The sequence below is a fragment of the Cryobacterium sp. TMT1-2-2 genome, assembly GCF_004403505.1.
Classification (GTDB): domain Bacteria; phylum Actinomycetota; class Actinomycetes; order Actinomycetales; family Microbacteriaceae; genus Cryobacterium; species Cryobacterium flavum.
In genome coordinates, this window is the sequence record NZ_SOGS01000002.1 from 229,327 (window position 1) to 344,669 (window position 115,343).

The following is a 115,343-nucleotide window of genomic DNA, read 5'->3' on the forward strand; positions in this document are numbered from 1 at the left end:
TCGACCTGAAACGCGCCAACCCCAAGGCACGCATCCACACCAAACTGGTCAGCCAGTCCGGTATCGGTGCCGTCGCGGCCGGTGTTGCCAAAGCCCTCTCCGACGTGATCTTGATCAGCGGCCACGACGGCGGGACGGGTGCCAGCCCGGTCAACTCGCTCAAGCACGCCGGAACCCCGTGGGAACTCGGCCTCGCCGAAACCCAGCAGACGCTCATGCTCAACGGCATGCGTGACCGCGTGGTGGTGCAGGTGGATGGCCAGCTGAAGACCGGCCGTGACGTACTCATCGGTGCCCTGCTCGGTGCTGAGGAATTCGGCTTCGCCTCCGCTCCGCTTGTTGTGTCGGGCTGCATCATGATGCGCGTCTGCCACCTCGACACCTGCCCGGTCGGCGTTGCCACTCAGAACCCGGAACTGCGCAAACGTTTCGCAGGCCAGGCCGACCACGTCGTGAATTTCTTCGAGTTCATCGCCCAGGAGGTGCGTGAGTACCTCGCTGAGCTCGGCTTCCGCAGCCTCGATGAGGCCATCGGCCACCGCGAGGTGCTGAACGTGAACCGTGCACTCACTCACTGGAAGGCGCAGGGGCTTGACCTCTCTCCCATCCTGAGCGGCCCGGACTTCTCGGAGGCAGAACCGCGCAAGTGGGCGCGCGCTCAGGAGCACGAACTCGACAAGCACTTCGACAACGAACTGATTCGGCGCAGCCAGAGCGTGCTCGAACACGGCGGGACAATCAGGATCGACCTGCCGATTCGCAACACCGAACGCGCCGTCGGTACCATGCTCGGCAACCAGGTCACCCTGCGCCACGGCGAGAACGGTCTGCCGGCCGGCTCGATCGAGGTCACTCTCACCGGCTCAGCCGGACAGTCCTTCGGGGCATTCCTGCCGAGCGGAATCACCCTGCGCCTCGAGGGCGAATCCAACGACTACGTCGGCAAGGGCCTGTCGGGCGGGCAGATCATCGTGCGCCCCGACCGGGCCAGTCAGTTCCCGGCCGAAGACAACGTCATCGCCGGAAACGTCATCGGCTACGGCGCCACGCAGGGCAGCATGTTCATTCGCGGCATTGTCGGGGAACGATTCCTCGTGCGCAACTCCGGCGCGATCGCCGTTGTCGAGGGCGTGGGCGACCACGCGCTCGAATACATGACCGGCGGCCTCGCCCTCATCCTCGGCGAGACCGGACGCAACCTTGGCGCCGGTATGAGTGGCGGTACGGCTTACGTCTACGGGCTGACCGCCGAACGGGTCAACCGTGACGCGCTGACCTCGGGGGAGCTCAGGTTGCTCGCTCTCGAGAGCGTCGACCGGGAGATCGTGCGCGACCTGCTCGAACAACACCGGGACCAGACCGATTCAGCACTCGCCAAGCGCATGCTGTCGAAGTTGGAAGAAACCATGAACACATTTGTCAAGGTACTGCCGCGCGACTACGCGGCCGTACTGGAGACCAGGCAGACGGCCGTCGACGAGGGACTCGATCCCGACGGACTCGTTGTCTGGAATCGAATTCTGGAGGTAACCAATGGCTGATCCGAAGGGATTCCTGAAGACCACCGACCGCGAGCTGCCTGCTCGCCGTCCGGTGGCCATCCGTTTGATGGACTGGAAAGAGGTCTACGAGCAGGGTGACGCCGCTGTCCTCAAACGTCAGGCCGGCCGCTGCATGGACTGCGGAGTGCCGTTCTGTCACCAGGGCTGCCCGCTCGGCAACCTCATTCCGGAGTGGAACGACCTGGTCTGGCGCGATGAGGGCCGTGCGGCCATCGAGCGCCTGCACGCCACGAACAACTTTCCGGAGTTCACTGGTCGTCTCTGCCCGGCCCCGTGTGAGTCGTCGTGCGTGCTCGGCATCAACCAGCCCGCCGTCACCATCAAGCAGGTCGAGGTGTCGATCATCGACCAGGCCTTTGCCAAGGGCTGGGTGCAACCGCAGCCGCCCGGACGCCTGACCGGTAAGACCGTCGCCGTCGTCGGATCCGGTCCTGCCGGACTGGCCGCAGCCCAGCAGCTGACCCGCGCCGGCCACACCGTTGCCGTGTTCGAACGCGACGACCGCATAGGCGGCCTGCTCCGCTACGGCATCCCCGACTTCAAAATGGAGAAGAAGCACCTCGAACTGCGACTGGCGCAGATGACGGCGGAGGGAACCCGGTTCCGCGCCAACGTCAACATCGGCGCGGACATCACCTGGGACGACCTGCGCGCCCGCTACGACGCCGTCGTGGTGGCGACCGGTGCCATGGTTCCCCGCGACCTGCCCATTCCGGGGCGCGACCTGCCCGGCGTGCACTTCGCCATGGAATACCTGGTGCAGCAGAACAAGATCGGCGCCGGCGGAGCCATCGAAGCGCAGATCACCGCCGAGGGTAAGCACGTCGTCGTGCTCGGTGGTGGTGACACCGGGGCCGACTGCATCGGGACCGCACACCGTCAGCTGGCAGCATCCGTCACCAACTTGGCGATCGGCAAGCAGCCGGGCACCACTCGGCCGGAAAACCAGCCGTGGCCGATGTCCCCGACCCTGTTCGAGGTCTCCAGCGCCCACGAAGAGGGCGGCACCCGCCAGTACCTCGCGTCGACGGTTGAATTTCTGGCCAACGATTTCGGTGAGGTACGTGCCATTCGCATCGCCGAGACCGAATACCTCGACGGACGCCGCGTTCCCAAGGCCGGCACCGAGATGGAGATTCCGGCCGATCTCGTGCTGCTCGCGATGGGCTTCACTGGCCCGGAGCCGGACGACCTCAGCCACCAGCTAAAGCTTCCGTTCGACGGTCGCGGCAACGTCGAACGCGACGGCAACTACCAGACCAGCCACGAGGGCGTCTTCGTCGCCGGCGATGCCGGTCGCGGCCAGTCACTCATCGTCTGGGCTATCGCCGAAGGACGTGCTGCGGCCGCTGCGGTCGACCAGTTCCTGGAAGGCCAGACCCAACTGCCATCTCCCGTTAAGCCCACGGACCGCTCCTTCGCCCTCTAAACCCTTACTCTTCCTGCACCACGTCGTAATGCGCTCACAAAGCGCGGAAATCGGAGATTCACCAGAATGAGACGCGCAAAAATCGTCGCCACCCTCGGGCCGGCGGCTGCCAGCTACGAGCAGATCAGAGCGCTCATCGACGCGGGCGTTGACGTCTGCCGAATGAACCTGAGCCACGGCAACTACCAGGTGCACGAGAGCGTCTACGCCAACGTGCGTAAGGCTGCCAACGACTCCGGGCGTGCCGTCGCCGTCATGGTCGACCTGCAGGGCCCCAAGATTCGCCTCGGCAAGTTCGAGGGCGGCCCGTACGAGCTCGCCGTCGGTGACATTTTCAAGATCACCACCGAAGACGTGCTCGGCACCAAAGAGCTCTCCGGCACCACCTTCAAGGGTCTGCCGCACGACGTGCACCCCGGCGACTTTCTGCTCATCGACGATGGCAAGGTGAAGGTGCAGGTCGTCGAAACGGATGGCGTCGTCGTCACCACCCGCGTGATCGTCGCCGGCCCGGTCTCCAACAACAAGGGCATCAACCTGCCCGGCGTAGCAGTGAACGTGCCGGCCCTGTCGGAGAAGGACGAAGCCGACCTGCGCTGGGGCCTCCGTCTCGGAGCCGACCTCATCGCCCTCTCTTTTGTGCGCAGCGCCGATGACATCACCCGCGTGCACGAGATCATGGCCGAAGAGGGCCGCCGCGTTCCGGTGATCGCCAAGATCGAGAAGCCGCAGGCCGTCGACAACCTCGAAGAGATCGTCGACGCCTTCGACGCGATCATGGTCGCCCGCGGCGACCTCGGCGTCGAGCTTCCGCTCGAGGCCGTGCCGATCGTGCAGAAGCAGGCCGTGGAGATCGCTCGCCGCATGGCCAAGCCCGTCATCGTCGCCACGCAGATGCTCGAATCCATGATTCTGAGCCCGGTGCCCACCCGCGCCGAGACCAGCGACGTCGCCAACGCCGTGCTCGATGGTGCTGATGCCGTCATGCTCAGCGGTGAGACCAGCGTCGGAGAATACCCCGTTGTCACGGTGCAGACCATGGCCCGCATCGTGGAATCCACCGAGGTGCACGGCCTCGAGCGCATCGGCAAGCTGACCAACCGTCCGCGCACCCAGGGCGGTGCGATCACCCTCGCCGCCATCGAGGTGGCCGAGTTCGTCGATGCCAAGTTCCTCTGCATCTTCACCGAGTCCGGCGACTCGGCCCGCCGCATGTCCCGCCTGCGGTCGAAGATCCCGATGCTGGCCTTCACGCCGGAGCCGGGCATCCGTCGTCGTCTGGCCCTCACCTGGGGCGTTCAGACGTACCTGGTGGAGCCGGTGACCCACACCGACGCGATGTTCGGTCAGGTCGATGATATTCTCATCGGTCAGGGTCTCGCCGAAATCGGTGACAAGGTCGTCGTCATCTCCGGTTCCCCTCCCGGAATCGTCGGCTCGACGAACGACATTCGCGTGCACCGCGTGGGCGACGCCCACAACGAGGTCGCACCGGCGTACGTCAAGAAGTAGCGGTCAACACGAGAAGCCCCGCCCGTACGTTTGGGGCGGGGCCTCTCGTGTCTAGACAAACTGGCCGGTGTCATCTGCCCGCGCATCGACCTAATTCTGCACGAACGTGCAGGGCGCGCTTGAACACAACAAAAAACCCCGCTGATCGGGTATTTTGCTGTGAGAATTTGGTACCGGTGGTGGGACTCGAACCCACACGTCCTTGCGAACAAAGCATTTTGAGTGCTCCGCGTCTGCCATTCCGCCACACCGGCTTACAACTACTCGTTCAGAATACCGTAGGCTTTTGCTCGTGACCGACCAAGACAGCACCCCCACCCCTCCGCGCCGCGTTGTCGTCGCTGAGGATGAATCCCTCATCCGCCTCGACATCGTCGAGATTCTGCGCGACAACGGCTTTGAAGTCGTCGGCGAAGCCGGTGACGGAGAAACAGCGGTCGCCTTGGCGCGGGAGCTTCGCCCCGACCTGGTCATCATGGACGTCAAGATGCCCCAGCTCGACGGCATCAGCGCTGCTGAACGCTTGTCCAAAGAGCACATCGCACCGGTCGTGCTGCTGACCGCGTTCAGCCAGAAGGAACTGGTCGAGCGTGCCACCGAAGCCGGCGCACTGGCCTACGTCGTCAAGCCGTTCACCCCGAACGACCTGCTGCCCGCGATCGAGATCGCCCTCTCGCGCTACAGCCAGATCATCACCCTCGAAGCCGAGGTCGCCGACCTGGTCGAACGGTTCGAGACCCGCAAGCTCGTCGACCGGGCCAAGGGCCTGCTCAACGAGAAGATGGGCCTGACCGAGCCCGAAGCCTTCCGTTGGATCCAGAAGGCCTCGATGGACCGTCGCCTCACCATGCACGACGTGTCGCAGGCGATTATCGAGCAGCTCAGCGCCAAGAAGTAGAAACGTCTCAGAGAACGGCGCGGCAGATCCTGCCGGGCCGTTTTTTGTACCCGGACATCTGATCGGCTGGCGTGTCGGAGGTGTCCGATACGCTCGAACAGACGAAGGACGGGCGCATGTTCCTATTGGACGGCAGCGTGGTGACGAGCGCGAGTGACCTGAGCGCGGCATCCGTCTGCGAGTTTGCGTTTCTGCGCCGCATCGACGCGAAGCTCGGCCGCATCGACGCTGTGGTCGACCCGGTCGAGGCGATGTTGGAGCGCACCTCGCGGCTGGGCGACGAGCATGAGCACCGGGTGCTCGAGCGGTACCGGCTGGGCCAGTCTGTGGTCGAAATTTCCCGTCCAGAGCGGATGGCTCGCCCCGCTCTGGAGATTGCCGCCGACCAAACGCGGCTGGCTTTCGGCACGACCGCCGAGGTCATCTTTCAGGCCACGTTCTTCGACCCACACTTCGGCTCACCGACCGCAGACATCGCCTTTCTCGGATTCGCTGACTTCATCGTGCGCCAGGATGACGGCACCTGGCTGCTACAAGACACCAAACTGGCCCGGCACGCCCGAGTGACCGCGCTGCTGCAGCTCGCCGCCTACGCCGACCAGCTCGACCGCATTGGCGTACCAACGGCCGACTCTGTCGAACTGTGGCTCGGTGACGGGTCCGTGAGCGGGCATCCGCTCGCTGATATTCGCCCGGTGTACCGTAAACGCAGGCAGCGCCTGCTGCAGATCATCACGGAACGACTCGCCGACACCCAGCCGGTAGCGTGGGGAGACCCGCGATACACGGTCTGCGGACGCTGTACTACCTGTGAGGCCGAGGTGCAGGCGCACCGCGATCCCTTGCTGGTCGCCGGGCTGCGCCTGTCGCAGCGGGCGCGGCTGGCGGCCGGCGGCATTGGCACAATCGACGATCTCGCGGCGTTAACCGAAGACATCGACGGCATGTCGGACTCGACGCTCACCGCCCTGCGTACGCAGGCGCGGCTACAGCTTCAGGCGGTCCCCGGTACAGCTCCGCCGGTCGATCTGTACAACCCAGGGGCGCTGTCAGTGCTGCCAGAACCGAACCCGGGCGACATCTTCTTCGACTTCGAGGGCGACCCGCTCTATTCAGAGGGAAACGCGACCGAAGGCGACGCCCCTGACGGCTCGACCACGCAGTGGGGCCTGGACTACCTGTTCGGCCTGGTGCAGACCGACGAATCCTTTCACCCTTTCTGGGCGCACACCTGGGCCGAGGAGAAGGCCGCGCTCACCGACTTTCTGGCCTACCTCGGGAGGCGTCGAGCCCAGTTTCCTGGCCTCCACGTGTACCACTACGCCGCCTACGAGCGCACCCACCTGCTCAGCCTCGCCGCCCGGCACGGCGTCGGCGAAGACCAGATCGACCGGCTGCTGCGCGAGAACGTGCTCGTCGATCTGTACCCGCTCGTGCGCAAAACCATGCGCGTCGGGTCGCGCTCGTACTCGATCAAAAAGCTCGAACCGCTCTACATGGGCGCGGAACTGCGCGGCGGCGAGGTCACCAACGCGGCGGACTCCATCACCGAATACGCCGCAGCCCGCGACCTGCACGCTCACGGCGACCAGGTCGAGGCGCAACGCATGCTCGCCTCCATCGCCGACTACAACCGCTACGACTGCGTCTCAACGCTGCGCCTGCGCGACTGGTTGCTCACGCTGGCGCGCGGAGCGGGCATCCGCTCGGCCGGTGGCACGGCCGAAGCGGATGCCGACCCGCTGGAGCCGTCACCGGTGCGCGACGCCCTGCTCGCCCGCGCTGCGCCAACGACACCGCACACCCCGCGCAGCATCGACCAGACCGCGGCCGCCTTTGCCGCCGCCGCAATGGACTACCACCGGCGAGAGCAGAAGAGCTTTTGGTGGGGGCACTATTTTCGGCTCGAGTACCCGATCGATGAATGGCAGGACACCCGCGACGTCCTCGTCGTCGAAGGCGTCGACGTAGAGCGCGACTGGTTCCGAGAAGGTATGCAGCGCGTCGACCGTCGCCACCTCTGGTTGCGCGGTCGCCTGGCACCGGGCAGCAGCATTAAACCGGGCGACCAGGCTGGCCCGTACCTGCTCTACGAATACCCCGGACCGTTTGTCAACCCCGACAGTGCGGACGGCGCACGCGCCCATCGCACCGTCAAAGTGCTGGACGTCAGCGATGACGGCATCCTGATTGAAGAGACACTGCTCAAGGACACGGCTCGCTATAGCGACCGGCCGAGTGCCCTGGCACCCGCCGCACCGCCACGGCCCCTGCAGCAGAAACCCGCTATCGACGAGTGGGCCAAAGCTATCGTCGACGCCCAGCCCGGCTGGCCGCGCGACTCGATGGTCGATATTCTGCGTCGCACACCGCCGCGCACCGAAAGCGGGCACCTGGCCGCCACTCGGGCCGGCGGCAGCACCATCGATGCCGTCATCGCGACCCTGCTCGATCTGGATCACTCCTACCTAGCGATCCAGGGGCCACCCGGCACCGGCAAGACCTACCTCGGCGCATACGTCATCACCGCACTTGTGCAGCGGCACGGCTGGAAGATCGGCGTTGTCGCCCAGTCCCACGCGGTGGTGGAGAACCTGCTCGACGCCGTCGTCAGCGCCGGGCTCGAGCCGGCTCTCGTCGGCAAAGTCGCCAAGACCGGCGCCGATGCGGCGGAACCCGCCTACACCGTGCTGCCGAAAGACGGGCAACTTCTGTTCGCACTGGATCACACCGCGACGGGATTCGTCGTCGGCGGCACCGCGTGGGACTTCAGCAATCCGGCCCGCGTGCCACGACACAGCCTCGATCTACTCGTCGTCGATGAGGCCGGCCAATTCTCGCTCGCCTCCACCATCGCGGCCAGTGTCGGCGCCCGCAATCTGCTGCTGCTCGGCGACCCGCAGCAACTGCCGCAGGTCAGCCAGGGCCGGCATCCCGAGCCGATCGACCAGTCTGCCCTGGGCTGGGTCGCCGCCGGCCACGACGTGCTTCCCGCCGACCTGGGCTACTTTCTCGCCGAGAGCCGCCGCATGCACCCCGCGGTCACCGAGCCCGTCTCCCGACTGTCCTACGGCGGCCTGTTGCGCGCCGATCCGACTACGTCGACCCGCTTTCTTGTAGGAATTCGGCCCGGTGTGCACGCCGTGCCGGTCGTGCACACCGGCAATTCCATTTCATCAGCCGAAGAGGCGGATGCCGTCGTGGCACTCGTGCGCGGCGTACTCGGCCGGCTGTGGACAGACCCGACCATGGATCTTGTCGATGACCCCCTGACCGAAGCCGACGTGATCGTCGTGACTCCGTACAACGCCCAGATGGCTCTCGTACGTGAGGCACTAGCGGCTGCCGGCTACTCCACGGTGAGGGTGGGAACGGTCGACAAGTTCCAGGGTCAGGAGGCCGCCATTGCGATTGTCACCCTCGCGGCCAGTTCGGCCGATGACGTACCGCGCGGCCTGGGATTTCTTATTTTGAAGAACCGGCTGAACGTTGCCGTTTCGCGCGCGAAATGGGCCGCCTACTTGGTCTATTCGCCGGCGCTCACCGACTACCTGCCCGTAACACCAACCGGCGTCGCCGAGCTCAGCGCGTTCATCAGTCTGGTCGAGCCCGACGCGGGCTAAGCCTGCGGCGGCAGGTCCTTGATGATGTTCGTGATGCGAATCGTCGAGCAGCGCCGGCCGGCCTCGTCGGTGACTACGATTTCGTGCGTGGTGAGGGTGCGGCCCAGGTGAATCGGGGTGCACACCCCGGTGACGTACCCTGACGTCGCTGAACGGTTGTGTGAGGCGTTGATCTCAATTCCCACGGCGAGCTTTCCCGGTCCGGCGTGCAGATTTGCTGCCATCGACCCGAGGGACTCGCCGAGCACGACGTAGGCGCCGCCGTGCATGAGCATGGCCGGCTGCGTGTTTCCGGCCACCGGCATCCGCGCCACGGCCCGGTCTATGGTGAACTCGGTGAACTCCAGCCCCATCTTGTCGGCCAGATCTCCGCCGCCGCGCTGCTGAACCCAGGCGAGTGCGTCGTCAGTTGTATTGAACATGATCACCTTTGGTCGGGGGAGCCCGCGCGGGAAGACGCTTGTAGGCTAGGGGAGTGTTGGACTCCGAAAAGCCTACCCTGATGATCATCGACGGCCATTCCCTGGCATTCCGGGCGTTCTTCGCCCTGCCAGTGGATAGCTTCCAGACCCACGCCGGTCAGCATACGAACGCCATCCACGGCTTTCTGTCGATGCTGCTCAGCCTGCTGCGCAACGAGAAGCCGACCCACCTCGCGGTCGCGTTCGACATCTCCCGCGCCTCCTTTCGTACCAGGGAATACCCCGAGTACAAGGGCACGCGCAATGCGACCCCACCGGAATTCCTTGGGCAGATCCCGCTGTTGCAGGAAGCCCTCGCCGCGATGAACATCACCACCATCACCAAGGAAGACTTCGAGGCCGACGATATTCTCGCCACCCTCTCGGTCGAAGGCACCGCCGCCGGCTACAACGTGCTCGTCGTCTCCGGCGACCGGGATGCCATTCAGCTGGTCAACGAGACCGTCACCCTCCTCTACCCGGCCAGCCAGGGCGTGTCAGCCCTCACGCGCTACGACCCGGCTCGGGTGCGCGAACGCTATGGCATCGAACCCGAGCAATACCCCGATGTGGCCGCTCTCGTCGGCGAAACCAGCGACAATCTGATCGGCATCAGTAAGGTCGGCGAGAAAACCGCGGTGAAGTGGCTTGGCCTGTACGGCAGCCTCGACGGCATCCTGGAACACGCCGAGGAGATCAAGGGCGTCGTCGGCAACAACCTGCGCGAGCAGAAAGAGAACGCGATTCGCAACCGCCGACTCAACCGCCTGGTCACCGACCTGGACCTTCCGATGGCCGTCTCCGCGCTGGAACGCGGCGCCATGGACACCGACGCGGTGCGGGACATCTTCACCCGCCTCGAATTCAAGTCCCTCCTCGACCGGGTACTCAAGCTCGCCGGGGAAGACCCGGCCGTTGAAGCAACCGTTGCTGTCGTCGACGAGGTGCCCGCCATTCAGGCCCCCATCGCGCAGGACCTCCTCGACGAAGAGCTGCAGTCCTGGCTCGACCGTGCCACCGTGGCCCACCCGGCGGGCCTCGGTCTCACCGTTGAGGTGCAAGACGGCAAAGCCATCGGCTTCGGCCTGGCCAGCCCGACCGAGACCGTCAACCTGCCGTGGCAGCCGGGCCGCAAGGATTATGCCCCGCTCGAAGCGTGGCTTGCCAGTGCGGCTCCGAAGGTCATGAACGACGCCAAACACCAGATGAAGGCGCTGCGCCGCAGCGGTCTGCCCTTCAACGGTCTGGCCTTCGACACCCTGGTCGGCGCCTGGCTCATTCGCCCAGGCGGCCCCGATAAGACCCTGGCCGACCTCGTGTCGCGCTACCTTGATGAAACGTTGCCCGTCGCCGACCCCAATCAGCTCGTTCCCGACGAGGCCCAACAGGCCGGTGCCCCTGCCCAGGCGTGGTTTACCCTCCGTGTCTTCGCCGCCGTCGAGAAGGCCCTCGACCCCGGTTCGCTGAAACTGCTGATCGATATCGAACTGCCCACTCTGCTCGCCCTCGCCGACATGGAGCTCGCCGGCGTCAGCGTCTCGCATGAGCAACTCGCCGAGCTGTCCGCCGAGCTGGGTGCCAGCACGGCGAGCCTCGCCGCCGCCGCCTACGCCGAGATCGGCCGGGAGGTCAACCTCGGGTCGCCCAAGCAGCTGCAAGACGTGCTGTTCGAGCAGCTGGAGATGCCCAAGACACGCGCGAACAAGACCGGGTATTCAACGGATGCCGGCGCCCTCGCCGATCTGCAGGCCAGCAACCCGCATCCGTTCCTCGATCTGCTGCTCAAGCACCGCGACGCCACCAAACTGCGCCAGATCGTGGAAACCCTCGACAAGGCCATCGACACGACCGGCCGCATCCACACGACCTACGTGCAGATCGGCACCACCACCGGCCGGATCTCGTCGAACGACCCGAACCTGCAGAACATTCCGGTGCGCACCGAAGAGGGTCGACGCATCCGTGCCGCCTTCCAGGCCGGCCAAGGCAGCGAGAGCCTGCTGACCGCCGACTACTCGCAAATCGAAATGCGCATCATGGCACACCTCTCCGAAGATGCCGGGCTGATCGAAGCCTTCAACGCTGGCGAAGACCTGCACCGGTTCGTGGGTTCCCGAATCTTCGGCGTGGACCCCGCCGACGTGTCCGCCGAAATGCGCAGCAAGGTCAAGGCCATGAGCTACGGGCTCGCCTACGGGCTCAGCGCCTTTGGCCTGTCCAAGCAGCTTCGCATCGACACCAAAGAGGCCAAGCAGCTCATGACCGACTACTTCGAGCGGTTCGGCGCGGTGCGCGACTACCTTCGCAACGTGGTCGAGCAGGCCAAGGTCGACGGTTACACCGAGACCATCTTCGGGCGTCGCCGCCCGTTCCCCGACCTGGCCAGCCCCAAACGGGTACTGCGCGACAACGCTGAACGAGCGGCGCTCAACGCTCCGATCCAGGGTTCCGCGGCCGACATCATGAAGATCGCCATGAACGGTATCGCCGCTGACCTGACGGATGCGTCAATGGGCTCCCGCATGCTGTTGCAGGTTCACGACGAGTTGATCTTCGACGTCGCCCCGGGCGAATGGGATTCCCTGAGCCAGGTGGTCACCCACAACATGGAATCTGCCGCAGATCTGCTCGTTCCGCTGACGGTTCAGGTCGGCCGTGGACCCAACTGGGACGCCGCCGCCCACTAAATCACTGCGGTGTGACCGGCCAGTTTCCCCAATTGGGGGGTTCACGCCGAGCAGTCGTGTTCTAGGCTCGACGCATGACACATGACACTCTGCGCACTCCCACGGCCATCGACCAGATCGCTGAAGAGTGGGTGGACACCCTCGTCGACCTTGACCCAACGGTGGGTACCTACATCGGCCGCACCGAGGGTGATGGCCGCTACGGCGATTACTCCCCGGCGGGCCATGAACGCTTCGTCGCCGAGGCAAAGAAGACAATCGCCCAACTGGATGCCGCCCGCCCGGTTGACAGCATCGACGAGGTCACCAAGACCGACCTGCGGAGCGAGTTGTCGCTGGGCGTCGAGAGTTCAGACGCGCAGCTGCAACTGCGCGATCTCAACGTGATCGCCTCGCCGGCCCAGGAGATTCGCGACATCTTCGACCTCATGCCCACCAAGACCGTCGACGACTGGGCCAACATCTCAAGCAGGTTGGGCAACCTTCCGGCCGCCATCGACGGGTACATCGAGACGCTCCGGCTCGGCATCGAGCGTGGGGTGACCCCGGCACGCCGCCAGGTACGCGAGGTGCTCGCCCAAGCCCAGCGCCATTCCGCCAATGACGGTTTCTTCGCCGAATTCTCAGCGAACGCGTCGCTCGATAGCGGCACCCTGCCCGCTTCCCTCGCCAAAGACCTCGGCCTCGGCGCTCGCCGCTCGGCCACCGCCTACGACAAACTGACAACCTTCTTCCGCGACGAACTCGACGGCAAGGCCACCGACGACGACGCGATCGGCCGCGAGCTATACACCCTCGCCTCCCGCCGTTTTCTCGGTGCCACGATCGACCTCGACGAAACCTACGAGTGGGGCATCGAAGAACTCGCCCGCATGGTCGACGAGCAAGAGAAGGTCGCCGGTCAGATCAAACCCGGCGCGAGCGTACTCGAAGCCATCGCCTACCTCGACACCGACCCGAGCCGCAAATTGCACGGCACCCAGGCCCTGCAGGAGTGGATGCAGCGCACCAGCGACAAGGCCGTCGCGGACCTCGCCGAGACCCAGTTCGACATCCCCGACGAAATCAAGACCATCGAGTGCATGATCGCCCCCACCCAGGAAGGCGGCATCTACTACACCGGACCCACCGACGACTTCTCCCGGCCCGGACGAATGTGGTGGTCGGTGCCCGTCGGTGTGACGGAATTCGACACCTGGCGTGAGCTCACCACGGTGTACCACGAGGGTGTCCCCGGTCACCACCTGCAGATCGGCCAGGCCGTCTATAACCGGGCCAAGCTCAACACCTGGCGTCGGCAGCTCGCCGGCACCAGCGGCCACGCCGAGGGCTGGGCCCTCTACGCGGAACGCCTCATGGAACAGCTCGGTTACCTCGACGACCCGGCCGACCGTCTCGGCATGCTCGACGGCCAGCGGATGCGCGCCGCTCGCGTCGTGCTCGACATCGGCGTGCACCTGGGCAAGACCCGGCCCGACGGTTCCGGCCCGTGGACCGCGGACTACGCCTTCGAATTTCTCGGTCAGAACGTCAATATGAACGAGAGCTTCGTCAAATTCGAGGTCAACCGCTACCTCGGCTGGCCGGGCCAGGCGCCGTCCTACAAAGTCGGACAGCGCATCTGGGAGCAACTCCGCGATGCCGCGAAAGCGCGCCAGGGTGATGCCTTCTCGATCAAGGAATTCCACCGCACTGCCCTTGATTTGGGCGGCGTGGGACTCGACACCCTGCGGTCGGCCCTGCTGAAGTAGGGCATCCGCTGGAGTAGTCAGGCGAGAAGTCTGGTCAAGTTGCCTGCGGGGGAGTCTGGTGGCTAGGATAGAGTGTCACATTTGTGGCGCCCTATCCGCTGCCATGCGCGGAGCGTTCCCCGGGGTTTTTGTACCGCGGAACAACTAAAACACCTGAACGAATTTTTGCGTGTGGCCCGATTATGTCCATCCTGGAGCAACTACTACATGACAATCGCAACGACCGAACGGGCACCCAAGCAGGTCGCCATCAACGACATTGGATCTGCTGAAGACTTTCTTGCCGCGGTCGAAAAGACTCTGAAATTCTTCAACGACGGAGACCTCATCGAGGGCACCGTCGTGAAGATCGACCGCGACGAGGTTCTCCTCGACGTTGGGTACAAGACCGAGGGTGTCATTCCCTCCCGCGAACTTTCCATCAAGCACGACGTTGACCCCTCCGAGGTCGTCAAGGTCGGCGACCTGGTCGAGGCCCTCGTTCTTCAGAAGGAAGACAAAGAAGGCCGCCTCATCCTGTCCAAGAAGCGCGCTCAGTACGAGCGTGCATGGGGCGACGTTGAGAAGATCAAGGAGTCCGACGGTGTTGTCACCGGTTCGGTCATCGAGGTCGTCAAGGGTGGACTCATCGTCGACATCGGCCTGCGCGGCTTCCTTCCGGCATCGCTCATCGAACTTCGTCGCGTTCGCGACCTGACCCCGTACCTGGGCCAGGAAATCGAAGCGAAGATCCTCGAGCTCGACAAGAACCGCAACAACGTTGTGCTGTCGCGTCGCGCCCTGCTCGAGCAGACGCAAAGCGAAAGCCGCACCACGTTCCTCAACAACCTCCAGAAGGGACAGGTCCGCAAGGGCGTTGTCTCCTCGATCGTCAACTTCGGTGCGTTCGTCGACCTCGGCGGCGTGGATGGTCTGGTCCACGTTTCCGAGCTCAGCTGGAAGCACATTGAGCACGCCAGCGAGGTCGTCGAAGTTGGCCAGGAAGTCACCGTCGAGATCCTCGAAGTTGACCTCGACCGCGAGCGTGTCTCCCTGTCGCTCAAGGCAACGCAGGAAGACCCGTGGCAGGTATTCGCCCGCACCCACGCCATCGGCCAGGTTGCACCGGGTAAGGTCACCAAGCTCGTTCCGTTCGGCGCGTTCGTTCGCGTTGCTGAGGGCATCGAGGGACTCGTGCACATCAGCGAGCTGTCCGGCAAGCACGTTGAGCTCGCCGAGCAGGTTGTCTCGGTCGGCGACGAGGTCTTCGTCAAGGTCATCGACATCGACCTCGAGCGTCGCCGCATCTCGCTCAGCCTCAAGCAGGCCAACGATGGCGTCGACCCCGACGGCACCGAGTTCGACCCGGCCCTCTACGGAATGCTCACCGAGTACGACGACAAGGGCCAGTACAAGTACCCCGAAGGCTTCGACTCCGAGACCAACGAGTGGCGCGAAGGCTTTGACGAGCAGCGCGAAAAGTGGGAGCAGGACTACGCTGCAGCCCAGGCTCGCTGGGAAGCCCACAAGAAGCAGGTTTCGACCGCGAACGACGAAATCGCTGCCCCCAGCGACGTCGCACCGGCCGGCTCTGCCTTCTCGAGCGAGTCGGCTGGCGCCGGCACGCTTGCCGACGACGAAGCACTCGCGGCCCTCCGCGAGAAGCTCTCCGGCGGCAACTAGCAGCACAGCTTCACAGTTGCGCAGTAAACGGCGCAGGGCGGGCCGCATCCTTCGGGGTGCGGCCCGTTTTTTCGTACGACGTTCGCAAGCGGATGGCGGTCTCGCGACCGCGCGCAATATCCGTTGGTAATTGGTCAGGATCACGACCCACGGAACTCTTCGTGCTATACCTGATAGTGAGGAAACGTCCTCTTTTTGTCAGCATCACGACGAACAAAATTGTCGAACGGATGTGGATTTCCCTAGTTACAACCTGTTTCTGGTGGGAACGTGCACGACAGCTTCACAGCCCCATCGGAGAGCCCCATGAACACCTTTCACCCCGCAGACAGCGCTGGCAACAGGGTCGAAGACGATTCTCAAACCCCTGTGGCACCGTCGGGAAGTCAGAGCTTCACCGACGGTTCTGGTGCATCGTTGTCGGTTGAGGTGCTCAATGAAAGATTGCGCGACCAGCAGTTTTACACTCGATCGCTGATCGAATCAAACATTGATGCGCTCATGACCACCGATACCAAAGGCGTCATCACCGACGTCAATCACCAGATGGTGGCCGTGACCGGGCGCACCCGGGACGAACTCATCGGCGCTCCGTGCCGCAACTTCTTCACCAATCCGACGCGCGCCGACACCGCCATCGCTCGAGTGTTGAAGGAGGACCGGATCACTGATTACGAGCTGACGGTGCGATCCTTTGACGGCACGGAAACCGTCGTCTCGTACAACGCGGCCACTCTGCGGGATCGTGAGCGCAGAGTTCAGGGCGTTTTCGCGGCAGCCAGAGACGTGACCGATCGCAAAAAGTTCGAGCGCGCCCTCCTCGAGAAGAATTTAGCCATGGAGCAGGCGAATGTTGCCCGGGCCGAGTATCTGACTCGCGCGAAGGTCGAGGTGCTGACACCGCTGCAGGCGATCGTTTCTTCGGCCAAGGCGCTGAGCAGCGGGGTTGACGGTTTGTTGAACGAGGTGCAGCAACGCAGAGTCGACGGTATCTGCGCTGACACCGCCCACCTGCTGTCCTTGCTCAAAGAACTCATCAGCATGTCCACGGTTGAAACCGGCAACGTCGACTTCTACTATGAACTTGTCGCCGTGCACGGCCTGCTGGTCGCCAGCGCCGCGTTGGTCGATCAGAGCGGAGACCCCGCAGTTTCGGTCGCTGTCAACGGTACTGAGCAGGTGGGTGACTTTCCGCTCGACACCCACACCACCGGACAGATTCTGGCGGTCCTGCTGGGCAATGCCGTTATTGCCAGCAAGGGCCAGGACGTATCCGTGCAGGCGCGGATCGTGCCGCGCAGTTCCGTCGGCTTCCTCGACGGACATCGCCCACACTGGTCGTCACCTTTGCCAGAGTCCGGTTTTGCGGAGTTTCTGGAAATTCGAGTGACGGACTCCGGGGTCGGAATCTCCGAGGCGGATCTGCCTGCCTTGTTCCTTCCCCTGCGACACGGGGAATTCGACGCCGCGTGGAAGTCAAGCGGCAACGGCGTAGGCCTGGCCATGGTGAAGTTGCTGGCCGAGCTGCAAGAGGGCACGGTCGGTGTGGAGGGATCTCTGAGCGAAGGCGCAACCTTCGGCGTCTGGTTGCCGCGCCATGACCTGTCCGCAGCGACGGCCCAACCGTCGCCGACCGCGGAAAGCAATACTGAGCGAGCAGAGATCCGCCCGGGGAACTCCGATGCATCATTCGAACCAGAACGGGCAGAGTCCGACGCCGGCCGCGAGCCCGAGAACGACAATGGCGACGCGCTGCTTCAACACGCCACGCAGGATCTGATCGCGGCGGCCAATGCTGACTCGAATGTCGACCGTCAGGGTCTCTCGCAGACAGTCGCGGGTTTGACCGTCCCGAGCGGAAGCCCGACGGCGTTGGTGGTTGAGGACGACGCCAAATCCGCCAAGCTCGTTCGGTTGCTCCTGGAAGCAGAAGGCTTCCAGGTGATTGCAGCGGCAAGCGGCGAGGAGGCGCTCGATCTCGCACAGGGAGTGCCGCTAAGCCTGATCACCCTCGACGTGCAGCTGCCGGGAATGGACGGCTGGAAGTTTCTACTGAAGCTCCACGATTCTCCGGAACTGGCCTCCATCCCCGTCGTGGTCATTGCCGGATTGGCCGACATGAGTATGGCATTAAGTCGCGGTGCCGCGGCTGTGCTCGAAAAGCCGCTTCAGCGGGTCGAATTGCAGAACTCGCTCACCCTGCTTGGGTTACGCCCTGACCGGGCACATACACGGTGCATCCTCATTGTCGATGAAGACCGCCAAACCGTCGACCAGGTCACTTCGTATTTGGAAGAGCCGGCTTACCGCGTCGAATCCTCGTCGTCGGGCGAGGCCGCCATCTCTGATGCGCTCAAGTTGACGCCCGACCTGATTCTGATCAATCTCATGATGGAGCACCTCGGCGGGTTCAAGATTGTGCGGGCGCTGCAGGACCATGCCAGTACTCAGTACATTCCGGTGCTGGTCCTGTCGGCGGGAAAGATCACCGACGATGAACAGGACACGATCGACAGCGACCCGGCCCAGCCCGTCGTGACAATGAACAAACCCGACTTCAATCGGGACGCGCTCCTGGCAGAGATCAAACGGGCTCTCGACTGAGCGGATGCTCCCTGAGCCGTCCGCGGGCGAACCAGATAGTCTGACGGGATGTATCTGATTGGGCTGACCGGCGGAATCGCCTCGGGCAAGAGCACCGTAGCACAGCGGCTCAGTGAGCTGGGCGCCGTCGGGATCGACGCCGACCGTCTCGCCCGCGAAGTTGTTGAACGCGGCACCCCGGCACTGGCGGCGATTGCTGAAGAGTTCGGCTCCGACCTGTTGCTGCCCGACGGCAGCCTGAACCGGCGGGCGCTTGGCGCCATCATCTTTACCGACCCGGTGCGGCGAGAACGGCTGAATGCCATCACGCATCCGGCGGTGCGACAGCTCACCCGCGATCGGGTGGCCGAAGCCGCTCTGGCTGACCCGCACGCCATCGTCGTCTACGACGTTCCGCTGCTGGCCGAAGCCAAGGCCGGCGGCCTGGTCACGTTTGACGTGATCGTCGTCGTGCACGCGGATGCTGCCACCAGAATCCAGCGCATGGTGGACCTGCGCGGCCTGACCCGCGAGGACGCGACCCATCGCATCTCGGCGCAGGCCAGTGACGCAGAACGTCTGGCCCTGGCCGACGTCGTGATCGACAACACGGGTGGCCTCGACGCGACACTGATTCAGGTTGACGCGCTCTGGGAGGGCGTGCTCACTGCCGAGGCCGACAAGAGTGCGGCGAGCGCCGGCATCCGCTCGCAGGGGTCGAGCGCGCAAAGCTGAGTGTCAGACCCCCTTTGTAGAATGGAAGCATGGAACCCACGCGCTCTGTGAATCCGTTTGAAGTGGTCAGTGAGTACACGCCGAGCGGCGACCAGCCGGCGGCGATCGCCGACCTGGCTGCCCGAATCAATGCCGGCGAAACCGACATCGTGCTGCTTGGTGCTACCGGTACCGGTAAGTCCGCCACGACGGCCTGGCTGATCGAGCAGGTGCAACGCCCGACGCTCGTTCTGGCCCACAACAAGACCCTCGCGGCGCAGCTGGTCAATGAGTTCCGCGACCTCATGCCCAACAACGCGGTCGAGTACTTCGTCTCGTATTACGACTACTATCAGCCCGAGGCCTACGTTCCGCAGACCGACACTTTTATCGAGAAGGACTCTTCGATCAACGAGGAAGTCGAACGATTGCGGCATTCCACCACCAACTCGTTGCTGAGCCGCCGGGACGTGATCGTGGTGTCGACGGTGTCGTGCATCTACGGTCTCGGTACGCCGCAGGGCTATCTCGATGCCATGATCGCCCTGCAGGTCGGTCAGAAGGTCAGCCGCGACTGGTTGGTGCGCAAATTTGTGGCCATGCAGTACAAGCGCAACGATGTCGATTTCTCGCGGGGCAATTTCCGGGTGCGCGGCGACACGATCGAGATCATCCCGATGTACGAAGAGCTCGCCATTCGCATCGAGATGTTCGGCGACGAGATCGAAGGCCTGTACAGCCTGCATCCGCTCACCGGCGATATCGTCAAGAAGCTCGACTCGGTCTCGGTGTTTCCTGGCTCGCACTACGTTGCGAGCGATGACGTCATGCGTCGGGCGATCGGGACCATCGAGATCGAACTGGCCGAACGCCTTGAAGTGCTCGAACGTGAAGGCAAGCTGCTCGAAGCCCAGCGACTGCGTATGCGCACCACCTTCGACCTCGAGATGATGGAGCAGATCGGATTCTGCTCCGGCATTGAGAACTACTCCCGCCACATCGATGCGCGCGAACCGGGGGAGGCCCCGCACTGCCTGCTGGACTATTTTCCCGACGACTTTCTCATGGTCATCGACGAGTCGCACGTGACCGTGCCGCAGATCGGTGCCATGTATGAGGGCGACTCCTCGCGCAAACGCACCCTGGTCGACCACGGCTTTCGACTGCCGAGCGCGCTCGATAACCGTCCGCTCAAGTTCAATGAGTTCAAGAATCGGGTCGGCCAGACGGTGTACCTGTCGGCGACGCCCGGCAAGTACGAGATGGGCATTGCGGACGGTATTGTCGAGCAGATCATCCGCCCGACCGGCCTGATCGACCCGCAGATCATCGTGAAGCCGAGCAAGGGCCAGATCGACGACCTGCTCGAAGAGATCAAGAAGCGCACCGAACGCAACGAGCGCGTGCTGGTCACAACGCTCACCAAGAAGATGGCCGAGAACCTTACCGACTTTCTCACTGAGGCCGGCGTGCGGGTACGTTACCTGCACTCCGATGTCGACACCCTGCGCCGGGTCGAGTTGCTCACCGAACTGCGCGCCGGCATTTACGACGTACTCGTCGGCATCAACCTGCTGCGTGAGGGCCTCGACCTGCCCGAAGTGTCGCTCGTCGCCATTCTCGATGCCGACAAGGAGGGTTTCCTGCGCTCGGCGACGTCCCTTATTCAGACGATCGGGCGTGCCGCCCGTAACGTGTCCGGCGAGGTGCACATGTACGCCGACCGGCTCACCGCCTCGATGGAGAAGGCGATCGACGAGACCGACCGTCGGCGAGAGAAGCAGGTTGCGTACAACACCCTGCACGGCATCGACCCGACCCCGCTGCGCAAACGCATTGGCGACATCACTGAAGCGCTCGCTCGCGAGGAGGCCGACACCGCCGAGCTCCTGGCCGGCCGCGATGCCCGGCGCAAGACGTCGACGCCCAACCGTCGGGTCGGCCTAGCCGCCAACGGTGCCAACGATCTGGAGTCGATCATCGCCGACCTTAACGGACAGATGCTCGAGGCCGCCGGAGAGCTCAAGTTCGAGCTCGCCGCCCGTCTGCGCGATGAGCTCTCTGAACTCAAGCGCGAACTCCGCCAGATGGAGAAGGCCGGCCACCTGCAGTAGCCGCCGGTCGCACACCCCTCGTGGCACGTGTTTGGGAAGCTGGCACTGGTTCAAACACGTGCCAACTTCTCAAACGAGTGCCACGAGAGCGTATGCCGCCGGCCGGGTCAGTCGAACGCGGCCCGGTTGCTGAAGCGGGTGCGGTTACTGCCGGCCGTGAGTGCACCGCCGACCGCCACGAGCGCCGGGAGCGCCACCACGATCAGGGCAATTTGCAGCCACGGGGGAGTGAACGGCAGCAGCGAGAGCCCCGCCGTGTCCCGGGTCAGCGACAGCGCGAGTGAGGGCACCAAACCGAGCAGCACCCCAATGACGCTGCCGAGGCCCACGATCACCACCGCCTGCCAGAACCCGAAGGCCCGGCGCACCCGCGGTGATGCCCCAAGCGAGGTGAGCACGGCATTGTCTCGGTGCCCATCGGCGCGGGCGAGTCCGATGGTGATCGACGCCGTGACCAGGGCGATGATTGCCGTCAAGGCGAGCAGGGCCCAGGTCCAGGTCGCGCCATACGCCTCCGGGCCCGTCTCCGTTTGCAGGTTGAACCCCGGCGAAATGGCGGCGAGCGCACCTTGGGCATGATCATATTCTGCCTGGGTCGGGCTCGCGCCGATGCTGCTGACGACCATTGACGGCCGGTAGTTCAGGTTTGACGCGTCAGCCGTGGACGTCAGCATGAAAACGGCGTAGGGCAGCGGATGCTCGGGCTCCTGCACGCTCCCGGCCAGTGACACGCTGCGACCTGGCTCCAGAACAGAGTTGAGCTCCGTGACCCAGTCGATACGGATTTCTCCGTCAACGACGTACTGCTCATAGGTAGCGACACCTCCACCAGCGGTGAGCGTTGCTCGGGACTCCGCCGACACGGGTTCGCCGAGAATCGCGGCGAAGTCCGCCAGATCGCCCACCCAGATGTGGTCGTTCATACTCGAGTTCATCATCGTGTCGAGAAAGTACGGAGTAGGGCAGCGGATGTCGGTAGGCGTGTCCTCATGGCTGGCATCCATTCGAGTTGCATCACTCGGGCACACCGTGTCGGCGTCGATCCGTGGGTAGGCGAAGGTGGGCGCATCCGAGGTTGTCCCGTCGGCAGCCGCGTCGCCGAAGCCCATCGGCGGGTCCTCTGCACTTCTTAGCAGTCTGGCCTGAGCGCTCGGAAAACTGCTCTCAACGGCGGCAACGACGTCGGGCCCCGTGGTTTGCAACACTCGGTCGTAGGGCGGCTCATTCTGGGTAGTCATGAGACTCACCGATGCTGTGTCCAGCGGGGCGCTGTAGGTGTAGCCACTGGTCGAATTCACCTGCATCGTTGAAATGAGACTCATCGCAAAGGTCGCCACGAAGACGCAGCTCATGATGGCCGCGAGTGCCGGTACGCTCCGCCCGGGGTTTCGCGCCACATCGCGGGTCGCAAGCCGTGCGCCTGGTCCGAACCGGGAAGCCACGCGGGCAGCCCACCGCAGAATCAGGGGAGCGATGAAGACCGCCCCGATCTGCATGATCACAGGGCCGGCGACAATGAGCGCGATCCCGAAGTTGGCCAGTGTTATCTGGTAAACGGGTGCGTAGGCGGCGAGCTCGACCACTCCGCCGGTGAGGGCGATGACCGCACCGAGGGCCAGTAGAACAAGTCCAGCAACCGGGCGGCGGCGCGTGACCCGCGGCGGGCGCTGGGCACCACGCAGGGCGGCCAAAACGTCGATCCGGCCGGCGGCCCGGGCCGGAACCGCGGCAGCGCACCAGCCGGCGAGCACAGCGAAGACCGCGATGACGAGCAGCGACACCAGATCGAGGTGAAACCCCGGATACCGGGCCGCGCTGCCATTCGCCGAAATCTGCATGAAGATCCAGGCGCCGGCGAGGCCGAGTACGGTTCCCAGTGCCGCTCCGAGGGCGCCGAGGATGACGCCGCCGAAGGACATGACGCGAAACAGCATCCGCTTGTCGCCGCCGACGCTCGCGAGGGTCGCGAGAGTGCGCTGCTGGGTGCGGGCGCCGACGGTAAAGGCGGCGCCCGCGAGCAGGGCCACCTCGAACAGGGCGAATCCGCCGAGCAGGGCGATGAACAAGTTCATGGAGGTGTTCGAGGTATCGCCATAGCTATAGATGTAGCTGCCGACCGGCGGCGGGTCGAGCAGAACGGTGCGCGACAGCACGGTGGCGCCGCGCGGGTTGAGCTCGCCGATCTGGCTCCAGGTGAGCGGGGTGTCGGGCAAGTACCACTCAGTTAGCAGGTCGTCATCGTCGGGCATTACGCCGTCGAAGACTGCGGGCATGCCGTAGAACGACACCGCAGCGTCGTCGAGACTCGCGGTGTGAATCGTGCCAACAATGGTGAATGATTCGGCGATAGGTGCCGTGATCACGGCCTTCGACCCGATCTTTGCTCCGAGCCGTTCGAGGGCGGCAGCGGTCACCATGATCTCGTCGTCAGCGGTCGGTCGTGTTCCCGCCGTCACCTCCCATTTTCCGACGAAGGACAAGTCCCACGGCTGTCCCTGCACGGCCGGAAACGACCCGAGCCCGTCTTTCGTCTCCACCACGACGGCGGTCGACCGGATGGAGAGCAAACGGGTGTCGGCGGTAAACAGCGAAGCGGCCGTGACGGGCTGCGGCTCGATGGACTGCGCGGCATCGGCACGCGCCGCCTCGTCGCGGTAGCCCCAGTGCCCGTCGTTCAGCGGGTCTTGGGTGAATTTCGCGTCCGGCGCTGCGACGATGCTGACCCGCGCCTCGGTCGACCCGAGCTCGAGCTTGACACGTTCGGCGGGGGTCGCGACATTGCTCGCGGTTACCGTGGTGATTCCGACCATCCCGAGCACCGGAATCGCCACGAGCAGAGCGATCAACGCGCTGCGACCGCGTGATTGCCCGGCCATGCGGCGAGCAATCCGAAACGCAATGAGCGTTCCGCCCGAGCGTTTGCCCGCAAGCGACCCCCCGTCACCACTCATGCCTGTAGTCCGGTCAACAGGCTCGATACAGCGGATGCCCGCGACTCGTCCACGATGCGCCCGTCGCGTAGAAAGACGATCCGGTCCGCCCACGCCGCGTGGCGGGCATCGTGGGTGACCAGAATGCCGCCGGCACCGGCGTCGACTCGGGAGCGCAGCATCCGCAAGACGAGTTCACCGGTCGTGCTGTCGAGGGCGCCGGTGGGCTCATCGGCGAGAATCAACGACCGACCGCCGACGACCGCGCGGGCAATGGCGACGCGCTGCTGCTGGCCGCCGGACAGGTCAGAGGGAAAATGCCCGGCCCGGTCACCGAGCTCGACGATAGTGAGGGCGTCGAGGGCCGGGCGGTGCGCCTTCTTCGTTGTCCAGCCGTCGAGTTCGAGCGGCAGGCTCACGTTTTCGAGCGCGGTCAGCGAGGGAATCAGGTTGAAGTCCTGAAAGACGAAGCCGAGGCTGCGGCGACGCAGCGTCGCGAGCTCGCGGGCCGAGAGCTGGCTGAGCCAGTGCCCTTCCACGACGACCTCGCCCGACGTCGGTGGGGTGAGTCCGCCGGCCACGGTGAGCAGCGTCGACTTTCCCGAACCGGATGCCCCCATCACCGCCACAAGCTCGCCACGGCTCACCGACAGGTCGACGCCAGCCAGGGCCGTGATCGCGGTCTCGCCGCGGCCGTACTGCATCGAGACACCGTCGAGCTGCAGCAGAATGTCGCTGTCAGCGGCGTGGCCGGTCATGCGTTGGCCTGCACCGTCTTGGCCGGTCGTCCGCGCTTGGGAACGTCTGTGTTGAGCGGCAGGGGATCGGCGAGACCGGCGGCTCGCGCCCGGGTGAGCCGGCTTTCGGAGTGATCGAGCCAGCGCGCCTCGGCCTCGGCCGCGAAGATGAGAGAATCGATCACGAGCAGCCAGGCCAGCTGCTCCGACGATTCCGGGTCTGCGGTCGCGTTCTTGGTGCGCGTCAGTTCCTGCAGGGTGCGCATTGTCGCGGTGCGCTGCACCTGAATCACCTGGGCAATATCCACGCCGGGCAGCGTGACCGCAATCGCAAGCTTGATCGCGAGCTCGTCGCGGGTCGCTATGGTGCGCACCACGGGGGAGCCGAGCCACTCGGCGACCTCCGCGCGGCCGGCATCCGTTATCTCAACGTAGTTCTGACCATCGGCGTCAATGTCGGCCTTCTGCACCAGGCCGTCCCGCTCGAGCCGGTCCAGGGTGTTGTAGATCTGGCCGACGTTCAGCGGCCAGGTCGACCCGGTCCGACGGTCGAACTCGGCCCGCAACTGGTAGCCGTAGCACGGCCCCTGGTTCAGGATGGCGAGAAGACTCTGGCGAACGGACATAAGACCTCCGATAATTCGACGTTGCTAATAATTACCGAGTATATACATACCCGGCAAGCCGAGGTAAGAAATCGTTGCAGGTGTCGCCGAAGTCACGACTCTGTGCAACGGCCTCGCGGCGGCACAACACATGCCATGAGCGCAATCCGCAAGTGAGAGGCGTCGCCGGTACAAGACTGTCAGCGGCGTTGCATAGACTCGATGGGTGTCGATTACCAAGGTAGAAACAGGTCCGAAACTCAGTGTGCGCGGAGCCCGCGTGCACAATCTCCACAACGTGGATCTGGAGATTCCACGCGACTCGCTCGTGGTCTTCACCGGACTGTCGGGGTCGGGAAAGTCGTCGCTCGCCTTCGACACCATCTTCGCCGAGGGCCAGCGCCGCTACGTCGAGTCACTCTCGGCCTACGCCCGGCAGTTCCTCGGCCAGGTCGACCGGCCCGACGTCGACTTCATCGAGGGCCTGAGCCCGGCCGTGTCGATCGACCAGAAATCCACCAACCGTAACCCGCGGTCCACGGTCGGTACCATCACCGAAATCTATGACTACATGCGCCTGCTCTGGGCCCGCATTGGCGTGCCGCACTGCGCCATCTGCGGCGAGATCATCCAGTCTCAGACCGTGCAGCAGATCGCCGACCAGCTCATGGAACTGAAGGCTGGCATTCGCTACCAGGTGGTCAGCCCGGTCGTCTCGCAGAAGAAGGGCGAGTTCGTCGACCTGTTCCAGGAACTGGCTGGCGGCGGCTACTCCCGCGCGATTGTCGATGGCACCCAGATTCAGCTGAGCGAACCGCCGATTCTCAAGAAGCAGCAGAAGCACGATATCGCGGTCATCGTCGACCGGCTCGTCGCCGGCCCTGAGCTGCTTTCCCGCCTCACCGACTCGCTTGAAACAGCCCTCAAACTCACCGACGGGCTCGTGCAGATCAATTTTCTCGACGAAGAGGGCGACAAGGCCTGGCAGAACTACTCCGAGAAGCTGTCCTGCCCGAATAACCACCCGGTTCAGCTCACCGAAATTGAACCGCGCACCTTCTCCTTCAACGCGCCGTTCGGCGCCTGCCCGGAGTGTTCAGGGCTCGGAACCCGCATGTCCGTCGATGAAGACCTGTTGCTCGGCGACCCCGATCTGAGCATCGCCGAGGGTGTCGTGCTGCCCTGGACCACCCAGGGCAAGGGCCTGTTCCAGTACTACGAGAAACTACTCGACGGCCTCGCCCGCGACCTCGACTTCTCGCTTGACACGCCCTGGGGTGAGCTCACCACCGAGGTACAGAACGCCGTCATGCGCGGTGACAACTTCGAGGTGCGGGTCAAGTGGAAAAACCGCTACGGCCGGGAGATGAGCTACACCTCCGGGTTCGAGGGTGTTGTGCCCTACATTGAACGCCAGTACCTGCAGGCCGACAGCGACACCCAGCGTCAGCGCTGGTCCGAATACCTGCGTGAGGTCGACTGCCACGTCTGCAACGGCACCAGGCTCAAGCCCGAGGTGCTCGCCGTGCTCGTTCACGAAGCGAGTATCGCGGATGTCTGTGCGCTCAGTTTGACCGACGCTCGCGCGTTCATGGACAAGCTCACCCTCACCGACCGGGAGGCCGCCATCGCCGCCCAGGTGCTGCGCGAGATTCGGGCACGCCTCGACTTTCTGATTCGGGTGGGCCTGAACTACCTCAACCTGTCCCGGGCCGCGGCGACCCTCTCGGGCGGTGAGGCGCAGCGCATCCGCTTGGCGACGCAGATCGGCTCAGGGCTCACCGGCGTGCTCTACGTGCTCGATGAACCCAGCATCGGCCTGCACCAGCGCGACAACCGGCGCCTGATCGAGACCCTCGTGACCCTGCGCGACCTCGGCAACACGCTCATCGTGGTCGAGCACGACGAAGACACCATTAAAACCGCCGACTGGATCGTTGACATCGGCCCTGGCGCCGGCGTTAATGGCGGGCACGTCGTGCACTCCGGCTCCTACGAAGGCCTGCTGGCCAACACCAAGTCCCTTACCGGCGACTACCTGGCCGGGCGCAAGTCCATCGCCATCCCGACCACCCGACGCCCGATCGACCCGGAACGCCTGATCGGCGTTACCGGCGCCGAGGCCAACAATCTGCAGAAAGTGTCGGTGACCTTCCCGCTCGGCACCTTCACTGCCGTTACCGGGGTCAGCGGCTCGGGCAAATCTTCGCTCGTCAATGACATCCTCTACCGGGTGCTCGCCAACCGGCTCAACGGCGCCCGCAAGCTGCCGGGCAAGCACACCAGGGTCACCGGCCTCGAGCAGCTCGACAAGGTCATCCACGTCGACCAGGCGCCCATCGGCCGCACGCCACGCTCCAACCCGGCCACCTACACCGGTGTGTTCGACAAGATCCGCACCCTGTTCTCGGAAACCATCGAATCGAAGACCCGCGGTTACCTCCCCGGCCGGTTCAGCTTCAACGTCAAGGGCGGGCGCTGCGAAGCCTGCTCGGGGGACGGCACCATCAAGATCGAGATGAACTTTCTGCCCGACGTTTACGTCGCGTGCGAGGTGTGCGGGGGAGACCGTTACAACCGCGACACCCTCACCGTGCACTACAAGGGCAAGAACATCGCGGAGGTACTCGATATGCCGATCAGCGAGGCGGCCGACTTCTTCGAACCGATCTCGTCGATCCATCGCTTCCTCAAGACCCTGGTCGAGGTCGGACTCGGCTACGTACGCCTCGGTCAGAGCGCCACCACCCTGTCCGGCGGCGAAGCCCAGCGGGTGAAGCTCGCGACCGAGCTGCAGCGGCGTTCCAACGGCCGCAGCGTCTACGTGCTCGATGAGCCCACCACCGGGCTGCACTTCGAAGACGTGCGCAAACTGCTGCTCGTGCTCAACAGCCTCGTCGACAAGGGCAACACCGTCATCGTCATCGAACACAACCTCGACGTCATCAAGTCTGCCGACTGGGTCATTGACCTCGGCCCGGAGGGCGGTTCCGGCGGCGGTAAGGTACTCGCCACCGGTACGCCGGAGCACCTCGCCACGGTCAAGAAGAGCTTCACCGGTTCCTTCCTGAAGGAGGTCCTGGCTGCCGGCTAGGCGGCCTCACGGCCATGTCTGATGCCCTGAGCTATCGCCCGAAAACGGGCGAGATTCCCACGACCCCCGGGGTCTACCGTTTTCGCGACGCGACCGGGCGTATCCTTTATGTCGGTAAGGCCAAGAACCTGCGGGCTCGGCTGAGCAACTATTTCGCCCCGCTCCACAGCCTGCACGAACGCACCCGCCGTATGGTCACCACGGCCACCGGCGTCGAGTGGACTGTCGTCGGCACCGAGGTCGAGGCCCTGCAGCTCGAATGGATGTGGATCAACGAGTTCGATCCGCCGTTTAACGTGCAGTTCAAGGACGACAAGTCCTACCCGTACCTCGCGGTCACCCTCGCCGACGAGGCGCCGCGGGCCTTGGTCACCCGCACCGAGGGCATCAAGGGTGCCCGCTATTTCGGGCCGTACCCCAAGGTCTGGGCCGTTCACGAGACCATCGAGCTCATGCTCAAGGCCTTCCCCATCCGTACCTGCAACAACGCCAATTACAAGCGGGCCATGCAGAGCGGCAAGCCGTGCTTCGCCGGCCAGATCGGGCGGTGCTTCGGCCCCTGCTCCGGACTGGTATCGATCGAGGACCACCGCACGATCGTCAACGAGTTCGTCAGCTTCATGGGCAGCCACGACAAGAAGCTCATCAACGAACTCACCCAGCAGATGAAGGACGCCGCCTTGGCGCAGCAGTATGAGATCGCTGCGAAACGACGCGACCAGGTGCGAGCGCTCAACGCCGTGCTCGAGAAGAGCGCCGTCGTGCTGCGCGACAACGTCGACATCGACCTGTTCGCGGTCGAGCAGGACGAACTCGCGGCCGCCGTGCAGCTGTTCATCGTGCGCGGCGGGCGCATCCGTGGTGTGCGTGGCTGGATGGTCGACAAAGAACTCGACGTCACCAGGAGCGAACTCATCGATTCCATGATGCAGACCGCTTACAACCACGACGCCCTGCCGCCGCGCGAAATCGTACTCCCCGAACTGCCCGACGATGCCGAAGCCCTCGAAACCTGGCTGGCCGACCTCGCCGGTCGCAAGGTACGCCTCGTGGCAGCGCAGCGCGGGGAAAAGGCTGCCCTGCTGGTCACAGCCGGCAACAACGCCAAGCAGGCGCTCATGCTCTACAAAACCCGTCGCAGCTCGGACTTCGTGGCACGCTCCAAAGCGCTCGAAGACATCCAGGACGCTCTCGAAATGCCAGCCGCCCCGCTGCGAATGGAATGCTACGACGTATCGCACCTCAGCGGCACCAACATCGTCGCGTCCATGGTCGTCTTCGAAGACGGGCTTCCGCGCAAGGACGAATACCGCCGCTTCAACATTCCCGAATCAACCGACGACACCGACTCGATCTACCAGATCCTCACCAGAAGACTGGCCTACCTGAAGCCCGAAACGTTGGCGGCGGATGCCGTGGTCGTTGACGCCGCTACGACCGACATTATTCAGGTCGAACAGAAGCGTGCCAAATTCAAATACCAGCCAAACCTGCTCATCGTCGACGGAGGCCAGCCGCAGGTTGCCGCCGCCAAACGGGCCCTCGCCGAATCGGGCGTCACCGGAATTCAACTGTGCGGAATCGCCAAACGGCTTGAAGAAATCTGGCTCCCCGATTCCGACTACCCGGTAATCCTGCCGCGCAACAGCGACGCGCTGTTTCTGATCCAGCGCATTCGTGATGAAGCCCACCGGTTCGCAATCACCCACCAGCGCATTCGGCGCAAGAAAGACATCAGCTCGATTCTCGGCGAAATCGCGGGGCTCGGGCCGGCCCGGGTGAAAGTTCTGTTGCAACATTTCGGCTCGGTGGCGCGCCTCAAGGTCGCTTCGGCGGCCGAAATAGCGGATGTCCGCGGCATCGGCCCCGTGCTGGCCGAGTCCATCCACGCGCACCTGCGCTCCTAAACACTTGAACGCCTGAACGCAACCGAAACCGTCCGGCGCTCGGTAGGCTTGACTATCCACCAATTTCTCATTAAGGCGATTTCCACGAATGACTACGGACCCCGACAAGCAGGAAGTGCTGATCGTCACGGGAATGTCCGGGGCGGGACGCTCCACCGTAGCCAACGCGTTGGAAGACCTGGACTGGTACGTCGTCGACAATCTTCCGCCGCAAATGCTGCGGCCCCTGGTTGATCTGGTCGAACGGGCTGGTACGAATCTGCCCAAAATCGCCGCAGTCGTCGACATTCGCGGCCGCGATTTGTTCGGCGATTTCCTCGAAACCGTGCAACAACTCCGCAGCAACACCCAGGTCCAGGTCATCTTTCTGGAAGCCAGGGACGACGCGCTGGTGCGCCGGTTTGAATCCGTGCGCCGCCCGCATCCGCTGCAGGGCGATGGCACCCTGCTCGACGGCATTGCGGCCGAGCGCTCCCGGCTGCTCGCCGTTCGGGAGTCGAGTGACCTCGTCATTGACACCTCCGATCTCAACGTGCACCAGCTCGCGACGACGATCACCGAACGGTTTGCGGCCGAGGGGCGAGCGGGTGTGCAGCTGACCATTTTGAGCTTCGGCTTCAAGTACGGGCTGCCGACCGACGTCGATCTGGTGGCGGATGCCCGATTCCTGCCGAACCCCTTCTGGATCCCCGAGTTGCGCGCGCACACCGGCATTGACCCGGAGGTGAGAGACTTTGTACTTGCCCAAATTGGTGCCCTCGATTTCATCGACCACTACGCCGCCGCCATGGCGCCGGTGCTGGCGGGATACCAGCGGGAAAATAAACGTCACGCCACTATCGGCATCGGCTGCACCGGGGGCAAGCACCGCTCCGTTGCGATGGCTAGAGAACTGGCTTCTCGACTCGAACAACTTCCCGGAGTCGCGGTCAATATCAAGCACCGCGACCTCGGACGCGAATAAGCGAGCCCGGGCGCAGCATCCGGCTCCCCGGGCTTTTATCACTCAGACGTAACGCAACTGATCAACAGAATGGAAAAGCGATTGGCACTCACCGCCGACGTTAAAGAAGAACTTTCGCGCGTGGAGGTCTCCAAGACCACCGTGCGCGCGGCCGAATTGGCCACGATTCTCCGATTCTCCGGCGGATTGCACATGATCAGCAGCCGCATCGCGATCGAGTCCGAACTCGATACCGCCATTCTGGCTCGCCGGGTTCGCAAAGATCTCGCCGAGTTGTACGGGGTGCGCAGCGCCCTGCAGGTCATTGCCGCCACCGGCATCCGTCAGTCCAGCCACTACCTCGTGCAGGTGATCGAGGGCGGGGAGACGCTCGCACGCCAGACCGGCCTGCTGGATGCCCGTCGCCGACCGATTCGTGGTCTGCCGAACCGGCTGACCACGGGCTCGCGAGAAGAGATCGCAGCCGTCTGGCGCGGTGCCTTTCTCGCCCACGGCACCTTGACCGATCCGGGGCGCTCTGCGGCCCTCGAGGTGATCTGCCCTGGCAACGAGGCGGCCATGGCACTGGTTGGAGCGGCCGGCCGGCTGGGCGTCGCGGCCAAGGCACGCGAAGTGCGCGGAGTGCACCGCGTCGTGATCCGCGACGGTGACGCCATTGGCGCCATGCTCGTGCACATGGGCGCGACCAACACGGTACTCAACTGGGAAACCCTGCGTCAGCGTCGCGAAGTGCGCGCCACCGCCAACCGCCTGGTCAACTTCGACGACGCCAACCTGCGTCGTTCCGCCGAGGCGGCCGTCGCCGCCTGCGCTCGGGTGCAGCGTGCCATGGACATTCTCGGCGAAGATATTCCCAAGCACCTGCGCTACGCCGGAGACCTGCGCCTCAACTTTCGCGACTCCAGCCTCGACGAGCTCGGCCATCACGCCGACCCGCCCATGACCAAAGATGCCGTCGCCGGTCGAATTCGTCGCCTGCTGGCCATGGCCGACAAGAAAGCGGTCGAGCTCGGCGTCGAAGGAACCGACGTTGACTACCCGGTTCACCCCGATGACGTTTCACCCCGGTAAATCGCGCGATCGCGACGCGCGAAGTCACGAATTCTGTGCCGCGCAGGCCTCGCGGGTAGACTAAATAGTCACTTACAACGCTGCCGCACCCGGTGCGGTGGCACAACTCACAAGGAGATAAGTAATGGCCGAATACACCCTGCCCACCCTTGACTATGACTATGCCGCTCTCGAGCCCAGCATCAGCGGCACCATCATGGAACTTCACCACGGCAAGCACCACCAGGCGTATGTCACCGGCGCAAACACCGCGCTGACCCAGCTCGCCGAGGCCCGCGACAGCGGCAGCCTCGCCAACGTGAACAAGCTGGAGAAGGACCTCGCCTTCAACCTCGGCGGCCACGTCAACCACTCCATCTTCTGGACCAACCTCTCCCCGAACGGCGGAGACAAGCCGGTTGGCGAGCTCGCCGCAGCGATCGATGACAACTTCGGTTCCTTCGACAAGTTCCAGGCGCACTTCACCGCTGCCGCCCTGGGCGTGCAGGGTTCCGGCTGGGCAGTTCTGGCCTGGGACTCCATCGGCCAGCGCCTCATCATCCAGCAGTTCTTCGACCAGCAGTCCAACTTCGCTGCTGGTACCGTTCCGGTACTCATGCTCGATGTCTGGGAGCACGCCTACTACCTCGACTACCGCAATGTGCGGGCGGACTACGTCAAGGCATTCTGGAACATCGCCAACTGGGCGAACGTTCAGGAGCGTTTCACCGTGGCACGCGAGAAGACCAACGGCCTGCTGCTACTCTCATAGCCTGCCGGTGCCCCACCCCCGCATTTCGGTGCGCGGGCGGGGCACTGCTGTTTTCCTCCAGTACTATTTTTCATCGCGCCACTCGGCGCCCTTTTCTAACAGGAGTTATTTGTGTCCGTAAAGATCGGCATCAACGGATTCGGCCGTATTGGCCGTAATTACTTCCGCGCAGCCCTCGCCAAGGGCAGCGACATCGAAATCGTCGCCGTCAACGACCTCAGCGACCCCGCGTCGCTCGCTCACCTGCTTAAGTACGACTCCGTCGCCGGCCGCTTGAACGCGACTGTCGAGGTCGACGGTGACAACATCGTCGTCAACGGCAAGCCCATCAAGGTTCTCGCCGAGCGCGACCCGGCCAACCTGCCTTGGGCCGCCCTGGGCGTAGAGATCGTCATCGAGTCCACCGGACGCTTCACCAAGGCCGTCGATGCCCAGAAGCACATCGAGGCCGGCGCCAAGAAGGTCATCGTGTCCGCCCCGGCGACCGGTGCCGATGTTGCAACGCTCGTGCTCGGTGTGAATGAAAGCACCTACGACGCCGCGATCCACAACATCATCTCGAACGCGTCCTGCACGACGAACTGCCTCGCGCCGCTCGTCAAGGTCTTCCTCGACAACTTTGGCATCGAGCGTGGCCTCATGACCACGATCCACGCCTATACCGCGGACCAGAACCTGCAGGATGGCCCGCACAGCGACCTCCGCCGTGCCCGTGCCGCTGCGCTGAACATCATCCCGACCTCGACCGGTGCCGCCAAGGCCCTCGGCCTGGTCATCCCGGAGAGTATCGGCAAGCTTGACGGTTACGCGCTGCGCGTTCCGGTTCCGACCGGCTCGATCACCGACCTCACGCTCACCGCATCACGCCCGGTCACGGTCGAAGAAGTGAACGCTGCCTACAAGGCTGCAGCTGAGGGCTCCCTCAAGGGCATCCTCAGCTACACCGAGGACCCGATCGTGTCGAGCGACATCGTCGGCGACCCACACTCCTCGATCTTCGACGCCGGCCTCACCAAGGTGATCGGCGACCAGGTCAAGGTCGCTTCCTGGTACGACAACGAGTGGGGTTACTCCAACCGCCTCGTTGACCTCACCGAGTTCGTCGCCGAGCGACTCTAACGGCCGCGCGGTGACGTTACGCACGATTGACTCGCTAGGTTCGCTTACCGGCAAGCGGGTTATTGTCCGCTTCGACCTGAATGTCCCGCTAAAAAGCGGGCAGATCACCGACGACGGACGAGTGCGGGCGTCACTGCCCACCCTCAACGCCCTCGTCGCTCAGGGCGCCCGCGTGGTGATTGTCTCTCACCTCGGGCGCCCCGACGGGGCCGTTGATCCTCAGTACAGCCTCGAGCCGGTGGCCTCCCGGCTGAGCGAACTGGTCAACCTCCCGGTTGCCTTCGCCACCGACACCGTTGGCGCCTCGGCCACCGCGGCTGTCGCAGCACTGGAAAACGGCGAAATCGTCGTGCTGGAAAACCTGCGCTTCAACGCCGGTGAAACCAGCAAAGTGGATGCCGACCGCGTCGCGTTCGCCCAGCAGCTCGCGCTGCTCGGTGACGCCCTTGTTTCGGATGGCTTCGGCGTAGTCCACCGCAAGCAGGCCAGCGTCTTCGATCTGGCCTCGCTGCTGCCGAGCGCGGCTGGCCTCCTCATTGCGACCGAGCTCGACGTGCTTGATCGTCTCACGGAGAAGCCGGAAGCGCCGTACACCGTCATCCTCGGCGGTTCCAAGGTCAGCGACAAGCTCGGCGTCATCGGACACCTGCTTCCGCGCGTGAATTCTCTGCTGATCGGCGGCGGCATGCTCTTCACCTTCCTCGCCGCCCAGGGCCATAAGGTTGGCGCAAGCCTGCTGGAAAGCGATCAGATCGAGACGGTGCGCGGATATCTGGCCGAGGCCGATCGCCTCGGCGTCAAGATCGTGCTCCCCACGGACGTCGTCGTGGCCTCGAAGTTCGGTGCAGATGCCGAACACGTGATCACCCCGGCCGACGGCATCGAGAACACCCCGTTCGGTGCTTCCGGTCTCGGCCTGGATATCGGGCCAGACACGGCGGCGGCTTTTGCTGAAATCATTCGTGCGTCCCACACCGTGTTCTGGAACGGCCCGATGGGCGTATTTGAACTCGCACCGTTCGCGGAGGGCACCCGCACGGTAGCCGCCGCTCTCACCGAGGTCACCGGCCTCAGCGTGGTTGGTGGCGGCGACTCGGCTGCTGCCGTGCGTATCCTCGGTTTCAACGACGACCAATTCGGTCATATTTCTACCGGCGGTGGCGCGAGCCTCGAGTTCCTCGAGGGCAAGCGTCTACCAGGACTGGAGGTCCTCGGATGGCAGTGAACATTAACCCTCGGCGTACTCCGCTGATTGCGGGCAACTGGAAGATGAATCTGGACCACCTTCAGGCCATCGCTTTCGTGCAGAAACTCGCCTGGAACCTCAAAGACGCCAACCACGACTTTGCCGCGGTCGAGGTGGCAGTTTTTCCCCCGTTCACCGATCTGCGCAGCGTGCAGACTCTGGTATCGGCCGACAAACTTCCGCTGGCCTTTGGCGCGCAGGACGTGTCGGCCCAGGATTCCGGTGCGTATACCGGCGAGATCTCGGGTGCTTTCCTGGCCCAGCTGGAATGCCAGTACGTCATCATCGGGCATTCCGAACGCCGTACCCTGCACAATGAGACCGATGAGCAGGTCGCCGCAAAGGTGACCGCCGCGCTCAAGCACAACCTTGTGCCGCTGATCTGCGTTGGCGAGAGTGCCGAAGACCTCGCGACGCACGGTCCGAGCGCCGTTCCGGTCGCCCAACTGCGGGCCGCCCTCGCGGGTGTCACCAACGCGGCGGACATCGTCGTCGCGTATGAGCCGGTGTGGGCCATCGGGTCCGGGCAGGCCGCCACGCCGGAGCAGGCCGAACAGGTCGCCGCGGCGCTGCGTGGCGTTCTCACCGAGACTCTCGGCCAGGACGTAGCCGACAAGACCCGCATCCTCTATGGCGGTTCGGTCAAGAGCGGTAACATTGCCGCGTTCATGCGGGAACCCAACGTGGACGGTGCCCTGGTTGGCGGTGCCAGTTTGGATATTCCGGAGTTCTCCAGCATCATTCGGTATCACAAGCACGTCGGCGTCTAAACCGACGCGTTCCTGACATCGCCGGAGCGAGGCGGTTGCCGCTGGCAACCGCCTCGCTCCGGCGTGAAGGTATAATTACGTTGTCTAGGCGCCAGAGTTGCGCCCACCGTGTTTTGAAAGGTTTCGTGTGGAGATTCTCCAGGTCGTCATGCAGGTGCTCGTCGGTATAACGAGCCTCCTGCTCACCATGCTCATTTTGCTGCACAAGGGGCGGGGCGGTGGGTTGTCGGACATGTTCGGTGGCGGCGTAACCTCCAACCTCGGCGCATCGGGAGTTGCCGAGCGCAACCTCAACCGCATTACTGTCATTCTGGGACTGCTGTGGATCTCCTGCATCGTCGTTCTTGGATTGATCACCAAGTTTGATACAGGGGCTTAACTTTTCGCCCTGTGCGGAGTTACCCTGAAGCGAAGTCACCCAGAATTCTGGGCACAGTTATTCACCAGCACATCTCAGCACCAGCAGCAGCAATAAGAGCTCGACTGCAGCACACAACTGCACGGATATACGGAGGAACAAGATGGCATCAGGCGGAAGCGCAATTCGTGGCTCGCGTGTCGGCGCAGGCCCCATGGGCGAGCAGGACCGCGGTTTTCACGCGGATCGCATCAAGGTTTCCTACTGGGACGCACTCGGCAATGAGACCGTACGGTACTTTGCCGCGAGCCTTCCCGACGAGGAAATCCCGGTCACCATCGATTGCCCATCGTCCGGGCTTCCCGCCGGCCGCGATAAAGAGAATCCTCCGTCCGTGGTGAAGCTTGAGCCCTACAAGACGCATCTGGCCTATGTCAAGGAACGTCGAACCGAGGAGGAAGCAGAGTCGCTCCTCGAGGAGGCCCTCAACCAGCTGCGCGTTCGTCGTGGCAAGTTGTCACCCACGAACTGACGTGTAACACAGCAAAGACCGGCCCTCGAGAGATCGAGGGCCGGTCCTTTTTCGTCGGGTCGCCTAGTACGTGGGCGCGATGAGGTTTTCAGGAACCTGGGCGGCAGCGTCACTGTCGACGAAGAACATCGTTCGGTACCGACCCTTGATGCCGGCAGCGGGGACCTCGTCACGGCTCGCGCCCGCCAGCGCCAGCCCGAGCGCTGAGGCTTTGTCTGAGCCGGCCAGAACAAGCCAAACCCGGTCAGAGGAGTTGAGTACCGGTCTCGTGAGCGACAAGCGGTCAGCGGGCGGCTTGGGGGAGTCGTGCACGGTGATGACACTCGCCTCACGCTCCCGAATACCTGATCGGTGGGGGAACAGCGACGCAATGTGGCCATCCGGGCCAACCCCGAGAAACGTCACGTCGAAGCGCGGGTACCGGGCACCCTCCGGTGCGTGGGAGAGTAATTCTGCCGTGTACCGGGCCGCCGCTGCTTCCAGGGCGTCGTTACCGGCACCGACATCGATCGGGTCGTCCGAAGCACCGAACGCGTGGATGTTTTCCTTCGGAACGTCGATATGGTCAAGGAGAGCATCCCGGGCCTGCAATTCGTTACGCTCGGGATCGGTGCGGGGCACCCAACGTTCATCTCCCCACCAAAAATTAACCCGGGACCAGTCAATGGTGTCGCGTGCGGCCGACTCATTGATGGCGGCCAACACGGCAATACCAACGGAACCACCGGTCAGAACAACATTGGCCGCGTCCTGCTCCTGCAGAACATCGACCATGTTCGTCAGGAAACGTGCAGCGACCGACCCGGCCAGCGCCTGCTTGTTCTGGTGCACCAGCACGCGTCGATCATTTGTCACGGTCACACTCCGGTTCCTTGGGACACCACGTCATCGAGTTGCGGCAGTCCGCGCGTGATGACCTCACCATACAGGTCGTCGGGATCCAGCCGCCGCAGTTCGTCGGCCAGACAGTCGCGCAGGCTGCGACGCTTGAGCGTCAGATCCTGCACCGGTTGCCCCGGCTGGCTGAGCGTGGCGATGTCGGGCACTTCACGCTCGAGCGAGATCGTTCCCGATGCGCGGGTGAGATGAACCCCGTGCACACCATTGGCGAGAGGGCCGGTGGTCAGCTCGCAGTCCACGGGCACCTGGAGCTGCATCTGCAGCCAGGCAGCCAACAGCGTGGTCGACGGCGAAGCGGCAGCACCGGCGACCCGAATCCCGACGATCGGTTCATAGGGGGGCTGGTCCAGCACGGCCGCCAGCTGGGCGCGCCAAAGGGTCAGACGGGTCCAGGCGAAGTCGGTGTCGCCGGGGCGGTAGCTTCCGCACAGGTGATGCAGGGCTGCCTGCGGATCCGGCTGCGCCGACGCATCCGTTATTCTGCGGTAGGCGATGCGTCCGAGCGGTGAGTCGCCGGGAACGGCCGGAGCGGTACCCGGCCACCAGGCGACGACGGGAGCATCGGAGAGCAGCAGACCGGTGACCAGGCTCTCCGGGTCGTTGGCGGCATCGCCGTACACACGCAGAACGATGACCTCGCTCGCGCCAGCGTCACCGCCCACTCGAATTTCTGCGTCCACGCGTGCGTCGGGTGTGGCCGCGGTGGAGCCGGGCTCCTGGGTCGACACGACGATGACGCGCATCGGATGCTCGCGGGAGGCATCGTTGGCGGCCTCGATGGCCTCCTCCTCGTGCCCGAGAGTCGAGGCAATGATCAGGGTGAGCACACGGCCGAGGGCGACAGCGCCACCCTCTTCCCGAATACGCACGAGCGCCTTCGAGATCTTCGCGGTCGTGGTGTTGGGCAGATCGACGATCATGGACGCCTCCAGGTGCGGCCATCGCGGGCCAGTAGATCATCAGCGGATGTGGGGCCCCACGTTCCAGGGCGGTATTGCTCCGGCTGCCCCTGCGTGGCCCAGTACTCCTCGATCGGGTCGAGAATCTTCCAGGACAGTTCGACCTCTTCGTGACGGGGGAACAGCGGCGGGTCGCCGAGCAGCACGTCGAGGATGAGCCGCTCATATGCCTCAGGGCTGGCCTCGGTGAATGCGTGGCCGTAACCGAAGTCCATGGTCACATCCCGTACCTGCATAACCACGCCGGGCACTTTCGATCCGAACCGGATCGTAACACCCTCGTCGGGCTGCACCCGAATCACCAGGGCATTGTGGCCTAGTTCGGCCGTCTGGCCGGGGGCAAAGAGGTACTGCGGGGCGCGTTTGAACACCACGGCGATTTCGGTGACGCGACGGCCGAGACGCTTGCCGGCGCGCAGGTAGAACGGCACTCCCGCCCAGCGGCGCGTGTCGATGGTCAGGCGCATCGCGGCGTAGGTCTCGGTGACCGATTCCGGGTTCATACCGTCTTCTTCGAGAAAACCGGCAACCTTTTCACCGCCCTGCCAACCGCCGGCGTACTGGCCGCGCGCGGTTCCCAGACCGAGGTCGGCGGGCAGCCGAACCGAAGCGAGCACCTTTTCCTTCTCGGCGCGCAGGTCGGCGGCGTCGAACGAGATCGGTTCTTCCATTGCCGTCAGGGCAAGAAGCTGCAGAAGGTGGTTCTGAATAACGTCGCGCGCGGCACCGATGCCGTCGTAGTAGCCGGCGCGGCCGCCAACACCGATGTCCTCGGCCATGGTGATCTGCACGTGCTCGACGTGGTTGGCGTTCCACAGCGGTTCAAACATTTCGTTGGCGAAGCGCAGCGCCAGAATATTCTGCACCGTCTCTTTGCCGAGGTAGTGGTCGATCCGAAAGACGGAGTCGGGCGGAAAGACCGACTCGACGACGTCGTTGAGCTGCCGCGCTGTCTTCAGATCGCTGCCGAACGGCTTCTCGATGACCACGCGACGCCATTGACCGTTTTTTTGCTCGGCCAAACCGGATCGGCGCAGCTGCTCGGTGACCTGGGGGAATGCCTTCGGCGGAATGGCCAGGTAGAACGCATGGTTGCCCATCGTTCCGCGTTCCCGGTCAAGCTCGTCGATCGTCTGGGTGAGGCGGGTGAACGCCTCATCGTCGTCAAAGGTGCCGGACACGAAGCGGATGCCCTCAGCCAGCTGCCCCCAAACGTCCTCGTTGAACTCGGTGCGGGCGTGTTCCTTGACGGCGTCATGCACAACCTGCATGAAGTCCTCGTTGTCCCAGTCTCGGCGAGCGAAGCCGACGAGGGCAAAGCCGGGGGGCAGCAGCCCTCGGTTAGCGAGGTCGTAAACCGCGGGCATGAGTTTCTTGCGCGCCAGGTCACCGGTGACGCCGAAGATCACGAGGCTGGACGGCCCGGCGATTCGATTCAGACGATAGTCGGACGGCGACCTGAGCGGATTAAACTCCGGGGTGATTTCCACCGGGGACATGCAGCTCCTTTGACGGGACAGTGCAGAAAATTGAGGACACGAAAAACGCAGGTGGTGCAGAAGCGGGTGGGGTTCCTCGCGGCCGGTGGCGGAGAGGAACCCCGGTTGGTTAGCCTAGGGCGTCGAACAGCGTGCTGATGTTCTGCTTGGGCTGGGTCAGGGTCAACGTCAGCACCGGACGCCCGTGCTCGGCGAGCACGCTCGCGTCGCCACTGGCCTGCGCCTGGATGAGTTCGCCGAAAGTGAACGGACGCTCGGGAATGTCGAGATCCTCGGCCGGCGTGGCCAGAATTTGCAGGTAGACGGCCGTTGCCGGTCCGCCCTTATGGAACTGCCCGGTGGAGTGCAGAAAGCGCGGTCCCCAACCGAAGGTAACCGGACGCTTCGACAGGGTGGCGAGCCTGGTGCGAATCTCGGCCAGTTCCGGCAGCGCGAGACGGTCGACGTAGGCCTGGACGGCGACGTAGCCGTCGGGGCCGAGCTCTTCGAGCAGGGCGTCGATCGCCGAGGCGAGATCGCTTGCCGCTCCGATGACGTGCGGCGTGCCGCGCACTTCGATGCCGTCCGCGATGAACGCGGCCGGCTCCGGTGCGGGGCGGGCGTCGAGCAGACCACGCGTGGCGATCTTCGCCGACTCCACGTCGGGCTGGTCGAACGGGTTGATCCCCAGCAGACGGCCGGCAACGACCGTGGCGTATTCCCAGACCATAAACTGCGCGCCGAGGGTTCCGCTGACGCGAATCTCGTCGCCCGTTTCGCTAAACAGCTCGGTGCCGGCGTCAGCCACAACGCGCACGAGCTGCAGGTCGGGCAGCGTTTCGGTCAGTTCCGGAGCATCCAGCTCCAGCACGACCGGCAGGATGCCGGTGCCGAGCTTGCCGGTGGATTCCGCGATCAGCTGTTCGACCCAGTCAGCGAAGCCCACAATGTGCGTGCCGTCCGAGACGATCGCGAGCTTGTCGCGGCGCGGGCTGGTGGCGGCGATCGCCGCCCCCAGAACGAGTCCCGGGTTCTCCGGCGAGTCAACGGCCAGAGCCAGCGCGACGGACTCGGCCTCGTCGAGAAGCGCACCGACGTCAACACCGGTCAGGCCCGATGGCACCAGGCCGAAGGCGGTCAGCGCGGAGTAACGTCCGCCGACGGTGGGGTCGGCGTTGAAGACGCGGTAGCCGGCTTCACGAGCGGATGCCTCGAGCGGCGACCCCGGATCGGTCACCACGATGATGCGTTCAGCCGGGTCGATGCCGATGGCGCGGAACGCACGCTCGAACACGCGACGCTGGCTGTCGGTCTCGACGGTCGAACCGCTCTTGGACGAGACGACCAGGGCCGTTTCGGCCAGGTTGTCCTTCAGCGCGGACAACACCTGACCGGGGTCAGTCGCGTCGAGCACGGTGAGGTTCACGCCGGCCGTGCGGGTGATGACCTCGGGCGCGAGCGACGAGCCCCCCATGCCGGCGAGGGCAATCTGGGTGACGCCGCGAGCCTGCAGAGTTGCCCGCAGCTCCACGATCTCGGCCACGAGGGGGCGGGACACCGCGACGGACTCCGTCCAGCCGAGACGCAACGCGGCCTCAGCTTCGGCTTCCGGTCCCCAGAGGGAGGGGTCGAGGGCGGTGATGCCGGAGGCGACCAGGTCTGTGACCAGGGTGGGCACGGTGACGCGAACGGCGTCAGCTGCAGCGCCACTCACCGAGATGCGAAAGCTCATTAGACTGCCGAGCTGGTCGGGACCACGGTGGTCGACGCGGCGGTGAGAGCGGTCTGCACGGTGTCCAGCAGTTCGTTCCAGGACACCTCGAACTTGGACAGGCCTTCTTCTTCGAGCAGACGGGTGACGTCGTCGTAGGAGACGCCCTGGGCCGCCAGCGCGTCGAGGACGGCGTTCGCGGCGGCGTAGGAGCCGGTGACCGAGTCGGCCGGGATGACGCCGTGGTCGGCGGCGGCCTGCATGGTCTTCTCCGGCATGGTGTTGACGACCTCGGGGGCGACCAGCTCGGTCACGTAGAGGGTGTCGGGCAGGCTGGCATCCTTGACGCCGGTCGACGCCCAGAGCGGGCGCTGCTTGGTGGCGCCGGCCTTGATCAGGCCCAGCGCACGCTCGCTGCTGAATGCCTGCTCGTAGACCTGGTAGGCGAGCTGGGCGTTGGCGACGCCGGCCTTGCTCTTCAGGGCGAGGGCTTCGGGGGTGCCGATCGCCTCGAGGCGGGCGTTGATCTCGGAGTCGACGCGCGACACGAAGAACGACGCAACCGAGTGAATCGTGGAGAGGTCGATGCCAGCCGCCTTGGCCTGCTCGAGTCCGGCCAGATAGGCGTTGATGACCTGGCGGTGACGCTCCAGGCTGAAGATCAGGGTGACGTTGACACTGATGCCGAGAGCGATGGTCGCCGTGATGGCTTCCAGTCCTTCAACCGTCGCGGGGATCTTGATCATCGCGTTGGGGCGGTTGACCTTCTTCCAAAGCTGCTGGGCTTCAGCAACCGTGCCAGTTGCATCGCGGGCGAGGCTCGGCTCGACCTCGATCGAGACGCGGCCATCCTGGCCGTTGGTCGAGTCGTAGACCGGGCGGAAGATGTCGCATGCGGCGGCAACGTCGTCCGTGGTGATGGCGAAGACCGCGTCGGTCACGTTCGTACCGGCAGCGGCCAGGGTCGCAACCTGCTCGGTGTACGCCTCACCCTTGGCGAGGGCGCCGGCAAAGATAGTCGGGTTCGTGGTGACACCGACGACGTTGCTGTTCTTGATCAGGTCCTGCAGCCCGCCGGAGTTGATGCGCTCACGGGAGAGGTCGTCTAGCCAGATGCTGACGCCGGCGGCGGACAACTGGGCGAGGGGGGAGGGGGTAGTCATTGTCAAATTCTCCTAATACTGCTGCCTTCAGGCAGCGATGCTGTAGCGGTTTAGTGGAGACGTAAGGGGCAACATCAGGCCGCGCTGATTGATTCCTTGGCGGCGGCGACGACGGCTTCGGTTGTGATGCCGAATTCGCGGAACAGCGTCTGGTAGTCAGCGGATGCCCCAAAGTGCTCAATCGAGATGCTGCGGCCGGCGTCGCCGACGTAGCCACGCCAGGTCAGCGCGAGGCCGGCCTCGACCGAGACGCGGGCGGTGATCGCGGCGGGCAGTACCGATTCGCGGTACTCGCTGCTCTGCTCTTCGAACCATTCCAGGCAGGGAGCGCTGACGACGCGGGCGTTGATGCCCTCGGCGGCGAGCTGGGCGCGGGCGTCGACGGCGAGCTGAACTTCGGAGCCGGTCCCGATCAGGATCACGTCGGGGGTGCCGCCGGCTGCTTCGGCCAGCACGTATGCGCCCCGGGCGACGTTCTTCGCGGAGGCGAAGATTTCAGCGGATGCTGCGCCCTCGCCACGCTCGTAGACGGGAATGTTCTGGCGGGTCAGGGCGATGCCGGCCGGGCCGCCCCGGCGTTCCAGGATGGTCTTCCAGGCCCAGGCGGTCTCGTTGGCGTCGCCGGGGCGCACCACGTCGAGTCCCGGAATAGCACGCAGGGTCGCGAGCTGTTCGATCGGCTGGTGGGTGGGGCCGTCCTCGCCGAGCGCGACGGAGTCGTGGGTCCAGACGAAGATCGACGGCGCTTTCATGAGAGCGGCCAGACGAACGGCCGGGCGCATGTAGTCACTGAAGATGAGGAACGTGCCGCCGAACGGGCGGGTGTTTCCGTGCAGCACGATGCCGTTGAGAATGGCGGCCATGGCGTGCTCCCGAATACCGAAGTGCAATACCCGACCGTAGGGGTTTCCGGTCCATTCACCGGTGGAGTGCTCGCTCGGAATGAACGACGCTGCGCCGCCGATGGTGGTGTTGTTCGATTCCGCGAGGTCGGCCGAGCCGCCCCACAGCTCGGGGATGACACCGCCGAGCGCGGTGAGCACCTTGCCGGAGGCTGCACGGGTGGAGACTGCGGTGCCGCCAGGGAAGACCGGGAGGGCGTCGTCGACGCCGTCCGGCAGGTGGCCGGAGAGTACCCGGTCGAGCAGAACCTTGCGCTCCGGGTTGGCGGCGGCCCAGGCGTCGAACTGCACGGTCCATGCGGCGTGTGCGGCCGCGCCGCGCTCCAGGGCCAGGCGGGTGTGGGCGATGACCTCGGGGGCGACATCGAAGGTCTTTTCCGGGTCGAATCCCAGAACGGCCTTGACGCCGGCGAGTTCTTCGGCGCCGAGGGCTGAACCGTGGATTTTGCCGGTGTTCTGCTTCTTCGGGCTCGGCCAGCCGATGATGGTCTTGAGGATAATCAGGCTGGGCTTACCCGTTTCGTTCTGGGCGGCCGTGATGGCCGCGTTCAACTCGGCGACGTCTTCGACGTAGGAGCCGGTCTTCTTCCAGTCCACCGTCTGCACGTGCCAGTTGTAGGCGGCGTAACGAGCGGCGACATCCTCGGTGAAAGCGATGTTCGTGTCGTCCTCGATCGAGATCTGATTGCTGTCGTAGATGGCAATCAGGTTGCCGAGCTGCTGGTGGCCGGCGAGAGAGGATGCCTCGCTCGTGATTCCTTCCTGCAGGTCGCCATCGCCAGCGATGACGTAGACGAAGTGGTCGAACGGGCTGGCGCCGGTGGCGGCATCCGGGTCGAACAGACCGCGCTCGAAGCGCGACGCGTAGGCGAAACCGACAGCGGATGCCAGCCCCTGGCCGAGCGGGCCGGTGGTGATTTCAACGCCGTCGGTGTGGCCGTATTCCGGGTGGCCGGGGGTTTTTGAACCCCAGGTGCGCAGGGCTTTGAGGTCCTCCAACTCGAGGCCGTAGCCGCCGAGGTATAACTGCACGTACTGCGTCAGCGAGCTGTGGCCGACCGAGAGAATGAACCGGTCACGACCGATCCACTCGTTGTCGGCCGGGTCGCGGCGCATGATCTTCTGAAACAAAAGGTAGGCAGCGGGAGCGAGACTCATCGCGGTGCCCGGATGCCCATTCCCAACCTTCTCCACGGCGTCGGCCGCCAGAATGCGTGCGGTGTTAACCGCCTGATCGTCAACGGAATCCCATTGGAAAGCTGCCACGTCACGTAACCCTTCATTGAAGCGAAGGCGGGTTGAGCTCAACCCATCCTTTGATAGTTGTGCAAGTGTCGGCAGTCGTGTCACCGGCCGGTCGCGCCATCTGAAGCGGACTGCAGGCGAAACATCACCCCCAGCGAGTTGGCCTACTGGTGCAGCCATCTCCCACCCGGGGGCTCGCCGAACTACTGATTCACTGTGGGGAGCACTACAAGTATACGGACGAATGTCAGGGGACGCTCGAAATGACGTGACATGACGACACATTCCGGATTGGTCCTCGGTGGAGCGTTGCTCAGGGCGTGTCCTAGAATGAGAGGACTTGCCTAGCGTTAGAGGATTAATGGACGTCGCCCTGAAGACCCCGGTCCGGAGCGGACCGCGCACACTGAACCGCACCCTCAAGGCCTACATCTCTCTCACTAAACCGCGAGTGGTCGAGTTGCTTCTGGTGGTGACCGCGCCCACGATGCTGCTCGCCGAGCGCGGTATCCCCAGTCTCTGGCTGATTCTCGCGACGCTCGTCGGTGGGTCGCTCAGCGCTGGGTCCGCTGGTGCCTTCAACTGTTACCTCGATCGCGATATCGACCGTCTCATGAAGCGCACCAAGAATCGCCCCCTGGTTACTGGAGAACTCAGCGACCGCGAGGCGTTGATCTTTGCGTGGGCGTTGGGCGCGGCATCCATTTTGTGGCTGGGTCTACTGACCAACTGGCTGGCCGCTGCGCTGTCGTTCGGCGCGATTCTGCTCTATGTCGTGTTCTACACGATCATTCTCAAGCGTCGTACCCCGCAGAACATCGTCTGGGGCGGTGTGGCCGGTTGTATGCCCGTGCTCATCGGCTGGGCGGCGGTGACCGGTGAACTGTCCTGGCCCCCGGTCATTCTGTTCATGATCATCTTCCTGTGGACACCGCCGCACTACTGGCCGCTATCTATGAAATACCGAGCCGACTACCAGGCCGCTGGCGTTCCGATGCTCTCCGTCGTGCGTGGTCGGGCTCAGGTCGGCCTGCAGGTCATCCTGTACGCGTGGGCCACGGTCGCCTGCTCGCTTCTGCTGATTCCGATCGGCGACATGGGCCTGCTCTACAGCTTTACGGCCCTGGTCACGGGTGGCTGGTTCATCTACGAGACGCATCGCCTGTACAGCCTCGCGATTCGGCACGAGCATGTGTCACCGATGCGTGTCTTCCACGGATCCATCGCCTACCTGACGCTGCTGTTCGTGGCCGTCGGAGTGGATCCGCTGCTTCCGTTCTAGGTGGCGCTAGACCCTGCGGGTGAGTCGGGTATCGATCTTGCCGACGTCGGCCGAATGGATCACGACAGTGACCACCCGTCCGGCCAGGGCCATCGCCGTTGCCGTGAAGTCGAAGGCCGTCACGGTGATAGCTGCCAGCGCCGTGTCGTCGATGACCAGGTTCGACCGGTGTGCCAGGGCGAGTTCAATCTCCGACTGCTGATGCATGTGCCGTTCGGCCCACAACTGCGACCCGAAGTCGTACGGGTTCTTGGCGTAGTTCATCACGATGTACTGCAGATGCTGGTTGAGTGCATCTCGGATGGGGTCGCCGCCGCGATTGGTGGAGCCCGGCACATCGGTGAAGACGAAGCCGCGCAGTTCGGCGATGCCAACCGGACCGGACGGGGAATCCTCGAACCAGAAATTGCCGGAGGGGTCAGCGAGCCAGTAGTGTGCCTGCGCTTCGAGGGTGCGGCCGTGGTTGCCGTACCAGCTCCAGCCGCGTTCCTGCAGGCGCGGCTGACGCACAAAACCGAATACCGGAGGGCCGTACAGGGCAAGGTGCGCCGCGTCGTCTGGCGGCTTCGATTTGGCTCCCGGTGCGACATGCATGTCTGGAGAGTACACCGGCGGCTCTCGTCCGGGGAGTGCCGCGCGGCAATTGCTAATTGGAGGTCTAGGCCCTACGAGTTGCCACCTTCGGCCCCATCAGCCGCGCGAGACGACACGCTCGGCCCCATCAAAGCAGTTGAGGGGGCCAAAGCTGTCTTCTCACCCCTGCAGAGTCATATTCATGGCGCGGAAGTTGTCGTTTCGGGGTCGTGATCTGTTAGCTACGAACCTGCTCGTGTGCCGTTTCCGGAACCTCGGCCGTGACTTCTCTGGGAGCCCTGAGGTTCAGCACAACCAGGGTCATGGCGGCCGCGAGCACGCAGGCCAGAACCATGTGCAGGCCGACCAACAGCGGCGGTAGTCCCAGGTTGGCCTGCAGGAGCCCGACCACAATCTGCACGAGCTCGATCATCAGGAGCGTGACGACGAATGAGCGCACCGGCAGCTTGCCGCGAACGGACGCCACGAGCAGCACGACCGTCAAAACCAGCGTCGCGTAGCCCGGCCAGGCGTGCAGGTGTTCGAGCAACTCGGCGTTGAAGCCGGTACGTCCGGCGTCCGCATCGCCGGAATGCGGTCCGGAGGCTGTGGTCAGTACCCCCATCAGCACGGTGAGTGCGACGACGAAACTCGTAGCGTGGGCGAGCCTGGCAAAACCAGCGGGAACAACACGGGCACGCGGCCCCGGAGCAAGGTAGACCCGGTGCACGAGAACGGTGGCAATACATACCATGATCAGCGACACCGTGAAGTGGAAACCGACAATGAACGGGTTCAGCCCGGTCAGCACGGTGACCCCGCCGACGAGTGCCTGGGCGAGAACGCCGGCGGCGAGAATCACTGCGAGAGTGAACAGATCCTTGCGCTGGGTGCGCAAGCGCCAGAGCAGAACAATGGCCGCGATGGCGATAATGCCGATCAGACCGGTCATCAAGCGGTTAGCGAACTCGATGACCCCGTGTATCCCCATTTCCTCTGTCGGCACGATCGAGCCGGCTACGCAGGTCGGCCAGGTGGGGCAGCCGAGCCCGGAGCCGGTGAGACGAACGGCCCCGCCGGTTCCCACAATCAAAATTTCCGTCACGAGCGACAGCCAGGCGACCACCCGAATCCGTCCGTCGATAACACTGGGTAGCCGTAGGTACTTCGGATTCACCGGTTCTGCTCTCTCTGTAAAACTTATGAACGCGCGCCCTCTGATCGTGCCCTGTACAAATGTGAATCGACCGCAAGAACGCGTATGTTGCTGATCAACCTGTAGAATTGGGAACTCCATGGAGATCAATCTTTAGTTCCATGAATATTCTAGGTACGCAACGTAGCTGTCCACACAACCCGTTCCTCGTGGTCTCCACTGAATTCTGCTCCATCGAGTTGATCAGTACGGCGGCCGTGCGGGAATGACCGGACTAATATCCGGGTTGTGATGGGTAGAGAAGAGGTAATAATGTCGGATGTCCTGCTAGACCGTCCCGACCTTGAGGGGATTGGCACCTACGAATTCGGGTGGGCCGATTCAGACAAGGCCGGAGCATCCGCTCGCCGTGGTATTTCCCCCGAGGTTGTCACTGACATCTCGAACCTGAAATCCGAGCCGGACTGGATGCTGCAGCGACGGCTCAAGGCTCTGCAGCTGTTCGAACGCAAGCCCATGCCCACCTGGGGCGCCGATCTTTCCGAGATCGATTTCGACAACATCAAGTACTTCGTGCGCTCAACGGAGAAGCAGGCCCAGACCTGGGAAGACCTGCCCGACGACATCAAGAACACCTACGAGAAGCTCGGAATTCCAGAAGCTGAGCGTCAGCGCCTCGTCTCCGGCGTTGCAGCCCAGTACGAGTCTGAAGTGGTCTACCACCAGATCAACGAGGAGCTCGAAGCCCAGGGCGTCATCTTCATGGACACCGACACGGCGCTCAAGGAGCACCCGGAGTTCTTCGAAGAGTACTTCGGCACCATCATCCCCTCCGGCGACAACAAGTTCGCCGCGCTCAACACGGCCGTCTGGTCGGGGGGATCGTTCGTCTACGTGCCGCCCGGCGTGCACGTCGAGATTCCGCTGCAGGCCTACTTCCGCATCAACACGGAGAACATGGGCCAGTTCGAGCGCACGCTCATCATTGCCGACGAGGGCAGTTACGTGCACTACATCGAGGGCTGCACCGCCCCGATCTACAAGTCTGACTCGCTGCACTCCGCCGTGGTCGAGATCGTCGTGAAGAAGAACGCTCGCGTTCGCTACACGACCATCCAGAACTGGTCGAACAACGTCTACAACCTCGTCACCAAGCGGGCCACGGCCGGCGAAGGCGCCACGATGGAATGGATCGACGGCAACATCGGTTCCAAGGTCACCATGAAGTACCCGTCCATCTACCTGATGGGCGAGCACGCCAAGGGCGAGACGCTCTCGGTGGCCTTCGCCGGCCCCGGCCAGCACCAGGATGCCGGCGCGAAGATGATCCACATGGCTCCGTACACGCAGTCGTCGATCGTCTCCAAGTCCATCGCCCGTGGCGGCGGGCGCAGCGGGTACCGCGGTGAGGTTCGAGTGGATGCCTCCGCGCACCACTCCGCCAACACCGTGCGCTGCGACGCTCTCTTGGTCGACACCCAGTCGCGTTCCGACACCTACCCGTCCATCGACATCCGTGTAGATGACGTGCAGCTCGGCCACGAGGCCACCGTCTCCCGCGTCAGCGAAGAGCAGCTGTTCTACCTGATGAGCCGTGGTATGCCCGAAGACGAGGCCATGGCCATGATCGTTCGCGGATTTATCGAACCGATCGCCCGGGAGCTCCCGATGGAGTACGCCCTCGAACTCAACAAGCTCATTGAAATGGGCATGGAAGGATCCGTCGGCTAAATGTCCGCCGCTTCAGCGCTTTCGAAGAGCGCTTCAAAAACTGTGCCCGAACCATCCACACCTGCTGCCAGCGCGTCGACTCTTCCGGTCGGCCAGCACGGAATCAAAGAACACTCCGACGGACGTTTCGGCTACGTGCCGGTGCAAACCCGTTCTGACCGTTTCAAAAGCGTCAACGTTGCCGACTTCCAGGCCGTCACCGGCCGCGAAGCCGTCTGGAAGCACTCGCCCGTCGCTAAATTCACCGACCTCACCGCCGGCGATCTCGACGGCTCGCGTTACCTCATCGAGTCAACCCCGTCGGCCGATATCTCGGTTGAGTGGGTGCCCAGAACGGATGCCCGCATCGGGACTGCCGGTCTGCCGGAAGAACGCGCCGCAGCCAACGCCTGGGGCGTCTTCGATGACGCCCTCGCCATCACGGTCAGCGGCGAGGAAGCCAAGGAGATCACGGTTACCCGATCGGCCCTCGGTAACACTGCCCGCGGCGCCCACACGATCATCGAGGCCAAGCCGTTCAGCCAGGCCACGGTCATCCTGGCGAACACGGGTGACGCCCGGCTCAGCGAAAACGTTGAGATCATCCTCGGCGAGTCCGCGAACCTCACGGTCGTTTCCCTGCAGGAATGGGACGACTCGGCGGTGCACCTGGCTAACCATTTCGCATCCATCGGTCGTGACGCGCGGCTCAAGCACGTCGTCGTCTCGCTCGGCGGCAGTATCGTGCGGGTCAACCCGTCGGTACGTCTCGCCGGACCCGGCTCGGACACGTTGCTCCTCGGCCTGTACTTCGCGGATGCCGGCCAGCACCTGGAACAGCAGGTGTACGTCTTCCACGACGCTCCGAAGAGCCGCAGCCGGGTCAACTACAAGGGCGCGTTGCAGGGCCAGGACGCCCGCACGGTCTGGATCGGTGATGTGCTGATCGGCAACAAGGCTGCTGGCACCGACAGCTACGAGCAGAACCGCAACCTCGTACTCAGCGAGGGCACCCGCGCCGATTCCATCCCCAACCTGGAGATTGAAACCGGCGACATCGTCGGAGCCGGTCACGCCAGTGCCACCGGACGTTTCGACGACGAGCAGTTGTTCTACCTTCAGTCTCGCGGCATCACCGAGGAAGAAGCGCGGCGCCTGGTCGTGCGCGGATTCCTCACCGAGGTCGTGCAGCAGATTGGTTCCCCCGAACTTGAAGCTCGGTTGCAGCTCGCAATCGAAGCCGAACTTATTGGAACGGACGACAAGTAAGCATGGCCGCAACGAAGATCTGCGCTCTCGATGAGCTCGAAGTAAACCAGGCCGTCAAGGTCGAAATCGACGGGGTGGCTATCGCCCTCGTGCGTGACGCCGCCGGCGACGTGTTCGCCATCGGTGATACCTGCACGCACGGTGACATCTCCCTGTCCGAGGGATTCGTGGAAGGCCAGACGCTCGAATGCTGGGCCCACGGCTCGATGTTCTCCCTCACCACGGGCAAGCCGCTGTCCCTGCCGGCGTATGATCCGGTCCCGGTTTACAACGTTGAACTCATCGACGGGTTCGTCTTCGTCGATCCGTCCGTCACCGTCGCGGTATAGGCCTGCTCAGGCAGTACCGCCCCCACCAACTTAAAGAATTTAGAAAGGGATTAGACATTCATGTCTGTTCTTGAAATCAAAGACCTGCACGTCAGCGTCGAGACCGACCAGGGCACCAAGCAGATTCTGCGCGGCGTCAACCTCACCATCAACGAGGGCGAAATCCACGCCATCATGGGCCCGAACGGCTCCGGCAAGTCCACCCTCGCCTACACGATCGCCGGCCACCCGAAGTATCACGTCGAGAGCGGCTCCATCCTGCTCGACGGCGCCGAAGTACTCAAAATGACAGTGGATGCCCGCGCCCGCGCCGGTCTCTTCCTCGCCATGCAGTACCCGGTTGAGATTCCCGGAGTGACCGTCACGAACTTCCTGCGTACGGCCAAGACGGCCATTGAGGGTGAAGCCCCACCGATCCGCACCTGGATCAAGGATGTTCGCCAGTCGATGACCAACCTGCGCATGGACAAGACCTTCGCCGAGCGCAACGTCAACGAGGGCTTCTCCGGTGGCGAGAAGAAACGCAACGAGATCCTGCAGCTCGAACTCCTCAAGCCCAAGTTCGCCGTGCTCGACGAGACCGACTCCGGACTCGACGTCGACGCACTCAAGATCGTCTCCGAGGGCGTCAACCGCGCCAAGGCCAACACCGGCCTCGGACTTCTGCTCATCACGCACTACACGCGCATCCTGCGCTACATCCACCCCGACTTCGTGCACGTGTTCGTCAACGGACGCATCGCCGAACAGGGCGGCCCCGAGCTCGCCGACCGCCTCGAGGACGAGGGCTACGATCGCTTTCTTGTCCCGTCGAACGTAGGCTAGTCCTATGGCCTCAACACTCAGTCCGGCTCGCTTCGACGAAATCGAAGAGGCCCTCAAAGACGTCATGGACCCGGAACTCGGCATCAACGTCGTCGACCTCGGGCTCATTTACGACCTCGGCTGGGACGACGAGAACAACGCGCTCATCATCCACATGACCCTCACCTCGGCCGGCTGCCCGCTGACCGATGTGCTCGAGGAGCAGACGGCTGAGGCCCTCGATGGTGTCGTCGACCAGTTTCGCATCAACTGGGTCTGGATGCCGCCGTGGGGTCCGGAGAAGATCACCGACGACGGTCGCGACATGATGCGAGCCCTCGGCTTCGCCATGTAGCACGTGTTCGTCCTGAAGGCCCCCCAGCACACGCTGGTGGGGCCTTTGGTTTTGGTTTAGAGCCGGGGGTCGACCGGTTCTGATTCCATAGCAAGCACGCCAAAGACGGCCTGGTGCACGCGCCAGAGCGGCTCATCGGCGACAAACCGTTCGACCGCTTCGACGCCGAGTGCGTACTCGCGGAGCGCCATTGAGCGTTTGTGCCCGACATCCCGGTCGCGCAGGCGCACCAGGTTGGTTGGATCGAGGTAATCAGGTCCGTAGATGATCCGCAGGTATTCGTCCCCGTGCACCTTGATGCCCGGCTGCGCGAGCGATCGCGTTCCGCGAACGAGGCCGGCGACCGGCTTCACCACCATGCCTTCACCACCGGCATTGGTCAGATCTTCCCACCAGGTCGTGGCCGCGGCCTCCGATTCATCCGAGGTCAGGTCGACGTCGATGTGCCGGGTGCGACGGATGAGCTCCTCGTCTGCGGCGGCGAGACGGTCGGCGATAGCGAGGTGCCAGGAGTGATCCTGCCCCAGTTGGCTTGCTCCTTCTGAGGCGAGCAGCTGGAACGGGGCAAGCTGCACGCCGTCCAGCCCAGACACCGGCTGGCTGTAACGCCGGTGGGAGTCTCGGTAGGCCTCGGCGTTAGACGCGCGGTGCTGCGTGCGGGCGAGCAGGTCGGTCACGTCGACACCCCGGTCGACGGCGGCCTGGAGAACCCGCGACGCGGCCGGCAGAGCGCTCGTTGCCGCGGCTGCGACGCTCGCGTACTGCTCTCGGATCATTGGCCCCGCTTTGAGCGACCAAGGAAGCAGCTCGGCATCGAAGAGCAACCAGGATGTCTAGAATTCCGACCACAGCGCGGCCGTCTCGGCGAGGCCGTGGCTCGTCTGCACCTTCTTTCCGTCTAGCGCGCGCACGAGCTTCGCCTCGTGGTTGCCCGGCACGGCCAGGGCGTGGCCGGCCGCGACCATGCCCATGGCGAGTCGCAGTACTCCGGGGGTATCGGGGCCGCGGTCGATGAGGTCGCCCAGGAAGATCGCGCGGCGCCCTTGAGGGTGCACGGCGTCAATGGGGCGATCCTCGTCATCGCGCATGAGCTCGTAGCCGAGCTTGCCCAGTAGCGCCTCGAGCTCACTGCGGCAGCCGTGCACGTCGCCAATGGCTTCGAACGGGCCGCTTTCGTCGGAACGGTCGTTGAGAAGGGGTTCCCGAACGAACTCCGCGGCCGCGATTTCGTCCAGCCCGGATAGCATGTGGACCCGCTGGAAGCCCTCCTTGCCGAGCTGTTTAAGGGAACGTCGAAGCTGATCGCGCTGACGCTTGATGACGGATGCCCCGAACGTGCGGTCGGCGCGCGCGGCGTTGCGCCCGACGCAGACGCTCTGCGGCATGTCGAGCACGACGGCGACCGGTAGGACGTCGTGTGCTCGCGCGAGCGCTACGAGTGAGCGGCGAGCATCCGCTTGCACGTTGGTGGCGTCGATAACGGTCAGGAGCCCAGCGTCGAGGCGTTTTCCCGCGACGAACCGGAGCGCCTCGCACGCTGCGGACGTCGCAGCCTGGTCGTTTTCGTCGTTGGAGACGAGCCCGCGGAAGAAGTCGCTCGACAGTGTCTCGAACTGTCCGAAGTGCGTGGCGGCGAAGGTCGACTTTCCTGAGCCGGAGGCACCGACGAGCACCACGAGCGACAGGTTGGGAAGAGGTAGGCGTGTCATAGGTTGGTGGTCTTGCGGAACAGGGCGAGCTGGGTCGGGGAGCCGAGTTCGACGTCGACGTCGACGTCGCCGACCGTGCGGTACTCGACCGAGTAGCCGCGGCGAGCCGCGACTTCAGCCGCCCAGGCAGCGAATTCGGCCCTGGACCACTCGAATCGGTGATCGCGGTGCCGGAACGAGCCGGCGGGCAAGGACTCATACCGGGCATTGAAGTCGGCGTTCGGCGTTGTCACGATAACCGCGCCGGGAGCGGCTGCTCCGAACACGGCCGACTCGAGCGCCGGGAGCCGCTCCAGGTCGAGGTGTTCGATCACCTCCATCAGCACGATCGCGTCGAGGCCGGCGATGCGGTCGTCCTGGTACGTCACCGACGACTGCGCGAGGTGCACCCTCTCGTGCTGTCTATCACTGGCCTCACGCAGGTTGAGCGTTCGCGCAGCCTTGACCAGAACGCTCGCCGAGACATCGCAACCGACGATCGTCGTGAAGGCAGCATCCGCTGTGAGCCGCCGCAGTAGGGCGCCTTCGCCGCATCCGACATCGGCCACCGTGTGCGCTCCGACGTCGTGCAGGGCAGTGAGCACGGCCTCGGCGCGCTGCTGGGCCAGCGGTGCCGAGCCGGACTGCTCGCTCGGCTCTGCCAGGTCGGGCGCAGGCAAGTCGTCGAGGTCGTTCAACCGGGTGTCCGCGGAAAGCCGTGCTGTGGCCTCGTTGACCATCGACGGCTGATGCGCCAGGTAGCGGCGCGTAATGAGTTCGCGCTCGGGGTGGTGAGGCAGCCAGCCAACGCCAGCGCGCAGGAGCTTGCCGATTTCATCGTCCGACACCCAATAGTGCTTGGCGTCGTCGAGCACGGGCAGCAGCACATAAAGGTGCCGGAGCGCGTCGCTGAGCCGGACCTCACCGCGCAGCACGAGGTCGACGTAGACGGAATCGCCCCACTCCGGGAACGCCGGGTCCAACGGGATCGGCGTCTCAGTGACGGACCAGCCGAGCGGTTCGAACAGTCGCGTGACGAGGCCGGCGGTGTCGCGGCCCCTGGCCGGCACGGCCGCCACGGTGATCTCGAGGGGCAAAGCGGATGCTGCGAGCTCGGGAAACGACTCGCTCGTCCCGTTCATGGCCGTACGGAAGACCTGGCCCAGCGCGACGGCGACCATGGAGGAGGACGCATATGGACGGTCGTTCACGTAACGGGCGAGTGTGGCCGCGTCGCTTCCCCGGAAGCGCTTGTCGCGCACCAGACCGATGGGGTCGACTTCGAGGATCAGCGCCACCGTGCAACGTTCATCGGACACCTCAGGGTAGAAAACGTGCGCTGTTCCGACACTCAGCGGAAATGCCTGCGCTCGATCCGGGTGCTTGCGAAGCAGGTGGCTCAGATTGGATGCGGCGGGCGCGGTCGAGGTGACGGTGACGAGGACGGGGTCCTTCCTTCAGGCAACGGTAGCCGCCAGTCTCTTGATGCCTGTTGCGGCTGCGTCTCATGCACCCGTGGCTTGGCGCTGATCACAGCGAGGTCGTCGAGGACCGCGGGCTGGCCCTCGGTCTCAGCATTTCGGCACACGTGCTCGCCGCCATCGGTGCCGAACTTGGCGCGTTCGCGGCCTTCGGTCGCAAGATCACGCGCCCCTGAGCATGACCACCCGACTGCCTGCCCGATGGACGATGCTGGCTGCGGGCGGGCCGCGGCACGGAACCGAGCTGGTCGAGCAGCCGGCGGGCATGGCGGAGGGAGATGCCCCGGTGCGGAGCGCGGTAAGAGTATCGGGCCGCTCGACCATACGACGAATTCCCAAAACAGCATCCTCACTGGCAGTTAGATCTAGTGACTAGAACGGTATGCTAGTTGTATGAATACAGTGGAAAACGGAGCGATACGGCGGCGCGCGGCCCAGGCGGCCAGTACGCGGGCGGAGATCGTCATGGCGGCCGGGCGCCTCATGCTCGAGCGCGGCTATGTCGGTACGTCTGTGGCGGCGATTGCGGGGGAGGCGGGCGTGGTCGTACAGACGATCTACAACTCGGTGGGGTCGAAGGCCGAACTGCTGGCCGCGGTTCTCGACCGGGTTGCCGCTGAGCCGGGGGCACCGGCGCTGTTGTCGGGCACGACCCGGGAACGCATTGCCGAGGCGCGTACCGCGACCGAGGTCATCCGTATTCTGGCGCGGTCGAGCGCACTCGTGAATGAGCGCACCTCGGGCATTCTGCGCATCGTCAGCGAAGCTGCCGTGGTCGATCCGGATGTGGGGGAATTCGAGCAGAAGCGCGATGCTGCACGGCTGCACGGCTTCGGCGAGGTGGCGGCAGCACTGCGTGAGAAGCGCGGCCTGCGAGGAGGGCTGAGCGATCACGAAGCCGCGGCGACGATGTGGGCGCTGGCCCATCCGCACACTTATCGCTCGCTCGTTCTGTCGCTCGGCTGGTCGACCGAGGCCTACCTGAACTGGCTGGAAAAATCGCTCCTGGCTGCCCTGCTGTAGGCACCTGTGTGCCGAGCACAGCCTGAAGGCAAATATACTAGTGAGTTGGACCGCTTCGGCCAACTCACACTTCACACCTGTACAAACACTTCGAATGGACTATTGCTGTGCTCAACGTGCAAGATCTCGAAATCCGCGTTGGAGCCCGCGTGCTCATGGAGGGCGTCAACTTCCGCGTCGCGAGCGGCGACAAGATCGGCCTCGTCGGCCGTAACGGCGCCGGAAAGACGACCCTGACGAAGACGCTCGCGGGGGAGACAAACCCGACCAAGGGTTCGATCAGTCACTCGGGGGAGATCGGCTACCTGCCCCAGGACCCGCGCGCCGGCGACCCGTCCATGCTCGCCCGCACCCGAATTCTGGATGCCCGTGGCCTCGGTACCATCGCCCTCGGCATGCACGAGTCCAGCATGGCCATGGCCGACCCCGATCCCAAGATCGCCGCAGCCGCCATGAAGAAGTATGGTCGGCTGACCGACGAGTTCAACGGACTGGGCGGCTACTCCGCTGAGGCCGAAGCCGCCTCGATCGCCAGCAACTTGAAACTGCCGGACCACATTCTCGACCAGGCCCTCAGCACTCTCTCTGGTGGTCAGCGTCGTCGTATTGAGCTCGCCCGCATTCTGTTCTCGGCCGCCGAGATGATGATCCTCGACGAACCGACCAACCACCTCGACGCCGACTCGGTGGCCTGGCTGCGCGAATTCGTCAAGAACTACAAGGGCGGCTGCATCATCATCAGCCACGACATCGAGCTCGTCGGCGAAACGGTTAACCGAGTGTTCTACCTCGATGCCAACCGCATGATGATCGACATCTACAACATGAACTGGAAGAACTACCTGCTCCAGCGCACGGCGGATGCCGACCGTCGCAAGAAGGAACGCTCCAACGCGGAGAAGAAGGCCTCGACCCTGCAACTTCAGGCCGCTAAGTTCGGCGCAAAGGCCAGCAAGGCCGCCGCCGCCCACCAGATGGTGGCGCGCGCCGAGAAGCTCCTTTCCGGGCTGGACGCCGTGCGTGCCGTCGAACGCGTCGCCAAGCTGCGCTTTCCAGAGCCGGCACCCTGTGGTCGTACACCGCTCATGGCCAAGGACCTGTCGAAAAGCTATGGTTCGCTCGAGATCTTCACGGCCGTCGACCTCGCGATCGACCGTGGCTCCAAGGTGGTCATCCTCGGCCTCAACGGTGCAGGCAAGACCACGCTGCTGCGCATGCTCGCCGGTGTCGACGAGTCCGATACTGGCTCGATCGAACCCGGCCACGGCCTGCGCATCGGCTACTACGCGCAGGAACACGAGACCATCGACGTCAAGCGCAGCGTGCTGGAGAACATGGTCTCGTCCTCGCCCAGCATCACCGAGATGGAAGCCCGCCGGGTACTCGGTTCGTTCCTGTTCACCGGTGACGACTCCAACAAGCCCGCCGGTGTGCTGTCCGGTGGCGAGAAGACCCGACTGGCCCTGGCCATGATCGTGGTCTCCGGCGCCAACGTGCTGCTGCTCGACGAGCCCACTAACAACCTCGACCCGGCCAGCCGCGAAGAGATCCTCGACGCCCTCGCGCACTATGCCGGCGCCGTCGTTCTGGTCAGCCACGATGAGGGTGCCGTACAGGCTCTCAACCCCGAGCGCGTGCTGATCATGCCCGAGGGCACGGAGGACCACTGGAACAAGGACTACCTCGACCTGATCGAGCTGTCCTAACCACCCACACTGATTCGGCATGGGTGGTGCCGGTTCGCCTGAAGAAAAGGACCCGTGCGTGTTCCCGCTCGAAAAACCATTGCGCATCTCGCTGGTCTGCCTGCACACCTCGCCGGGTACCGATCCGGGCGCGGGCGACGCCGGCGGAATGAACGTGGTGGTGCGTCACCAGGCCGAGGCTCTCGGAGCGCTCGGTCACACGGTGACTATCCTCACCCGACGGTCGTCCGCCGCGCAGCCCCACCGGCAGCGGCTTGCGCCGCGCGTGACCCTGCAGTTTCTCGATGCTGGCCCGGCCGTTCCGGTGAGCAAGGGCGAGCACGAAGCGTTCATCGGTGATTTCTCGGCCGAACTGGCCGCCCTCGAACCGTACGACATCATCCACTCGCATCACTGGTTCTCCGGCATGGCCGCGCTGCCGGTCGCGCGAACCTGGGGCATTCCGCACGTGCAAAGCTTTCACAGCATCGCCGCCGAGGACGGTAGCCCGCTGTCGGCCGGCGAACGAGCCGAATCGCCGGGACGGATGCTCGGCGAGGCCTGGCTCGCTCGCGAATCGGATTCCCTGGTCGCGATCAGTGCGGCCGAGGCCGCTACGATTTCCGGGCGGCTCGGGGGCCGGGCTAACCGAACCAGCATCGTGCTCCCGGGAGTGGACAGCCGGCTGTTTTCACCAGCGCGTCTTCGCCAGCCGCCGGCCAGTGCGACCACCGATGGCTACGTCGTCGTCGCGGCACGGCTACAACCGCTGAAAGGCCTTGATCTGGCCATTCACGCCATCGCAGCGCTTCCACAGGACCGCCGACCCGAGCTGGTAATTGCCGGCGATGCCTCGGTCGACTATGCCGGTTACGTTGAGGAGCTCCGCCAGCTCGCTGAAGGGGCCGGCCTATCCGACATTCGATTTGTCGGTGCACAGTCCCACGCGAACCTGGCAGAACTGTTTCGCGGTGCCCGGCTGGTGCTCGTACCGTCGCACTCGGAGACCTACGGTCTGGTGGCACTGGAAGCGGCCGCGAGCGGCGTACCGGTCGTTGCTTCGGCGGCCGGGGGATTGCGCGAGGCGGTCGTCGACGGAATCACCGGACTCGTTCTGGACTCCCGCGATCCGCAGGTTTGGGCCGATGCGATGGCGCAGATCCTAACCGACCCGACGCGGGCGGGCGAACTGGCCCAGGCCGCTCGCGAGCATGCGCTTCGGCTGGACTGGACTCGCTCGGCAGCGTCTCTGGTCCGGGTCTACCGTGCACTTCTCGATGAGCCGATCGAGACCCGGCAGCACGACCGTGCAGTCGCCTGAAGTGCTCTAGGTCAGCTGCCGGTCGAGCAGCTCATCCTCGATCTCGGCGTCATTGCGCGGTTTCGCCGCCCGTTTGCGGGCACGCTCATCGGCGCGTTCGCGTTCGTCGGGATCTTCGGCGTTCACACTGCGATATTCCTCGCGCAGCGCCCAACCGAGGCCGATGAAGGCGAGGAGGCCGAAAACGAACCACTGGAACGCATACGAGAGGTGCGGGCCTTCGTCGCGGATCGGCTTCACGACGGCGGCCGGGCGCTTCTCGGTAGCGGCCGGGCTCTCGGTGTCCATCAGGCCATAAGCGCCGGTATAGGTGGGCTGGTCGAGCCGCGCGGCAATGGTGGTGAGATTGATCGTCGCGACCTGGTCGCCGTTGGCGGTACGGCCTGGGAGGTCGGGTTCGCTGGCCTTGAGCCGGGCGACAACGGTCACCGTTCCGCTCGGCGGAGCCGGCACCGTGTCGGGTGCGTCCTGTTCCTGCCCGGTGGGCAGCCAGCCGCGGTCGACGATGAAGATGGTGCCGTCGGTGAGCAGCAGCGGGGTCAGCACCTCAAAGCCCGGATTGACGTTGAGCGGGCGGTTCCGCGCGAGCATCTCGTCGGCGGTGACGTAGGTGCCTTTCAGTTCAACCGGCATCCACTTTTGGGATTCGTCAAAGGCGGTCAGGTCGGGCAGCGCCTCGGTGACCGGGACCGGGTTTGAGTCGAAGTTGGAGTCGATCTTGAACAGTTCGGTGAGGGCCTCGTCGCGCCGGGCAAGCTGCCACGCGCCGAGGCCGGAACACACCGCCGCAAAGAGTATGGTGAGCGCGAGATACCCGGCCCAGCGGCGGCTGAAGGCGAACTTCCAGCCCGTCATCGCGCATCTCCGGCGGGCTCTGGTGAGGTGTCAAGCGGGCTCACAGTGAGGGGAAAATCGCGCGCGGCCAGAAATTCCCGCAGGTAGTCGACGTGCTCATCGCAGGCCAGCCAGGTTTTGACCCGATCGCTCGAGTGGATGCGCGGGTTGCGCCAGTCCAGCCGCCACGTTCCCGTATTGCGGCAGTCGGCCCGCGAGCAGGTTGAGGATTGCAGGGGCGCGCCCAGCCCGATCATGGGGCCGGGTGAAGCAGCCGCGCGAGCACTCACTTGACCTCGTCGTCGGAGGAACGGGTGTCGGTGCCGGTATAGATCTCGACGCCACCAGGCCGCAATACTTCGGCTCCGCGGGGCGCAATCTTCACGTTCGCGACCACGACGGCGAAGTACGGAAGAAGAATGGCACCGAGCGCGCAGATCACCAGCCACCAGCCCTGCACAAAAAGCATCAGCACAATGCAAATGACACGCACGCCCATTGCAATGGAATATTTGATCATCCGGTTGCGTCGTTCGACCTCCGGGGAGGCGGGGAGCGAGGTGATCGACTGCTGCTTCATAGGTCCATCGGGTTCGTCGTCGGTTTCTTCACTGGGGGAAAATCCACCTCAATAAGCCTACGTCTGTACGGCCGGATTGTCGCACGCCTTAAACTTGAATCTGCCGGGTATTTCGTAGCGTTGCACCCTGCAACCCCCACATCACAGCAATCAACAGACTTGGAACTTCATGACAACGGCTCGAACAGTGCTCGTCACCGGCGGCAACCGCGGCATCGGATTTGCCATCGCGGAAGAATTCCTCGCCCAGGGACACCGCGTGGCCGTCACTTCGCGGTCCGGGCACGGACCGGCCGGCAGCCTCACCGTACGTGCCGACGTAACGGATGCCGCGTCGATCGATGCCGCGTTCACCCAGATCGAAGCGACCTACGGCCCGGTCGAGGTCGTCGTGGCCAACGCCGGGATCACCCGCGACACCCTGCTCATGCGCATGTCGGAGGATGACTTCACCTCGGTCATCGACACCAACCTCAGCGGCGCATTCCGCGTCGTCAAGCGTGCCAGCAAGGGGATGCTGAAGGCTCGCTTCGGACGCATCGTTCTCATCTCGAGCGTTGTCGGTCTCTATGGCTCTGCCGGGCAGGTGAACTACTCGGCGTCGAAGAGCGGCCTGGTTGGCCTGGCCCGCTCGGTTACCCGTGAGCTCGGTGCCCGTGGGATCACGGCCAACGTCGTCGCTCCCGGTTTCATCGAGACCGACATGACCGCCGCCCTGCCCGAAGCACAGCAGGCTGACTACAAGCGCAATATCCCGGCCGGCCGTTTTGCCACTCCGTTAGAAGTCGCTCGTGTCGTCACCTGGCTGGCCGGCGATGACGCCGCGTACATTTCGGGTGCCGTCATTCCTGTGGATGGCGGCCTGGGCATGGGCCACTAGGCCCAGCCCATGCATGGCGACGGTCGTGTCAGCCGCGCAGACCGAGCAGCGGCAGTACCTGGCTGAGATTGCAGTTCTCGATTACGAGGTCGGCCTCACGCTTCACCCGCGGCTTGGCATTGAACGCGACGGCGAGTCCGGCCGCGTCCATCATTCGCAGGTCGTTCGCGCCGTCGCCGACGGCGATCGTCTGCGACAGAATGATGCGGCGCTGGGCGGCCCATTCACGCAGGGCGACGGCTTTTGCCTCGGCGTCGATGATCGGGCCGAGCACCCGTCCGGTCAGGTAGCCGCCTTCCACTTCGAGTCGGTTGGCCCGCCAGTGGTCCAGGCCCAGGTCGGCCGCGAGCGGGTCGAGCAGCTCATGAAAACCGCCGGAGACCACCCCCACGACGCCCCCGACAGCGTGAATGCCGGCGATCAGTTCGTGCACTCCCTCGGTCGGGCGGATGCGCCGCCCCACCTCGGCGAAAACGGTGTCCGGAAGCCCCGCCAGGGTCAAAACCCGTTCGCGCAGGCTGTCGGCGAAGTCGAGTTCGCCGCGCATCGCGCGCTCGGTGACGTCGGCGACGAGTTCACGTGAGCCGGCGGCATCCGCCAGCAGTTCGATCACTTCGTCCTGGATCAGGGTGGAGTCGGCGTCGAGCACGACCAGAAAAGTTGATGCGGAGCTGAGGATCACGGAGTAACGAGCACGCCCTTACCGACGACGGTGATGCCGGATTCGGTCACGCTGAAGCCGCGTGCCAGGTCACGATCGCGATCGACACCGACCGTGGCACCGGGCTCGACGATGACTTCCTTGTCGAGGATTGCCCGGCGCACGATCGCTCCCGGGCGGATCTGCACGCGGTCGAACACGATGGAGTCGACGACTTCGCAGGCCGAACCGATCGAGGTCCACGGCCCGAGAACGCTGCGCTCGATGTGTGCACCCGAGATGACGCAGCCGAGGGAGACGATCGAGTCGATCATGGTGCCGAGGGCGCCCCGTCCGTCACGGACGAATTTCGCCGGCGGAGAGTTCAGCTGCATGCTGAAGATCGGCCACTGCTGGTTATACAGGTTGAATACCGGAAGGGCCGAGATGAGGTCCTGGTGGGCTTCGAAGAACGAATCAATGGTTCCGACATCGCGCCAGTAGTACCGGTCGCGATCGGTGGAACCGGGGACCTCATTGCGCTGCAGATCGTACACGCCGGCATCCCCGCGAGAAACGAAATCGGGAATGATATCGCCGCCCATGTCGTGACTCGAGTCGGTACGCTCACCATCGCGCAGCACCGCCTCGATCAAGGCATCGGTGTTGAAGACATAGTTGCCCATCGAGGCGAACACTTCGTGCGGGGCGTCGGCGAGCCCGACGGCATCCTTGGGCTTCTCGCGAAAGTCCAGGATGCGATCGGGAGTGGCGGCATCCACTTCGATGACCCCGAACTGGTCGGCCAGGCCGATCGGCTGGCGAATGGCGGCGACCGTGGCTGCCAATCCCGACGCGATGTGGGCGTCGATCATCTGACTGAAGTCCATGCGGTAGACGTGATCGGCACCGACGACGACGACGATGTCGGGTTTTTCATCATGAATGAGGTTCAGGCTCTGCAAAATGGCATCGGCCGATCCGCTGAACCAGCGTTTGCCAAGGCGCTGCTGCGCCGGCACGGAGGCTATGTACGAGTTGAACAACCCGCCGGAGACGTGCCAGGTCTGGGAGACGTGGCGGTCGAGGCTGTGTGACTTGTACTGGGTCAACACTACGATCTGGGTGACGCCGGAATTGATCAGATTGGACAGGGCAAAGTCCACCAGGCGGTAATGCCCGCCAAAGGGGACGGCGGGCTTGGCCCGGTCCTCGGTCAGCGGCATTAGCCGTTTTCCCTCGCCACCGGCGAGAACGATTCCAAAGATCTTCTTGGCCTTCATGTGTACAGAGTAGGGCCAACCAGGCAGGTCGACTAGCACCGCGGGGTGTGGGTCGGGCCCGGCTGCGCTACCTTTGCTCCATGCGAGTGGATCTGATGACCAAGGAATACCCCCCGGAGATCTACGGGGGAGCGGGCGTGCACGTCACAGAGCTCGTACGAGCGCTCCGTGAAGACATTGCCGTGTCGGTGCGGTGCTTTGGCGCGCCGCGCTCGGATATCGACACCTTTGCCTATGCGGTACCCGCGCAGCTGGTAGACGCCAACGCCACACTGAGCACCCTCGGCGTCGACCTGCAAATGGCCCAGGACGCCGCTGGAGCCGATCTGGTGCACTCTCACACCTGGTACGCCAATGCGGCCGGACACCTCGCGAAGATGCTGCACGGTATTCCGCACGTCGTCACCGCCCACAGTCTTGAACCGCTGCGCCCGTGGAAAGCGGAGCAGCTCGGCGGCGGCTACCGAGTGTCGAGCTGGATCGAAAAAACAGCCTTTGAAGCAGCGGATGCCGTCATCGCCGTCAGCGACGGCATGCGTCGCGACATCCTGCGTAGCTATCCGGCACTCGATGCGAGACGGGTGCACACCGTCTACAACGGCATCGACCTCGAGCGTTGGAAGCCGACCCCGAACGAAGATTTTGTGCGGGGCCTGGGGATTGACCCTAACCGGCCATCCGTTGTCTTCGTCGGTCGCATCACCCGGCAGAAAGGGCTGCCCTACCTCTTGCGCGCCGCCGCCCTGCTGCCGCCCGAGGTGCAGCTCGTGCTGTGCGCCGGTGCGCCCGACACCCCGGGGATCCTGGCTGAAGTGTCGGCCGGTGTCGAGGCCCTGCAACGCGAGCGGTCCGGTGTGGTCTGGATCAACCGGCTCCTCGCCCAGCCCGAGCTTGCTGCGGTACTCACCCACGGCACGGTCTTCGTTTGCCCGTCCATCTACGAACCCCTCGGAATCGTCAACCTCGAAGCCATGGCCTGCTCACTTGCAGTCGTCGGTACCGCAACCGGCGGTATCCCCGAGGTCGTCGCCGACGGCCAGACCGGGCGGCTGGTACCGATCGAGCAGCTCACCGACGGCACGGGCACCCCGCTGCACCCCGATCAGTTCGTCGCCGACCTCGCCCGAACACTCACCGAAGTTGTGAGCGACCCGGCCCGCGCCGCCGAAATGGGACGCGCCGGTCGTCTGCGCGCCGAGCGGGAATTTGGCTGGAGCCAGATCGCCACCCGCACCCGGGAGATCTACGCCTCGCTGCTCTGACGGGCCGTAGGGGGGTCGGGCTCGCCATTGGGGCGGGCCCGGCGTCTTTCTGCACTGGCCCCGCCCGATAACATGGCTGTATGGTCAACGTTCTGCATTTCACCGACGTCTCGGTCGTCCGGGGTGGCACCACCATCCTCGACTCAGTGAATTGGAGCGTCGATGACGACCAACGGTGGGTCATTCTCGGCCCGAACGGAGCCGGCAAGACCACGTTGCTGCAGATCGCCGCGGCTTTCATGCACCCGTCGACCGGTCAGGCCGAAGTGCTCGATGAGACGCTCGGTGGAACGGATGTCTTCGAGCTGCGGCCCCGCATCGGGTTCGCCTCGACCGCCATGGCTCGCAAGGTCCCGGTCCAAGAAAAGGTCCTCGACGTTGTCATGACGGCGGCCTATTCGGTCACCGGCCGGTGGAACGAGGAATACGAAACCATCGACGAGCGACGAGCCCAGCGCGTGCTGCAGGAGTGGAATCTCGACCACCTCGCTGACCGCAAGTTCGGCACGCTGAGTGACGGCGAACAGAAGCGGGTGCAGATTGCCCGCTCGGTCATGACCGACCCCGAAATTCTTTTGCTGGACGAGCCCGCTGCGAGCCTCGATCTCGGCGCCCGGGAATCGCTTCTTCAGCTGCTCAGCGGTTTTGCCCAGGAACCCAACTCCCCGGCCATCATCATGGTCACCCACCACGTCGAAGAGATTCCGCTCGGATTTACCCACGTGCTGTTGCTGTCGGGCGGCAAGGTCGTCTCCGCCGGGCCCATTGCCGAAGCGTTGACCGCCGAAGCCCTGACCGAGACTTTCGGCCTCGCGGTCGAACTGTCCGAGACCGACGGCCGCTACTCTGCGCGTGCGGTCTGACCTTAGACTCCGCGCGAGGGCCGTCGATCACGCGCTCTTTCTGCTAAAGTTAGTGGCTGGCCATCTGGCCAACCAGCTTGTCGTCGTCCCAGACGGCGGGGCCCAACAATCGAACAGCACTGTGACCAGTTACAAGTCTGTTCACCAGAAGTGCAAAAGGAAATCTTCATGAAGTCTGACATCCACCCCGAGTACGCTGCGGTCGTGTTCCGCGACCTCGCCTCCGGCGCGACCTTCCTGACCCGTTCGACGGTCTCCAGCAAGAAGACCATCGAGTGGGAAGACGGAACCACGTACCCGGTTATCGACGTGGAAATCTCCTCCGAGTCGCACCCGTTCTACACGGGCAAGCAGCGCATCATGGACTCCGCCGGCCGCGTGGAGAAGTTCAACTCGCGCTACAAGGGCTTCGGCAAATAGCACCAGGTACTGCACGCACTAGGTACTGCAAGCACTAGGTACTGCAAGCACTAGGTACTGCAAGCACTAGGTACTGCAAGAAAAGCGACCAGCCCAGGCTGGTCGCTTTTTTGTGTCTGTTCCGATCTGCGTCAGCGCTGGGGCCAGGCGGTGTCCGCTAGAAATTCTGGGTCGCGACCGCGCCGCATGTACTCCTGAAAGCTTTCGGCCTGCTGGCGGTACCAGGTGACCTGCAGCGCGTGCATCTCGTCGAGAGTGGCGGGCAGAGCGCCCTCGTGGGCCCGGTGAATGGCCTGGGCGACACGACCGGCGGCGATCGCATCGGCTCCGGCATCATGGGCATCGTCCAGTGAGACACCATAGAACGCGCTGGTGACCTCGAGGGTGCGCTTGCCCTTGCGATACTTATCGACGGCCTTGTCGATGACCAGGGGATCGACGACGGGACTGGGGGAGTCCAGCGGGGCGATGCCGTAGCGCACGGCTTCACGATCGAGCAGGGTGAGGTCGTAGGGGGCGTTGTAGGCCACGATGGGCAGGCCGTCGCTCAGATGCCCGCGCAGGGCTGTGACGATCTCGGCTACAGCCTCCGCGGCGACCCGACCGTGTTCTACGGCCTGCTCTGTCGTGATGCCGTGAACGCTGGTCGCTCCGGCCGGAATGTCAATGCCCGGATCAACCAGCCAATCGATGCGTTCCACGGCGGTGCCGCTCGCGTCGAGAACGGCGACGGTGGCCGACACGATGCGGCAGGTTTCCACGTCGATTCCGGTGGTTTCAAGGTCGAATACGGCGAGGTGATCGCTCCAGGTGCTCATACTTCCACCCTAGGGGGGACCACCGACATTCTTCCGCGCCACCCGACGGTGCGGGCCGCGCTGTGACGAACGGCGGGGTCACGCGTGCGAAATCAGAGTTGAATACGCCGGTTGATGACGTTCTCAGCGCTCTCCCGCATTGTCTGGTTGCGGGCGCGTGCATCCGCTCGGAGTCGCTTGAAGGCTTGGTCCATGTCAACCGTGCTGATCTGCGCGATGACGCCCTTGGCCTGTTCGATCAGGATGCGGCTGTTCAGCGCTCGTTGCAGCTGCTCGTTGACGACGGGGTCTTCGCGCACGGTGCGTTCCTGCAGGATACTGATGGTTGCGACATCGGCCATCGCCTGCCCGATGGCGGCGTCTTCAGGCGTGACGTCACCGGTATCGGTGCGAAAGAGGTTGAGTGCGCCAATCGTGCGATCGCGTACCCGCATCGGAATGGCATGCACGGAACGGAAGCCCTGGGACAACGCGGCTTCCGTGAAGTCGGGGTACTTGTCGCCGGAATCTTTAAGATCGCCGATCGTGACGACTTTTCCAGTGAGGAAGCAGTCGACGCACGGTCCAGCTCCAGCCTGCTGCTGCATAACTTCGACCAGGTAGCTCTCTTCACTGGTCGAGGCGACGACCTGCAATTCTCCGCTCGGATCGGCCAGCAGCAGGCCGGCCGCGGTCGCGTCGAGCAACTCGACGCATTCTTCGACGAGGGTATGCAGCACGTCGAGAACGTCATATTCGCTCACCTGAGTGTCCGTCAATCTCACGAAGGCGGCGCTCACCAGTGACGCGCGAGTCATAGTGACCATGAAAAAATTCTAAGACATTTTGTGGTATTTCGTCAGTTTTTACCTAGTCAGTTTCCTGGCTGAATTGCAGCCGCCTTGCGACCACGTCTCCCGCGACGGCGCGCACCGTTATTCCGTGGGCGAAGGCGTGCGCGCGAAGCAGCAACAGGGCATCCGTCGGTGTGACGTTCATCTGCACCAGCACCATGCCGATGGCCTGATGAATTTCCCGTCGCGACAGGGGCGACCCCGTGGAGGCCTGGGATGCCGTTGACGTCACGGACGTTTCGCCTGCTTCGGCCGACTGCACCCGCAACAAGTGGTCGAGCAGGTTCCAGGCGGTCTCGGTGGCCAGGACCAGCGCTTTGGCGCGGTCCGCGCGATCCAGTACCCCTGCTGTCGTGCTGTACAGCTCGACGATGCCGACGTCGAGCGCTCCGAGAGTGAGCGGGAAAACGTACAGCGCCTCGACCGTCGTCTCCATCAGCGCGGTGTGAAAAACCGGCCACAGCGGATGCTCTGCCTCACGTACTCGAGGCTCCAAAACGGGCAGCCGGGTGCGAGCCGCCTCCCAACGGGGACCTTCCCCGAGATCGAACTGCAGCTCGTCGAGGCGAGCAGCAAGGCGATCGGTCGCACACACGATCGATTCGGGCATCGCACCGCCGAAAACGGAGACAGCAGCACCATTCACGGGTAAAAGGTCAAGAAAATGGGCGCACAGGGCTGTGTCCTCGACTCCGCCTTCTGAACTAGACCATTCAGCCACGACCGGCCTCCAGAGCGTTTGCGACGGATTGCTTATCCCAAGCCTACGTCGCGCGCGCAAGCGCGACAATGACCGTTCACGCGAAGTTCGTCACGGTGCGGAATGACCCACGCCCTCAGCCGCAGTGCAACCAGTAGAAGCTCTGGGCGCCGAGGGTGAGTGTGAGCGAACCTTCCTCGTTGAAGCTGGGAAACACCGCACCGCCGAACAGGTCGTACAGCCGGGTTCCGGCCATGTCGACATCCTCGATGGTAAAGGCGACCGGGTTGTGCGAGAAGCTGAACACGCACATCACCGTTTCCGGCTGGTCGCCGAACATGGAGCCCGAGCCGGCGTAGCTGCGGGTGAACACGAGGACCGATTCGTGGGCGGTCTTGAGAACACGAATCTTGCCGAGTCCAAAGGTGGGATGGGCCTTGCGCACGTGGATGACATTGCGAATCCAGTGCAGCAGCGAACCGGACTGGGCCAGCTGGGATTCCACGTTGGTCTGCGTGAAGTTGTAGACGAGAGACTGCACGATTGGCAGGAACAGTTTGCCCGGGTCGGCATCGGAAAAGCCGGCGTTGCGGTCGGGGGTCCACTGCATCGGTGTGCGGGAACTGTCCCGGTCGGGAAGCCAGATGTTGTCGCCCATGCCGATCTCGTCGCCGTAGTACAGAAACGGGCTGCCGGGCAGGGCGAACAACAGGGCGTGGGCGAGCTCCAGTTCGGCGCGCGAGTTGTCGAGCAACGGTGCCAGCCGCCTGCGAATGCCGATATTGGCGCGCATCCGTGGGTCGTAGGCGTACCAGCCGTACATGGCCTGCCGGTATTCCTCGCTGACCATTTCCAGGGTGAGCTCGTCGTGGTTGCGGAGAAACACGCCCCAGCCGGCGCCGTCGGGAATGTCGGTGGTCTCGGAGAGCACCCGCACGAGTTCGTTGGCCTGCTGCGAGCGCAGGGAATAGAAGATACGCGGCATCACCGGAAAGTCGAACGCCATATGGCATTCCGGTTCGTCCTCGGTGCCGAAGAAGGCGGCGACTTCGCGCGGCCACTGATTGGCCTCGGCGATCATGACCCGGCCGGGATATTCACGATCGACCATGGCGCGGAGCCGCTTGACGAATTCGTGCGTCGGCGGTTCGCCCTCGCCGTTGCCCTCCTCGGATTCAAACAGGTACGGGATCGCGTCCAGCCGAAAGCCGTCGACACCGAGATCGAGCCAGAAGCGAATGACATCGAAGATGGCATCCTGCACGGCCGGGAGTTCGAAGTTGAGGTCGGGCTGGTGCGAGAAGAACCGGTGGAAGAAGAACTGGCGCCGCACCGGGTCGAAGGCCCAGTTCGATTCTTCGGTGTCGGTGAAGATGATGCGAATATTCGGGTACCGCTCGTCGGTGTCGCTCCAGACGTAGAAGTCCCCGTACGGCCCGTCGGGATCCTCGCGGGACTGCTGAAACCACTCGTGCTGGTCGGAGGTGTGATTGAGCGGAAAGTCGATCACGATGCGCATATTGCGTTCGTGCGCCTTGGTGACGAGGTCTTTGAACTCCTCGAGGGTGCCGAATTCCGGAAGAATGGTTCGGTAATCGGAAACGTCGTAGCCGCCGTCTTTCAGCGGGGAGTTGAAGAACGGCGGAATCCACAGGGCGTCGATGCCCAGCCATTGCAGGTAATCAAGCTTCGATACCAGGCCGGACAGGTCGCCGGAGCCGTCGGCATTGCTGTCGACAAACGAACGCACCATCACCTCGTAGAAGACGGCTCGGCGATACCACCGCGGATCGAGGGCCAAACCGGGCAACTGAATGGGTGCGGTAAAGCTCACGGCTTTCCTTCCGTCCCGGCAAAGGGCTCTCTCGATGCAAGTGGTGGCTAGAGTCTAGATCGACCACCCCGGTGCACGTCCAGCCTTGCGTAAGTCACGCGCCTAAACTAGGGCCGATGATCGTTTCTTCTCCCTACGACAAGCTTCTGCAGAGCCTCCCGGTACTCGCGCTCACCGCATCCGTTCCCGGCACCGACGGGCAGAGCAGTGACACGCGGTACTGGGACTACGGCGACCCCACCGCGCCCACAACGCTCGTGCTGGTGCATGGCTTTCGTGGCGACCACCACGGTCTGCAGCTGGTCGTGGCCGAGTTGCTCAGCGGCGACCCACACTCGCCGGCGCTGCGCATCCTGGCACCCGACCTGCCGGGTTTCGGCGAATCGGCCCCGCTCCACGACGGGGTTCATTCCCTCTCGGCGTACGCCCGCTGGCTCGAGGAATTCCTCGGCGTGCTCGCCCCGACCGGGCGGCTAGTGGTACTGGGCCATTCTTTCGGTTCGATTGTGGTCGCTGCGGCAGCCGCAGCGGGGCTGACCGCCGACGAGATCATCCTGGTCAATCCGATCGCCGCGCCGGCCCTGTCGGGGCCGCGCGGAGTGCTGACCCGGCTTGCTGTGTTCTACTACTGGGCAGCGGCGAAATTGCCGGAGCGCTGGGGCTACGCGCTCTTGCAGAACCGTACCATCGTGCGCATCATGAGTGTCAGCATGGCCAAGACGCACGACCCGGCTCTGCGTCGCTGGATCCACAATCAGCACGACCGCTATTTCAGTGCCTTTGCCAACCGCCGGGTCGTCATGAATGCGTTCACGGCCTCGGTCAGTCACGACGTGAGCGAGTTCGCTGCCCGCATCCTTCAGCCGACGCTGCTGATCGCGGCCGACAAGGACGACATCACGCCACTCGCGGCGCAATATCGACTGCAGATGCTCTTTCCCAACGCTAGGTTGCGGGTTATCAACAACGTCGGGCACCTCATCCACTACGAACAGCCACAACCGGCCGCACTGTTCATCCGGGAATTCATGGCTGAGGAGCTGGCGTTATGAGAATTGTCGTCGACTGCCGTTACGTTCGCTTCGACCACCACGACGGCATCAGCCGCTACACGGCGGGGCTTGTGACCGAACTGGGCCGCCTGCATCCGCTCATGATGCTCATCAGCGACCATCGTCAACTCGACATGTTGCCTGCGCTGCCGTGGCAGCTGGTGCGCGCTCCGACCAGCCTGCTCGAACCACTCGTCGCGCTGTCGGTCAACCGGCTGAAGCCCGACGTCGTGTTCAGCCCGATGCAGACTATGGGTTCCTGGGGCCGCAAGTACCGGTTATTCCTGACCGTGCACGACCTTATCTACTATCGCAATCGCACGCCCCCGCGTGATCTGTCGCCGTTTATCAGGCTGCTCTGGCGGGTCTACCACCTCTCCTGGTGGCCACAACGGATGCTGCTGAACGGCGCCGACGGCATCGTGACGGTGTCCGAGACCACCCGTTCACTGATCAATGAGCACCATCTCACCCGGCGTCCGGTCACCGTGGTGCCGAACGCCGCCGACACCGTTCCGGGCATCCCGAGTCATCGGAGCATCGCGGAAACCACCCGCCTGATCTATATGGGCTCCTTCATGCCGTACAAGAACCTCGACACTCTCGTGCTGGCCCTGGCCGACCTGCCCGAGTACGAACTGCACCTGCTCAGCCGGGTGTCGGCGACCGAGCGAAACCGGCTGACCCGCCTGGCTCCGCAATCCCGGCTGCTCTTTCACGACGGGGTGACCGATGAGGAGTACCACGCCCTGGTGCGCTCGGCTACCGCCCTCGTCACCGCGTCGCTCGATGAGGGCTTCGGTATTCCCCTGGTCGAGGCGATGAGTTTGGGTATCCCCGTCGTGGTCAGTGACATTCCGATCTTTCGCGAGATCGGCGGCGACGCGGCGCTGTACTTCGACCCGCGCAGTGCCGATGCCATTACTGCGGCCGTTCGGAATCTCGCGGAGCCGGGGGAGTGGGCAACGCGCTCCGCGCTGTCGATCGAACAGGCGGCCCGCTTTACCTGGGCGGCGTCGGCCCGTACCCTGCTCGACGTGCTCGAGGGAACCGTTCCGACTACTCCGTAGCTGCATTTCACGCCGCGCGGGAGCTGCGCAGTTGCGCGGGAGGCGCAACCCGCGCGCAGCGGCGCAGGTCGAGCGCCTCGCGTAGCGCTGGAGTTGTGGCCAGACCTGTTCTCCCGCGCACTGGCGCAAGTCCAGCGTGACGCCTGGCATCCGTGCGGTTAGGAACAGGTCAGAGCACCGGGGAGGCTGCGGTCTCACCGCGGTCGCCGGGAGACCGGGTGGTCGCGTCGAAGTGGGTCAGCAGCAGCTGGTCGTTCTGCCACCGAAAATCGTGCACGGACCCGTTCGCGATGAATTCGCCGTGCCGGGGTCGCTCACCCTCGGTGACATGGCGCAACAGAGTGCCGATGATGCCGCCGTGGCTGAGCACGAGCACACGCTGCCCGGCTCGCCCGGCCGCCAGGGTCGCGAGGGCGGCGAGCACCCGATCAACGACATCGCGCCGAGTCTCTAATCCCGGAACAACGACACCATCGGGAAAGCGATGCTGACGCTCGGCGAAGGTGAGCCCTTCGATGGCCCCGTGGTGGCGTTCGGTGAGGGCGGGAACGATGAGTGGTTCGCTCAGTCCGAGCTCGGCCGCGATGATGTGGGCGGACTCAGAAGCGCGAAGGAGCGGGCTGCTCACGATGGCGTCCCAGCGCCGCGACTGTAACCGCTCGGCAGCGGCAGCGGCCTCGGCTCGCCCGGTCGCGTTGAGGGGGATATCCGTGCTGCCCTGGATGCGGTGATGCAGGTTCCAGTCCGTCTGGCCATGACGCACGATCGAGAACGTGGTCGTCGCGGATTCACCCGACGGATCGGGACTTCGCTGGGCAGACACGCGCGGTCAGCCCAGCAGACGTTCGGCGAGTGCGGCGAGGGTTTCCGAGGTGCCGGCCTCGAGCTTGTGCAGGGCACGCCCGTCACCCTTGGTCACGCCACGGTTGATGACAATGATCGGCAGCTTGCGCCGGCGTGCCTGTTCGACCAAGCGGATGCCGGAATTCACCGCCAGCGAGGACCCGGCCACGATGAGGGCGTCAGCGCTCTGGATCAAAGCGGATGCCTCCAGAAACGTTTCCGTCGGAACGAGTTCGCCGAAGAACACCACGTTCGGCTTGAGCATTCCCCCGCAAACCGTGCACGCCGGAATCACGAAGTCGTCGATATTCCCCACATCGGCATCGCCGTCGGGAGCGATCCGAATGCTCTCCGGGTCGCGGAGCACGGGGTTGTCCTTTTCCAGCCGCGCCGCAATGCTGTCACGGCCGAAGGCCTGACCGCAGGCCAGACAGATCACCCGGTCGAGGGAACCGTGCAATTCGACCACATGGCGTGAACCGGCGCGGGTGTGCAGGCCGTCGACATTCTGGGTGATCACTCCGGCAATGGCGCCGGCGCTCTCAAGCTGAACGAGCGAGCGGTGTCCCAGGTTCGGTTCGGCCTGGTGAAACACCCTCCAGCCCAGGTGGCTGCCGGCCCAGTAGCGTTTGCGGGACCGTTCATCGGCGACGAAGGTCTGAAAGTTCATCGGGGTTCGCGTCGGTGCGCCCGCGCCGCGATAGTCCGGAATTCCGGAATCGGTACTGAGGCCGGCGCCGGTGAGAACGGCGGCGCGTTTGCCGCGCAGCAGAGCGGCGACAGCATCCACTGCCCGTTCCGAATCGAGCGCGACAGCGGAGGCCAGCGCTGCGGCGGTATCGGGGGCGTCGGCGGGCTCAAGCGCGTCGACCAACACCGTGCCGTCCGCAGCGGTGCCGTGCGCAGCCGTGTCGCTGGGCTGGGCCGAATCGGCGGTCATCGGCGCTCCTTTCGTACCAGGGCGAGCAGAAACAGCTGCCCGTCCCTTGAGTCTAAACTCGTCTGTTTTCCGGTTTGACTACCCACCTGTCAGGCTTGAGCTCAACCACTCATCTCGGAAGGCACTTCTTCGTGCAGATCACCCGCATCACCGACCTGTCCAGCCCGGGTCTCGCCGACTATTCGCGTTTGACCGATGTCGCCCTCCGGCGTGTTCTCGAACCGGCCGGCGGCCTGTATATCGCTGAGTCACCCAAGGTGATCGCCCGGGCGCTGAACGCCGGACACCGACCACGGTCGTTGCTGATTCAGGAACAGTGGATGCCCGACGCCGAGCGGCTTCTGGCCGACTGGCCTGACGTGCCCGTCTACGTGGGTGAGGCCAGCGTGCTCGAGCAGCTCACCGGCTACAACCTGCACCGCGGAGCCCTCGCCGCCATGCACCGGCCGGCACTGCAACCGGTCGAAGCACTGATCAAGACGGCACGCCGAATCGTGATCCTCGAGGACATCGTCGACCACACCAACGTCGGTGCCATCTTTCGTTCGGTGGCCGGACTCGGCGCCGACGCCGTGCTGATCACGCCGCGGTGTGCCGATCCACTGTATCGACGCAGCGTGCGCGTGAGCATGGGCACTGTGCTGCAGGTCCCGTGGACCCGACTGCCGGAGTGGAGCGTGGCCACCCCGCTGCTGCACGCCGCCGGCTTCCACCTGGCAGCCCTGGCGCTAGAGGACAACGCGGTCTCGCTCGACGTGTTCGCCGAGACGGCACCCGAACGGCTCGCCATCATCCTCGGCGCCGAGGGCGACGGGCTCAGCCAGCACGCGCTGGCCGCCGCCGACACGGTCGTGACAATTCCCATGCTGCACGGCGTCGACTCGCTCAACGTCGCCTCGGCAAGCGCGGTCGCACTCTACGCCCTGCGCGTTCGTGCGTGAACACCCGGGGCGACCGGACCGGTTTCACCCAGCGAAGAAGTTAGGCTGAACGGATGTCTCCCTCCCGGCGTGTCCTCCTCCGGCGCCGCAGGCTCGCCGTCTTCAGCATTCTCCTCGTAGTCGTGGGCGGTATCGGCTACGTCGGTGCCACCAACCTGGCCCCCGTACCGGCGAGCGCAGCCGATCTCGTTCAACCGGCAGCGCTCACCCAGCCGGTAGCTGCCCCGACCTGGCCGGCTTTTGGCGAGAGCGCCATCGGTGCGGTCGGCTTCCCGGGCGTTCTGGCCTCGAGCGGCGCTCAGGACACGGTACCGATCGCGAGCATCACCAAAATGGTCACCGCCCTCGTCATCCTGGACGCGAAACCGCTCGGCGCCGGCGAGGCCGGGCCGGACATCACGTTCACCGATGCCGACGTGGACATCTACTACGACGTGATCGCCGAGAACGGCTCGGTCGCTCCGGTCGTCTCCGGAATGGTGCTCACCCAGCGCGAGTCCTTCGAAGCGATGCTGCTGCCATCGGCCAACAATTACGCGGCCTCCCTCGCGGTATGGGCCTTCGGATCGATCGACGGCTACCTGGCGGCAGCGAAGACCTGGCTCGCAGCCAACGCCCTGACCCAGACCACTGTGACCGACACCAGCGGCCTGTCCACGTCGAGCGTGAGCAGCCCGGCCGACCTCGTCGAGATCGGCAAACTCGTCGTCGGCCACCCCGCCCTCGCCGAAATCGTGGCCCTGCCCTCGGCGGTCTTGCCGGTCATCGGAACCATCACCAACACCAACAAGCTGCTGGGGCGCGATGGCGTCGACGGTATCAAGACCGGGACAACGGATGTCGCCGGCGCCTGCCTGTTATTCTCAACCGACTTCACCGTCGGCACCAGCACGGTCACCCTGGTCGGGGTGGTGCTCGGCGGTGACACGCACTCCGAACTCAACTCGGCGATCGCCGCGCTGATCGAGAGCGTGCAACCCGGTTTTCACGACGTCATCCTCGCCGAGGAAGGCGCCGTGTTCGGCAGTTATACGACCCAGTGGGGTGACGAGAGCGACATCGTGGCCGAGCGGGCGGCATCCGTTCTAGTCTGGTCGGACTCGCCGATCACCGGAGGGGTGACGGCAGAGGATGTGCAGCTCGGCCGGGCCGGGGACGAGGTCGGTACGGTGTCGTTCACGATCGGTGGGGCAACGCCGACGACCGTATCGGTGCCGCTCGAACTCCACCAGGCTCTGGCCGATCCCGGTCCGGCCTGGCGCATGGGGCACCCCGGCGAACTCGCCGCCGGCTGACCCGGGCGCTCAGACCGTGGGGAGCGTGAACGGGCCGGCGTCAGGCCGCTTGGGCAGCACGTGGTCGCCGGAGGACTGGTGGCGCACCCGGCGCAGCACCCACGGAACGAGGTATTCCCTGGCCCAGGCGAGGTCTTCCGTACGTGCCTGACGCCAGGTGGTGCCCGGCATCGGCTCGGGTTCGCTCGGTGCAAGAGAATTCTTCACGTTGAGGGTCTGCAAGACCATACGAGCGACCGTGTGGTGCCCGAGCGCGTTCAAGTGCAACCGGTCGGGTGCCCACATGCGTGGGTCCTGAATCTCGGTGAGCTGCCACATATCGGCCACGATGCAGTCGTACTTCGTGGCGACCGCGCGAATGTTTTCGTTATAGATGGCGACCTTGCCGCGGATACTGCGAAACACGGGGGAAAAGCCCACATCGGCGCCGGTGAACAGCACGACCGTCGCGCCGTCGCTGGTCAACCGGGAAATAGCGTCGTCACAGCGCGCCGCGATGGCGTCCGGGTCGGTTCCCGGGCGAATCACGTCGTTGCCGCCGGCCGAGATGGTGATCAGATCGGGGCGCAGCGCCAGAGCCGGCTCGATCTGCTCATCGGCAATCTGTCGAATCAGTTTGCCGCGCACGGCGAGGTTGGCGTAAGCGAAGTCCTCCGTGCCGACGCTGAGAATCTCGGCGACCCGGTCGGCCCAGCCTCGGTGCCCGCCGGGGCTCTGCTGTTCCGGATCGCCGATGCCCTCGGTAAATGAATCGCCGAGCGCGACGTAGCGCGACCATGGATGCTGTTGCTTCGTCATCAGACCATTGTGTCTGAACATTGTCGCGCTCGTCGAACCTGAGTGCGGACGCGAACGTCGGTGGGCTTTGGTAGATTTGTCAGAAGTGAATACTCCATCGGTTTTCGGTCCCGCACAGGGAACGAGTGCAGCCGAACACCTGTCGCCGTCCTTTCCCGAACGCGCGGCCTGGGGCACCGCAGGCAAGCTGCGCGCCTGGCAGGCCGAAGCACTGGAAGCCTATTTCGTGCACGAACCGCGCGATTTTCTGGCCGCAGCCACGCCGGGTGCCGGCAAGACCACGTTTGCCCTGCGACTCGCTGCCGAACTTCGATCCCGGCGCACCATCGATCGCATCACCGTCGTGGCGCCGACTGAGCATCTCAAGAACCAGTGGGCGGATGCCGCGGCGCGCGCGGGCATCCGTCTGGATCCCATGTTCAAGAACGCTGACCGCAGCTACGGCAGCCACTACCACGGCGTCGTCGTGACCTACGCGCAGGTTGCCGCCCGGGCCGCCCTGCACAAGCAGCTCACCGAATCCAGCCGCACCCTCGTCATTCTCGACGAAATCCACCACGGGGGAGACGCCCTCAGCTGGGGCGACGCCATCCGCGAGGCGTTCGGGCCGGCCACCCGGCGACTCTCCCTCACCGGCACCCCGTTCCGCTCTGACACGTCACCGATCCCGTTCGTCAGCTACCTGCCCGATAAACACGGCATCCGCATGTCGCAGAGCGACTACGCCTACGGCTACGGCCGCGCCCTGGCCGACGGCGTCGTACGCCCGGTGATGTTCATGGTCTACGCCGGGCACATGAAGTGGCGCACCAGGGCCGGCGACGAGATGGAAGCGAAGCTCGGCGAGGGCAACACCAAGGACATCACCAGCCAGGCCTGGCGCACCGCGCTCGAGCCGAGCGGCCAGTGGATTCCGTCCGTGCTGCGCGCGGCCAACTCTCGCTTGACCGAGGTGAGGCACGGCATACCGGATGCCGGTGGTCTCGTTATCGCCACCGACCAGACCACCGCACGTGCCTACGCCGTCATCCTTGAGGACATCTGTGGCGAGCCGGTCACCATCGTGCTCTCCGACGAGAAGGAGGCCAGCGACCGCATCGACGAGTTCTCCAAGAACACCCGCCGCTGGATGGTTGCTGTGCGCATGGTGTCGGAGGGCGTCGACGTTCCGCGCCTCGCCGTCGGCGTCTACGCGACGAGCGCGGCCACGCCGCTGTACTTCGCCCAGGCGATCGGCCGGTTCGTGCGGGCGCGGCGACGCGGTGAGACGGCATCCATTTTTCTGCCGAACGTTCCCGGGCTGCTCAGCCTTGCGAACGCGCTCGAATTGGAACGCGACCATGCCCTCGACCGCAGCAATCGGGAGGACGGCGACAATGGAATGTACAACCCCGAAGACGCCATGGTTGCCGCGGCGAACAAGGAAGAGAAAGCGTCTGATGACGTCGGCCTGGACGATTTCACCTGGCAGGCCCTCGATTCCCAGGCCACCTTCGACATGGTCATGTTCGACGGTGACGAATTCGGTGAGCTGGCCGAGCCGGGCACCGACGAGGAGTTCGACTTCATCGGCATTCCGGGCCTGCTCGAGCCCGAGCAGGTCTCCGAGCTGCTGCGGCAGCGCCAATCCCGACAGTCCAAACGGTCAACCGACAAACGCAAAGACCCGGTGACCGGTGAAATTGCCCCGCTCGAGCCGCCGCCCCTGTACCGCACCCTCAAGGAACAGCGCACGCTGTTGTCAAGTCTGGTCGGCATGTGGTCGAAGCTCGCCAATGAACCGCACGGCATGATCCACGCCGAGATGCGGCGCATCTGTGGCGGGCCCGCCGTCGCCCAGGCCAGCGTCACCCAGCTGCAGATGCGCATCGACCTGCTGCGCCGCCGCCTCGGCCGCAGCTAGTCACGCGGCTGCTGCGCCGATCTAGCCGGCCGCACCGGAGGTGTTGGCCGCGCCCACCGGCACCCGGGCCACCAGCAGGGCGGTCAGAATGTCGTCCATGAGGTCGTCGACGTGCTCCAGCCCAATGGAGATACGCACGATTCCGGCGGCGGGCCGGGCGTCGGGCGCGACCGGTCGGTGGGTGAGCGACGCCGGATGCTGCACCAGGGAATCGACGCCGCCGAGCGACACGGCGTGGGTGATCAGGCCGAGCGCCTCGGTGAAACGCAGGGCCGCCGCGTAGCCGCCGAGATCCAGGGCGAGGAGCGATCCGGCGCCCGAGCACTGCCGCCCGATCAGTCCCTGCGGGTCCTGGCCGGGGAGCCCGGGGTAGAGCACCCGCACCAGGGCCGGGTGTCCGGCCAGCCGAGTCGCCACTTCCGCCGCCGTCGCCTGCTGGGCGCGTACCCGCACCGGGAGGGTGCGCAAACCGCGATGCAGCAGGTAGGCATTGAACGGGGTCAGCAGGCCGCCGGTGAGCGCCCGCACCTGCCGCAGGCGCACCATCCACTCCTCGGACCCGGAGACCGTCCCGCCCATCGCGTCGCCGTGTCCGCCGAGAAATTTGGTCGCGCTGTGCAGCACCAGGGTTGCTCCCGACTCGATCGGACGCTGCAGTACGGGCGTCGCGAAGGTGCTGTCGACCAGTACCGGCACGTCTCCGGCCGCGTCGACGACCGCCCGAATATCGGTCAGTTCGAGGGTCGGGTTGGCCGGTGTCTCCAGAATGACCAGGCCGGTATCCGAGCGGATGGCGGCGGTCACCCCGGCCAAATCTGTCCAGGTGACGGTCGTTCTGAGCAGCCCGCTGGCCAGGACATGATCGGTCCCGCCATACAGTGGTCGCAGGGCCACGATGTGCGGTTTTCCGGCGGTGACCGTGGCGATCAGGGTCGCGGTGAGAGCGGCCATTCCGGTGGCGAAGGCCACCGTGCCCTCCGCCCGCTCCAACGCTGCGAGGGCGCTTTCGAAACGGGCGACGCCGGGCTGCCAGAGGCGCTGGTACACGGCTGAGTCCCCGGGTTCCGGGGTTCCGCCGGTCGCGAGATTCTCGTACGACTCACCGCCGGATTCCACACCGCGCAGCGGATTAGTGGTGGACAGGTCGATACCGGGAACGTGAACGCCCGCCTCGGTGAGGCCGTCCATTCCGGCATGCACGGCGAGGGTTTCAATATGTGACATCGGTGGCAGCATGCCCTCACAGAAACAGATTCTGTGTGGTCGCGCAAGTGACCCTGCAGACCCTTGCAATTCCAAGACAGGAATCGCATAAACTCCTTAGTAATAAGGGAGTCTGTTGATGGAATCGAAGAAGCCAGAACTTGATCGGGTTGACCGCGCGCTGTTGCGCGCCCTGTCGGTCAATGCCAGGGCTTCCGGGGCAGCCCTGGCCAGTGAAATCGGCGTTGCCGAGTCCACCGTGTCGCTGCGCCTGCGTCGTCTGCAGCAGCTCGGCCACATTCGTGGCTACCGGGCCAATATTGACCTGGCTGCCCTCGGTGCCAGCTTGCAGGCTCTCATCTCGGTGCGGCTGGCCAAGCACGCCCGCGTGCAGATCGACGACTTTCGGAACGCGGCCCCGCACTGGCCCGGCGTGATCGGGTTGTTCCACACCGCGGGTGCCGACGACTACCTGCTGCACGTGGCCGCAGCGGATGCGTCCCACCTGCGGGACTTCGTGCTCGAGCACCTCGCGGAGCATCCGGCGGTCGCCCACACCGAGACCAACCTCATCTTTGAGTATGTCGACGGCGACGGCTGGCAGGACCTGGTGAAGTAACGGGCGGCCGGTCGCAGCAGCTGCCCGGCCCCGTATCCGGTTAAAACAAGAACGCCTCCCGCCGAAGCGGAAGGCGTTCTTCGCAAGCTCTATTTAGAGGGCGCGGATGTTCTCGGCCTGAGGACCCTTGGGGCCCTGGGTTACCTCGAACTCGACCTTCTGGTTCTCATCGAGGGACTTGTAGCCATTCGACGCGATCGCGGAGTAGTGCGCGAAAACATCGGCGCTTCCGTCGTCGGGTGCGATAAAGCCGAAGCCCTTTTCAGCGTTGAACCATTTCACGGTACCTGTTGCCATTTGTAAAACTCCTCCAGGAGTGTAAGACCGGCCCCGACTGTCGGGACCGTTCGTCGCGGTATTCGTCGTCCGCTTCCGAAAGGAATGTGGCGCACTAACTGCGATCCAGATGAATCACGATTAATGCGTTTAAGACGTGCAAGCACTACAACTTCGAGTCCAACACTAGCCCACATGTCTGGATGGTTTCGGAATTCCCTGCCTTTTTAACACGAAAGCGTTACGTTTACCGGAAAAAACGGGTGAACTCCGGGTCTACCACTGGTAGTGAGCGCTCCGGGAGCATTCCGAAAAACTAATCCCGGCGTGTCATTCGGCTGTCACAAAGTCGATCAGGTGTTCCACTCGGCCGAGAAGTTGCGGTTCCAGGTCGGCAAACGTGCGCACCTGGCCGAGAATGCGCTGCCAGGCCCTGGCTATGTCAGCCTGCTCCTCGTGCGGCCAACCGAGCGCGTCGCAGATACCGTGCTTCCACTCAATGCTGCGCGGAATATCGGGCCACACCGTGAGGCCCACGCGGGCTGGTTTCACCGATTCCCAGACGTCGACGAACGGATGCCCCACCACCAGCACGCTCGCCGCATACGGGCCGCGCGCCACGGCTTCCGCGATGCGGCTCTCCTTCGAGCCCGGCACGAGGTGATCCACCAGCACGCCCACCCGACGCCCGGACCCCGGACGAAATTCTCGAAGGATCTCGTCGAGGTTATCGACACCCTCAATGTACTCAACGACCACTCCCTCGATCCGCAGGTCGGCACCCCAGACCTTTTCGACCAGTTCGGCATCGTGCCGGCCCTCGACGAAGATGCGGCTGGCGCGAGCGACCCGGGCCGGGGCATCCGGCACAGCGGTCGAGCCCGAGGCGGTGCGCACTCGGCCTAGGGCCGCGGCCATCGTCGGAGCAATTAGGGTAACGGGGCGACCGTCAATCAGAAAGCCGGAACCGAGCGGAAACAGTCTCAGCTTGCCGTGCCGATCCTCCAGGGTGACGATCTTCTTCTCCACGCGGATGACGGCACCGCAGAACCCGGTGGCGACCTCCTCCACCACCAGGTCGCGGGTGGCTTCCTGGGTCGGAATGATAATGCGGCCGGCGTCGCGCCAGCCGGGGGAGAGCACGTCTGCACTGTATCGATCGTCCATGGCATCGACGCTAGTCGACGACGCTCTCCGCTCCGGCATGACGCGGTATTCTGAAGGCATGTGTGGTCGATTCATCATTACCGATACGGCGCCGGATCTGGCTGCCATGTTCGATGTCGAGCATGAGGGGGAGAATCTTCCTGAGCCGTCGTGGAATATCCGGCCGACCGAGCAGATCCCGATCGTGCTCGAGTCCAAACGCACCGACCCGGCCGTGCGCCGGCTGGAATCGGCACGCTGGTCGCTGATCCCGTCTTTTGCGACCGAACCGACGTCGAAATTTCCCACCTTCAACGCTCGGGCAGAAACCGCCGCCGAGAAACCGACGTTCAAGACCAGCGTCAAGTCGCGGCGTGCCCTGGTTCCGGCGACCGGCTACTTCGAGTGGCACACCGAGGGCACCGTGAAAACTCCCTATTTCATTCACTCCGACGATGGCCTGCCGCTCGCATTCGCCGGCCTGTATTCCTGGTGGAAGAATCCGGCTGCCGCTGACACCGATCCGGCGCGGTGGGTGCTGTCCGCGACTATTTTGACAACGGATGCGCGGGGCCCGCTCGCGCAGATCCATGACCGCGCCCCCGTCGCCCTACCGGAGGAGTGGTGGGACCAGTGGCTGGATCCCGCCACCGAGGGCGATCAGACCCTGGTCGATGCCGCCGTGGCGGCCTCCCGCGAGGTGGTGGAATCGCTCAACTTCTACCAGGTTGCGCCGATATCGGGTAACGGCCCCGAATTGATCGAGCCGGTCGACAACGATTCGGTGTAATTGCGCTCTGCCCTAACCGGTACGCTCGAATCAGTACGAATACTCAGTACGTTCACATCAGTGGCTGCACAATTGCGCGGGCGCTGCCCTGAAAGGAACACCCATGAACATTGTCGCCTTCGTCGTCGCGTTTGCGATCTTCGTCTTCGGTTTTTGGCTGTTCGGCCTGGCCTTCTCGGTCACCTCGCTGATGCTGCCGATTTTCATCGGCGGAATCCTGTGTGTGGCCCTCGCCATGGCGATCCCGTTCCACCTCTTGCGCAACTAAACCACGCTTGCTGCCGGCTCAGTGCAGTAAGCCAGCCACCAGGTTGATGAGCGTGGCTAGAATCACTGATCCGAACGGAAACGACAGCAGCGCGTGCCGCAGCGTCGTCATCCGCAGCGCGTGACTCTGAATGCTCGTGTCTGACACCTGATAGGTCATGCCGATGGTGAATGCCAGGTAGGCGAAGTCGCTGTACCTTGGCGGTTCGGTCTGATTGAAGTCAATGCCGCCGGGGGAGTCGCTGTAATACAGCGAGGCGTAGCGCAGCGTAAAAAGGGTGTGTACGAGAACCCAGGACAGCGCGACGCTGGCAATGGCTACACCGGCCAGAAGCCCGCGCTGCGTCCCCGAGGTCGCCGAAGTCCCCAGCAGCAACACGACTATGGCGCCGAGGCTCGCGAGCCCGGCCAGCAGGATGAGAAATTCCGAGGCTCCCCTCGAGGGGTCTTCGCGGGTCGCGTGGCGGGCCGTCGACGCGGCATCCTGTCGCCCGATGGCGATCCAGACCCAACCGATGTAGGTCACGCAGGCCGCCGCCCAGCCGAGGATCACCGCGAGGGCCCAATCGCCGGGTACGCCAGCGACGAGGCCAACGACGACTCCGACGATGAGCATGACGACCAGTCGGGTGCTGTACCGGTGCACTGACGCTAGGGAAATGGTCACAGGCTGATCGTGGCACAGAATGGCCCGATCACCCGTACAGCGCACCCTCGGCGCGGTGTCAGAATCGCACGGTATTGTAAATTTCCGATCGATTTCGCATCGATTGTCGTCGAACACGAAAGGTCCCGCCCAGGATGCAAGACAGCCCGGCCGCATCCACCCCCTACGAGGTCCTGGGAGTGAGTCCGACCGCGACCGAGGATGAGTTGCGTCGCGCCTATCGGCTGCTGCTGCGCCAGACCCACCCCGACGTCGGCGGAAGTGCCACCAAATTCCATGCCGTGCAGCTCGCCTGGGAACGTATCGGCAGCCCCGAGAACCGGGCCGCCTACGATCGCCGCCGCTTCGGTGATGCAGACCCGACCGCTCCAGCGGATGCCTACGCCGCCCCGTCCGCCCGCGGCCCGGCCACCAAGTCCAGCCTGAAAACCCGCATGCACGGTCACCCAGGCGGCCAGGCTCGCCTGAGATACCTCGATCTAGTACGCGAATGGGCCGGCCGCGGCACGGTCATCGACGACCCGTACGCCCCCGCGTTGATTCGCAGTGCCCCGAGATTCGTGCGGCACTGCCTGGCCAAGGCCCTGGCCGAGGAGGCCACGGCCCAGCTCGTGGCCAATCTCGGTATCGGTTTCACCGCCTGGCATGACATCGACACCGGCGGCCAGACCGACAAAGTCGACCACATCATCCTCGGCCCGGCCGGACTGTTCGGCCTGCTCTCCGAAGACTGGGGCGGCGCGGTGCAGTTGCGCCGCGGCGAACTGGCCGGCGACGAAGTACCGGAGGAGGATCGCCCGATCCACCAGTTCGAGGACGCCGCTCGCTCCATCAGCCGAGCGCTCAAGGTGCGCTTCACCGCGCTCATCGTCGTTCTCCCCGATGGTGCGCTCGACGAAGCGGTCTCACTGCCGAAGCGCGGCAGACGGCCGATGATCATCATCATCCCGCGGTCGCGCCTGGTTGGCGTGCTGCGCGAGGGACTGGCCGGCATGGAACGCGGCAGCTTCGAGAAAGTGTTCGAGCTGCGCAGTACCCTGCAAAACGGCATCCGTTTTGTGAATACCTAGGCGGGCAGGGCCAGCTTCTCGACCCAGTAGCGCAGAAACGTCGCCCCGGCTTCATCGTGGATCTGGTCGCCGATCACGATCACCGGATAAGGCCGGTCCAAAATGCCGTCGGACGGCCGCACGTCAACGTGGGACACGTCGTAGCCGGCCTCGTACAGGTGATCGGCCATGCGGTAGTCGCTGCGGGAATCGCCCACCGACCGCCAGAGTCGGGGCAACGGCCCGGTCTCGGCAAAGTAGGCGAGGGCTCGCTTGGCGGCATGGTCTTTGTCGAGTGTGACCGACTCGATGTCGGTGGAGATGATGGTGGCATCCAGCCGAAACGGAACCTGCCCGGATTCGTCTGGCGACTCTCGATCGTCGAAGCGAACGCCGAGCCCGTGTTTCACCAGGAGGGCAAAAGCGGCCTCGTTGAAGCCGGATTGGCGGGCGAGATAATTCGCGTGGCTCACGTCCGTACGTTGTTCGACCGAGATCATCGCCTGCTTGGTCTCATCAAAGAACATCTCGGCCGAGAACGAGTCGGCGACGAGCTGGCGCACCTCGTCGATGACCGCGGTCGGCAGGGCAACACTCTGATCGATGACCACGTCTCCCATGCCTTCCACCCCGATCGGAAACCACACCGCGCCCTTCTCGCAGACGCCGTACATGCGAAAGGAATCCGGCAGCCCGGCCGCGACGAGCGGCGCGACAACCTGCTCGCGAATAAAATCGGCTGACCGGCCCGTGATGAACGCGATCGGCACGTGTCCGGCCGCGAGGGTGATCAGATCGGTCAGGATGCTCGATGTCGCGATGGTGCGCGTGATCGGGCTCGCAATCGGACCGTCGACGTCAAGAAGCAGTCCCAGCGGGGATACGGGCAGTCCGGGCGAGGAGAGAGGTGTAGACATTTCGCCATTCTCCCATAGCGGTCGAAATCGGATCCGCAGGGGGGGAGCGGATGCTGCGCGGGCACCGCCGAGCGCCTATCGTTGTCCAAAGATGATTACGCGACGAGAAGTAGCACTGCGCCTGGACATACCGTTGGAAATGGCGGCACGCCACGGAATTCCCTCACGCCTCAGCGAGGGCCAGCTCGCCAAACTAGAGGCCGAACCGCCGGCCTGGCTGGTGCAGTCGCGAGCCAATCGCACCGGCAAAAAGCCCGTCTGGGCGCAGCTGACGTGCACGATCTGCGGGTACACCGAAGCTGTTCGCCCGAAGAAATGGTGGCCGACTTTCACCTACATCAGCTGCTCCAACCACGGTTTCGATGAGTTGCCCGAACCGGCCGCCGGTTTTGGCCGCACCGAGTGTGACGGCATCGGCAGCCAGTTCATCGGCATCACCGATGAGGCGCTGAGCCCGCCCGAACCGACCTGACTCTGCTGAAAGTACGCTGATCGCGTGGCCGTTGGACACCGCGCAGGGCGTACGATCTCGGTATGAATCTGAACGCATCGGGCCGTTGATCATGTCCCGCAATTCATTGAAGTGGCTCCCTGCCATCGTCGTGCCGGCCGTTGTCGTCGCAGCGGTCATCGCCGTGCCGCTTGCGGCCGGTGCTGCCGTCGATCTGCCCGACAAGACGGCCGAGCAGGTTCTGCTCCTGGTCAACGACAGCACCGTGTCGATCTTCTCCGGAACGGTCGCCCAAACCACTGATCTTGGCCTGCCCAGTCTTGACCTGGGCGCGGGAATGCCCGGCACGTCGTCGGCCGCTGCCGTGAGCACGGCCCTCGAATTGCTCAGCGGCTCCCACGAGTTTCGTGTGTACGTCGGTGGCGAGAGCCAGTCCCGCGTGCAGATCAAGGACCGGATGGCTGAACGCGATGTCGTGCGCAACGGCAGCGACGTTTGGTTGTACGACTCGAGCACGAACGCGGCGACTCATCTGAGCATTCCGGCCGATCTTGCCGCCACCGCCCAGGCGAAGGCCGCCGAACTCGAGTCACAGCTCCCGGCCGACCTGTCATCTCCGGCTCAGCTCGCCGAACGTTTCCTCGCCAACCTTGACCCGAGCACAGCGGTCTCGGTGGGCACCGACGCCCGGGTCGCCGGCCGTAACGTCTATCAGCTGGTCCTGACGCCGAAAGCGACCGACAGCCTCGTCGCATCCGTTTCAATCGCGGTGGACTCCGAGACCGGCCTGCCGCTGCAAGTGACCGTCGAGGCCCGGGGCCAGAGCGCACCCGCGCTTCAGGTGGGCTTCACCACCATTGACTTCTCCGCTCCAAACGCTGACCTATTCGACTTCGTGCCGCCGGTTACCGCCACGGTGACGACCCCGGCCTTCCCGACCAAGCCCGACGGCTCTGCCGCCAGCGACACGGGTGACCACAGCCCGGCAGCGGGAGGGTCCCCGGTCATCACGGGCACCGGCTGGTCCAGCATCATCGAGGTGCCCGCCCTCGCCGTACCGGCCGAGGTGGGCGATAATCCCGTGCTTGAGCAGCTCACCGAACCCGTCGCCGGCGGACGTGCACTGACCACGTCACTCCTGACGGTATTCCTGGCCACCGACGGTCGCGTCTTCGCCGGGGCAGTTCCATTGGCGCAGCTCCAGGCCGCCGCCGAGTGACCCCGGCGCTCAACCCTCCCGCCCCAAGCCTCGCCATCGAGAGTCGGGGGCTGACCAAACGGTTTGGCAGCCAAACCGCGGTGAACGGCATCGACCTCGCCGTTCCCCGCGGTTCCGTCTTCGGTTTTCTCGGTCCGAACGGTTCCGGTAAGACCACCACGATTCGCATGCTGCTGGCCCTCAGCCAGGCCAGCAGCGGAACGATCACCGTGCTCGGTCGGAGCATGCCGGCCGGGCTGCACGATGTTCTGCCCCGCGTGGGCGCCCTGGTTGAAGGTCCCGCCTTTTATCCCTTTCTCTCCGGGGCGGCCAACTTGCGGCGGCTGGACACCGCCGATCGGTACGCGCCAGGAGCGACCCGCCGGGCTCGGGTGCAGCTGGCCCTGGAACGCGTGGGCCTCACCCACGCCGCCGACAAGAAGGTGCACGCCTATTCACTTGGCATGAAGCAACGGCTGGGCATCGCCAACGCCTTGCTGCTCCCCAGGGAGCTGCTCATCCTCGATGAGCCCACGAACGGACTCGACCCCCAGGGCACCCGGGAAGTCCGCAGCCTGGTGCGCTCACTGGCCGCCGAGGGCACGACCGTGTTCGTTTCCAGCCATCTGCTGGCCGAGGTCGAACAGATGTGCACGCACGCCGCCGTGATGAGCGCCGGCAGCATCGTCGCCCAGGGCACCCTGGCCGCTCTGCGTGCGGTCGGCGAGACCCGGATCCGCCTGCGTACCCCGGATACCGCGGGCGCGGTGCGCGTGCTCACCCACCTGGGTCTGATGCCGCAGGCGGGATCGCCTGATGATGGTGACTCGATCGTAACCGCGCCGCTCGTCGGCACGAGCTGGCTGCCGGAGGCGATCGTGAAGGCTCTCGTGGCTGGCGAAGTGCGCATTCGCGGCTTCGCGATCGAGGAACCGAGCCTTGAAGAACGTTTCGTCGCACTGACCGGGGAGGGTTTCGATGTCGTCCAGTGAGGTTCTGCCGGGCGAACGCCCGAGCGTAGTGTCGGCGCGCCGCGGCAGCGGATGGTCGCTGCTCGGCTCCGAAATCTCGGTACTGTTTCGTCGGCGCCGCACCTGGGCCATGCTGGTCGCCGTGGCGCTCATCCCCATTCTGCTCGCTGTGGCCGTACGTCTGTCGTCGGAGGCGCTGGCCCCGGGGGAGGGACCGCCGTTTCTGGATCGAGTGACCCAGAACGGTCTTTTCGTGGGCTTCACCGCCATGGTCGTCGCTATCCCGCTGTTCCTGCCGCTGACCATCGGTGTGGTCGCCGGGGATACCATCGCCGGGGAAGCCGGCCTGGGCACCCTGCGGTATCTGCTGGTGGCGCCGACCGGCCGTGTGCGGCTCCTGCTCGTCAAATATGCTGGAGCTGCCCTGTTCTGCCTCGTGGCGACGCTGACCCTCACGGTGTCCGGAGCGATTATCGGGGCCGCGCTCTTCCCGGTCGGCCCGGTCACGCTGCTCTCCGGCGACACCATCAGCGTCAGCGAGTCGCTCGCGCGCTCACTGCTGGTGGCGGCCTATGTCACGGTGTCCCTGCTGGGCCTGTCGATGATCGGGCTGTTCATTTCCACGCTCACCGACGTTCCCGTCGGGGCCATGGCGGCGACGATCGTGGTCTCGGTGGTCGCTCAGATCCTCGATGTGATTCCGCAGCTGTCCTGGCTGCACCCGTGGCTGTTCAGCCACTACTGGCTCGGTTTCGCCGACCTGCTGCGGCAGCCTCTCGACCTCGGCTCGTTCGGTCAGAATGCGATCGTGCAGCTGGGTTACCTGGCCGTTTTCGGGGCGCTGGCCTACAGCCGTTTCGTGACCAAGGACATCCTGTCCTGACGGAGTTAACGAGACAGGGCCGGATCCAATGGATCCGGCCCTGTGAACTGTCTCAACCAGTCCTCGTTGATTTCTCGCAAGAAATCTCCGTGTCCGAGATGGGAATTGAACCCACACGCCCTTAACGGGCACTGGCACCTCAAGCCAGCGCGTCTACCAATTCCGCCACCCGGACTGGGTGAAACGGCCTCCGGATGAACCGGCTGCCGAGGTAATAACTTAGCACGGATTAGAACACCCGTTGTGTCACCGGCGCCGGCGCCGACGGGTAGCGTTTGACCATGGCTTCCCTTTCGAACGTGCCCCCGGCCGCAACTTCCGCTGATTCAGTGGGTAGCCCGCCCGCAGCGGTCGCCCAGAAACTCGACCTGACCGCCGAAATCGCGCGGGATCTCATCCGCTTCGACACCACGAACTACGGTGAGGGTCGCTCCAACGGCGAAACGGATGCCGCCGAGTACGTGGCCGAGAAGCTGCGCGGCCTCGGCCTGAAGCCCGAGCTGTTCGATTCCGAACCGGGCCGAACGAGCGTGGTGGCCAGGGTGAAGGGCCGCGACGCGTCGCGGAGCGCCCTGGTCGTGCACGGTCACCTCGACGTTGTGCCGGCCGACGCGGCCAACTGGAGCGTTGATCCGTTCGCCGGCGTCATCAAGGACGGACTGCTCTGGGGTCGTGGTGCCGTCGACATGAAGAACATGGACGCCATGATCCTGGCCTCCCTGCAGGACGTGATCGCCGCCCAGGGCGCACCGGAGCGTGACCTCGTCATCGCGTTCTTCGCTGACGAAGAGGCCGGCGGCGTGCTTGGTTCGCACTTTCTGGTCAAGGAACACCCGCACCTGTTCGACGGGGCTACCGAAGCCATCAGCGAGGTTGGTGGCTACTCGATCACGCTCGGTGGCAAACGCGCTTACCTGCTGCAAACCGGGGAGAAGGCGCTGATCTGGGTCAAGCTCGTCGCGCGCGGCGAGGCCGGACACGGCTCCCGCATGCACCCGAACAACGCCATCACCCGACTTGCAGGCGCCGTGGCGAAACTCGGACGGCACGAGTGGCCGATTCGCCTGACCGATACGACCGAGCAGCTGCTCGGCGAAATCGCCCGCATTCTCGATGTCGATCCGCAGCGGGTCGGCCCCGACGAACTCGCCCTGGCTACCGGCACGGCTTCCGGTTTCATTCAGGCCAGCCTGCGCACGACGGCCAACCCCACTGGCCTGACCGCCGGCTACAAGCACAACGTCATCCCGGACATGGCCGAAGCCCTCATCGACATTCGATCGCTGCCGGGCGAGGAAGACCTCGTACTCGCCCAGATTCAGGAGATTGTCGGTTCCGACATAGAGATCGTCACGATGCACCGCGATATCGGTTTGGAGACCGAATTCAGCGGACCGCTGATCGAGGCCGTCGTGGGCACTCTGGAGCGCCACGACCCCGGAGCCCCGGTGTTGCCCTACCTGTTGTCGGCGGGAACCGACAACAAGGCGCTCAGCACGCTCGGCATCAAGGGCTACGGTTTTGCACCACTTCGCCTCCCGGCCGACTTGGACTTTCCTGCGATGTTCCACGGAGTGGATGAGCGGGTGCCGCTGGACGCATTAGTGTTTGGCAGGCAGGTTCTGACCGACCTGTTCTCCAGTTACTAGCACCAGGTTCGATCCCAACGGGTTTGAGCTCAGTCGGCGTCAGCTGAAAAAAATCTGAGAAAGCGAAGCGCGTGGACTTTCTGAATGCGATCATCCTGGGCCTCGTTCAGGGGCTGACCGAATTTCTTCCGGTGTCGTCGAGTGCCCACATCACGATCGTCGGCCAGTTTCTCGGCACCGGTGAAGACCCGGGGGCTCGGTTCACGGCCATCACCCAGATCGGCACCGAGGCTGCCGTCGTCATTTTCTTCTGGCGCGACATCGTGCGCATCATCGGCCAGTGGGCCAAGTCCCTCACCGGCCGGGTTTCCCGCAAGGATCCGGATGCCCGCATGGGCTGGCTGATCATCCTCGGCTCGCTGCCGATCATCGTGCTCGGCCTGCTGTTTCAAAACCAGATCGAGACCGTGCTGCGCTCGCTCTGGATCACCGCAACCATGCTCATCGTCTTTGGAATCCTGCTTGGCATCGCCGACCACGTCGGTGCCAAGAGGCGCCAACTTCGAGACATTACCTACGGGCACGGCGCAATCTATGGTTTCGCCCAGGCGCTCGCGCTAATCCCCGGCGTGTCCCGTTCGGGGGGAACCATCACCGCGGGGCTGTTCCTCGGCTACGAACGCGCCGCAGCGGCCCGCTACGCCTTCCTGCTGGCGATTCCCGCCGTGCTTGGTAGTGGCTTCTACCAGGTCTACAAGTCCATCGCCGATCCCTGCCTGGCCGGCGCGACGACGTGCACTCCGGAGATTTTCGGACCGCTCGAAATATTGGTCGCGACGGTCATTGCCTTCATCGTCGCCCTCGGAGTCATCGCGTTCTTCATGAACTACATTTCTAAGCGGAGTTTTCTGCCGTTCGTGATCTATCGCATCGTGCTGGGCATCGTGCTGTTCGTGCTTCTCGGCACCAACGTCATCTCGGCCTAGCCATAACGCCCCGGCCCGATCGGCCGGGGCGCGAAACCACTGCCGCATCAAAGCTAGGCTGGTTCAATGCGTGCATGGGAACGACCCGAAATTGTCTCTGTCCCCGGCGAGTCGGGTGCACCCTGGCTCCATGACACGAAAACTGACAGCCTGGTGCTGGCCCAGCCACGCGATGCAGCCCGGCTCTACGTCTGCGGCATCACGCCGTACGACGCCACCCACATCGGCCACGCAAACACTTACCTCGCCTTCGACACCCTGCAGCGGGTCTGGATCGACGCCGGGTTTCGTGTGCACTACGCCCAGAACGTGACGGATGTCGACGACCCGCTCCTGGAGCGGGCGAGCGCCACCGGCGTCAACTGGCGCGACCTGGCCGAGTCCCAGGTTGATCTGTTCCGCACCGACATGCAGGCCCTCGGCATCATTCCGCCGAACGACTTCGTCGCCGTGACCGAGGTCATTGACGAGGTCGCCGCTGCCGTCGCGCTGCTGCAGCAAGCCGGACTGGCCTACCCGGTACCGACCGACGACGCCATCGCCGGCGCCGACGGAACGATCGCCGCCGACCTCTATTTCGATATTCAGGCCGCCGAAGCCAGCACGAACTGGACCCTGGGCGACGAGAGCAACCTCGACCCGGTCAGCATGCTCTGCCTCTTCGCCGAGCGCGGGGGAGACCCCGACCGGGCAGGCAAGCGCGATCGCCTCGACCCGCTGCTCTGGAAGGCGGCGCGCGCCGGCGAACCCGTCTGGGAATCGCCCGTCGGCGCCGGGCGCCCCGGTTGGCACATCGAGTGTTCGGTCATCGCCCTCAAAGAGCTCGGGACCGACTTCACCGTGCAGGGTGGCGGATCAGACCTGATCTTTCCGCACCACGATATGAGCGCCGGGCACGCGGAGGCGCTGTCCGGGCATCCGCTCGCCGGGGTCTACAGCCACACTGGCATGGTCGCCTACCGGGGCGAGAAGATGAGCAAGTCCCTCGGCAACCTTGTACTGGTCTCGAGACTTCGTGCCCAGAATTTTGACCCGCGCGCGATCCGGCTGGCCCTGCTGGCCCGGCACTACCGAACCGACTGGGAATGGACCGCCGCGCTCCTGGACGAGGCCGTCGCGCGCCTGTCCGCCTGGTCGGCGGCGTTCGGTGCTGCGTCGCTCGGCACGGTCGCCGTGAACGCCTCCGAGGGTGCCGCCAGTACAGCTACACCTGGTTCGGCTTCCGCTCTGGTCGACGCCCTCCGCCTCGCACTACGCCACGACCTGGACACACCACAGGCCCTGCAGCTCATTGACGACGCGGTCGCCAGTGAGCTCGATGACGTCGCACTGGTCAATCAGGCCATCAGCGCTCTCCTCGGCGTCGCTCTGTAAGGCCTAGTGCCGTGGCCCGTCGGGCCTGGTGCCGGGCCCGTCGGAGCGGCCGTCTGGCCGACCATCGGCACGTCCGTCGCGTCCGTCGGTACCGCGCTTTCGCAGGTACTTCTCGAATTCCTGCGCGATGGCCTCGCCGCTCGCCTCCGGCGAGTCGACCGTGTCGCGGGCCTGCTCCAGCTGGGCGATGTACGCGGCCATCTCCTCATCCTCACCGGCCAGCACATCGATACCGCTCTCCCAATCGGCGGCCTCGGTTACCAGCACGCCCCGGGGGATCACCACGTCGATGACCTCTTCCAGCTTGTCGATCAAAGCGAGCATCGCCTTGGGCGACGGTGCGTTGTGCACGTAGTGGGGAACGGATGCCCAAATCGACAGGGTAGGAATTCCCACCGTCTCCGCGGCGTCCGACAGAACGCTGAGAATGCCAACCGGACCCTCGTAATTACTGCGTTCGATCTGCAGTTCGGCGCGCACCTGGGCGTTATCGCTTGACACGAAGATCGAAATGGGCCGGGTATGCGGAACATCGGCGAGCATCGCCCCGAGGAACACGACGCCGCTCACGTCAGCGGCGAGGGCGGCGTCGAGAATCTCCGCCGCAAAACTCTTCCAACTGCGCGACGGCTCCGTACCGATCAGCAGGTAGATGTTGCCAGCATTCGTTCCGCTGACGCGCAGCTGCGCGTCGTCGGCCAGCGGCACACCGGTCACACCGGGATTCGTCGGGCCGTACATGATCGCGCTCGGCCAGCCGAGCGAGCGCACACCATCTTCATTGGTTGACACGGTCGGCCGATTGAACTGGTAATCGAAGTACAACTCCGGATCGACCTCGGTGATCATCTCGACGTCGAGGAGTTCCTTCAGCGCGCGAACCGCGCCCGTTGCGGCCTCGCCGGCGTCATTCCAGCCTTCGAAAGCAACGACCAGCAGCCGTCCGCCCAGAAACCCATTACCGTCAGCCACCGTGTTTGTCCTCAATTCCTCGTGCCTTCCGCGTGGAGGGCCTTCAGTCAAGGATAGGCGGTGGCCCTACACTTGAACCCCGTGAATGTTTTTCCTCTGCCGCTGCCCACGCCCGCTTCCCTCCCCGCCGCTGTCCTCTGGGACATGGACGGCACGATCGTTGACACCGAACCGTACTGGATGCGCGCGGAAACCGAGCTGGTAGCCGAATTCGGCGGTGTCTGGACCCACGACGACGGCATGCTGCTGGTCGGGTCCGGACTGTGGAACTCGGCAGCGATCCTGCAATCGCGCGGGGTGGATCTCACCCCGGATGCCATCGTCGCGCGCCTCACCGACCGCGTGCAGGAGCAGCTGGCCGAACACGGCATTCCCTGGCGTCCCGGTTCTCGTGAGCTCCTGCAGCAGCTGAAGGTGGCCGGCGTGCCGACTGCGCTCGTCACCATGTCGGTGGAGCGGATGGCCCGCCAGATCATCGACCTCATCGACTTTGCAGCCTTCGACGTTGTCGTCGCCGGCGACATGGTCGAAAACAGCAAGCCGCATCCGGATCCCTACCTGGTCGCCGCCCGACAACTCGGCGTCAACCCGGCGGAATGCATCGCGATCGAGGATTCCGGGCCGGGTGTCGAATCCGCCGTCGCTGCCGGCACCATCACCATCGCCGTTCCCCACCAGATCGACCTGCCGGAGAGCGCCCTGTACACGCGCTGGTCGACGCTCGACGGGCGAACGATCCACGACATTGCGGCGTTGTTCCACTCCTCAGAGCGTTCCGATTCGGCCGCTCCCGTTCATCCTCTCGCCCCCACCGGGTTCGCCCGCAACGAAAGCGCACCACTCGCATGAGCAGCAACCAGGTTATTCAAAACAGTGGACTCTTTCGCATTGGCGACCGGGTGCAACTCACCGGGCCCAAAGGGCGCATGAACACCATCACCCTTCAGGAAGGCCTGACCTTTCACACCCATCGCGGCATTCTCGCGCACGACGACATCATCGGGCAGCCCGACGGTTCGGTCGTCACCAACAACGTCGGCGTTGAACACCTCGCGCTGCGTCCGCTGCTGGTGGACTTCGTGATGAGTATGCCGCGCGGTGCCGCCATCATCTATCCCAAGGACGCTGCCCAGATTCTGGCGCAGGCGGACATCTTTCCCGGTGCCACTGTCGTCGAGGCCGGAGTCGGTTCGGGGGCGCTGTCTCTCTGGCTGCTTCGCGCAATCGGACCGGCCGGCCGTCTCGCATCCTTTGAACGGCGTGAAGAATTCGCCGATGTCGCCCGCGACAACATCGCCACCTTCCTCGGAAACGATCCGCAGAACTGGACCATCACGCTCGGCGACCTCGCCGAGACGCTGCCCGACACTATGCCGTCGCACAGCGTCGACCGGGTGGTCCTGGACATGCTGGCACCTTGGGAATGCCTGGGCGCAGTCTCCGAAGCTCTCAAGCCCGGGGGAGTGCTGCTCTGCTACGTCGCTACGGTGACGCAGCTGTCCCGCGTGGCCGAGGCCATCCGCGGTACCGGTTTTTACACCAATCCGGATTCCAACGAAACGATGATTCGCGGATGGCATGTGGAAGGTCTCGCGGTACGACCCGACCACCGCATGATCGGCCACACCGGTTTTCTGATCACGGCTCGTCGCCTCGCGCCCGACACGATCCTGCCCGAATTGAAGCGGCGTCCGTCGAAGACGGACTTCAGCGACGCCGATGTCGAAGCCTGGACGCCGGGAGCGCTCGGCGAGCGCAACGTCAGCGCGAAGGTCATGCGCAAGCGCGTGCGCGTCGCGGGATCCAGCGCGGAGCTTTCCAAGGCCCGAGGCCTCGACGCCGGTTAGGATGGGTCCCGGCCCTTCTGGTTGTACCACGCCGAAGCCTGCGCCCCCGTAGCACCCGCACCCCTCACACCCGCGCAACAGATCCACCCTGCGCACCACCCTGTACTGAAAGAAGGACCTGTGCGCAAAGCATCCGCGCTGATCATCACCGCCGGCCTCGTGATGACGGCACTGACCGCGTGTGCCGGCCCCGGCACTGCTCAGGCATCCTGTGACGCTGGGGCGCCCTCGGGCGCCGCGTCGAAACTGGTCTCGGTGACCGGTGATTTCGGCGCTGTTCCGGACATCAGCTTTCCGACACCCTTGAAGTCATCCACTACGCAGCGCACCGAAATCATCGCGGGTTCAGGGCCGCAGGTCGTTCCCGGCCAGATGGTCTCCGTCGAGTCGAACCTGTACAACGGCACGACCGGCGAGCCTCTGCAGCTGAGCGCTTTCGACGGCAGTACCGCCGTGGAGTTCGGACTGGGCGATGCTACCAATCCCGGATTTGTCGCCGGTCTGGTCTGTGCGCGCGTGGGTGAGCGCATCGCGGTCGTCATTGCGCCGGACGACGGCATCGGCGTCAACGATCAACTGCGCGTCAGCGCGACGGATTCTCTCGTGCTCGTTGTTGACATCGTGAAGGCCTTCCTGCCGCGAGCAGATGGAGCCGACCAGGCCGTCGCGAACGGTCTTCCTGCCGTCGTCCTCGATGCCGACGGTACCCCTGGAATTGTCCTTCCCTCCGGTGATGTGCCGAAGGCGCTGGAATTCGGCGTGCTCAAGAAGGGAACCGGCGAGAAGGTCGCGTCAGACGCTACCGTGGTGATCCACTACACCGGCCTCTTGTGGGCGAGTGACAAGGTCTTCGAGTCCACGTGGGCGACGAGAACGCCTCGGGTCGTGCCACTTTCTGACCTTCCGCAGGGCCTGGCCACCGCGATTTCTGGTCAAACCGTTGGCTCCCAGCTGGTCGTTGTCGTTCCGCCAGCGCTGGGCTTTGGCCCAGCGGCGCAGGGCCAGGTCCCGGCTGGTTCAACGCTGGTGTACTCGGTCGATATTCTGGGCATCAACTGATTGTGGCGTTCCCACCGCGCCCGTGCCCCCGCGTCTGACGCCTGGTTCGGGCGATAGGATCATACAGTGACTTCGACGCCTCCGCATCCCGATTCGACCGAGGAAACCGGTCCCAAACCATCGGCGATCACGGCTCCTGAGCGACTGTTCAGCCTGGTCTTGGCCCTCGTGGCGACGGATTCGGGGTTGACCAAGGCCGACATCCTCCAGAACGTGCAGGGCTACCGGCAGCGCTATGTACCCGCCGGTTCGAACGAGAGCCTGGAGCGCCAGTTTGAACGCGACAAGGACGACCTCCGTGAGCTGGGCATTCCGCTCGAGACGATTGAGCCCCCGGACGATCCGGGAAGTAACCATTTTCTGCGCTATCGAATTCCGAAGGGTCTCTACGACCTGCCCGCCGACGTGACCTTCACTCCCAGCGAGGTGTCCCTCCTGAAACTGGCAGGCACGGTGTGGCGCGAAGGATCCCTGTCGGGGGAATCTCGCCGTGCCCTGATGAAGTTGAACTCGCTCGGCATTGAACCGAGCGAACCGGTACTCGGCTACGCGCCCTTACTGCGCACGCGCGATGCGAGTTTCGAACCACTCAGCAAGGCGCTTGACCGTGCGCAGGTCGTGGTTTTTCTGTACCTCAAGCCGGGGGAAACCACACCGGCGCGTCGTGTGGTTGCTCCGCGCGCGCTCGTGCAGCACGAAGGCCGCTGGCACCTGTACGCCACGGATGAGGCCGTTCACGCCCCACGCACGTTTCTGCTGTCTCGCATCGTCGGCGCTGTCGCAGTCGTCAGCACAGCGGCTGCGGTCGCCAACGCGACTCCGGGTCCGGTTATCGACTGTGCGACCGACAGTGCTCGAGCCCTGGCCGAACTCGAGGCTCTCTGGGCCGGTAATATCGCCCGCATCGCCGTCGTGCCCGGGTCCGACGCCGCTGTTCGTCTCGGCGCGCGCCAGGCGGCGCAGCACCCGGTACCCCCAGGCCAGCAGTCCGCCGGAGTCGAGCGCCTCCTGCACTTCACCGACCTGAATATCCTCGCCGACGAACTGGCTGGATTTGGCCCGGAAGTAGTCGTCGAGAGTCCGCTCGCCCTGCGCTCGGCGGTGGAGAATCGGCTGCTCGCCGTCAGGGACGCTCATGCGGGCCCCCGGCCCGCCGGATCGTCCGGAAGTACGCCTCGCCGCCGAACACCGTCGCTGCGCGCGCGGTCGGGTGCAGCTTCCCAACCCCGGGTGGCCGGCGACCAGCTCACGCTGCTGCTGTCCCTCGTTCCGTACCTTATCGATCAGGGGCGCGTCAGTGTCACCGAGGTGGCGAAGCACTTCGATCTGTCGGCGGAACGGGTTCGTGGTCTGGTCAGCCTCATTGCCCTGTCCGGCATCCCCGGGGAGACCCGCCAGTACCTGCACGGCGACCTGTTTGACATCCTCTGGGACGAATTCGAATCAAACGATCGGATCGTGCTCACGCATCAGGTCGCCATCGACGATTCCCCGCGATTCTCCGCCCGCGAGGCCGCGGCGTTGATCGCCGGTCTGCAATACCTGTCGGCACTGCCCGACAATGCCGATACCGACGCCATCGCATCGCTGATGGCCAAGCTGACCCGCAGCGCATCGGCGCCCCCGACCCAGGTGGCCGTCGCCCAGCGCGATGCCGGCACCACCCGCGACATCGTCCAGACGGCGCTCAGCACGCAGATGCAGGTTGAGTTCGACTATCTGAACGCTCGCGGGGGCCAGGAACACCGGCTTGTCGACCCGCTGCGCCTAGAGTCCGTCGACAACGACTGGTACTTGCGCGGCTGGTGCCACCTCCGCGAAGCCGTCCGAACGTTCCGACTGGACCGCATGAGCGAACCGCGCGTGACGGACGTGCCACGCAGCACGCACCCGACCGACCTGGTTCTGCCCGATACCCTGTTTCAGGCGTCGACCACAGACGTCGATGTGCGACTCGAGCTCCCGACCACGGCGCTGCCGTTGCTGGCGGATTACCGCCCCGAACGCGCAGAGCCGGTCGGATCGGGCGAACGCACTCGCACCACACTGCGCGTCGCCCATTCCCACGCGCTCAAGCGTCTGGTCACCGGCCTGGCCGGCATCGTCACCGTTCTCGAACCTGCCGAATCACGCCAGGCGGTCGCTGACTGGGCCGCAGCCGGGTTCGCCCAGTACGCCGCCGACCGCCAGCGCCCGACGGAGCAGGAGTAGCCGATGCCGTGGTGGTCGTGGCTGCTCATCTGGACTGGTCTAACACTGGGACTGCTCGCTCTGCTCAGCTGGTTTGCCCTCTCGCTGTTTCGGAAGACTCGCGGCACCCTGCAGGCGCTGGAATCGCTCCGCGGTCAGTTGCCCACGGGTGAATCCGATGGGCTGGCGGCTGCCGCTGTCGGTATCCCGGCCGTGTTCGCAGATTCGGCCGTGCTGCTGGGAAGGGTCGACCAACTGCGTGCAGAACGCACCCACCGAAACCAGGTGCGTCGCGACGCGCGGATCGTGCGGGGTAAACTGATGCGGCACGCCCGTTAACCGCCACGCCCGCTGCAATACTCGCTAACACAGAGGACACACCCTCATGCTGCAAAATCTGACCGGATGGCACTTCCTGATCATCCTTGTCGTCGTACTGCTTCTTTTCGGTGCGCCCAAGCTTCCGGGACTCGCCCGCAGCCTGGGGCAGTCGATGAAAATTTTCAAGAGTGAGATCAAGAGCGACGCGGTCGACCCCGATCCGAACGCGCCTGCTCGCTCAACGAGCACCACGGGCGACGACGCGTCGACGACGTCCGGCTCCACCGCGGTCGGCCCCACCGACCCCGCCGCGAAGCCTTAGCGCCGCATGGTCCGCGCCGAGCGGAGTGCGACCAAAGCGGGAAAGATGTCGTTGGGGCAGCACCTGATCGAACTGCGCAAGCGCCTCTACCTGGCTGCTGCCGGGCTCCTCATCGGGGCCATTGCGGGTTGGTTTCTCTCCGACTTCGTCTGGGATCAGCTGCGTGAACCCATTTACGCCATCATCAACGCCCAGCATCGTAACGCCCAGATCAACTACCCCGACATCACGAGCGCTTTCGACCTCAAACTGAAGATTTCGCTCTACGTCGGTCTGATTGTGTCCAGCCCGGTATGGCTCTATCAGGTCTTCGCTTTTCTGGTACCGGGGCTCACCCGAACCGAGAAGAAATACACCTTCGGGTTTCTCTTCACGGCCATTCCGCTGTTCCTGGCCGGCTGCGCCGCGGGTTGGATCGTCCTGCCGCACGTAGTCGAGCTCATGACGAGTTTCGCCCCCACGGAGGATTCGGCGTTCATCAACGCTCAGGGCTACTTCGATTTTGTGCTCAAGCTCGTCGTGGCGATCGGTATCGCGTTCGTGCTGCCCGTGTTCATCGTGCTGCTCAACTTCGCCGGGGTCATCAGCGCAGCGTCGATCATCAAGTCCTGGCGGATCGCCATTCTGGTCATTGTGCTGTTCACGGCGATCGCCACCCCGGCCGCCGACGTGGTGTCGATGTTCCTGCTGGCCATTCCCATGGTTATGTTGTATTTTGCCGCCTACGGTATCGCTTGGCTGCACGATCGGCGCGCGGCCAGAAAAGTGCTCGCCTTCGAAAAAGAATTCGCGCTTTAGTCTCAGCTGAGACTCGTTGCAGTAATTGTTAGGATCACGTGACTCACACGCAATCGCCGGCCGAACGGTACTCGGCTGCGCGCATCCGGGCCGCCCAGCCACTCCTGCAGGGGTTCGAGAGCGGCCTGGGCTTCGACCTCGACCCGTTCCAGCGTGAAGCCTGCGCGTGCCTGGAGGCGGGCAACAGCGTGCTCGTTGCGGCGCCGACCGGAGCCGGCAAGACGATTGTGGCCGAATTCGCGATCTACCTGGCGATGCAGCGGTCCCGTGCAAAGGTGTTCTACACGGCCCCGATGAAGGCGCTCAGCAACCAGAAGTTCCAGGAATTTGCGGCCGAGTACGGCGCTGACCAGGTCGGGTTGCTTACCGGAGACAGCAACGTCAACCCGGGGGCGCGCATCGTGGTCATGACCACAGAAGTGCTGCGCAACATGCTCTACGCCGATTCCGATCTTCTGACCGACTTGGCCTTCGTGGTGATGGACGAGGTGCACTACCTCGCTGACCGCTTTCGCGGAGCTGTCTGGGAAGAAGTGATCATCCATCTGCCACAGCAGGTGCGCATGGTGTCGCTCAGCGCGACGGTGTCGAACGCGGAAGAATTCGGCGATTGGCTGCAGGCAGTGCGCGGTGAGACCGACGTGATCGTGTCTGAGGAGCGACCAGTTCCGCTCGAGCAACACGTGCTGGTCAAGAACAATATGCTCGATCTGTTCGACTCCACCGGACTGATCGGTACGCATCGGGTTAATCCTGAACTCGTGCGTCTGGCACACGCCGGCGGACGTTCGGCCGGCGGGCGCGGCCGAGGTTCCGGTCGTCAGGGCGGCCAATCCGGGGGCTACCGGGGTCATGACAAGCAGCGTCCCCAGTTCGATGCCGGTCGGATGGACCGCGGCGACATCGTGCGTATGCTCGACGGTAAACATCTGCTGCCGGCCATTTTCTTCATCTTCAGCCGGGTCGGCTGCGACCAGGCCGTGCGACAGGTGCTCCGTTCGGGGGTACGCCTGACCCAGGAACACGAGCGTGAAGAAATCCGCCAGATCGTCGACGATCGATGCCGCACCCTACTGGACGAAGACCTCGGCGTGCTTGGCTACTTCGAGTGGCTGGACGGGCTCGAACGCGGAGTCGCGGCCCACCATGCTGGTCTGCTGCCGGCCTTCAAGGAGGTCGTCGAGGAGCTCTTCCAGAAGAAGCTGGTCAAGGCCGTCTTTGCCACCGAAACGCTTGCCCTCGGCATCAACATGCCTGCCCGCACGGTCGTGCTCGACAAACTGGAGAAGTTTAACGGTGAGGCGCGCGTGCCGATCACCCCGGGGGAGTACACCCAGCTGACCGGTCGGGCCGGTCGCCGCGGAATCGACACCCTTGGGCACTCGGTCATCCAGTGGGCCCAGGGACTCGACCCGCAGGCCGTCGCCTCGCTCGCCTCTCGGCGCACCTATCCGCTGAATTCGAGTTTCAAACCGACCTACAACATGGCCGTCAATCTGATCGACCAGTTCGGGGTCACGCGAACGCGCGGCGTGCTCGAGTCGTCGTTCGCCCAGTTCCAGGCCGACCGCGCCGTCGTCGATCTGGCCCGCTCCGTGCGCCAGCAGGAGGAATCTCTGGCCGGGTTCAAGACCAGCATGACCTGCCACCTCGGAGATTTTGAGCAGTACTCGGCCATTCGTCGGCGTCTCACCGAGGTGGAGCGCGAGGGCACCAAGGCCGACAACTCCCAGCGAGGGGAACGCGACAAACGCCAGCGTGAGGTCGCCAGCCTCCGCAAACAGATGCGTGCCCACGGTTGCCACCACTGCGCAGATCGCGAGGCACACTCCCGCTGGGCGGAACGCTGGTTCAAGCTCAAACGCCAGACGGATGCCCTCAACCAGCAAATTTCGCAACGCACTGGGGCGATCGCCCGCGTTTTCGACCGGGTGACCGACGTGCTGCTCGGCTACGGCTATCTCGAATCCGATGCCAGCGGTGCGATCGCGCTCAGCGAAAGCGGACGGATTCTGCGCCGCATCTACGCCGAGCGGGACCTGCTGGTTGCTGAATCCCTGCGCCGCGGCCTGTGGAACGAACTCGACGCCGCGAGTCTCGCAGCGATGGCCTGCGCGCTCGTCTTCGAGCCGCGACGTGAAGAGGGCCTCATCGACGCCCGCTACCTGCCGAAGGGGCCTTTTCGCCCGGCGTTGGACGACACCCATGAGCTGTGGAGTCGCATCGACGACCTCGAGCGTGACCACAAGCTCCCCGGCAGTAATCCGCTCGCCGTTGGCCTCAGCCTCGCCATGTGGAAGTGGGCCCGCGGCGCGTCGCTCGCCGACGTGCTCGACGAGGCCGAGATGGCGGCCGGCGATTTCGTGCGCTGGACCAAACAGACCATCGATCTGCTTGACCAACTGTCCATCGCCGGCGACGCCCAGGTCGGATCAACCGCTCGGAGCGCCATGGACGCCATCCGTCGCGGCATTGTCGCTTATTCTTCGGTGGCCTGAACCGGCCATGTGGGCGAGTGAGCGTGCGTTCAGCCTGCCGTTGTGGGCATCCGTTCTGGTCGCCGCCGGTGCGGGAGCGGTTCTCGATGCCGGTTTCCCGGATCGCGACTGGTGGTTTCTCGCGCCGGTCGGGGTCGCGCTCATGCTCCTGGCGCTGCTCGGTCGAAACCTCGCGACCGGACTGCTCGTTGGCCTGGTCGCGGGCCTGTCGTTCTGGCTGATTCACATCTACTGGATCACCCTGTATCTCGGTCTCGTGCCGTGGTTCGCGCTCGGCGGGCTGGAGAGCCTGTTCTTCGCCGTTGGGCTTGGGCTCACCGCGGTCGTGCTACGGCACGGTCCTCGGGTCTGGCCGAGCATCTGGGGTCGCCTCGGTGTGGTGCCGGTTATCGTCGCCGGGTTGTGGACGGCCAGGGAGGCAATCAGCGCGGTCTGGCCCTACGGCGGCTTCGCCTGGGGCCGCGTTGCGCTCTCCCAGTCCGAGAGTCCGTTCGGCCCGCTCGTGGCCTGGGTGGGACTGTCGGGCCTCAGTTTCATTATGGTCTGGCTGAGCGCCTTGGCCGTACAGTTGCTCCGCGAACCCGAACTGATGCGCAGGCTGCGCACCGGCATCGTTGTCGGTGCCGTTGCGCTGGTGCTCGCCGTTCCCGCGTGGCCGACCATCCCCAGCGGTGAGGTTCGCCTCGCCGCAGTGCAGGGCAACGCTGACGCCGGGCTCTTTGCCGAATATTCTCCGGGCCAGATCCTGCAGGACCACGTTTCGGCCACGCTGCCGCTGATCGGCCAGAAAATCGATTTCGTGGTCTGGCCGGAGAACGCGAGCGATATCGACCCCGCCCGGTCGGAAGCGGCCGCGCAGGTGCTCGACTACGTCAGCACCGAAATGGATGCCCCGCTCATCACCGGCACCATCACGAAGCCGGGAGACACCTACTACAACAGCTCGCTGCTCTGGGAGGCCGGGCGCGGAGCCGTTGACGTGTACGACAAGGTGCACCCGGTGCCCTTCGCGGAGTATATGCCGGATCGCGCCTTCTGGCGTCCGTTCGCCCCGGAGCTGATCGACCTCATCGGCCGGGACTACGGCATCGGTACCCGGGACAATACCTTCGACATCAACGGGATCCTGGCCGGGATCGCGATCTGTTTCGACATCGCCGACGATCAACTCGTGCACGAGATGATCGACGACAAGGCCCAGATCATCCTCGCTCAAACCAACAATGCCGATTTCGGGCACACCGATGAGAGCGTGCAGCAGCTGGCGATCGCCCGGCTGCGCGCGATCGAGACGGGTCGTACGGTGGTGAACATCTCCACGGTCGGTTCGAGCGCCATCATCACTCCCGACGGGCACACTCAGGACAGCCTGCCGACCTTCACTGCTGGCGCGATGGTGCAGACGGTGCCGCTCAGCGACATCATTACGCCGGCGATGGTGGCTGGGCGAGGCATTGAATGGCTCGTCTCCGGGTTGGGACTGGCCGGTCTGGCGCTCTGTTTCGGCGCCGCCCGAGGCCAACGTCGCCGCTTGGCGCGCACCGCTTCGCGAACACAGCGTTAACCAACAACGACCCCGGCACACACGTGCGGGGGTCGTCTGGGGTGGAACCGGCGGTTAGGCGCCGATCTTCTGCTGGCCACCACGGCGCAGGCGCAACACGGAGAGGCGCTCTTCGAGCAACTCTTCGAGTTCATCCCTGGTGCGACGTTCCAGCAGCATGTCCCAGTGGGTCCGTGGAATCTTCTCGTCGGAGTGGTCAACGATCACCGGCAGGGAATCGACCAGTCGGGTCGCCGTCCGTGCGCAGTATTTGCATTCCCATTCGTCCGGTGCCTCGGCTTCGGCCGAAAAAATCATTACCGTCTCGCGCCCACATGTTTCACACCGGTAGGTGTGCTGTACCCGGGGGGAGAAGGTGACGCCTTCTTCGCTCTGTAGGCTTTGTGCGCCTAATCTCATGCCACGCAAACTGCGGTCAGCCATAGTGTGGTCTCCTCTCACTCGCGATCACAGATCGATCACGATGCATTCACATTTGTAAACCATCAAGCTGGGTGTTAACCTTCCCGAACCCCCCGTTCTGGGAGGTAATTCTCAGGTTCGGCGAGTAATGGCCGCCACAGCCAGATCGGTGCGATCCGTGACAATGCCGTCGACACCCAGATCAAGCAGTCGAATCATGTCTGCCGGGTCGTTCACCGTCCACACGTGCACCTCGACATTCACCCGGTGCATCATCGCGATGAAACGGGGTGTCACGATACGAAGCATTCCGGCACGCTCGGGTACCTGCACGGCAACGCAGCCCGCCAGGGTACGGCGAACGAGCGCAGGAAGGCCCAAATTCGCCGCCGCTACGGCCCGGGCCACGAGCGGTAACGAGGCGGACGACACCACACCGGGCAGCAGATCCACGATCCGTTGGCGGCGCGGTTCGTTGAACGAGGTCACGAGAACCCGGGGAGTGGCTCCCTGGTCACGAATGGCCCGAGCGGCGGGCTCGGCGGCGGCATCCGTTTTGATATCGATATTGAACCGCGCCGTCGGAAAGGCCTCGAGGGCATCGGCGAGGGACGTGAACGATTGCCCGAAGCCCAGGTTGATGCGTTTCAGTTCGGTCATAGTCAGTTGGTCGATGCGCACGTCCCGTTCGAGGGCGGTGAGATCGGGGTCGTGGCTGATCACGGCCACACCGTCGAGCGATACGTGCACGTCGGTCTCGAGGTGGGTGGCCCCGCCCGCCAGCGCTTTCACGAAGGCGAGTAGGGTGTTTTCCGGCGCTTCATGCGCCAGACCGCGGTGGGCGAAGACCCGGGGATGCGGTGCGTCCAGAAATACTGACGGGGCGTTCTCGGCCACCGCCTAGGCCTGCGGCGTTGCGGGCGTTCCGGGGGTTCCGGGCGTTCCGGGCGTTGCGGAGGCGGCAGGCGCGGCTGCCGGGTTGTGGGCGTTCGCGCCGAAGGCGCTGCCGATACCCTTCATGGCCTCGGTCAGTTCGCTCGGCACGATCCACAGCTTGTTAGCGCTGCCCTCGGCCAGCTTGGGAAGTGTGAGCAGGTATTGGTAGGCGAGCAGCTTCGGGTCGGGGTCTCCATCGTGAATGGCCTTGAACACCGTGGTGATGGCTTCCGCCTCACCCTGCGCGCGCAGGACGGCAGCTTTGGCATCACCCTCGGCTTCGAGGATCGCCGCCTGGCGAGCGCCCTCAGCGGTCAGAATGGCGGACTGTTTGGTGCCCTCGGCGGTGAGGATCAGCGCACGACGGTCACGTTCGGCGCGCATCTGCTTCTCCATGGAGTCCTGGATGGAGTGGGGCGGCTCGATGGCCTTGAGCTCGACTCGGCCCACGCGGATACCCCATTTGCCGGTGGCCTCGTCGAGCACGATGCGTAGCTGGCTGTTGATATTGTCGCGACTGGTCAGCGCTTCTTCCAGGTTCAACCCGCCGACCACGTTACGAAGGGTGGTCGTGGTGAGCTGCTCGACCGCGCCGAGGTAGTTGTTGATCTCGTAGGTGGCGGCGCGGGCATCCGTCACCTGAAAATAAACGACAGTGTCGATGGAGACCACGAGGTTGTCCTCGGTGATCACGGGCTGCGGCGGAAACGAGACGACCTGCTCGCGAATATCGAGCAGCGGCCGCACCCGGTCGACGAACGGCACGAGCAGGTTCAGACCGGGCAGCAGCGTCTTGTGGTACTTGCCGAGGCGCTCGACCACCCCGGCGTTGCCCTGCGGAATGATGCGAATGGCGCGCACGAGAATGACGATGACGAACACCGCCAACACGGCGAGCAGGGCGATCACGAAGATCTGACCGATGAAAGCTGCGGGGTCAAGCATTGTTCTGGGTCCTTTCGGCGGGGATGACGATGGCGGTGGAGCCTTCGATGAGATGCACGGTGACGCGCTCGCCCGGTTCAGCGGGTGCTGCGGTGCCGCCACCCGGCAGCACCAGACGAGCAGTCCAGGTTTCGCCGTTGGCCAGCTTTACCAGTCCGCCGGTCTCGGTGACGGTCGAGAGAACACGACCACTCATGCCGATCAGGGCGTCGATATTGGAAAGCGCCGGATCGCCGCCCTTGCGCAGGGCGCGCAGCAAAAACGGCCGAATCGTCAGCAACAGCAGCACCGACAAGCCGCCGGCAACGACGATCTGAAGCCACCAGTCCAGGCCGAGCAAATTGGCGGCCAAACCGCCCAGGCTGCCGATGGAGATCATTAGGAACGTGAATTCCAGGCTCAGCAATTCGATGGTGATGGCCACGAGAATGAACACGAGCCACAAAATCCAGAGATAATCGGTCAGGTCGACCATGCGTGACACCTTCCACATTTCGTTCACCTCGAAACTAGCAGGTACCGACGACAACACGCCGGGGGAGCGGCCGAGGCTTGTTGATAAGGTCGAAAGTGTAGGTAGTGGCCGATCAGGCCACACTTCATCACGGACACAAACAGACCGAATTCTTGAGGAGCACGCGTGACCAATCCACTTGCAGCAGGATCACTCGAGGGCAAGCGTGTACTCGTCACCGGCTCGTCCCGTGGCATCGGCGCCGACACTGTCGGCTATTTCGCCGAGGCCGGAGCGCGCGTCGTCATCAACTACCGCAATAAAGAGGCACGCGCGAACAAGCTTCGCGACGCCATTCGCGCCGCCGGGGGAGACGCCATCACCGTCAGTGCCGACCTGACCGATCCGGCATCGGTCGCCGCGATGTTCGCGACCATCACGAGCGAATTCGGTGGCCTCGACATTCTTGTGATGAACGCATCTGGCGGCATGGAGAGCGGCATGGCGGCGGACTACGCCATCAAGCTCAATCGTGACGCACAGGTCAATCTACTCAACGGCGCCGTACCCCTGCTCGGTGACGATTCCCGGGTGGTCTACGTCACCAGCCACCAGGCACACTTCATCAAGACCACACCCACCATGCCGGAGTATGAGCCGGTCGCCCGCAGTAAGCGCGCCGGCGAAGACGCCCTGCGCGCCGTCATTCCCCAGCTCGAAGAGTCCGGTATCGGATTCGTCGTGGTGTCCGGTGACATGATCGAGGGCACCATCACGGCGACGCTGCTCGAACGGTCCAACCCTGGCGCTCTGAGCGCCCGCAAGGAGGCGGCCGGTCGCCTGTACAACGTGAGCGAGTTCGCAGCGGAAATCGTCCTGGCCGCGACCTCGCCGGTCCCGGCCGGCAACACTCGCCTGGTCGGCGACACGTCCGGGTTCGCCGGCGAATAGCGGACGACCAAGCGATGAAGGCTGCCGATCTTCCCTTACTCGGGTCGCTGTCACGCCCGACGATCCATCCCGATGGGTCGCGGGCGGTGTTCTCCCAGGTACACGCCGACTTTTCAGCGGATGATTACGTCGGTCAGCTCTTTACCGTCGCGCTGGCAGGGGAGCCGGCTCCGCGCCGCATCACGCGCGGTTTTCGTGACTGGGCGCCCCGGTTTTCTCCGGATGGCAGCCTGATCGGGTTTCTGCGCGCCGATGCCGGCGGCGCCGCGCAGCTGCACGTTGTTGATGCGGCCGGCGGCGAGCCCGTAGCGGTGACCGACGCGGTTCTCGGCGTGAGCGACTTTCGCTGGCATCCGGACGGTGACCGGATTGCCTTCCTGGCCCGGGTCCCCGAGCAGGGTCGTTATGGCACGGTTGCGGGTCTGTCGGCCGACTCGGAACCGGCCCGCCGTTTCGATACCCTGCGTTATCGTTCGAACGGCGTCGGCTACACCAGTGACCGCCGCGTACACGTGTTTCTCGCCGTCGTGCCCGATGTCTGGGGCGAACCGACCCCCGCCGTAGCGCCGTCCGTGACCGACGCACCGCAGGCGCCGTCCGGCAACCCGCCGGGTAGCGCGCCAACACCGGACCTTTTGGATCCGGCCAGCTTCGCGAGTGGAGTACCGGTCGCCCGCCAGCTGACCGAGGGAGACTTCGATCATTCCGGGCTGGCCTTCTCGCCCGACGGTTCCAGGCTCCTGACCATCTCGGCCCGTCAGGCCGAACGGTACACCGACCTCCGCAGTGAAGTGGTCGAACTCACACTCCGCGACAGCACCGATACCGCTCCAAACGGGACCATCGCGCCGCTTCGCACCGTCGTGCCTGCGGCCCAAAACCTCAGTATCTCGGCGCTGGCCTCTGCCGAGGACGGTACCCTCTGGCTGCTCGCAACCGACGTGGGCGCGAGCGGGCGAGACTTCGTCGGCCGGGTGACCGCTCTTTACCGAAGTGGTGTCTCGCTTGACGGTTCAGCACCCATTCGGGTGACCGACCCGAACCAGACCGACCAGGATCTGCTCGACCTCGATGCCACCGGGGGAATCTGTCCGTTGACGGACGGCTCCGTGCTCGTACTCACGGGTCGTCGTGGCCGGGTCGAGCTGGTACGGGTAGAGCGCGAGGGGCGGGTGCAGTCACTCGACTGCGGAGCCACCGTCGCTGCCTCAATGGATGCCTGCGGCGACGCCGTCGTTGTCGCGGTGCAGTCCGCCCGCACGACAGGTGACCTCGTTCTCATCCACCCGGGCCTCACCGGCAGTCACACTTCGGAGACCCCGCCGAAACGCCTCACCGATTTTTCCTTGGCCCTGCGCGCCACCGGACTGATCCCCGGAATCGAGCTCACGGTCACCGGACGAGACGGCTATCCGGTGCACGGCTGGGTGCACACTCCGGCAGGGCCGGGACCGCATCCGGTGCTTCTGACCATTCACGGAGGACCGTTCGCTCAATACACCGGTGCGCTCCTCGATGAGACCCAGGTCTACGTCGACGCGGGCTACGCGGTGGTCCTCTGCAACCCGCGCGGGTCATCCGGTTATGGCCAGGCCCACGGGCGCGCCATCCGCCAGCGCATGGGCACCCTCGACCTGGCCGACGTGCTGGACTTTCTCGCTGGCGCTCTCAGCGCGGAGCCCACCCTCGACGCCCACCGTGTCGGTATCATGGGCGGGTCCTACGGCGGCTATCTGACCGCGTGGACGATCGCGCACGAGCACCGGTTCGCGGCGGCCATCGTGGAACGCGGCTTTCTGGATCCGCAAGGGTTCGTCGGGACGAGCGACATCGGCGACTTCTTCGGCGACGAATACGCCGGTACGGATGCCGCCCTGCTGCAGGCACAGAGCCCACAGTTTCTGGTCGGCCGGGTGACGACCCCGACCCTGGTGCTGCACTCAGCGCAGGACCTGCGCTGCCCGCTGTCGCAGGGCGAGCGCTACTACGCTGCGCTCAAACGTGGGGGAGTGGAGTCCGAACTGGTCGTTTTTCCGGGAGAGAACCACGACCTCAGCCGCACCGGTCACCCCCGCCACCGTTTGCAACGGTTCGAGATTATTCTGGACTGGTGGGCCCGACACCTGCCCAGTGCCACGAATCACAGGAGCAAAGATGAGCGAGACCCGCACCACGAACATCCCGTCAGCTGAACGCCAGGTCGCAGACAGCCACGACCTGATCCGCGTGCAGGGCGCCCGCGAAAACAATCTCAAGAATGTCAGCGTTCAGATTCCCAAGCGCCGGCTGACCCTGTTCACTGGCGTGTCCGGGTCCGGAAAGAGCTCCCTCGTGTTCGGCACCATCGCTGCCGAATCCCAGCGCATGATCAACGAGACCTACAGCACCTTCGTGCAGGGTTTCATGCCCACACTGGCCCGGCCCGACGTCGATGTGCTCGACGGGCTGACGACGGCCATCATCGTCGACCAGGAGCGGATGGGCGCGAACGCGCGTTCCACCGTCGGCACGGCCACCGACACGAACGCGCTGCTGCGCATCCTGTTCAGCCGCCTCGGCCAGCCGTACCTCGGCTCGCCGCAGGCCTACTCGTTCAACGTCGCCTCGATCAGCGGAGCGGGCGCGGTCTCGATCGAACGCGGCGGAACGACCGTGAAGGAACGCCGCACCTTCAGCATCACCGGGGGCATGTGTTCCCGCTGCGAGGGGCGGGGTTCGGTCACCGACATCGACCTGACCGCGCTTTACGACGAACGCAAGTCCATCAACGGTGGCGCCCTGAGTATCCCCGGGTACAGCATGGACGGCTGGTACGGTCGCATTTTCAACGGTTGTGGCTTCTTCGACGCCGACAAGCCGATCAGGGATTTCACCAAGAAGGAACTGGCCGACCTTCTGCACAAGGAGCCGACCAAGATCAAAATCGAGGGAATCAACCTCACCTACGAAGGCCTGATTCCGAAGATCCAGAAATCGATGCTCAGCAAGGACGTCGACACCCTGCAGCCGCATATTCGCGCGTTTGTCGAGCGGGCGGTCACGTTCACGGTCTGCCCCGACTGCACCGGCACCCGACTCAATGAGGGTGCCCGGTCGTCGCAAATCAACGAGATCAGCATTGCGGATGCCTGTGCCATGCAGATCAGCGACCTCGCCGGATGGGTCACCGGCCTGAACGAATCGTCCGTTGCGCCCCTGCTCACGGCCTTGCTGCTGCTATTGGACTCCTTTGTGCAGATAGGGCTGGGGTATCTGTCCCTCGACCGTGCTTCCGGCACTCTCTCCGGCGGTGAGTCGCAGCGCACCAAGATGATCCGTCACCTCGGATCCTCGCTCACCGACGTCACCTATGTCTTTGACGAACCGACCATCGGGCTGCACCCACACGATATCCAGCGTATGAACACGCTGTTGATACAGCTGCGCGACAAGGGCAATACCGTGCTCGTTGTCGAGCACAAGCCGGAGATGATCCAGATCGCCGACCACATCATCGATCTCGGCCCCGGCGCGGGAACGAACGGCGGCGAGGTGGTCTTCGAGGGTTCCCTCGCCGGGCTTCGTAGTAGCGGCACGCTGACCGGTCGGCACCTGGATGATCGCGCGACCGTGAAACCGACCGTGCGTGCACCCACGGGTGTCCTGCCGGTGCGCGGTGCGAGCGCGCACAACCTGACCAACGTCGACGTCGATATCCCGTTGGGCGTGCTGACGGTGCTGACCGGCGTCGCCGGGTCGGGGAAAAGCTCACTGGTCACCGGCTCAGTCTCGGGGCGGGACGGCGTGGTATCAGTCGACCAGGGTGCGATCAAGGGATCCAGGCGCAGCAACCCCGCAACCTACACGGGCATGCTCGAGCCGATCCGCAAGGCGTTCGCGAAGGCCAACGGGGTGAAACCGGCCCTATTCAGTTCTAATTCCGAGGGTGCCTGCCCGAGCTGCAACGGCGCCGGCGTCATCTACACCGACCTTGGAATCATGGCCGGCGTCGCCATTCCCTGCGAGGTCTGCGAGGGGAAGCGGTTCCAGGCATCCGTTTTGGACTTCCACCTGAATGGAAGCGACATCAGCGAGGTGCTGGCGATGTCGGTGACCGAAGCCGAGGAGTTCTTCGGCGCGGGGGAGTCTCGAATTCCGGCCGCTCATGCCATTTTGGTGCGCCTGTCCGACGTGGGGCTCGGCTATCTCCGACTCGGCCAGCCGTTGCCGACGCTGTCAGGCGGTGAGCGCCAGCGGCTCAAACTCGCCACCCAGATGGCCGACAAGGGTGAGGTGTACGTTCTGGATGAGCCGACCGCCGGTCTGCACCTTGCCGATGTGGAGAATCTGCTCGGCCTGCTGGACCGGCTCGTCGACTCGGGCAAGTCGGTCATCGTGATTGAACACCATCAGGCGGTGATGGCGCACGCCGACTGGATCATAGACCTGGGTCCAGGGGCCGGCCACGACGGCGGCCGAATCGTCTTTGAGGGAACGCCGGCCGACCTCGTGGCCAGTCGAGCCACACTCACCGGCCAACACCTCGCGGCCTACGTCGACGACTGACCCGGCAGCCGGCGACGCGAGCAACTCGACCAGAGTCCTTCGCGCACCGACGGTGTGCAGCAACTCGAGCGCCCGGCCGCGAGTTGGTCGACGATCACCGGCACGAGCCACTTGGCGTCGCACACGCAGATGGTATCGGCGACCAGGGCGCGGTCGGCATCCGTGGTGCCGGTGGTGATGCGGTCGACCATGCTGTTCGTACCCACCCCGTCAGGCGAGTTCTCTGCGACTCCTGGCTGATTCAAGCCGGGTTCGGCCGGGTGGAAGCTGCGGACGCCGTATCAGGCACCCCTCTCGGACCCCCGGACGCGTGACCGATAATGCACATTATGTCAACACCGAGGTATGACAGCGAGCCCGGGGCGTGAAATTCACATCGCCGAGATTCTTGATGGTATTCCCAACGATGCAGGAGCTTTACAACCCTCTGAGGTGGCGGTGTTCGGCATACTGACGCCGACGAGGAGACTCCCAGCAGCGAAGTTTTGATGCGAACAAAATCACACGGACCTTGCAAGCAATCGGCGCGTCAGGGGCCTCCTCCGCCTTCGCGAGTGCAGAGCAGGGGCTCCGAGACCAGAATGACTCGCACCCAGCCATCTAACTGACACCGGCGCTCGGCTACGAGTGTTCCAAGCGACGCCGCGAAAAGTGGTCAACGTCAGCACCTTCAACTTGCGATCCCGCGGCACGCTCACCAGCGATATCGGAGAGCCGCGCCCCACCCGCTTAATTCCCGAAAGCTGCTGCGCTGATTGCCTCATCGGCAGCGACGCTCTCCCTAGCAACGTGTAAACGCGTGCCCTGCTGGGCGCTCAATCTCCTGAGCCGTGAAGACATCGTTGACAGTCGCTACGGGTGCATGTTTTGAGCTGACACCGAGCGAGATCAGAGGGACGAAACGGGAGCGCCGGTAGTGGGACCTCCTGCGGACGCTCCCCCTAAAGTTGGCGGTTGTGACCGTGCTGGGAGGCGGCGGCGGCCGTTTGACTGTCCCGAAATTATGCCCAATGACCGGGCGTCAACCGTAACAGCCCCTTGCCCTAAATAAGGCAGCGGTGAAATTCCGCCCTCTCTGCCTCACTTTAGATGAAACGGGACAACTCAGATCGATGAGAGGTCCGGAATATTGAATTTTCCCCTACTCCGGTCCGCCTGACGCACAGAAAGCGTTCCCTTCCAAAAGTAATAGACCGGGGTGTTGTTCTGGCCCGTCTGCACCCAGACTGGAGGTATGAAGACAATGACGT

101 protein-coding genes, 2 tRNA genes and 1 pseudogene (2 of these 104 only partly in view) are annotated in these 115,343 nt (G+C 64.4%); 64 read left to right on the forward strand and 40 right to left on the reverse strand.

Annotated features, from left to right (window positions below; all coding sequences use genetic code 11):
- The 3 genes from gltB to pyk all read left to right on the forward strand — a co-directional run.
- On the forward strand, positions 1-1,541 hold the final stretch of the coding sequence (gltB, locus tag E3T35_RS01270; protein ID WP_134344008.1) for a glutamate synthase large subunit. It extends 3,037 nt beyond the left edge of the window; the window shows 1,541 of its 4,578 coding nt (coding positions 3,038-4,578); its start codon lies off the left edge, out of view; the stop codon is at positions 1,539-1,541.
- A complete protein-coding gene (locus E3T35_RS01275; protein WP_134344007.1) occupies positions 1,534-2,991 on the forward strand; it encodes a glutamate synthase subunit beta in 1,458 nt (485 codons plus the stop codon). The genes gltB and E3T35_RS01275 overlap by 8 nt, the downstream gene beginning before the upstream one ends.
- Before the next feature lie 66 nt (positions 2,992-3,057).
- The gene (pyk, locus tag E3T35_RS01280) at positions 3,058-4,503 is read left to right on the forward strand and encodes a pyruvate kinase (protein ID WP_092340086.1); all 1,446 of its coding nucleotides are present in this window, start codon (positions 3,058-3,060) and stop codon (positions 4,501-4,503) included.
- A gap of 168 nt (positions 4,504-4,671) precedes the next feature.
- Here the strand turns inward: pyk and E3T35_RS01285 are convergent.
- Positions 4,672-4,757, reverse strand: a tRNA-Leu gene (locus E3T35_RS01285).
- Between the two features lie 38 nt (positions 4,758-4,795).
- On the opposite strand from E3T35_RS01285, the gene E3T35_RS01290 reads away from it, so the two are divergent.
- Positions 4,796-5,401: an ANTAR domain-containing response regulator gene (locus E3T35_RS01290; protein WP_035879545.1), complete on the forward strand. Its 606-nt coding sequence runs from the start codon at positions 4,796-4,798 to the stop codon at positions 5,399-5,401.
- 116 nt (positions 5,402-5,517) lie between these two features.
- Positions 5,518-9,024, forward strand: coding sequence for a bifunctional RecB family nuclease/DEAD/DEAH box helicase (locus E3T35_RS01295; RefSeq protein ID WP_134377666.1), 3,507 nt, complete (start codon positions 5,518-5,520; stop codon positions 9,022-9,024).
- Here E3T35_RS01295 and E3T35_RS01300 read toward each other — a convergent pair.
- Positions 9,021-9,446 (reverse strand): hotdog fold thioesterase, encoded by a 426-nt coding sequence (locus E3T35_RS01300; protein ID WP_134344004.1) that lies wholly within the window; start codon positions 9,444-9,446, stop codon positions 9,021-9,023. The two genes, E3T35_RS01295 and E3T35_RS01300, sit on opposite strands and share 4 nt — an antisense overlap.
- 53 nt (positions 9,447-9,499) lie before the next feature.
- On the opposite strand from E3T35_RS01300, the gene polA reads away from it, so the two are divergent.
- The 6 genes from polA (at position 9,500) to uvrB (ending at position 20,996) form a co-directional block, all read left to right on the forward strand.
- Positions 9,500-12,172: a DNA polymerase I gene (gene polA / locus E3T35_RS01305; protein ID WP_134344003.1), complete on the forward strand. Its 2,673-nt coding sequence runs from the start codon at positions 9,500-9,502 to the stop codon at positions 12,170-12,172.
- A 74-nt stretch (positions 12,173-12,246) separates the two neighbouring features.
- Complete coding sequence (locus tag E3T35_RS01310) at positions 12,247-13,923, forward strand: DUF885 domain-containing protein (RefSeq protein WP_134377667.1); 1,677 nt, start codon at positions 12,247-12,249, stop codon at positions 13,921-13,923.
- Positions 13,924-14,130: 207 nt separating this feature from the next.
- Positions 14,131-15,585, forward strand: coding sequence for a 30S ribosomal protein S1 (gene rpsA, locus E3T35_RS01315; protein ID WP_092107815.1), 1,455 nt, complete (start codon positions 14,131-14,133; stop codon positions 15,583-15,585).
- Between the two features lie 306 nt (positions 15,586-15,891).
- Entirely contained in the window at positions 15,892-18,189 is a 2,298-nt protein-coding gene (locus E3T35_RS01320) for a response regulator (RefSeq protein ID WP_134377668.1), read from the forward strand.
- Between the two features lie 48 nt (positions 18,190-18,237).
- Positions 18,238-18,903, forward strand: coding sequence for a dephospho-CoA kinase (coaE, locus tag E3T35_RS01325; protein WP_134377669.1), 666 nt, complete (start codon positions 18,238-18,240; stop codon positions 18,901-18,903).
- A 29-nt stretch (positions 18,904-18,932) separates the two neighbouring features.
- On the forward strand, positions 18,933-20,996 hold the full coding sequence (uvrB, locus tag E3T35_RS01330; RefSeq protein ID WP_104129934.1) for an excinuclease ABC subunit UvrB: 2,064 nt from the start codon (positions 18,933-18,935) through the stop codon (positions 20,994-20,996).
- A gap of 107 nt (positions 20,997-21,103) precedes the next feature.
- On the opposite strand, the gene E3T35_RS01335 is transcribed toward uvrB, so the two are convergent.
- Genes E3T35_RS01335 through E3T35_RS01345 form a run of 3 tightly spaced genes read right to left on the reverse strand, consistent with a single transcriptional unit; the run spans position 21,104 to position 25,289 of the window.
- On the reverse strand, positions 21,104-23,947 hold the full coding sequence (locus tag E3T35_RS01335; protein WP_134377670.1) for an FtsX-like permease family protein: 2,844 nt from the start codon (positions 23,945-23,947) through the stop codon (positions 21,104-21,106).
- Positions 23,944-24,684 carry an ABC transporter ATP-binding protein gene (locus E3T35_RS01340; protein WP_134377671.1) on the reverse strand — a complete coding sequence of 247 codons (741 nt, stop codon included), beginning with the start codon at positions 24,682-24,684 and terminating at the stop codon, positions 23,944-23,946. Before E3T35_RS01340 ends, E3T35_RS01335 begins: the two co-directional genes overlap by 4 nt.
- Positions 24,681-25,289 carry a PadR family transcriptional regulator gene (locus tag E3T35_RS01345; RefSeq protein WP_134377672.1) on the reverse strand — a complete coding sequence of 203 codons (609 nt, stop codon included), beginning with the start codon at positions 25,287-25,289 and terminating at the stop codon, positions 24,681-24,683. Before E3T35_RS01345 ends, E3T35_RS01340 begins: the two co-directional genes overlap by 4 nt.
- Before the next feature lie 205 nt (positions 25,290-25,494).
- Here E3T35_RS01345 and uvrA point away from each other — a divergent pair, with 205 nt between their 5' ends.
- The 10 genes from uvrA (at position 25,495) to E3T35_RS01395 (ending at position 37,080) form a co-directional block, all read left to right on the forward strand.
- Complete coding sequence (gene uvrA, locus E3T35_RS01350) at positions 25,495-28,362, forward strand: excinuclease ABC subunit UvrA (protein WP_134343995.1); 2,868 nt, start codon at positions 25,495-25,497, stop codon at positions 28,360-28,362.
- 14 nt (positions 28,363-28,376) lie between these two features.
- A complete protein-coding gene (uvrC, locus tag E3T35_RS01355; protein ID WP_134343994.1) occupies positions 28,377-30,269 on the forward strand; it encodes an excinuclease ABC subunit UvrC in 1,893 nt (630 codons plus the stop codon).
- An 88-nt stretch (positions 30,270-30,357) separates the two neighbouring features.
- The gene (gene rapZ / locus E3T35_RS01360) at positions 30,358-31,233 is read left to right on the forward strand and encodes an RNase adapter RapZ (protein WP_092340098.1); all 876 of its coding nucleotides are present in this window, start codon (positions 30,358-30,360) and stop codon (positions 31,231-31,233) included.
- Between the two features lie 81 nt (positions 31,234-31,314).
- Positions 31,315-32,304, forward strand: coding sequence for a DNA-binding protein WhiA (gene whiA, locus E3T35_RS01365; protein WP_104090362.1), 990 nt, complete (start codon positions 31,315-31,317; stop codon positions 32,302-32,304).
- Between the two features lie 124 nt (positions 32,305-32,428).
- Positions 32,429-33,055 carry a superoxide dismutase gene (locus tag E3T35_RS01370; RefSeq protein WP_104090360.1) on the forward strand — a complete coding sequence of 209 codons (627 nt, stop codon included), beginning with the start codon at positions 32,429-32,431 and terminating at the stop codon, positions 33,053-33,055.
- A gap of 111 nt (positions 33,056-33,166) precedes the next feature.
- Entirely contained in the window at positions 33,167-34,174 is a 1,008-nt protein-coding gene (gene gap / locus E3T35_RS01375; RefSeq protein WP_134343993.1) for a type I glyceraldehyde-3-phosphate dehydrogenase, read from the forward strand.
- 10 nt (positions 34,175-34,184) lie between these two features.
- Complete coding sequence (pgk, locus tag E3T35_RS01380) at positions 34,185-35,399, forward strand: phosphoglycerate kinase (RefSeq protein WP_134343992.1); 1,215 nt, start codon at positions 34,185-34,187, stop codon at positions 35,397-35,399.
- Positions 35,390-36,190, forward strand: coding sequence for a triose-phosphate isomerase (gene tpiA / locus E3T35_RS01385; RefSeq protein WP_174774984.1), 801 nt, complete (start codon positions 35,390-35,392; stop codon positions 36,188-36,190). The genes pgk and tpiA overlap by 10 nt, the downstream gene beginning before the upstream one ends.
- Before the next feature lie 127 nt (positions 36,191-36,317).
- Complete coding sequence (gene secG, locus E3T35_RS01390) at positions 36,318-36,569, forward strand: preprotein translocase subunit SecG (protein ID WP_092340102.1); 252 nt, start codon at positions 36,318-36,320, stop codon at positions 36,567-36,569.
- Positions 36,570-36,711: 142 nt separating this feature from the next.
- Positions 36,712-37,080, forward strand: coding sequence for an RNA polymerase-binding protein RbpA (locus E3T35_RS01395; protein WP_092107849.1), 369 nt, complete (start codon positions 36,712-36,714; stop codon positions 37,078-37,080).
- Positions 37,081-37,143: 63 nt separating this feature from the next.
- Here E3T35_RS01395 and pgl read toward each other — a convergent pair whose 3' ends face one another.
- From pgl to tkt, 6 genes are all read right to left on the reverse strand, one after another.
- Positions 37,144-37,935 carry a 6-phosphogluconolactonase gene (gene pgl / locus E3T35_RS01400; RefSeq protein ID WP_134344391.1) on the reverse strand — a complete coding sequence of 264 codons (792 nt, stop codon included), beginning with the start codon at positions 37,933-37,935 and terminating at the stop codon, positions 37,144-37,146.
- Between the two features lie 2 nt (positions 37,936-37,937).
- Entirely contained in the window at positions 37,938-38,900 is a 963-nt protein-coding gene (locus E3T35_RS01405) for a glucose-6-phosphate dehydrogenase assembly protein OpcA (protein WP_134343991.1), read from the reverse strand.
- On the reverse strand, positions 38,897-40,438 hold the full coding sequence (gene zwf / locus E3T35_RS01410) for a glucose-6-phosphate dehydrogenase (protein ID WP_134343990.1): 1,542 nt from the start codon (positions 40,436-40,438) through the stop codon (positions 38,897-38,899). The genes E3T35_RS01405 and zwf overlap by 4 nt, the downstream gene beginning before the upstream one ends.
- A gap of 109 nt (positions 40,439-40,547) precedes the next feature.
- A complete protein-coding gene (locus E3T35_RS01415; protein ID WP_134343989.1) occupies positions 40,548-42,149 on the reverse strand; it encodes a glucose-6-phosphate isomerase in 1,602 nt (533 codons plus the stop codon).
- Complete coding sequence (gene tal, locus E3T35_RS01420) at positions 42,149-43,291, reverse strand: transaldolase (protein WP_134343988.1); 1,143 nt, start codon at positions 43,289-43,291, stop codon at positions 42,149-42,151. Before tal ends, E3T35_RS01415 begins: the two co-directional genes overlap by 1 nt.
- A gap of 74 nt (positions 43,292-43,365) precedes the next feature.
- Complete coding sequence (tkt, locus tag E3T35_RS01425) at positions 43,366-45,459, reverse strand: transketolase (protein ID WP_134377673.1); 2,094 nt, start codon at positions 45,457-45,459, stop codon at positions 43,366-43,368.
- A 340-nt stretch (positions 45,460-45,799) separates the two neighbouring features.
- On the opposite strand from tkt, the gene E3T35_RS01430 reads away from it, so the two are divergent.
- Positions 45,800-46,720 (forward strand): heme o synthase, encoded by a 921-nt coding sequence (locus E3T35_RS01430; protein WP_104090348.1) that lies wholly within the window; start codon positions 45,800-45,802, stop codon positions 46,718-46,720.
- 6 nt (positions 46,721-46,726) lie between these two features.
- Here E3T35_RS01430 and E3T35_RS01435 read toward each other — a convergent pair whose 3' ends face one another.
- Together E3T35_RS01435 and E3T35_RS01440 are read right to left on the reverse strand one after the other, a co-directional pair.
- Positions 46,727-47,314 carry a hypothetical protein gene (locus E3T35_RS01435; RefSeq protein ID WP_134377674.1) on the reverse strand — a complete coding sequence of 196 codons (588 nt, stop codon included), beginning with the start codon at positions 47,312-47,314 and terminating at the stop codon, positions 46,727-46,729.
- Between the two features lie 217 nt (positions 47,315-47,531).
- Entirely contained in the window at positions 47,532-48,470 is a 939-nt protein-coding gene (locus E3T35_RS01440) for a heme A synthase (protein WP_241988682.1), read from the reverse strand.
- 291 nt (positions 48,471-48,761) lie between these two features.
- On the opposite strand from E3T35_RS01440, the gene sufB reads away from it, so the two are divergent.
- Genes sufB through E3T35_RS01465 form a run of 5 tightly spaced genes read left to right on the forward strand, consistent with a single transcriptional unit; the run spans position 48,762 to position 52,916 of the window.
- Positions 48,762-50,180, forward strand: coding sequence for a Fe-S cluster assembly protein SufB (gene sufB / locus E3T35_RS01445; protein ID WP_092340111.1), 1,419 nt, complete (start codon positions 48,762-48,764; stop codon positions 50,178-50,180).
- Complete coding sequence (sufD, locus tag E3T35_RS01450) at positions 50,181-51,428, forward strand: Fe-S cluster assembly protein SufD (protein ID WP_134343984.1); 1,248 nt, start codon at positions 50,181-50,183, stop codon at positions 51,426-51,428.
- 2 nt (positions 51,429-51,430) lie between these two features.
- Complete coding sequence (locus E3T35_RS01455; protein ID WP_092340113.1) at positions 51,431-51,757, forward strand: non-heme iron oxygenase ferredoxin subunit; 327 nt, start codon at positions 51,431-51,433, stop codon at positions 51,755-51,757.
- 60 nt (positions 51,758-51,817) lie between these two features.
- Entirely contained in the window at positions 51,818-52,582 is a 765-nt protein-coding gene (sufC, locus tag E3T35_RS01460; RefSeq protein WP_134343983.1) for a Fe-S cluster assembly ATPase SufC, read from the forward strand.
- A gap of 4 nt (positions 52,583-52,586) precedes the next feature.
- The gene (locus E3T35_RS01465) at positions 52,587-52,916 is read left to right on the forward strand and encodes a metal-sulfur cluster assembly factor (RefSeq protein ID WP_092107875.1); all 330 of its coding nucleotides are present in this window, start codon (positions 52,587-52,589) and stop codon (positions 52,914-52,916) included.
- Positions 52,917-52,972: 56 nt separating this feature from the next.
- Here the strand turns inward: E3T35_RS01465 and E3T35_RS20120 are convergent, their stop codons facing one another.
- From E3T35_RS20120 to E3T35_RS01475, 3 genes and pseudogenes are all read right to left on the reverse strand, one after another.
- Positions 52,973-53,740, reverse strand: coding sequence for a hypothetical protein (locus tag E3T35_RS20120; RefSeq protein ID WP_370449283.1), 768 nt, complete (start codon positions 53,738-53,740; stop codon positions 52,973-52,975).
- A 9-nt stretch (positions 53,741-53,749) separates the two neighbouring features.
- Positions 53,750-54,625 (reverse strand): AAA family ATPase, encoded by an 876-nt coding sequence (locus E3T35_RS20125; protein ID WP_241988684.1) that lies wholly within the window; start codon positions 54,623-54,625, stop codon positions 53,750-53,752.
- Positions 54,622-56,049, reverse strand: a pseudogene (locus tag E3T35_RS01475) (3' terminal RNA ribose 2'-O-methyltransferase Hen1); the annotation flags it as partial. The pseudogene E3T35_RS01475 and the gene E3T35_RS20125, both read right to left, overlap by 4 nt.
- 62 nt (positions 56,050-56,111) lie before the next feature.
- Between E3T35_RS01475 and E3T35_RS19100 the strand changes: the two are divergent.
- From E3T35_RS19100 to E3T35_RS01490, 4 genes are all read left to right on the forward strand, one after another.
- Positions 56,112-56,261: a hypothetical protein gene (locus E3T35_RS19100; protein ID WP_166789797.1), complete on the forward strand. Its 150-nt coding sequence runs from the start codon at positions 56,112-56,114 to the stop codon at positions 56,259-56,261.
- A gap of 217 nt (positions 56,262-56,478) precedes the next feature.
- On the forward strand, positions 56,479-57,108 hold the full coding sequence (locus tag E3T35_RS01480; RefSeq protein ID WP_134377677.1) for a TetR/AcrR family transcriptional regulator: 630 nt from the start codon (positions 56,479-56,481) through the stop codon (positions 57,106-57,108).
- Positions 57,109-57,215: 107 nt separating this feature from the next.
- Positions 57,216-58,814 carry an ABC-F family ATP-binding cassette domain-containing protein gene (locus E3T35_RS01485; RefSeq protein ID WP_092340119.1) on the forward strand — a complete coding sequence of 533 codons (1,599 nt, stop codon included), beginning with the start codon at positions 57,216-57,218 and terminating at the stop codon, positions 58,812-58,814.
- 58 nt (positions 58,815-58,872) lie between these two features.
- A complete protein-coding gene (locus tag E3T35_RS01490) occupies positions 58,873-60,114 on the forward strand; it encodes a glycosyltransferase (protein ID WP_241988685.1) in 1,242 nt (413 codons plus the stop codon).
- A gap of 6 nt (positions 60,115-60,120) precedes the next feature.
- Here the strand turns inward: E3T35_RS01490 and E3T35_RS01495 are convergent, their stop codons facing one another.
- The 3 genes from E3T35_RS01495 to E3T35_RS01505 are packed head-to-tail and all read right to left on the reverse strand — an operon-like array spanning position 60,121 to position 61,528.
- On the reverse strand, positions 60,121-60,969 hold the full coding sequence (locus E3T35_RS01495; protein WP_134377679.1) for an SURF1 family protein: 849 nt from the start codon (positions 60,967-60,969) through the stop codon (positions 60,121-60,123).
- Positions 60,966-61,205, reverse strand: a complete 240-nt coding sequence (locus tag E3T35_RS01500) for a hypothetical protein (RefSeq protein WP_092340122.1) — start codon at positions 61,203-61,205, stop codon at positions 60,966-60,968. Before E3T35_RS01500 ends, E3T35_RS01495 begins: the two co-directional genes overlap by 4 nt.
- A gap of 29 nt (positions 61,206-61,234) precedes the next feature.
- Positions 61,235-61,528, reverse strand: coding sequence for a DUF3099 domain-containing protein (locus E3T35_RS01505; protein ID WP_092340123.1), 294 nt, complete (start codon positions 61,526-61,528; stop codon positions 61,235-61,237).
- 169 nt (positions 61,529-61,697) lie between these two features.
- Between E3T35_RS01505 and fabG the strand changes: the two genes are divergently transcribed.
- Positions 61,698-62,408 (forward strand): 3-oxoacyl-ACP reductase FabG, encoded by a 711-nt coding sequence (gene fabG / locus E3T35_RS01510; protein ID WP_092340124.1) that lies wholly within the window; start codon positions 61,698-61,700, stop codon positions 62,406-62,408.
- Between the two features lie 28 nt (positions 62,409-62,436).
- Here fabG and serB read toward each other — a convergent pair whose 3' ends face one another.
- Positions 62,437-63,090 carry a phosphoserine phosphatase SerB gene (gene serB, locus E3T35_RS01515; RefSeq protein ID WP_241988686.1) on the reverse strand — a complete coding sequence of 218 codons (654 nt, stop codon included), beginning with the start codon at positions 63,088-63,090 and terminating at the stop codon, positions 62,437-62,439.
- Positions 63,087-64,331, reverse strand: a complete 1,245-nt coding sequence (locus E3T35_RS01520) for a glucose-1-phosphate adenylyltransferase (RefSeq protein WP_104090329.1) — start codon at positions 64,329-64,331, stop codon at positions 63,087-63,089. The genes serB and E3T35_RS01520 overlap by 4 nt, the downstream gene beginning before the upstream one ends.
- Before the next feature lie 80 nt (positions 64,332-64,411).
- Here E3T35_RS01520 and glgA point away from each other — a divergent pair, with 80 nt between their 5' ends.
- The 3 genes from glgA (at position 64,412) to E3T35_RS01535 (ending at position 66,876) form a co-directional block, all read left to right on the forward strand.
- Positions 64,412-65,593: a glycogen synthase gene (gene glgA / locus E3T35_RS01525; protein WP_134377680.1), complete on the forward strand. Its 1,182-nt coding sequence runs from the start codon at positions 64,412-64,414 to the stop codon at positions 65,591-65,593.
- A gap of 80 nt (positions 65,594-65,673) precedes the next feature.
- Positions 65,674-66,456, forward strand: a complete 783-nt coding sequence (locus E3T35_RS01530; RefSeq protein ID WP_134343976.1) for an ABC transporter ATP-binding protein — start codon at positions 65,674-65,676, stop codon at positions 66,454-66,456.
- A gap of 168 nt (positions 66,457-66,624) precedes the next feature.
- Complete coding sequence (locus E3T35_RS01535; RefSeq protein WP_092107894.1) at positions 66,625-66,876, forward strand: type B 50S ribosomal protein L31; 252 nt, start codon at positions 66,625-66,627, stop codon at positions 66,874-66,876.
- 131 nt (positions 66,877-67,007) lie between these two features.
- Here E3T35_RS01535 and E3T35_RS01540 read toward each other — a convergent pair whose 3' ends face one another.
- The 4 genes from E3T35_RS01540 to treS form a co-directional block, all read right to left on the reverse strand.
- Positions 67,008-67,694, reverse strand: coding sequence for an exonuclease domain-containing protein (locus E3T35_RS01540; RefSeq protein ID WP_134343975.1), 687 nt, complete (start codon positions 67,692-67,694; stop codon positions 67,008-67,010).
- A 92-nt stretch (positions 67,695-67,786) separates the two neighbouring features.
- Positions 67,787-68,500 carry a GAF and ANTAR domain-containing protein gene (locus E3T35_RS01545; RefSeq protein WP_134377681.1) on the reverse strand — a complete coding sequence of 238 codons (714 nt, stop codon included), beginning with the start codon at positions 68,498-68,500 and terminating at the stop codon, positions 67,787-67,789.
- A 43-nt stretch (positions 68,501-68,543) separates the two neighbouring features.
- Positions 68,544-69,173: a GAF and ANTAR domain-containing protein gene (locus E3T35_RS01550; protein WP_241988687.1), complete on the reverse strand. Its 630-nt coding sequence runs from the start codon at positions 69,171-69,173 to the stop codon at positions 68,544-68,546.
- 190 nt (positions 69,174-69,363) lie between these two features.
- Positions 69,364-71,061 carry a maltose alpha-D-glucosyltransferase gene (treS, locus tag E3T35_RS01555; protein WP_134377682.1) on the reverse strand — a complete coding sequence of 566 codons (1,698 nt, stop codon included), beginning with the start codon at positions 71,059-71,061 and terminating at the stop codon, positions 69,364-69,366.
- Between the two features lie 116 nt (positions 71,062-71,177).
- Here treS and E3T35_RS01560 point away from each other — a divergent pair, with 116 nt between their 5' ends.
- The gene (locus E3T35_RS01560) at positions 71,178-72,113 is read left to right on the forward strand and encodes an alpha/beta fold hydrolase (RefSeq protein ID WP_134377683.1); all 936 of its coding nucleotides are present in this window, start codon (positions 71,178-71,180) and stop codon (positions 72,111-72,113) included.
- Positions 72,110-73,183, forward strand: coding sequence for a glycosyltransferase family 1 protein (locus E3T35_RS01565; protein WP_134377684.1), 1,074 nt, complete (start codon positions 72,110-72,112; stop codon positions 73,181-73,183). Before E3T35_RS01560 ends, E3T35_RS01565 begins: the two co-directional genes overlap by 4 nt.
- Before the next feature lie 169 nt (positions 73,184-73,352).
- On the opposite strand, the gene E3T35_RS01570 is transcribed toward E3T35_RS01565, so the two are convergent.
- Complete coding sequence (locus E3T35_RS01570) at positions 73,353-74,006, reverse strand: histidine phosphatase family protein (protein ID WP_134377685.1); 654 nt, start codon at positions 74,004-74,006, stop codon at positions 73,353-73,355.
- A gap of 6 nt (positions 74,007-74,012) precedes the next feature.
- Complete coding sequence (locus tag E3T35_RS01575; protein ID WP_370449291.1) at positions 74,013-74,900, reverse strand: Sir2 family NAD-dependent protein deacetylase; 888 nt, start codon at positions 74,898-74,900, stop codon at positions 74,013-74,015.
- Positions 74,901-75,097: 197 nt separating this feature from the next.
- Between E3T35_RS01575 and E3T35_RS01580 the strand changes: the two genes are divergently transcribed.
- Together E3T35_RS01580 and E3T35_RS01585 are read left to right on the forward strand one after the other, a co-directional pair.
- Positions 75,098-75,907, forward strand: a complete 810-nt coding sequence (locus E3T35_RS01580; protein ID WP_134377687.1) for an RNA methyltransferase — start codon at positions 75,098-75,100, stop codon at positions 75,905-75,907.
- A gap of 53 nt (positions 75,908-75,960) precedes the next feature.
- Positions 75,961-77,202 carry a D-alanyl-D-alanine carboxypeptidase family protein gene (locus tag E3T35_RS01585; RefSeq protein ID WP_134377688.1) on the forward strand — a complete coding sequence of 414 codons (1,242 nt, stop codon included), beginning with the start codon at positions 75,961-75,963 and terminating at the stop codon, positions 77,200-77,202.
- A 9-nt stretch (positions 77,203-77,211) separates the two neighbouring features.
- On the opposite strand, the gene E3T35_RS01590 is transcribed toward E3T35_RS01585, so the two are convergent.
- Positions 77,212-78,000, reverse strand: a complete 789-nt coding sequence (locus E3T35_RS01590) for an SGNH/GDSL hydrolase family protein (RefSeq protein ID WP_134343967.1) — start codon at positions 77,998-78,000, stop codon at positions 77,212-77,214.
- Positions 78,001-78,085: 85 nt separating this feature from the next.
- Between E3T35_RS01590 and E3T35_RS01595 the strand changes: the two genes are divergently transcribed.
- Complete coding sequence (locus E3T35_RS01595; RefSeq protein ID WP_134377689.1) at positions 78,086-79,903, forward strand: DEAD/DEAH box helicase; 1,818 nt, start codon at positions 78,086-78,088, stop codon at positions 79,901-79,903.
- Positions 79,904-79,924: 21 nt separating this feature from the next.
- On the opposite strand, the gene E3T35_RS01600 is transcribed toward E3T35_RS01595, so the two are convergent.
- On the reverse strand, positions 79,925-81,127 hold the full coding sequence (locus E3T35_RS01600; RefSeq protein WP_198420985.1) for a PLP-dependent aspartate aminotransferase family protein: 1,203 nt from the start codon (positions 81,125-81,127) through the stop codon (positions 79,925-79,927).
- Positions 81,128-81,245: 118 nt separating this feature from the next.
- On the opposite strand from E3T35_RS01600, the gene E3T35_RS01605 reads away from it, so the two are divergent.
- Positions 81,246-81,725 carry an Lrp/AsnC family transcriptional regulator gene (locus E3T35_RS01605; RefSeq protein WP_092107921.1) on the forward strand — a complete coding sequence of 160 codons (480 nt, stop codon included), beginning with the start codon at positions 81,246-81,248 and terminating at the stop codon, positions 81,723-81,725.
- A 93-nt stretch (positions 81,726-81,818) separates the two neighbouring features.
- On the opposite strand, the gene E3T35_RS01610 is transcribed toward E3T35_RS01605, so the two are convergent.
- Positions 81,819-82,022, reverse strand: coding sequence for a cold-shock protein (locus E3T35_RS01610; RefSeq protein ID WP_035840308.1), 204 nt, complete (start codon positions 82,020-82,022; stop codon positions 81,819-81,821).
- 309 nt (positions 82,023-82,331) lie between these two features.
- Positions 82,332-83,168 (reverse strand): DUF3097 domain-containing protein, encoded by an 837-nt coding sequence (locus tag E3T35_RS01615; protein WP_134377691.1) that lies wholly within the window; start codon positions 83,166-83,168, stop codon positions 82,332-82,334.
- Between E3T35_RS01615 and E3T35_RS01620 the strand changes: the two genes are divergently transcribed.
- Together E3T35_RS01620 and E3T35_RS19105 are read left to right on the forward strand one after the other, a co-directional pair.
- Positions 83,167-83,937, forward strand: coding sequence for an SOS response-associated peptidase (locus E3T35_RS01620; protein WP_233197533.1), 771 nt, complete (start codon positions 83,167-83,169; stop codon positions 83,935-83,937). The two genes, E3T35_RS01615 and E3T35_RS01620, sit on opposite strands and share 2 nt — an antisense overlap.
- 103 nt (positions 83,938-84,040) lie before the next feature.
- Positions 84,041-84,205, forward strand: coding sequence for a hypothetical protein (locus E3T35_RS19105; protein ID WP_166789798.1), 165 nt, complete (start codon positions 84,041-84,043; stop codon positions 84,203-84,205).
- Positions 84,206-84,223: 18 nt separating this feature from the next.
- Here E3T35_RS19105 and E3T35_RS01625 read toward each other — a convergent pair whose 3' ends face one another.
- Complete coding sequence (locus E3T35_RS01625) at positions 84,224-84,871, reverse strand: DUF1345 domain-containing protein (protein ID WP_241987602.1); 648 nt, start codon at positions 84,869-84,871, stop codon at positions 84,224-84,226.
- Between the two features lie 134 nt (positions 84,872-85,005).
- Between E3T35_RS01625 and E3T35_RS01630 the strand changes: the two genes are divergently transcribed.
- Positions 85,006-85,941 (forward strand): DnaJ domain-containing protein, encoded by a 936-nt coding sequence (locus E3T35_RS01630; protein WP_134343963.1) that lies wholly within the window; start codon positions 85,006-85,008, stop codon positions 85,939-85,941.
- Here the strand turns inward: E3T35_RS01630 and E3T35_RS01635 are convergent.
- Positions 85,938-86,837 (reverse strand): hypothetical protein, encoded by a 900-nt coding sequence (locus tag E3T35_RS01635; RefSeq protein WP_134377692.1) that lies wholly within the window; start codon positions 86,835-86,837, stop codon positions 85,938-85,940. The genes E3T35_RS01630 and E3T35_RS01635 overlap by 4 nt on opposite strands.
- A 91-nt stretch (positions 86,838-86,928) precedes the next feature.
- On the opposite strand from E3T35_RS01635, the gene E3T35_RS01640 reads away from it, so the two are divergent.
- The 4 genes from E3T35_RS01640 (at position 86,929) to E3T35_RS01655 (ending at position 90,340) form a co-directional block, all read left to right on the forward strand.
- Positions 86,929-87,309 carry a hypothetical protein gene (locus E3T35_RS01640; protein WP_092340146.1) on the forward strand — a complete coding sequence of 127 codons (381 nt, stop codon included), beginning with the start codon at positions 86,929-86,931 and terminating at the stop codon, positions 87,307-87,309.
- A gap of 106 nt (positions 87,310-87,415) precedes the next feature.
- A complete protein-coding gene (locus E3T35_RS01645) occupies positions 87,416-88,507 on the forward strand; it encodes a sigma-E factor regulatory protein RseB domain-containing protein (protein WP_241988688.1) in 1,092 nt (363 codons plus the stop codon).
- A complete protein-coding gene (locus tag E3T35_RS01650) occupies positions 88,504-89,478 on the forward strand; it encodes an ABC transporter ATP-binding protein (RefSeq protein ID WP_134377694.1) in 975 nt (324 codons plus the stop codon). Before E3T35_RS01645 ends, E3T35_RS01650 begins: the two co-directional genes overlap by 4 nt.
- Positions 89,465-90,340 carry an ABC transporter permease gene (locus tag E3T35_RS01655; protein ID WP_134377695.1) on the forward strand — a complete coding sequence of 292 codons (876 nt, stop codon included), beginning with the start codon at positions 89,465-89,467 and terminating at the stop codon, positions 90,338-90,340. The genes E3T35_RS01650 and E3T35_RS01655 overlap by 14 nt, the downstream gene beginning before the upstream one ends.
- 90 nt (positions 90,341-90,430) lie before the next feature.
- On the opposite strand, the gene E3T35_RS01660 is transcribed toward E3T35_RS01655, so the two are convergent.
- A tRNA-Leu gene (locus E3T35_RS01660) sits at positions 90,431-90,515 on the reverse strand.
- A 106-nt stretch (positions 90,516-90,621) separates the two neighbouring features.
- Here E3T35_RS01660 and E3T35_RS01665 point away from each other — a divergent pair.
- The 3 genes from E3T35_RS01665 to mshC all read left to right on the forward strand — a co-directional run bounded on the left by E3T35_RS01665 (position 90,622) and on the right by mshC (position 94,289).
- Complete coding sequence (locus E3T35_RS01665; protein WP_134377696.1) at positions 90,622-91,989, forward strand: M20/M25/M40 family metallo-hydrolase; 1,368 nt, start codon at positions 90,622-90,624, stop codon at positions 91,987-91,989.
- 71 nt (positions 91,990-92,060) lie between these two features.
- Positions 92,061-92,915: an undecaprenyl-diphosphate phosphatase gene (locus tag E3T35_RS01670; protein ID WP_104090301.1), complete on the forward strand. Its 855-nt coding sequence runs from the start codon at positions 92,061-92,063 to the stop codon at positions 92,913-92,915.
- A 66-nt stretch (positions 92,916-92,981) separates the two neighbouring features.
- On the forward strand, positions 92,982-94,289 hold the full coding sequence (mshC, locus tag E3T35_RS01675; RefSeq protein ID WP_134377697.1) for a cysteine--1-D-myo-inosityl 2-amino-2-deoxy-alpha-D-glucopyranoside ligase: 1,308 nt from the start codon (positions 92,982-92,984) through the stop codon (positions 94,287-94,289).
- Positions 94,290-94,292: 3 nt separating this feature from the next.
- On the opposite strand, the gene E3T35_RS01680 is transcribed toward mshC, so the two are convergent.
- Positions 94,293-95,261 carry a PAC2 family protein gene (locus E3T35_RS01680; protein ID WP_134377698.1) on the reverse strand — a complete coding sequence of 323 codons (969 nt, stop codon included), beginning with the start codon at positions 95,259-95,261 and terminating at the stop codon, positions 94,293-94,295.
- An 81-nt stretch (positions 95,262-95,342) separates the two neighbouring features.
- On the opposite strand from E3T35_RS01680, the gene E3T35_RS01685 reads away from it, so the two are divergent.
- From E3T35_RS01685 to lnt, 9 genes are all read left to right on the forward strand, one after another.
- Positions 95,343-96,110, forward strand: coding sequence for an HAD family phosphatase (locus tag E3T35_RS01685; protein ID WP_255574972.1), 768 nt, complete (start codon positions 95,343-95,345; stop codon positions 96,108-96,110).
- The gene (locus E3T35_RS01690) at positions 96,107-97,108 is read left to right on the forward strand and encodes a tRNA (adenine-N1)-methyltransferase (RefSeq protein ID WP_134343955.1); all 1,002 of its coding nucleotides are present in this window, start codon (positions 96,107-96,109) and stop codon (positions 97,106-97,108) included. Before E3T35_RS01685 ends, E3T35_RS01690 begins: the two co-directional genes overlap by 4 nt.
- A 120-nt stretch (positions 97,109-97,228) precedes the next feature.
- On the forward strand, positions 97,229-98,167 hold the full coding sequence (locus tag E3T35_RS01695; RefSeq protein WP_092340154.1) for an FKBP-type peptidyl-prolyl cis-trans isomerase: 939 nt from the start codon (positions 97,229-97,231) through the stop codon (positions 98,165-98,167).
- Between the two features lie 66 nt (positions 98,168-98,233).
- Positions 98,234-100,378, forward strand: coding sequence for a helix-turn-helix transcriptional regulator (locus E3T35_RS20130; RefSeq protein ID WP_370449285.1), 2,145 nt, complete (start codon positions 98,234-98,236; stop codon positions 100,376-100,378).
- A gap of 3 nt (positions 100,379-100,381) precedes the next feature.
- Positions 100,382-100,696, forward strand: coding sequence for a hypothetical protein (locus tag E3T35_RS01710; RefSeq protein ID WP_134377699.1), 315 nt, complete (start codon positions 100,382-100,384; stop codon positions 100,694-100,696).
- Between the two features lie 46 nt (positions 100,697-100,742).
- Positions 100,743-101,000: a twin-arginine translocase TatA/TatE family subunit gene (gene tatA / locus E3T35_RS20075; RefSeq protein ID WP_092340156.1), complete on the forward strand. Its 258-nt coding sequence runs from the start codon at positions 100,743-100,745 to the stop codon at positions 100,998-101,000.
- Positions 101,001-101,045: 45 nt separating this feature from the next.
- On the forward strand, positions 101,046-101,798 hold the full coding sequence (tatC, locus tag E3T35_RS01720; protein ID WP_092340218.1) for a twin-arginine translocase subunit TatC: 753 nt from the start codon (positions 101,046-101,048) through the stop codon (positions 101,796-101,798).
- A 38-nt stretch (positions 101,799-101,836) separates the two neighbouring features.
- The gene (locus E3T35_RS01725; RefSeq protein ID WP_134343951.1) at positions 101,837-104,296 is read left to right on the forward strand and encodes an RNA helicase; all 2,460 of its coding nucleotides are present in this window, start codon (positions 101,837-101,839) and stop codon (positions 104,294-104,296) included.
- Between the two features lie 7 nt (positions 104,297-104,303).
- The gene (lnt, locus tag E3T35_RS01730) at positions 104,304-105,860 is read left to right on the forward strand and encodes an apolipoprotein N-acyltransferase (RefSeq protein WP_134377700.1); all 1,557 of its coding nucleotides are present in this window, start codon (positions 104,304-104,306) and stop codon (positions 105,858-105,860) included.
- 54 nt (positions 105,861-105,914) lie between these two features.
- Here lnt and E3T35_RS01735 read toward each other — a convergent pair whose 3' ends face one another.
- The 4 genes from E3T35_RS01735 to E3T35_RS01750 all read right to left on the reverse strand — a co-directional run bounded on the left by E3T35_RS01735 (position 105,915) and on the right by E3T35_RS01750 (position 108,618).
- A complete protein-coding gene (locus E3T35_RS01735) occupies positions 105,915-106,283 on the reverse strand; it encodes an RNA polymerase-binding protein RbpA (RefSeq protein ID WP_092340159.1) in 369 nt (122 codons plus the stop codon).
- Between the two features lie 111 nt (positions 106,284-106,394).
- A complete protein-coding gene (locus E3T35_RS01740; RefSeq protein ID WP_241988689.1) occupies positions 106,395-107,159 on the reverse strand; it encodes a glycerophosphodiester phosphodiesterase family protein in 765 nt (254 codons plus the stop codon).
- A 3-nt stretch (positions 107,160-107,162) separates the two neighbouring features.
- Entirely contained in the window at positions 107,163-108,143 is a 981-nt protein-coding gene (locus E3T35_RS01745) for an SPFH domain-containing protein (protein WP_134377701.1), read from the reverse strand.
- A complete protein-coding gene (locus E3T35_RS01750) occupies positions 108,136-108,618 on the reverse strand; it encodes an NfeD family protein (RefSeq protein ID WP_104130757.1) in 483 nt (160 codons plus the stop codon). The genes E3T35_RS01745 and E3T35_RS01750 overlap by 8 nt, the downstream gene beginning before the upstream one ends.
- Positions 108,619-108,783: 165 nt before the next feature.
- Here E3T35_RS01750 and E3T35_RS01755 point away from each other — a divergent pair, with 165 nt between their 5' ends.
- The 3 genes from E3T35_RS01755 to E3T35_RS01765 are packed head-to-tail and all read left to right on the forward strand — an operon-like array spanning position 108,784 to position 114,093.
- Positions 108,784-109,548 carry an SDR family oxidoreductase gene (locus E3T35_RS01755; protein WP_134377702.1) on the forward strand — a complete coding sequence of 255 codons (765 nt, stop codon included), beginning with the start codon at positions 108,784-108,786 and terminating at the stop codon, positions 109,546-109,548.
- A 14-nt stretch (positions 109,549-109,562) separates the two neighbouring features.
- Positions 109,563-111,740 (forward strand): S9 family peptidase, encoded by a 2,178-nt coding sequence (locus E3T35_RS01760; RefSeq protein ID WP_134377703.1) that lies wholly within the window; start codon positions 109,563-109,565, stop codon positions 111,738-111,740.
- On the forward strand, positions 111,703-114,093 hold the full coding sequence (locus E3T35_RS01765) for an excinuclease ABC subunit UvrA (RefSeq protein WP_134377704.1): 2,391 nt from the start codon (positions 111,703-111,705) through the stop codon (positions 114,091-114,093). Before E3T35_RS01760 ends, E3T35_RS01765 begins: the two co-directional genes overlap by 38 nt.
- Here E3T35_RS01765 and E3T35_RS01770 read toward each other — a convergent pair.
- Positions 114,078-114,299: a hypothetical protein gene (locus tag E3T35_RS01770; RefSeq protein WP_134377705.1), complete on the reverse strand. Its 222-nt coding sequence runs from the start codon at positions 114,297-114,299 to the stop codon at positions 114,078-114,080. The genes E3T35_RS01765 and E3T35_RS01770 overlap by 16 nt on opposite strands.
- Positions 114,300-115,327: 1,028 nt before the next feature.
- Between E3T35_RS01770 and E3T35_RS01775 the strand changes: the two genes are divergently transcribed.
- On the forward strand, positions 115,328-115,343 hold the 5' portion of the coding sequence (locus tag E3T35_RS01775; protein ID WP_134377706.1) for an aldo/keto reductase family oxidoreductase. The gene runs 914 nt beyond the window's last position; 16 of the gene's 930 nt are visible here — the first part of the coding sequence; its start codon is at positions 115,328-115,330; its stop codon lies off the right edge, out of view.

Coding starts and splice junctions, on each gene's coding strand:
- E3T35_RS01275 (WP_134344007.1), top strand. CDS start 1,534: ATGGCTGATCCGAAGGGATTCCTGAAGACCACCGACCGCGAGCTGCCT.
- pyk (WP_092340086.1), top strand. CDS start 3,058: ATGAGACGCGCAAAAATCGTCGCCACCCTCGGGCCGGCGGCTGCCAGC.
- E3T35_RS01295 (WP_134377666.1), top strand. CDS start 5,518: ATGTTCCTATTGGACGGCAGCGTGGTGACGAGCGCGAGTGACCTGAGC.
- E3T35_RS01300 (WP_134344004.1), bottom strand. CDS start 9,446: ATGTTCAATACAACTGACGACGCACTCGCCTGGGTTCAGCAGCGCGGC.
- E3T35_RS01310 (WP_134377667.1), top strand. CDS start 12,247: ATGACACATGACACTCTGCGCACTCCCACGGCCATCGACCAGATCGCT.
- rpsA (WP_092107815.1), top strand. CDS start 14,131: ATGACAATCGCAACGACCGAACGGGCACCCAAGCAGGTCGCCATCAAC.
- E3T35_RS01320 (WP_134377668.1), top strand. CDS start 15,892: ATGAACACCTTTCACCCCGCAGACAGCGCTGGCAACAGGGTCGAAGAC.
- coaE (WP_134377669.1), top strand. CDS start 18,238: ATGTATCTGATTGGGCTGACCGGCGGAATCGCCTCGGGCAAGAGCACC.
- uvrB (WP_104129934.1), top strand. CDS start 18,933: ATGGAACCCACGCGCTCTGTGAATCCGTTTGAAGTGGTCAGTGAGTAC.
- E3T35_RS01335 (WP_134377670.1), bottom strand. CDS start 23,947: ATGAGTGGTGACGGGGGGTCGCTTGCGGGCAAACGCTCGGGCGGAACG.
- E3T35_RS01340 (WP_134377671.1), bottom strand. CDS start 24,684: ATGACCGGCCACGCCGCTGACAGCGACATTCTGCTGCAGCTCGACGGT.
- E3T35_RS01345 (WP_134377672.1), bottom strand. CDS start 25,289: ATGTCCGTTCGCCAGAGTCTTCTCGCCATCCTGAACCAGGGGCCGTGC.
- uvrC (WP_134343994.1), top strand. CDS start 28,377: ATGTCTGATGCCCTGAGCTATCGCCCGAAAACGGGCGAGATTCCCACG.
- rapZ (WP_092340098.1), top strand. CDS start 30,358: ATGACTACGGACCCCGACAAGCAGGAAGTGCTGATCGTCACGGGAATG.
- E3T35_RS01370 (WP_104090360.1), top strand. CDS start 32,429: ATGGCCGAATACACCCTGCCCACCCTTGACTATGACTATGCCGCTCTC.
- tpiA (WP_174774984.1), top strand. CDS start 35,390: ATGGCAGTGAACATTAACCCTCGGCGTACTCCGCTGATTGCGGGCAAC.
- E3T35_RS01395 (WP_092107849.1), top strand. CDS start 36,712: ATGGCATCAGGCGGAAGCGCAATTCGTGGCTCGCGTGTCGGCGCAGGC.
- E3T35_RS01405 (WP_134343991.1), bottom strand. CDS start 38,900: ATGATCGTCGATCTGCCCAACACCACGACCGCGAAGATCTCGAAGGCG.
- zwf (WP_134343990.1), bottom strand. CDS start 40,438: ATGTCCCCGGTGGAAATCACCCCGGAGTTTAATCCGCTCAGGTCGCCG.
- E3T35_RS01415 (WP_134343989.1), bottom strand. CDS start 42,149: ATGAGCTTTCGCATCTCGGTGAGTGGCGCTGCAGCTGACGCCGTTCGC.
- tal (WP_134343988.1), bottom strand. CDS start 43,291: ATGACTACCCCCTCCCCCCTCGCCCAGTTGTCCGCCGCCGGCGTCAGC.
- E3T35_RS01430 (WP_104090348.1), top strand. CDS start 45,800: ATGGACGTCGCCCTGAAGACCCCGGTCCGGAGCGGACCGCGCACACTG.
- E3T35_RS01435 (WP_134377674.1), bottom strand. CDS start 47,314: ATGCATGTCGCACCGGGAGCCAAATCGAAGCCGCCAGACGACGCGGCG.
- sufB (WP_092340111.1), top strand. CDS start 48,762: ATGTCGGATGTCCTGCTAGACCGTCCCGACCTTGAGGGGATTGGCACC.
- sufD (WP_134343984.1), top strand. CDS start 50,181: ATGTCCGCCGCTTCAGCGCTTTCGAAGAGCGCTTCAAAAACTGTGCCC.
- E3T35_RS01455 (WP_092340113.1), top strand. CDS start 51,431: ATGGCCGCAACGAAGATCTGCGCTCTCGATGAGCTCGAAGTAAACCAG.
- sufC (WP_134343983.1), top strand. CDS start 51,818: ATGTCTGTTCTTGAAATCAAAGACCTGCACGTCAGCGTCGAGACCGAC.
- E3T35_RS01465 (WP_092107875.1), top strand. CDS start 52,587: ATGGCCTCAACACTCAGTCCGGCTCGCTTCGACGAAATCGAAGAGGCC.
- E3T35_RS20125 (WP_241988684.1), bottom strand. CDS start 54,625: ATGACACGCCTACCTCTTCCCAACCTGTCGCTCGTGGTGCTCGTCGGT.
- E3T35_RS19100 (WP_166789797.1), top strand. CDS start 56,112: ATGCACCCGTGGCTTGGCGCTGATCACAGCGAGGTCGTCGAGGACCGC.
- E3T35_RS01480 (WP_134377677.1), top strand. CDS start 56,479: ATGAATACAGTGGAAAACGGAGCGATACGGCGGCGCGCGGCCCAGGCG.
- E3T35_RS01495 (WP_134377679.1), bottom strand. CDS start 60,969: ATGACGGGCTGGAAGTTCGCCTTCAGCCGCCGCTGGGCCGGGTATCTC.
- E3T35_RS01500 (WP_092340122.1), bottom strand. CDS start 61,205: ATGATCGGGCTGGGCGCGCCCCTGCAATCCTCAACCTGCTCGCGGGCC.
- E3T35_RS01505 (WP_092340123.1), bottom strand. CDS start 61,528: ATGAAGCAGCAGTCGATCACCTCGCTCCCCGCCTCCCCGGAGGTCGAA.
- fabG (WP_092340124.1), top strand. CDS start 61,698: ATGACAACGGCTCGAACAGTGCTCGTCACCGGCGGCAACCGCGGCATC.
- E3T35_RS01520 (WP_104090329.1), bottom strand. CDS start 64,331: ATGAAGGCCAAGAAGATCTTTGGAATCGTTCTCGCCGGTGGCGAGGGA.
- glgA (WP_134377680.1), top strand. CDS start 64,412: ATGCGAGTGGATCTGATGACCAAGGAATACCCCCCGGAGATCTACGGG.
- E3T35_RS01530 (WP_134343976.1), top strand. CDS start 65,674: ATGGTCAACGTTCTGCATTTCACCGACGTCTCGGTCGTCCGGGGTGGC.
- E3T35_RS01535 (WP_092107894.1), top strand. CDS start 66,625: ATGAAGTCTGACATCCACCCCGAGTACGCTGCGGTCGTGTTCCGCGAC.
- E3T35_RS01540 (WP_134343975.1), bottom strand. CDS start 67,694: ATGAGCACCTGGAGCGATCACCTCGCCGTATTCGACCTTGAAACCACC.
- E3T35_RS01545 (WP_134377681.1), bottom strand. CDS start 68,500: ATGGTCACTATGACTCGCGCGTCACTGGTGAGCGCCGCCTTCGTGAGA.
- E3T35_RS01560 (WP_134377683.1), top strand. CDS start 71,178: ATGATCGTTTCTTCTCCCTACGACAAGCTTCTGCAGAGCCTCCCGGTA.
- E3T35_RS01565 (WP_134377684.1), top strand. CDS start 72,110: ATGAGAATTGTCGTCGACTGCCGTTACGTTCGCTTCGACCACCACGAC.
- E3T35_RS01585 (WP_134377688.1), top strand. CDS start 75,961: ATGTCTCCCTCCCGGCGTGTCCTCCTCCGGCGCCGCAGGCTCGCCGTC.
- E3T35_RS01590 (WP_134343967.1), bottom strand. CDS start 78,000: ATGACGAAGCAACAGCATCCATGGTCGCGCTACGTCGCGCTCGGCGAT.
- E3T35_RS01600 (WP_198420985.1), bottom strand. CDS start 81,127: ATGTCACATATTGAAACCCTCGCCGTGCATGCCGGAATGGACGGCCTC.
- E3T35_RS01605 (WP_092107921.1), top strand. CDS start 81,246: ATGGAATCGAAGAAGCCAGAACTTGATCGGGTTGACCGCGCGCTGTTG.
- E3T35_RS01610 (WP_035840308.1), bottom strand. CDS start 82,022: ATGGCAACAGGTACCGTGAAATGGTTCAACGCTGAAAAGGGCTTCGGC.
- E3T35_RS01620 (WP_233197533.1), top strand. CDS start 83,167: ATGGCATCGACGCTAGTCGACGACGCTCTCCGCTCCGGCATGACGCGG.
- E3T35_RS01615 (WP_134377691.1), bottom strand. CDS start 83,168: ATGGACGATCGATACAGTGCAGACGTGCTCTCCCCCGGCTGGCGCGAC.
- E3T35_RS19105 (WP_166789798.1), top strand. CDS start 84,041: ATGAACATTGTCGCCTTCGTCGTCGCGTTTGCGATCTTCGTCTTCGGT.
- E3T35_RS01630 (WP_134343963.1), top strand. CDS start 85,006: ATGCAAGACAGCCCGGCCGCATCCACCCCCTACGAGGTCCTGGGAGTG.
- E3T35_RS01635 (WP_134377692.1), bottom strand. CDS start 86,837: ATGTCTACACCTCTCTCCTCGCCCGGACTGCCCGTATCCCCGCTGGGA.
- E3T35_RS01640 (WP_092340146.1), top strand. CDS start 86,929: ATGATTACGCGACGAGAAGTAGCACTGCGCCTGGACATACCGTTGGAA.
- E3T35_RS01655 (WP_134377695.1), top strand. CDS start 89,465: ATGTCGTCCAGTGAGGTTCTGCCGGGCGAACGCCCGAGCGTAGTGTCG.
- E3T35_RS01665 (WP_134377696.1), top strand. CDS start 90,622: ATGGCTTCCCTTTCGAACGTGCCCCCGGCCGCAACTTCCGCTGATTCA.
- mshC (WP_134377697.1), top strand. CDS start 92,982: ATGCGTGCATGGGAACGACCCGAAATTGTCTCTGTCCCCGGCGAGTCG.
- E3T35_RS01690 (WP_134343955.1), top strand. CDS start 96,107: ATGAGCAGCAACCAGGTTATTCAAAACAGTGGACTCTTTCGCATTGGC.
- E3T35_RS01710 (WP_134377699.1), top strand. CDS start 100,382: ATGCCGTGGTGGTCGTGGCTGCTCATCTGGACTGGTCTAACACTGGGA.
- tatA (WP_092340156.1), top strand. CDS start 100,743: ATGCTGCAAAATCTGACCGGATGGCACTTCCTGATCATCCTTGTCGTC.
- tatC (WP_092340218.1), top strand. CDS start 101,046: ATGTCGTTGGGGCAGCACCTGATCGAACTGCGCAAGCGCCTCTACCTG.
- lnt (WP_134377700.1), top strand. CDS start 104,304: ATGTGGGCGAGTGAGCGTGCGTTCAGCCTGCCGTTGTGGGCATCCGTT.
- E3T35_RS01735 (WP_092340159.1), bottom strand. CDS start 106,283: ATGGCTGACCGCAGTTTGCGTGGCATGAGATTAGGCGCACAAAGCCTA.
- E3T35_RS01745 (WP_134377701.1), bottom strand. CDS start 108,143: ATGCTTGACCCCGCAGCTTTCATCGGTCAGATCTTCGTGATCGCCCTG.
- E3T35_RS01750 (WP_104130757.1), bottom strand. CDS start 108,618: ATGGTCGACCTGACCGATTATCTCTGGATTTTGTGGCTCGTGTTCATT.
- E3T35_RS01760 (WP_134377703.1), top strand. CDS start 109,563: ATGAAGGCTGCCGATCTTCCCTTACTCGGGTCGCTGTCACGCCCGACG.
- E3T35_RS01765 (WP_134377704.1), top strand. CDS start 111,703: ATGAGCGAGACCCGCACCACGAACATCCCGTCAGCTGAACGCCAGGTC.